At 54.5% G+C, this 115,343-nt stretch carries 83 protein-coding genes and 1 riboswitch (1 of these 84 only partly in view); of the genes, 43 read left to right on the forward strand and 40 right to left on the reverse strand.

What is annotated here, in order from left to right:
* Nucleotides 1-15 precede the first annotated feature (15 nt).
* Both JWZ98_RS12570 and JWZ98_RS12575 read left to right on the forward strand, forming a co-directional pair.
* Nucleotides 16-1,236: a hypothetical protein gene (locus JWZ98_RS12570; RefSeq protein WP_033156358.1), complete on the forward strand. Its 1,221-nt coding sequence runs from the start codon at nt 16-18 to the stop codon at nt 1,234-1,236.
* Nucleotides 1,237-1,432: 196 nt separating this feature from the next.
* The gene (locus JWZ98_RS12575; RefSeq protein ID WP_033156359.1) at nt 1,433-1,906 is read left to right on the forward strand and encodes a 2TM domain-containing protein; all 474 of its coding nucleotides are present in this window, start codon (nt 1,433-1,435) and stop codon (nt 1,904-1,906) included.
* A gap of 69 nt (nt 1,907-1,975) precedes the next feature.
* Here the strand turns inward: JWZ98_RS12575 and JWZ98_RS12580 are convergent, their stop codons facing one another.
* The 7 genes from JWZ98_RS12580 to JWZ98_RS12610 form a co-directional block, all read right to left on the reverse strand.
* On the reverse strand, nt 1,976-2,776 hold the full coding sequence (locus tag JWZ98_RS12580) for a phytanoyl-CoA dioxygenase family protein (RefSeq protein ID WP_033156360.1): 801 nt from the start codon (nt 2,774-2,776) through the stop codon (nt 1,976-1,978).
* A gap of 69 nt (nt 2,777-2,845) precedes the next feature.
* Nucleotides 2,846-3,421 carry a cytochrome c gene (locus JWZ98_RS12585; RefSeq protein WP_051669900.1) on the reverse strand — a complete coding sequence of 192 codons (576 nt, stop codon included), beginning with the start codon at nt 3,419-3,421 and terminating at the stop codon, nt 2,846-2,848.
* Nucleotides 3,422-3,498: 77 nt separating this feature from the next.
* A complete protein-coding gene (locus JWZ98_RS12590; protein ID WP_101052252.1) occupies nt 3,499-3,975 on the reverse strand; it encodes a DUF6644 family protein in 477 nt (158 codons plus the stop codon).
* Between the two features lie 4 nt (nt 3,976-3,979).
* Nucleotides 3,980-4,477 (reverse strand): DUF6644 family protein, encoded by a 498-nt coding sequence (locus tag JWZ98_RS12595; protein WP_101052251.1) that lies wholly within the window; start codon nt 4,475-4,477, stop codon nt 3,980-3,982.
* A gap of 7 nt (nt 4,478-4,484) precedes the next feature.
* Nucleotides 4,485-5,525, reverse strand: coding sequence for a hypothetical protein (locus JWZ98_RS12600; RefSeq protein WP_051669902.1), 1,041 nt, complete (start codon nt 5,523-5,525; stop codon nt 4,485-4,487).
* 24 nt (nt 5,526-5,549) lie between these two features.
* Complete coding sequence (locus JWZ98_RS12605; RefSeq protein WP_033156363.1) at nt 5,550-6,347, reverse strand: hypothetical protein; 798 nt, start codon at nt 6,345-6,347, stop codon at nt 5,550-5,552.
* 47 nt (nt 6,348-6,394) lie between these two features.
* Entirely contained in the window at nt 6,395-6,826 is a 432-nt protein-coding gene (locus JWZ98_RS12610; RefSeq protein ID WP_171695547.1) for a DUF6152 family protein, read from the reverse strand.
* Between the two features lie 1,083 nt (nt 6,827-7,909).
* Between JWZ98_RS12610 and JWZ98_RS12615 the strand changes: the two genes are divergently transcribed.
* The 3 genes from JWZ98_RS12615 to JWZ98_RS12625 are packed head-to-tail and all read left to right on the forward strand — an operon-like array spanning nt 7,910 to nt 10,536.
* Nucleotides 7,910-9,307: a DUF3696 domain-containing protein gene (locus JWZ98_RS12615; protein WP_205450306.1), complete on the forward strand. Its 1,398-nt coding sequence runs from the start codon at nt 7,910-7,912 to the stop codon at nt 9,305-9,307.
* On the forward strand, nt 9,304-9,834 hold the full coding sequence (locus JWZ98_RS12620; protein ID WP_205450307.1) for a hypothetical protein: 531 nt from the start codon (nt 9,304-9,306) through the stop codon (nt 9,832-9,834). Before JWZ98_RS12615 ends, JWZ98_RS12620 begins: the two co-directional genes overlap by 4 nt.
* Nucleotides 9,835-9,837: 3 nt before the next feature.
* On the forward strand, nt 9,838-10,536 hold the full coding sequence (locus JWZ98_RS12625; RefSeq protein WP_205450308.1) for an RNA ligase family protein: 699 nt from the start codon (nt 9,838-9,840) through the stop codon (nt 10,534-10,536).
* Between the two features lie 420 nt (nt 10,537-10,956).
* Here the strand turns inward: JWZ98_RS12625 and JWZ98_RS12630 are convergent, their stop codons facing one another.
* Nucleotides 10,957-12,516 carry a sulfatase-like hydrolase/transferase gene (locus JWZ98_RS12630; RefSeq protein ID WP_240347977.1) on the reverse strand — a complete coding sequence of 520 codons (1,560 nt, stop codon included), beginning with the start codon at nt 12,514-12,516 and terminating at the stop codon, nt 10,957-10,959.
* A gap of 98 nt (nt 12,517-12,614) precedes the next feature.
* Between JWZ98_RS12630 and JWZ98_RS12635 the strand changes: the two genes are divergently transcribed.
* The 12 genes from JWZ98_RS12635 (at nt 12,615) to JWZ98_RS12695 (ending at nt 27,743) form a co-directional block, all read left to right on the forward strand.
* Complete coding sequence (locus tag JWZ98_RS12635; RefSeq protein ID WP_205450279.1) at nt 12,615-13,682, forward strand: IS630 family transposase; 1,068 nt, start codon at nt 12,615-12,617, stop codon at nt 13,680-13,682.
* 113 nt (nt 13,683-13,795) lie between these two features.
* Nucleotides 13,796-14,302 carry a hypothetical protein gene (locus JWZ98_RS12640; protein WP_205450309.1) on the forward strand — a complete coding sequence of 169 codons (507 nt, stop codon included), beginning with the start codon at nt 13,796-13,798 and terminating at the stop codon, nt 14,300-14,302.
* A gap of 2 nt (nt 14,303-14,304) precedes the next feature.
* Complete coding sequence (locus JWZ98_RS12645; protein WP_026600485.1) at nt 14,305-14,856, forward strand: hypothetical protein; 552 nt, start codon at nt 14,305-14,307, stop codon at nt 14,854-14,856.
* 284 nt (nt 14,857-15,140) lie between these two features.
* Entirely contained in the window at nt 15,141-15,902 is a 762-nt protein-coding gene (locus tag JWZ98_RS12655) for a DNA adenine methylase (RefSeq protein WP_205450311.1), read from the forward strand.
* A 7-nt stretch (nt 15,903-15,909) separates the two neighbouring features.
* Complete coding sequence (locus JWZ98_RS12660) at nt 15,910-16,416, forward strand: hypothetical protein (protein WP_240347979.1); 507 nt, start codon at nt 15,910-15,912, stop codon at nt 16,414-16,416.
* Between the two features lie 309 nt (nt 16,417-16,725).
* The gene (locus tag JWZ98_RS12665) at nt 16,726-17,385 is read left to right on the forward strand and encodes a CerR family C-terminal domain-containing protein (protein WP_205450312.1); all 660 of its coding nucleotides are present in this window, start codon (nt 16,726-16,728) and stop codon (nt 17,383-17,385) included.
* Nucleotides 17,382-18,653: an MdtA/MuxA family multidrug efflux RND transporter periplasmic adaptor subunit gene (locus tag JWZ98_RS12670; protein WP_205450313.1), complete on the forward strand. Its 1,272-nt coding sequence runs from the start codon at nt 17,382-17,384 to the stop codon at nt 18,651-18,653. The genes JWZ98_RS12665 and JWZ98_RS12670 overlap by 4 nt, the downstream gene beginning before the upstream one ends.
* Nucleotides 18,654-18,656: 3 nt before the next feature.
* Nucleotides 18,657-21,797 carry an MdtB/MuxB family multidrug efflux RND transporter permease subunit gene (locus JWZ98_RS12675; protein ID WP_205450314.1) on the forward strand — a complete coding sequence of 1,047 codons (3,141 nt, stop codon included), beginning with the start codon at nt 18,657-18,659 and terminating at the stop codon, nt 21,795-21,797.
* Nucleotides 21,794-24,916 carry an efflux RND transporter permease subunit gene (locus tag JWZ98_RS12680; protein ID WP_205450315.1) on the forward strand — a complete coding sequence of 1,041 codons (3,123 nt, stop codon included), beginning with the start codon at nt 21,794-21,796 and terminating at the stop codon, nt 24,914-24,916. The genes JWZ98_RS12675 and JWZ98_RS12680 overlap by 4 nt, the downstream gene beginning before the upstream one ends.
* A gap of 10 nt (nt 24,917-24,926) precedes the next feature.
* Nucleotides 24,927-26,408: an efflux transporter outer membrane subunit gene (locus JWZ98_RS12685; RefSeq protein WP_205450316.1), complete on the forward strand. Its 1,482-nt coding sequence runs from the start codon at nt 24,927-24,929 to the stop codon at nt 26,406-26,408.
* A gap of 220 nt (nt 26,409-26,628) precedes the next feature.
* A complete protein-coding gene (locus JWZ98_RS12690; RefSeq protein WP_101052240.1) occupies nt 26,629-27,036 on the forward strand; it encodes a hypothetical protein in 408 nt (135 codons plus the stop codon).
* Nucleotides 27,033-27,743: a rhomboid family intramembrane serine protease gene (locus JWZ98_RS12695; RefSeq protein ID WP_101052239.1), complete on the forward strand. Its 711-nt coding sequence runs from the start codon at nt 27,033-27,035 to the stop codon at nt 27,741-27,743. Before JWZ98_RS12690 ends, JWZ98_RS12695 begins: the two co-directional genes overlap by 4 nt.
* A gap of 176 nt (nt 27,744-27,919) precedes the next feature.
* On the opposite strand, the gene JWZ98_RS12700 is transcribed toward JWZ98_RS12695, so the two are convergent.
* The 12 genes from JWZ98_RS12700 to JWZ98_RS12755 form a co-directional block, all read right to left on the reverse strand.
* Nucleotides 27,920-29,221, reverse strand: a complete 1,302-nt coding sequence (locus tag JWZ98_RS12700; RefSeq protein WP_101052238.1) for a porin — start codon at nt 29,219-29,221, stop codon at nt 27,920-27,922.
* A gap of 120 nt (nt 29,222-29,341) precedes the next feature.
* A complete protein-coding gene (atzF, locus tag JWZ98_RS12705; protein ID WP_205450317.1) occupies nt 29,342-31,147 on the reverse strand; it encodes an allophanate hydrolase in 1,806 nt (601 codons plus the stop codon).
* Nucleotides 31,144-34,752: an urea carboxylase gene (uca, locus tag JWZ98_RS12710; protein WP_205450318.1), complete on the reverse strand. Its 3,609-nt coding sequence runs from the start codon at nt 34,750-34,752 to the stop codon at nt 31,144-31,146. Before uca ends, atzF begins: the two co-directional genes overlap by 4 nt.
* 69 nt (nt 34,753-34,821) lie before the next feature.
* Nucleotides 34,822-35,460, reverse strand: coding sequence for an urea amidolyase associated protein UAAP2 (locus JWZ98_RS12715; protein ID WP_033156386.1), 639 nt, complete (start codon nt 35,458-35,460; stop codon nt 34,822-34,824).
* 25 nt (nt 35,461-35,485) lie between these two features.
* Nucleotides 35,486-36,217 carry an urea amidolyase associated protein UAAP1 gene (locus tag JWZ98_RS12720; protein ID WP_205450319.1) on the reverse strand — a complete coding sequence of 244 codons (732 nt, stop codon included), beginning with the start codon at nt 36,215-36,217 and terminating at the stop codon, nt 35,486-35,488.
* 18 nt (nt 36,218-36,235) lie between these two features.
* Nucleotides 36,236-37,075 (reverse strand): ABC transporter ATP-binding protein, encoded by an 840-nt coding sequence (locus JWZ98_RS12725; protein ID WP_205450320.1) that lies wholly within the window; start codon nt 37,073-37,075, stop codon nt 36,236-36,238.
* A gap of 5 nt (nt 37,076-37,080) precedes the next feature.
* On the reverse strand, nt 37,081-37,890 hold the full coding sequence (locus JWZ98_RS12730) for an ABC transporter permease (RefSeq protein ID WP_205450321.1): 810 nt from the start codon (nt 37,888-37,890) through the stop codon (nt 37,081-37,083).
* A gap of 15 nt (nt 37,891-37,905) precedes the next feature.
* Nucleotides 37,906-38,901, reverse strand: coding sequence for an ABC transporter substrate-binding protein (locus JWZ98_RS12735; RefSeq protein WP_205450322.1), 996 nt, complete (start codon nt 38,899-38,901; stop codon nt 37,906-37,908).
* A gap of 62 nt (nt 38,902-38,963) precedes the next feature.
* Nucleotides 38,964-39,064: riboswitch (guanidine-I (ykkC/yxkD leader) on the reverse strand.
* A gap of 306 nt (nt 39,065-39,370) precedes the next feature.
* A complete protein-coding gene (locus JWZ98_RS12740; RefSeq protein WP_205450323.1) occupies nt 39,371-43,642 on the reverse strand; it encodes an EAL domain-containing protein in 4,272 nt (1,423 codons plus the stop codon).
* Nucleotide 43,643: 1 nt separating this feature from the next.
* The gene (locus JWZ98_RS12745; RefSeq protein ID WP_205450324.1) at nt 43,644-48,731 is read right to left on the reverse strand and encodes a PAS domain S-box protein; all 5,088 of its coding nucleotides are present in this window, start codon (nt 48,729-48,731) and stop codon (nt 43,644-43,646) included.
* A 115-nt stretch (nt 48,732-48,846) separates the two neighbouring features.
* Nucleotides 48,847-50,355, reverse strand: a complete 1,509-nt coding sequence (locus JWZ98_RS12750; protein ID WP_205450325.1) for an alginate export family protein — start codon at nt 50,353-50,355, stop codon at nt 48,847-48,849.
* A 119-nt stretch (nt 50,356-50,474) separates the two neighbouring features.
* Nucleotides 50,475-50,675, reverse strand: a complete 201-nt coding sequence (locus JWZ98_RS12755; RefSeq protein WP_171695615.1) for a YezD family protein — start codon at nt 50,673-50,675, stop codon at nt 50,475-50,477.
* Between the two features lie 310 nt (nt 50,676-50,985).
* Here JWZ98_RS12755 and cysT point away from each other — a divergent pair, with 310 nt between their 5' ends.
* The 8 genes from cysT to JWZ98_RS12795 all read left to right on the forward strand — a co-directional run bounded on the left by cysT (nt 50,986) and on the right by JWZ98_RS12795 (nt 59,686).
* Nucleotides 50,986-51,813: a sulfate ABC transporter permease subunit CysT gene (gene cysT, locus JWZ98_RS12760; RefSeq protein ID WP_205450326.1), complete on the forward strand. Its 828-nt coding sequence runs from the start codon at nt 50,986-50,988 to the stop codon at nt 51,811-51,813.
* Between the two features lie 8 nt (nt 51,814-51,821).
* Nucleotides 51,822-52,685, forward strand: a complete 864-nt coding sequence (gene cysW / locus JWZ98_RS12765; RefSeq protein WP_033156393.1) for a sulfate ABC transporter permease subunit CysW — start codon at nt 51,822-51,824, stop codon at nt 52,683-52,685.
* Nucleotides 52,686-52,741: 56 nt separating this feature from the next.
* Nucleotides 52,742-53,785, forward strand: coding sequence for a sulfate ABC transporter ATP-binding protein (locus tag JWZ98_RS12770; RefSeq protein ID WP_033156394.1), 1,044 nt, complete (start codon nt 52,742-52,744; stop codon nt 53,783-53,785).
* 107 nt (nt 53,786-53,892) lie between these two features.
* On the forward strand, nt 53,893-54,795 hold the full coding sequence (locus tag JWZ98_RS12775; RefSeq protein WP_171695617.1) for a LysR substrate-binding domain-containing protein: 903 nt from the start codon (nt 53,893-53,895) through the stop codon (nt 54,793-54,795).
* A gap of 341 nt (nt 54,796-55,136) precedes the next feature.
* A complete protein-coding gene (gene cysK, locus JWZ98_RS12780) occupies nt 55,137-56,114 on the forward strand; it encodes a cysteine synthase A (protein WP_171695618.1) in 978 nt (325 codons plus the stop codon).
* A complete protein-coding gene (gene epsC / locus JWZ98_RS12785; RefSeq protein ID WP_171695619.1) occupies nt 56,111-57,040 on the forward strand; it encodes a serine O-acetyltransferase EpsC in 930 nt (309 codons plus the stop codon). Before cysK ends, epsC begins: the two co-directional genes overlap by 4 nt.
* A 98-nt stretch (nt 57,041-57,138) precedes the next feature.
* A complete protein-coding gene (locus JWZ98_RS12790) occupies nt 57,139-58,056 on the forward strand; it encodes a family 2A encapsulin nanocompartment shell protein (protein ID WP_020481377.1) in 918 nt (305 codons plus the stop codon).
* A complete protein-coding gene (locus JWZ98_RS12795) occupies nt 58,043-59,686 on the forward strand; it encodes a family 2A encapsulin nanocompartment cargo protein cysteine desulfurase (RefSeq protein ID WP_205450327.1) in 1,644 nt (547 codons plus the stop codon). Before JWZ98_RS12790 ends, JWZ98_RS12795 begins: the two co-directional genes overlap by 14 nt.
* 191 nt (nt 59,687-59,877) lie before the next feature.
* Here JWZ98_RS12795 and JWZ98_RS12800 read toward each other — a convergent pair whose 3' ends face one another.
* From JWZ98_RS12800 to JWZ98_RS12850, 11 genes are all read right to left on the reverse strand, one after another.
* A complete protein-coding gene (locus JWZ98_RS12800; protein ID WP_205450328.1) occupies nt 59,878-61,518 on the reverse strand; it encodes a PepSY domain-containing protein in 1,641 nt (546 codons plus the stop codon).
* Between the two features lie 89 nt (nt 61,519-61,607).
* Complete coding sequence (locus JWZ98_RS12805; protein WP_205450329.1) at nt 61,608-62,195, reverse strand: peroxiredoxin; 588 nt, start codon at nt 62,193-62,195, stop codon at nt 61,608-61,610.
* 52 nt (nt 62,196-62,247) lie between these two features.
* Complete coding sequence (locus tag JWZ98_RS12810) at nt 62,248-62,970, reverse strand: c-type cytochrome (protein WP_205450330.1); 723 nt, start codon at nt 62,968-62,970, stop codon at nt 62,248-62,250.
* Nucleotides 62,971-62,972: 2 nt separating this feature from the next.
* Nucleotides 62,973-63,563: a peroxiredoxin gene (locus JWZ98_RS12815; protein ID WP_205450331.1), complete on the reverse strand. Its 591-nt coding sequence runs from the start codon at nt 63,561-63,563 to the stop codon at nt 62,973-62,975.
* 10 nt (nt 63,564-63,573) lie between these two features.
* Nucleotides 63,574-63,960 carry a hypothetical protein gene (locus JWZ98_RS12820; protein WP_033156401.1) on the reverse strand — a complete coding sequence of 129 codons (387 nt, stop codon included), beginning with the start codon at nt 63,958-63,960 and terminating at the stop codon, nt 63,574-63,576.
* Nucleotides 63,961-64,312: 352 nt separating this feature from the next.
* Nucleotides 64,313-65,776 carry a DUF1501 domain-containing protein gene (locus tag JWZ98_RS12825; protein ID WP_205450332.1) on the reverse strand — a complete coding sequence of 488 codons (1,464 nt, stop codon included), beginning with the start codon at nt 65,774-65,776 and terminating at the stop codon, nt 64,313-64,315.
* A gap of 104 nt (nt 65,777-65,880) precedes the next feature.
* Nucleotides 65,881-68,217: a DUF1549 and DUF1553 domain-containing protein gene (locus tag JWZ98_RS12830; RefSeq protein ID WP_205450333.1), complete on the reverse strand. Its 2,337-nt coding sequence runs from the start codon at nt 68,215-68,217 to the stop codon at nt 65,881-65,883.
* Nucleotides 68,218-68,282: 65 nt separating this feature from the next.
* Nucleotides 68,283-68,789: a rhodanese-like domain-containing protein gene (locus JWZ98_RS12835; protein WP_205450334.1), complete on the reverse strand. Its 507-nt coding sequence runs from the start codon at nt 68,787-68,789 to the stop codon at nt 68,283-68,285.
* A gap of 657 nt (nt 68,790-69,446) precedes the next feature.
* Nucleotides 69,447-70,406, reverse strand: coding sequence for an SMP-30/gluconolactonase/LRE family protein (locus tag JWZ98_RS12840; protein ID WP_205450335.1), 960 nt, complete (start codon nt 70,404-70,406; stop codon nt 69,447-69,449).
* A gap of 74 nt (nt 70,407-70,480) precedes the next feature.
* The gene (locus JWZ98_RS12845) at nt 70,481-73,237 is read right to left on the reverse strand and encodes a TonB-dependent receptor (RefSeq protein WP_240347981.1); all 2,757 of its coding nucleotides are present in this window, start codon (nt 73,235-73,237) and stop codon (nt 70,481-70,483) included.
* A gap of 330 nt (nt 73,238-73,567) precedes the next feature.
* Nucleotides 73,568-76,591 (reverse strand): TonB-dependent receptor, encoded by a 3,024-nt coding sequence (locus JWZ98_RS12850; protein WP_205454448.1) that lies wholly within the window; start codon nt 76,589-76,591, stop codon nt 73,568-73,570.
* Nucleotides 76,592-77,309: 718 nt separating this feature from the next.
* Between JWZ98_RS12850 and JWZ98_RS12855 the strand changes: the two genes are divergently transcribed.
* Both JWZ98_RS12855 and JWZ98_RS12860 read left to right on the forward strand, forming a co-directional pair.
* On the forward strand, nt 77,310-78,749 hold the full coding sequence (locus JWZ98_RS12855) for an aryl-sulfate sulfotransferase (protein ID WP_205450336.1): 1,440 nt from the start codon (nt 77,310-77,312) through the stop codon (nt 78,747-78,749).
* A gap of 176 nt (nt 78,750-78,925) precedes the next feature.
* Nucleotides 78,926-79,393, forward strand: coding sequence for a cupin domain-containing protein (locus JWZ98_RS12860; RefSeq protein WP_205450337.1), 468 nt, complete (start codon nt 78,926-78,928; stop codon nt 79,391-79,393).
* Between the two features lie 32 nt (nt 79,394-79,425).
* Here the strand turns inward: JWZ98_RS12860 and JWZ98_RS12865 are convergent, their stop codons facing one another.
* Together JWZ98_RS12865 and JWZ98_RS12870 are read right to left on the reverse strand one after the other, a co-directional pair.
* Nucleotides 79,426-80,502, reverse strand: a complete 1,077-nt coding sequence (locus tag JWZ98_RS12865) for a sigma-54 dependent transcriptional regulator (protein ID WP_192395718.1) — start codon at nt 80,500-80,502, stop codon at nt 79,426-79,428.
* 33 nt (nt 80,503-80,535) lie between these two features.
* Complete coding sequence (locus JWZ98_RS12870; protein ID WP_205450338.1) at nt 80,536-80,898, reverse strand: hypothetical protein; 363 nt, start codon at nt 80,896-80,898, stop codon at nt 80,536-80,538.
* 423 nt (nt 80,899-81,321) lie between these two features.
* On the opposite strand from JWZ98_RS12870, the gene tatA reads away from it, so the two are divergent.
* The 3 genes from tatA to JWZ98_RS12885 all read left to right on the forward strand — a co-directional run bounded on the left by tatA (nt 81,322) and on the right by JWZ98_RS12885 (nt 86,248).
* Nucleotides 81,322-81,549 carry a twin-arginine translocase TatA/TatE family subunit gene (gene tatA / locus JWZ98_RS12875; RefSeq protein WP_205450339.1) on the forward strand — a complete coding sequence of 76 codons (228 nt, stop codon included), beginning with the start codon at nt 81,322-81,324 and terminating at the stop codon, nt 81,547-81,549.
* A gap of 298 nt (nt 81,550-81,847) precedes the next feature.
* Entirely contained in the window at nt 81,848-85,024 is a 3,177-nt protein-coding gene (locus JWZ98_RS12880) for an efflux RND transporter permease subunit (RefSeq protein ID WP_205450340.1), read from the forward strand.
* 6 nt (nt 85,025-85,030) lie between these two features.
* Nucleotides 85,031-86,248 carry an efflux RND transporter periplasmic adaptor subunit gene (locus tag JWZ98_RS12885; RefSeq protein ID WP_205450341.1) on the forward strand — a complete coding sequence of 406 codons (1,218 nt, stop codon included), beginning with the start codon at nt 85,031-85,033 and terminating at the stop codon, nt 86,246-86,248.
* Nucleotides 86,249-86,404: 156 nt separating this feature from the next.
* On the opposite strand, the gene JWZ98_RS12890 is transcribed toward JWZ98_RS12885, so the two are convergent.
* The 4 genes from JWZ98_RS12890 to JWZ98_RS12905 all read right to left on the reverse strand — a co-directional run bounded on the left by JWZ98_RS12890 (nt 86,405) and on the right by JWZ98_RS12905 (nt 90,000).
* Entirely contained in the window at nt 86,405-86,899 is a 495-nt protein-coding gene (locus tag JWZ98_RS12890; protein WP_205450342.1) for a GNAT family N-acetyltransferase, read from the reverse strand.
* Nucleotides 86,896-88,005: an NAD(P)H-dependent oxidoreductase gene (locus tag JWZ98_RS12895; protein ID WP_205450343.1), complete on the reverse strand. Its 1,110-nt coding sequence runs from the start codon at nt 88,003-88,005 to the stop codon at nt 86,896-86,898. The genes JWZ98_RS12890 and JWZ98_RS12895 overlap by 4 nt, the downstream gene beginning before the upstream one ends.
* A gap of 277 nt (nt 88,006-88,282) precedes the next feature.
* Nucleotides 88,283-89,203, reverse strand: coding sequence for an EamA family transporter (locus JWZ98_RS12900; protein WP_205450344.1), 921 nt, complete (start codon nt 89,201-89,203; stop codon nt 88,283-88,285).
* Nucleotides 89,204-89,526: 323 nt separating this feature from the next.
* A complete protein-coding gene (locus tag JWZ98_RS12905; protein ID WP_205450345.1) occupies nt 89,527-90,000 on the reverse strand; it encodes an Lrp/AsnC family transcriptional regulator in 474 nt (157 codons plus the stop codon).
* 160 nt (nt 90,001-90,160) lie between these two features.
* Between JWZ98_RS12905 and leuA the strand changes: the two genes are divergently transcribed.
* The 8 genes from leuA to JWZ98_RS12945 all read left to right on the forward strand — a co-directional run bounded on the left by leuA (nt 90,161) and on the right by JWZ98_RS12945 (nt 105,803).
* Nucleotides 90,161-91,882 carry a 2-isopropylmalate synthase gene (gene leuA, locus JWZ98_RS12910; RefSeq protein ID WP_205450346.1) on the forward strand — a complete coding sequence of 574 codons (1,722 nt, stop codon included), beginning with the start codon at nt 90,161-90,163 and terminating at the stop codon, nt 91,880-91,882.
* Between the two features lie 726 nt (nt 91,883-92,608).
* The gene (locus tag JWZ98_RS12915; RefSeq protein ID WP_205450347.1) at nt 92,609-92,869 is read left to right on the forward strand and encodes a DUF2024 family protein; all 261 of its coding nucleotides are present in this window, start codon (nt 92,609-92,611) and stop codon (nt 92,867-92,869) included.
* A 455-nt stretch (nt 92,870-93,324) separates the two neighbouring features.
* Nucleotides 93,325-95,292, forward strand: a complete 1,968-nt coding sequence (locus JWZ98_RS12920) for a TonB-dependent receptor (protein ID WP_205450348.1) — start codon at nt 93,325-93,327, stop codon at nt 95,290-95,292.
* Nucleotides 95,293-95,307: 15 nt separating this feature from the next.
* Nucleotides 95,308-97,377, forward strand: coding sequence for a TonB-dependent receptor (locus JWZ98_RS12925; protein ID WP_205450349.1), 2,070 nt, complete (start codon nt 95,308-95,310; stop codon nt 97,375-97,377).
* 42 nt (nt 97,378-97,419) lie between these two features.
* The gene (locus JWZ98_RS12930; protein ID WP_240347983.1) at nt 97,420-98,040 is read left to right on the forward strand and encodes a YfiR family protein; all 621 of its coding nucleotides are present in this window, start codon (nt 97,420-97,422) and stop codon (nt 98,038-98,040) included.
* 32 nt (nt 98,041-98,072) lie between these two features.
* On the forward strand, nt 98,073-100,817 hold the full coding sequence (locus JWZ98_RS12935; protein WP_205450350.1) for a response regulator: 2,745 nt from the start codon (nt 98,073-98,075) through the stop codon (nt 100,815-100,817).
* The gene (locus JWZ98_RS12940; protein WP_205450351.1) at nt 100,817-102,961 is read left to right on the forward strand and encodes an EAL domain-containing protein; all 2,145 of its coding nucleotides are present in this window, start codon (nt 100,817-100,819) and stop codon (nt 102,959-102,961) included. The genes JWZ98_RS12935 and JWZ98_RS12940 overlap by 1 nt, the downstream gene beginning before the upstream one ends.
* Nucleotide 102,962: 1 nt before the next feature.
* A complete protein-coding gene (locus JWZ98_RS12945; RefSeq protein WP_205450352.1) occupies nt 102,963-105,803 on the forward strand; it encodes an EAL domain-containing protein in 2,841 nt (946 codons plus the stop codon).
* Here JWZ98_RS12945 and JWZ98_RS12950 read toward each other — a convergent pair.
* Together JWZ98_RS12950 and JWZ98_RS12955 are read right to left on the reverse strand one after the other, a co-directional pair.
* Nucleotides 105,800-106,630: a PHP domain-containing protein gene (locus JWZ98_RS12950; protein WP_205450353.1), complete on the reverse strand. Its 831-nt coding sequence runs from the start codon at nt 106,628-106,630 to the stop codon at nt 105,800-105,802. The genes JWZ98_RS12945 and JWZ98_RS12950 overlap by 4 nt on opposite strands.
* On the reverse strand, nt 106,630-108,426 hold the full coding sequence (locus JWZ98_RS12955; protein WP_205450354.1) for an ABC transporter ATP-binding protein: 1,797 nt from the start codon (nt 108,424-108,426) through the stop codon (nt 106,630-106,632). The genes JWZ98_RS12950 and JWZ98_RS12955 overlap by 1 nt, the downstream gene beginning before the upstream one ends.
* A gap of 103 nt (nt 108,427-108,529) precedes the next feature.
* Between JWZ98_RS12955 and JWZ98_RS12960 the strand changes: the two genes are divergently transcribed.
* Nucleotides 108,530-110,458, forward strand: a complete 1,929-nt coding sequence (locus JWZ98_RS12960; protein WP_205450355.1) for a transglycosylase SLT domain-containing protein — start codon at nt 108,530-108,532, stop codon at nt 110,456-110,458.
* An 18-nt stretch (nt 110,459-110,476) separates the two neighbouring features.
* Here JWZ98_RS12960 and JWZ98_RS12965 read toward each other — a convergent pair whose 3' ends face one another.
* Nucleotides 110,477-111,652, reverse strand: coding sequence for an integrase (locus JWZ98_RS12965; protein ID WP_205450356.1), 1,176 nt, complete (start codon nt 111,650-111,652; stop codon nt 110,477-110,479).
* A gap of 177 nt (nt 111,653-111,829) precedes the next feature.
* Here JWZ98_RS12965 and fabA point away from each other — a divergent pair, with 177 nt between their 5' ends.
* The 4 genes in view from fabA to galE are tightly spaced (at most 46 nt apart) and all read left to right on the forward strand, a layout consistent with a single transcriptional unit that may run on beyond the window.
* Nucleotides 111,830-112,345, forward strand: coding sequence for a 3-hydroxyacyl-[acyl-carrier-protein] dehydratase FabA (fabA, locus tag JWZ98_RS12970; RefSeq protein WP_205450357.1), 516 nt, complete (start codon nt 111,830-111,832; stop codon nt 112,343-112,345).
* Between the two features lie 10 nt (nt 112,346-112,355).
* Nucleotides 112,356-113,576: a beta-ketoacyl-ACP synthase I gene (fabB, locus tag JWZ98_RS12975; protein WP_171695641.1), complete on the forward strand. Its 1,221-nt coding sequence runs from the start codon at nt 112,356-112,358 to the stop codon at nt 113,574-113,576.
* Between the two features lie 46 nt (nt 113,577-113,622).
* Nucleotides 113,623-114,480, forward strand: coding sequence for a tRNA 2-thiocytidine(32) synthetase TtcA (gene ttcA / locus JWZ98_RS12980; protein ID WP_205450358.1), 858 nt, complete (start codon nt 113,623-113,625; stop codon nt 114,478-114,480).
* 15 nt (nt 114,481-114,495) lie between these two features.
* Nucleotides 114,496-115,343, forward strand: partial view of a UDP-glucose 4-epimerase GalE gene (galE, locus tag JWZ98_RS12985; protein ID WP_205450359.1) — the 5' portion only. Its footprint extends 199 nt past the window's final position; 848 of the gene's 1,047 nt are visible here — the first part of the coding sequence; it begins with the start codon at nt 114,496-114,498; its stop codon lies off the right edge, out of view.

The following is a 115,343-nucleotide window of genomic DNA, read 5'->3' on the forward strand; positions in this document are numbered from 1 at the left end:
CCTAGTCACCGCCTTATGAGCAGATTGCTGTTCGCCATGCTGATGCTGTTATCAGCTTGCGCTCCCCAAGAATATTTCCGTACCAATATCAGTGTAAAACCTTGTCTAGCCAATGCCGGTGCGGATTGCAGCGCCGCCAATTTAGTCGTCAACCCGCAAGATGGTTACACCTTGGGTTTCGTGGAATTCGACGACGACGGCCGTTTCTACGATCAACGCCAAGCCGACGCATTGCTGAATAACTTACAAGCCAGTCAACAGCCGCAATATGTGGTGCTTTATACCCACGGCTGGCACCACAATGCCAAGGACAGCGATAACAACGTCCGCCGTTTCAAGGAAAGTTTGCGCGACATCAAACTGCGTAACCCACATTACCGGGTAGTCGGCATCTACTTGGGGTGGCGCGGCGAAACGGTGGAAACGCCCTGGCTGCGGGCTTTGACCTTTTGGGAGCGGCGGTCGGTAAGCGAACGCCTAGGACAAAAGCAATTTCTAGATTTCTTGTTAAATGTCGAAGCTGTCGTCAAACACGACGCCAATCCGGATAACCGCTTGCTCACAATAGGCCACAGTCTGGGCGCGTCCGTGATGTTAAACGCCTTGCAACCGGTCTGGTTGCAACGCCTGCAACAGGAACGCGGCGACCAAGCCCGCTTCGGCGATCTGGTGTTGTTGGTTAATCCGGCTATCGAAGCCAGACGCTTTGCCGATCTGCGCACCGCGGTTCGTCGAGTCGCGGCAACGAATCGCCTTGCGCATGCCAACCCGCTGGTAGTGGTTGCCAGTTCGGAAGCCGATACCATCACCAAGAACATGTTTACCTATAGCCGGGCCGTGCCGGCCTGGTTCGAGTCGGTATTGGACCCGATTGAGCAGGTGGACATACCGGGCGCTTCGCAATGGGATTTGGCCGCCACCGCCGTTGGGCATTATCGCGGTTTTATCACCCATCGTTTGGAAGCGATAGATCCCGCACTGAAAACTCAAACCTGTCATCTCGATTCTGCCATAGCATCGAAGCCGACTGGATCAGACCGCAATATCGCTAGCGCTGCGGTGTTGCGAGTGGCGGACGGCTTGCAATTGCGTCCGGTAAAGGAGGCGTGGATGGCCGACCCATTATGGGTGGTGCAGACCGACAGATTTGTGCTGCCGAATCACGGTTTCATGGCACAAAAGCCGTTCTGGTGTTTTATCGAAGCTGCTTTGAGTCTTGCCGCCAGTCATGGATGAAGCGCATGTATTTAGAAATCTCGCCGACACCCTGATTTTGAACCGGATTAAACGATTCTAGGCCCATGTTTTCTCTTGTCGGGGCGCTTTCGACGAAAGTGACGGGCAACTGTCGTGCCGATGACGGGGGAATGTCGTCACGGAGCAAGCCAATCAAGCGCTAGACTGAAGGCCAGTGATTAAAAAGGAGTTCCAAATGCTTATACAAAAACTGAGATTGCAACACGGCTGGTCGCAACAACAACTGGCCGATTTGAGCGGCATCAGCGTCCGCACCATTCAACGCATCGAGCGCGGACAAACGGCAAGCGTGGAATCCCTGAAGTCACTGGCGGCGGTCTTTGAGATCGATTTTTCACAGTTAAATTCGGAGTCGGACATGAACGGCACTTTAAGTCAGGGCATTAGTAAAGAAGAAATCCTCGCGCTGGAACACGTGCGCAAACTGCGGCGGTTTTATACGCATTTGCTGCAATATCTGGTCGTCATCGGCGCTTTGGCGATCTTGAATCTGGTGCAAACCCCGCGCCATCTCTGGGTGATCTGGCCGGCGTTGGGCTGGGGTGTGGGGCTGTTGATTCATGCCTCGTCGGTATTCGACATCCTGCCGTTCTTTGGTGCGGAGTGGGAGAAAAAGCAGGTCGAGAAGCGTTTGTGGCGGTCGCTGTAATATGCCAAGACTCGGAGGCGTCGAATCCGGCGCCTCCGTAACTCCTGTAGAAGTATCTCCAAATCTATTTCAACCAAGCCTTTCCGCGATTTGCCAAGCCCGTCGATACCAGTCGTTATTAGCCAATTGCGCCATCTCGGCCTGAACAGGCAATACGGCTTTGTTTAGAAACGCTGCCGTAAACGGGTGGTAGATGCCGACACAAATATCAAAGGCCAGCCGCGCCGAATTGCTTTGGTAATGGCCCCGATGCAGCATTTGCGCATCGAACAATAACGCATCGCCCGGCTGCAAATCGATCAGCACGCTGCCTGGCAAATCTTCGTGTTTTTGATGACCATTCAATTCAAAGCGCACCTCCCGTTCCAGAGGGTTGTCCCAGCGGCGATGGCTGCCGGGTATTAAGGCCATGCCGCACTCGGGTAACAGCGGCACCCGCAGATGCAGTGCCAACAATTTGCCTTGCGCGCTTTGCTGTGCGTCGTCAGTGATAGTGCTGTATTGCAGGTCCCGGTGCCAATAAGGCAATTGCTCGCGGTCCAACGGATTGAAAAACAATTGGCTATTATGAAAATACAGCTCGTCGCCGAATAAATCCGTCAGCCAACCAGTAACCGCTGGCTGGGTGATCCAAGCAAATAAAGCCAGACGTTCCGCGGCCTGTTCCTTGAAATACCGGCTATCGGTCAGGCTGTGCATGTTCAACAGGCGATTGGCGCGGATTAAATCGCCAATTTCCGCCGCCCATTGCCAGTGTATCCGTTCGACCATGGACTGTAATTCCGCCATGGCTTCCAGGCAAAATAACTGCCTGGCGATTAGATAGCCTTGAGTTTGGTAGGTATCGAGATCGGGTAAATTGTGGGTCATGCGCGGCAATAGCCCAGGTCAAAAGGCCTACAGTATGCAGCTTAGGCCGGCTACGTGCCAACGCCCCTACTATTTTGGTCTGGCATCGCCCGGATACCAAAATTGGCTATGACACTGCTCGCAGGCTTGTTCGACTTCGCCGCCGGCTTTTTCCAGTTCCTCGACGTTTTTGGCGTCTATCGCCACCAGTAAACCTTGTGCGGCGTTTTGCAGGTTTTGCGCGCGTTTTACAAATTCCAGACGATGCTCGGTGATCAAGGTTTTGATCGCAGCCGGCGTCAGTTCCGCACCGCCGCTAGAAGTGACGGCATTAGCAGCCGCGATGGGCCGGTCTTCAATGAACAACAGATTCGCCGCTTCAGTCACGGCCAGGGCGTGTTGCCTTAGCAGTCGCCAATCTTCGTCGGTTTGCGGCTGGCGTTCTTCGGTACCGGTGGCCGTGCTGACCGAGGATACCGAGTTCCAGATAAAATCGATATTCGGATCGATAATCGAGGTCATGATCTCTTGCAACGTCGCGACCGGTTTGAAGGGAATGGGCGGCGCAGCAGGTTCGGTAGTAGCAGGGTTGCAGGCCATCAATAGACTGGCAGATGCCACGCTGCCGGCAAGTATTTTTAAACGTGAATTAAATCGTTTGAACATGGGCAATCCCGTTGCGAATAAAGAAGACGTCGGCTCTATGCCGGGGCGTCCTTAAACTGAAAATGGATGAGTCGGCGTTAAGCAAAAAAGCCGATAAAACGCCCGGCGAACGCCACGCCCAGCCACAGGCTCAATGCCAGGCCGCCGGTGGCTTTTGCCAGCCAAGTATGGTGTGAGTCTGACCTAGCAACCCACCGGTAGAGCGTGAAATACACCAGCAAGGCAAGGCCCAGCAGAATGAATTTGGCCCAAAAGAAATCGTTGGGATAGTAGCTGGTGGCGGCCGGAATGAAGATCAGCAAGCCGGATACCACCAATAGCGTCAAACCGGTCCAGAACAACTTGCCGGTGCTGCGCTGGATTTGCGCCAACGGTACGCTGCTTAGGCCCAAACCCAGCAAATTCAGGCTGGTTAATATCACCGACGCCAGCAACAAAATCATGCCGGCGATATGGCCCAGTTCCAACAAGGCGCAGAACAGATGATCCAGGCTGCCGACGAAGCGGCCAAACCCGCTGGATTGCAAAGCTTTGAAGAGTTCGAGGACAGACATAAGGTTATTGGTAACTCAAGTAAGGGATCAAACGCCCGGCGATGACCACCAGGCTCCACAAAGTCAGCGACGTGAAGCCGGCAAAACGCACCGCTGCTGGTAAGGTAGACTCGTTGCCCCAGTGCCCGACCTCGCGGCCCCATTTCAACTCAAACCACAAGGCATTGATGCCGGCCAAGGCGATGAAACCCAGTTTGTAAAAAAATACCGGCAGCGTGATGATTTTTGCCGCCGTCGCCACGAACAGCAAAATCCCGGTCGCGAAGATAATTAAAAATCCGCCCAACAACCAGGGCCGAAGCGGATGCAAAACTTGCCCAACCGGCAACTGCGGTAGAAACAGGCCGAGCAGGCGCAGGTCGACAAAAAACAGTAATCCCAATGCCAAAGCCAGGCCGATCAAATGCAAGCCTTCGATCAAGGGAAACATATACACCGACTCGCGCAGCGCGGTACCGAACTCGGAGTCGTTAAGCAGTTGGGCAAATTCGACTAATGACATGATGAGCCTATTTTTTCGGTTCTTCAGCGGCGACCAGTCCGAAGCCGCCATTGTTCTCGGCGCAGACACGTTCGTATTGATCCAGGATAGGCTCTTTTAGGGCCACCTTGCCGGTGTAATTGGCTGGCTCAACCTCGAAGTGCCAGCCGTTAGGCTGATCTTTGGCGGTCCATTTCCGGGCTGGCACCGTCACGGTAAACGGCCGGGTATAGACGGTCGGGTCTGTTAGCACAGCTTCGTAGGTGTAACGGTCGCCGTCGTTGCTAAAGATGTAGCGCTCCTGGATATGGCCGTTTTCGCTAATAAACTCGCCGGAGCGGCCGAATAAGGCTTTGCCGTTTTGATTGGTGACGTCCACCACCAGCGTGTTGCCTTCCCAATGGCCGCGCGAGTCGCCGTTCCACAGTTTAATGTTGTCCGGCAAATGCGGTTTGCCGTCCAGGTGAATGATGCGGGTGCCCGAGTTGAATTGAAACAACACATAACCCGGATACTGGCTGATTTCGTAACCGTGCCAAAACAAGGATTTGGGAATGCCGCCTGGTGCGCAACGCGCCAAGGGTTCGATGTATTCCGGTTTGACCGGGTCGTGGAAATGCGCCTGAAAATCCTTGACCTTCTCCAGCGCCCAAGGCTGAAACGGCACCTGGCCGTCGGCGGGGTCGCTGACCCGGCTGGGTGCGCGTTCCTCGCGTGGACCTTTGGCTACTCGGTTGGGATTGGGGTCGTTTAGGATGCCGCCTTGCGGATCGGTAAAGTTGTTATGGTTGGCGATGGTATTGGACCAGTGGCCTTGCACGTCCGGTTGGCCGTCGGCGGTTTTCGGACCGGTCCATTTTCCGGAAACGATCTTGGGAAAGCTTCTTTCCTGTTCTATGCCGGGGCCGCCCAGTTTCAGCGGTTTGGTGGCCGGCTGAGCCGATTTCGCAGCCGGTGCGTCCGGTTTCTTTGTGTCGTCCGCAGCGTATAGGCTGGGCGCGGCGGTAAGCATCATACTGATGGCCAGCCCGGAAAATAGCGCCGAGCGACCTGGGTTAATTTGTGTCATAACGTCCTCGTCTGGTATCCGGCTTTAAGGTTTATTCGGCTTGGGCGGATAAGCGTCGTCGTAGTCCAGCGTAAAGCGGTAGTCCTCGATCAACTGAAAATCCTTCTCCCGGTGCCGGTGCAAAATCACCGATAGATTCCAGGGCTTGCTAAATACCTTGGGGTCTTCCACGGTGGCTTTATATTCGACGGTGTTGGGGTCGATAAACGCCCATTTTTCGACGACATGTAGCGCGTCGCTGTGATAATTGCCGGCCCGGTCGAACCAGGTTTTGTCGTTGAAATGCTTGACGTCGACCACCAGCGTATCGCCCTCCCAATGCGCGCGGGAGTCGCCCAGCCACCAATCGTAAGGGTCTTTCGGATGATCGGTTTCGTCGGTATGTATGGTCCGTACCGAATGACCGAACTGGTGTACCAAGGTCAGGTCTTGTTTGCGTTGGAAGATTTGAAACGGCTCCGGGTAATAAATGCCGCGCGGTACACCCAAGGTGTAGCCTTTAAGCGCCGGGTCCAGGGTGTCGCGCGCCGCGAAGTTTTTCTTCTTTTGCTCCAGTGCGGCGGGTAAATAAGGCAGGTAATGGCCTTCGACGATGCCGGCGCCGGGCGGGGCGTCCTTGCGGTTGCTGTGCGGTTCCAGGTCGTAATCGGCGGCGCTGGTAGTTTGCCAGATGCCGGAAAAATCGGGTTTGCCGTTGGCAAGCCGGGGGATTTTAGGGCCGGCCGCACCGGCGTCGCCGGTAGCCAGGAACAGCAAAATCAAGCCGCTGGCCAGCATCAGCGCAATCTGTAGCGATGACGGACCGTTATTGGGTGAACGCATTGAGGGTATATTCCGTAATATTTATATTCAAACAAATCCGATTCGGTTTATTGCGCCTGGCCGTTGGCTTGCGCCCCCGGAGCATCCTGAGCGCCGCCAGTTTTAACGCTACGGCCATCAGACAACACGGTGGTCACCGCGTAGCCAAAATCCTTGCCATTCTTCGCGCGATAACCCTGGATGGTGACTTCGCTGCCGACCGGCAGGCTGGCTTTGGTTATGCCCTTTTGTTTAAGGCTGAACGGCGCGCCGAATTCGAATCCCCAATTCTTGGCGCTGCCGTCGGTTTGCTTCACGTCCAGATACAGCCAGCTATGCGGGTTGACCAATTCCAGTTTGGTGACCACGCCTTTTAACTCGATGGGTTGTTCGGCGTCGAACTCGGCGGAAAAGGCGTGGTGGGCATGGGCTGGCGGCGCGGTCAGGGAAAGTAGGCCGCCAACAACTATCACGCTTACCAGTTTGCCTTTCGTGTTCATTCGTTATGTCCTCCGCTAAATCGCTAAAAAATCAATCGCGGAAAATGGTTTGCTCAACTTTCCACGTCATTGCCCGCATTCAGCAAAAACCAGGCCCATAGTCCATACAACACGATATCTAGGAGTTATTATTTAGCTAAGCCGTTGTTTTATAGCTAATTACTTTACGAATGACGACGATGTGACGATCAAAGGCAGGAGGACAATTTAACGGTGAAGACAACTGCTGTGCTGTTAACGCAGCAGCGGTACAACATCCTTCGAGCAATTCCGGCGGTATGCCCAAGCCGCGCATGCGCGCCGAAATACTATCCAGCGGCACCGCCGAAAGCTTTGGCTGCGCCCCGCCGGGCTATAGGGGCATCCACAAAGTGCTCGGCGGTACGCCGCAAGCGCCCGTGCGCACCGCTGCACGCCTCGTCGGCACCTACACGGGATTAGGATGTGCCGACGCACCAATTGGCGGTAACCATAGAGGGATTTTGCGTGCCGCCCGGACACTTGGTAACCGGCCTGATCCCGGCTTGATCAACCACTTGATTTGACTGGTCGGTGCTGCCAACGTCGGCCCGCATGAATTCGACGGCAAACTACCGGATTGGCGTGCGAAAGGATTATCCCGGCAATCCGGATGGTTTGACTGGCAAGGATATTTCCGAATCGGCGCGCATGTAGTCGCCTTAGCCAACGTATTCGACGCTTTGGCCATGAAACGACCTTACCAGGCGGTTGTTGGGTGACACAAATATTGAAAAAAACCGAGTGGATTGGGTTCTTAGAACCTAAATGAGGGGCATGTCTGCAACTGAGTTGGCGACATCAACTAGCCAGTTCCAAGGTAAATCGGGCACCGATTCATATACGATTCAACCAGTAAAAAAATGTCGGCTTTTGAGAGTAGCGAACTGTCATAATCGACCCTTAACTGTGGATATGAATTAATTTGCAATGACAAGCAAGGATCAATAAGCTGTCGTTCCGATTATTAAGTGCGATTAGCTTGAGTTTTTGCACATTTAAAAGCGACCATTCCTTTACCGCTTTGGAAGCATAGGACAAATATAAGAACAGGAAATTGCACAAATGCTGACCCATTTGCATATCAAAAACTTCAAGGCTTGGAAGGATACTGGTCCCATTCGTCTTGCACCACTGACTGTGATCTTCGGAGCCAACAGCGCGGGCAAGAGTAGCTTGGGTCATCTATTGCTTGCGCTTAAGCAAACTACGTTATCTGCCGACCGGAAACGGCCTCTTCACTTGGGCGATGAAAACGCCCTAATTGATCTGGGAACGTTCGCCGAATGCCTTCATAACCATGACTTAACGAACACCTTGGCATTCGAACTAGGATGGAAAATACCGGGCAAAGAGCTGGGGGCGCGTGACCCGCTCACCCAGAATAAATTCGCGGGAGATGAATTGCGGTTGGCTGTCAAACTTTCGGCCTCTGCGAAAGAGCAACCAAGAGTTGATGAGTTGATGTATCAACTCTTGCGTAACAACGAAAATCAGCTGGCAGTTAAATACTCGCGCGACGAAAAAAACAAACTCGATATTTCTTCAAGCGAATATAAGTTTGTGCGTAACACGGGAAGAAGCTGGCCGTTGGATGATCCCGACAAGTTTTACCGCATTTCCGACCAAAGCCGAGCCCGTTTCCAAAATGCGGAATTTTTGTCGGATTTTGCCTTGAGTACGGAAGCGGCGCTCAATAGCGTGTACTACCTAGGGCCCTTACGTGATCATCCAAAACGCATTTATTCATGGTCGGGAGAAACACCGGAGAGCGTAGGACAAAAGGGGGAGTTTGCGATTGCGGCCATTCTGGCCGCCAGTGCGCAGGATAGAAAAATTAACCGTGGACCTAAAAAGCATTTAGCGCGCTTTGATGAGTTTATCGCTCAATGGCTTAAAGACTTAGGGATCATTGAAAGTTTTTCCGTCAAACCCGTGGCGGAAGGTCGAAAAGAATATGAAGTACTGGTTAAAACCCATGCCACAGCCAGCGAAGTCAAAATCACGGATGTGGGTTTTGGCGTATCGCAGGTTTTACCCGCTCTGGTACAGGCTTTCTATTGCACTCCCAATTCGACGATTTGGATGGAACAACCGGAAATTCACTTACATCCACAGGTGCAAGCCGAATTAGCCGACGTTTTTATCTCCGCAACACAAGCCCGTGAAAACGGCAAAGAGCGCAATGTTCAATTGATCGTCGAGAGTCATTCAGAGCATTTTCTCAATCGCCTGCAACGGCGAGTGGCAGACGGTTCGGTTTCTCCTGACGATGTAGCGGTGTATTTCTGCCGCCGAGCCGGTGCTGCGACAGAACTGGAGCCACTACGCCTTAATATGTTTGGAGAGATTGAAAACTGGCCGGAAAACTTTTTTGGTGACGAGATGGCTGACATTGCAGGCCGCACCTTGGCGGCGATGCAACGCAAAAAAGAACTTAATCAGCAGGGCTGCATGCAATGAAGGCGGTGATTGATACCAATGTTTTGCTAGTCGCGAATGGGCAACATGATGATGTGTCGGTGAACTGTCAGGTAGAGTGCATACAACGCCTGCAGGCCATGCAAAAGTCGGGCGTAACTGTAATCGATGATGACTTCAGAATCCTTGGAGAATATCAGAACAAAACACATCCGAATCAACCCAAGGGTGTGGGCGATGTGTTTTTAAAATGGCTGTTACAAAACCAAGGTAATGTTGCAAGAGTGGAATTTGTAACGCTAACAGAAATCGCGAATGACTGTTTTGCGGAATTTCCCGACCCATCACTGGAACTGGCCTTTGATGCGCCTGATCGCAAATTTGCGGCTGCAGCCAATGCCCACCCAGAGAAACCACCAGTGTGGCAGGCAGCTGATTGCAAATGGCTGGACTGGTGGCCCAGCCTGCAGGCAAAAGGAGTTAGAGTCGAATTTTTGTGTCCGGACGACACTTGCGGGTTTTATAGCAAGAAATTCCCAGACAATCCGTTGCCTGCGTTGCCGGTCTGAGTCGTGACAGACTTTTTCCGCTATCCCCATACTCCTCACCTTGCTTGGCTGAGTCAAGGTTTGCCACGCGGTAACAAGGTGTTCTCCACCGCTGAGGTCAAGTCATTGCTTGCAGGTGTTGTGATAGTTGAAGAGAAGCTTGATGGTGCCAATCTGGGGTTGTCGCTTGATGCCGACGGCCAACTGCAAGCGCAAAATCGAGGCCAGTATCTTGCTGAGCCTAATTCTGGCCAGTTTTCGCGCTTGCCCGATTGGCTGACGCAACATGGCGAGGCATTACACGCAGTGATAAAACCGCACTTAATCTTATTTGGCGAATGGTGTGCCGCGCGCCACTCTCTAGACTATGCAGCGCTGCCGGATTGGTTGCTTTTGTTTGATGTGTACGACAAAAGCGTTGGCCGGTTTTGGAGTTCCTCTCGTCGTAATAAGTTGGCAAACGAAGCCGGTTTGGTAACGGTACCGCAAGTGTTTTATGGTAAAACCTCGATTTCCGAACTCAAACGGTTAGTCGTGACCGCCTCCAGTAATTATCGATCCGGCCCCCTGGAAGGGCTGGTGATTCGCCGTGAATCTTCGGAATGGTGTGAAGTTCGTGCCAAGTTGGTGAGGCCTGACTTCACTCAGGCAATTGATACACACTGGCGTAAGCGTTCAATTGAGTGGAACCGTATTAACTATTCACCAGAAACTGCAGAGTAAGCCACTACAATTTACCCTTACGAAACCAGTGACAATAAAGGTTTCTTGCAGTTTGGCGCCCTCAGCACTTAAGTTGAATCGTAAGCAGCGCACATATCCACTTTCCAGAACCGCCAGAGGACCTAGCCTGCTGCTCAATGCCTAACCTTGCAAACCTATGTCGAAGGCATTAATGCGTATATCCACTAAGCGCGGGTAATACCGCCGGCGTTTCTGCGGCACAACCCTTGACCCTGGCGGGCCAAAGAAAGTATCTATAAGCAGTTGCCAAAATGAAGCTGCTGCCTTTTCTGCCGTATGAATACCTCTTGGGGGGTAAAGCCTTGAGCGGAATAACGGGTCGGCACCAGCAGGTCCAGACCAAAAACTCTACCTCAGCGCAACAACGCCAAAACCTTGCACAAAACCAGGAACCAAGATTTATCGGGAAAACGCCGCGATAAACCGCTCCCGTAACTTATCCATGCCCAGCACGAGCGCATCGCTGGCCGGCAGCATGCCGTCGGTCCATTGCCAATCCTTTATTGCATCCATCACCTTGCTATCGCGACTAATCAAATGCACCAGCACGTCGTGGCTATCCGATTCGCCGGTCACAAACGGCGCCGGTTGGTGGTCGCCCAGCACCAGAATCACCAGGTTGTCGTCACCATAGTTAACCGCGTAAGAGACGATATTAGCCAGGGCATATCCGATGGATTTTCGATATTGTTCGCGGATGCGCTCGGTGTTTTGCCAAACGACTTCCGGGGTATCGCCGACGCGGGCTTGATTGAAAATGCTGCCATCGCCGACCTGGTCCCAGTTCACCAATTCAGGCAACGGCGTCCACGGTGCATGCGAGGAAATCAAGGCCAGCTCGGCCATCAGCGGTTGCCGGGCGCCGGGTTTGCGTTCCAAGGCTTGCAGGGCCGACAGCGTGTATTGGTCGGGCATGGTGATCCAGTTGAAAGTTTGGCCTTTGTAGCCCAAATCCTGTGCGGCATAGATGCGGTCGTAACCGAAGTATTCGCCTTGCGGCCAAGCCATAGTATGCGCCGGTTGTACCGCCACGGTGCGCCAGCCAGCCCGGTGGAACAGGCGATTCAACGACGGGCGTTGACTCATCACCAAGCGGTCGTAGCGGATCTGGCTATTGATCCATAATCCCGACATCAGGGTGCCATGCGCCAGCCAGCTGATGCCGCCGTACGTCGGCGAGGTCAGGTAAGCGCTGCGCGCCGACAAACCGTTTGCGGCCAGATCGGCGCTACTTTGTTGTAGCAATGGCCGGATATGCGCGGCGTAGTCTGCCCTGTCCAGCACGGTCCGGCCATACGATTCGATGAACACCACCAGCACATCCTTTCCTTTCAATTTCTCGAACAATGCGTTGTCCGGCACGGCGGCATAAGGGTCGCTATCGACGACGTTGTTGAAACTTTCCAGATCGGCCATGCCGCTACGGATGCTGGCAACGTGCTTGGCCATTAGGTCGTAAAACGGTTTGCTGGCGTATGACCAATCCGCGAAGGCGGAAGCGCTCCACACCAGAAGGCCGGCTACTAAACCTGTGCCGCTAATTTTCGCCGAGCTTTGCAGCAGTGTTTGTACCCGGCGCAGCAAAGCGTTGGTCAACCAAAAGATACTAAGCAACAAGGCGATGAGCAAACCCGCAACGACGATGGCGCCAATTTGGCCAATGGCGCCTTGCAGCAGATTCATGCCGTCCGCCGGAAAGCGGGAATCCAGGACCGGATTGAATGGCCGGTCGAAAACCTGGTATGCAGCGATGTCGGCCATTTTAAAGATGATCCCCGTCGCCAGCAGGCCGGCGGCGCATAATCGAATCAGTGAGCCTACCCGGCCCGACACCAGCAGCGCCAATCCAAGCAATAGCGCTTCCAACGGCAGGTAAGCAAAAGCCGCCAAAGTGACCGAGCTTAGGCGATTGGGGATAAGCAACGCCGTCAATACATAAATCACCGCAAAACCATTCAAACCGGTTGCGAGGTGATCAGTCCGGTGAGAATTAAAAATCCTGTTATCGCCTAGTGCTTAGTTGCGTTATTAAGCGCTAATAATGTAATCTTGTAGGGATGTCACGAGTAGCCCCAAAAATTGAGTGTTCCGCGGAAGTACGGGCAGAGTTAGAGCGGCGCGCAGCGAGCCGAACGGAAGAAGCTCGAATGGTCGAGCGAGCCCGAATGATTCTGGGCTGTCTGGATGGCGCGCAAGTCCAAGCGGTTGCCGCGCAATGCCGAACGCGAGCCAATACAGTCATCAAGTGGCGAAACCGCTTTATGGCTCAGGGGCTTTTGGGGCTGTCAGACGAACCTCGGCCGGGCGCACCGAAGACGTATGATGAGCATTTTCGACAGCGTGTCTTGGCAATCCTTGAACTGCCACCGCCAAAGGGACAAGCCGTCTGGGATGGTCCCGCTGTAGCTAGGGCCCTGGATAGTTCGGTTTACGCGGTTTGGCGCGTGCTCCGTAAGGAAGGGATTTGTCTGCAACGACAGCGATCCTGGTGCGTCAGTACCGACAAAGAATTTGCGGTAAAGGCGGCGGACATTGTTGGCTTGTATTTGAGTCCGCCCGAGAATGCCTTAGTCATCAGTGTCGACGAAAAACCCAGTATCCAAGCGCTGGAACGAATGACCGGGTACGTTGAAACCGACAGTGGCAAGATCGCGCGCGGATTCCAGAGCACCTATAAGCGTCATGGGACACTGAATTTGTTTGCAGCTCTGCAGGTCGCAACCGGTAACATCATCGCCCAGATAACCGAAACGAAGCGGCGTGAAGATTTTCTCGGGTTCATGGACACGATTGTTGCCGAGACGCCGGCTGGCCAAGAGTTGCATGTGATTCTGGACAATTACTGTACCCACAAAAAATGCGACGCCTGGCTGGCTCAGCATCCGAATGTCCATTTCCACTTTACGCCCACCTCAGCCAGTTGGCTGAATCAGGTGGAAATCTGGTTTGGCATCCTGTCGCGCAAAGCTTTACGCGGCGCCAGTTTCCAAAACATCGCAGCCCTGCGGCAAGCGATTGAAGACTTTATTGCCGCTTACAATCCAACGGCTACACCTTTTCGATGGCGGAAACGCGAGGTCCGCGGTGCGCAATTACGAAATACTATCGCTAACTTACGGAATTAAGCACTAGCAGCGGCAATTTTTTAACGTCAGCCAACATTACCCCCTCAACGGTTTTTAAACTGACTCTGGTTGGTGGTGGCGGTGGCGGTGGCGGATCGGATGCCGCATTTACCTTGGCTCAGGGCGGCGGTGCGGGTGCTGCTATCGAGTTCCTAATCGCCGGCCTACAGCCTAGTACCAATTACGCGGTGGTGATTGGTGCGGCTGGCGCAGGCGGCGGACCTGGGGCCAATGGTGGCACCGGTATTGCCACCACGATAACAATAAACGGTGTAGTTTATTCAGCTGGCGGTGGCATTGGCGGCCTAGGCACGACAACAGCAGTGATCAACGGCGGGCAGCTCCAAGGCGTGGCGAATGCAGCTGCGCTGGCGCTGCCTCATAAAAATATATTTCAGATTGCTCCTGCCCTTGGTTTTGCGGTGTCATCGGTGTCAATTGGTGTGGGTCCAAATGGTGGTTCAACGCCATTTGGTGTTGCGGGTATCGGCGGGCAAACAGGCGTCGGAGTGGGCAGCGATGCAAGCGGGTTTGGCGCTGGCGGCGGTGCCGGCATAGGGCTAGGCAGCGGCGGTGGCAATGGTTCGGCGGGATTGTTTATAGCGGAATGGGTGGAGTAGCAATGAGGCTGGCTGAAATTAATAATGGGGTGGTAGTTAACGTCGTGGAATCCGAGGCCGCTATTGGCGGATTTGTGGAATCCAATACGGCAAATATTGGCGATCAGTTTGTTGGTGGGCTGTTTTTGCCGCAGCCGTTGTCAATGTCGATTATACGAGATCAATTGTTTGCGTCTGTAGACATCGAACGGGCACGACTTTGGCGGTCCGGGTTTCCGGTGCAAATTGGCGGTGTTGCCAAGTGGTTTCATTCGGATGAATTTAGTCTGACTCAGCATTTAGGCCTGAAAGACAAAGCGCGTGATGTGTTGTCGGCCGGCGGCACTATGAACGATGACATCACGATTGGTGGACAACCAGTGCAGTGGTCCACCATGGATGGATCGTCCGTGACGATTACCGTGCAAGTGGCGTTTGATTTGGTGAGTAGCGCGGGGCTGCAACAGGCCATGGTGTTTGCAGCTAGTCAGGCGCATAAGGCCGCTATCCAAACGGCTGCCGATTTATCGAATTATGACGTATTGTCCAACTGGCCAGCTGTGTTCGGTGAGTGATTAAACGGTGCGACCGGCGATGGTGCGCTAACACCATCGCCGGCCACCATCCGCAGAGCGAGCTGCTTCTGGCCTTGGCACCGCGCCGTGTACACAGCGTGTCAAGCCTAGTTCAAAGTGGCTTTTTATGGAAATTGTACGTTGCGGTTGTTGCGGTAGAAAATTGGCTGAGGCAGAGTTTATTCGCTTGGCTATTAAATGTTCCCGGTGCGGAACGCTGAATGATTTGAAGGCCGTCGAGCCTCTCACTAGCGCGCCTCGAGCGCCATGTAAAGAGGTGCCTCATGTCAAAACCAATTATTCCATGGGTGGGCGGAAAACGCCGCCTGGCTAAGACTATTCTGCCTTTGTTTCCCGATCACGAATGCTACGTCGAGCCGTTTGCCGGCGGCGCGGCTTTGTTTTTTATGAAACAACCGTCCGATGTCGAAGTATTGAATGACATCAACGGCGAATTGGTGAACCTTTACAGGGTGGTTAAACATCATTTGGAGGAGTTTGTAAGGCAGTTTAAATGGGCTTTGGTTAGTCGACAGATTTATGCTTGGTTGCGTGAGTCTCCGCCTGAAACGTTGACAGACATTCAGCGTGCCGCGAGGTTTTACTATCTGCAAAAGCTAGCCTTTGGCGGTAAGGTGGCTAATCAAACCTTTGGCACCGCAACTACCAGTGCTCCTCGGTTGAATTTGCTGCGGATTGAAGAGGAGTTGTCGGCTGCGCACTTGCGGTTGTCGCGGGCCTATATTGAGCACGTGACCTGGGATGATTGCATTAGGCGTTATGATCGGCCTCATACCCTTTTTTACCTTGATCCACCCTATTGGGAGACAGAGGGTTATGGTGTTGGGTTTGCGTTTGATGAGTATGAAAAGATGGCCGGTCTGGCTAAGTCTATCAAGGGCAAGATGATTGTCTCGGTCAATGATATTCCGGAAATGCGCGAGGTGTTTCGCGAGCTGATGATCGAGTCTGTCGACATCGATTATACCGTCGGTGGCGGCGGCCGGAGAAAGCCCGCTCGCGAGCTGATAATTAGGAATTATTGAGTGTTTATTGCCTGTCCTGAATTCAAGCCAAATATGCGTTTATTCCCCGTCCGGAATTCAAACGCTTTTTGTCCGGAATTCAAACGCGCTTTACTCCCATCAGCCCAATCAGGCCTATTACGAGAAAGTCTGGGCTGCACCGCATAGCATTAACCCCGACAATCTGGAGAAATCCAAAAAAGCGCCAAACTTCCTCAGCTTTGCCGGCAAGCAGGTGATTTCTGACGGCAAACGTAATATCGAAATTCATGCTTTATCCGGGAATAGCCACAACGATGCCTTCGTTGCGGTGTATTTGCCCAAGGAAAAGATATTGATCGAGGCCGACGCCTACACCCCGCAAGCCGCAAACGCGCCGGCGCCCACATCTGTGAACCCTTATTCGTTGAATCTGTATGAAAATGTTCAACGGCTTAAATTGGATGTTGGACAGATTGCTGCCTTGCACGGTCCGCGTGTGGTGACCTTAGGCGATCTGCGTAAAGCCATCGGCATCACCAAAGCTTCGCGATAAGCAGATCAACAATTGAGGCACTGGCGGAAGGCCGGTGCCTCAATCTCAGCGCAAACAGGCTGACTTAGAAATCCCAATAAACTTTCGATGCTGGCGAGCGCTGAGCGGGCGCCTCAGCAACAAGTGGGTTCTGCCCCGCCATCAACACCCCGCAGCCAATCGCTGCTGAATTTCAAACAATCCTACGCAGCAATCGCGGCTAGACCCTCTAAAACGCCACATTCCAAAAGTTGGCATGTAGCGTGCTTTGTTAAATGCGTATTTGAATTAGCAATTTCACATTTATCTCTCATAGTTCCAGTACTACGCATGACTGACCTAAAAACCAAGTCGGAGAAAACTCGCGAGCGATTGTTGAATGCCGCCGGCCGCATCTTTGCCGAGAAAGGCTATCAGGACGCGACCATCGCCGAGATTTGCGAGCAGGCCCAAGCCAATATTGCCTCGGTGAATTATCACTTTGGCGATAAGCAAACTCTGTATCTGGAAGCTTGGCGGCATGCTTTCAATCATGAGTTAGGCCAGCATCCGCCCGACGGCGGCGTGCCTCGGCAGGCGCCGGTAGAGCAACGGTTGGCCGGGCGCATAAAATCGCTAATCCGCCGCCTGGCCGACGACGAATCTTATTCGTTTGCCATCATTCACAAGGAAATGGCGCAGCCGACCCGCTTGCTGGCCGACATTCTGGAAAAGGAAATCAATCCGCAGCGCCAGCAAATGTTCGGTTTGCTGCGCGAATGCCTGGGCCAGGACGCCAGCGAACAACAATTGCAATATTGCCACGCCAGCATCATGGGCCAATGTTTTCAATTGCTGCGCCTGAAACAAACGCAACAAGCCCGGCCGCAGCGCGCCCTGCCCAGCGACATGAGCGACATCGGTGCCTTCGCCGAACATGTGGTGGACTTTTCGCTGGCCGGCATCCGTGCCATCCGCTCGCAAACCTTACCTAAACGCATCCAAGCATGAACCCACAAATTTCCGATTTACCCTCGTCGAGCAAGCGCCGGCCCTGGTTGTGGACCGGCGCACTATTAGTGGTGAGCCTGGCCAGCGCCGGCGTCTATTTTCAGCACAGCGAAGCCGCCCCGGATACTAAAGCCGAGCGCGGTGGCGGCAAAGGCCGGCGCTTTTTTGAACAACCAGATGCTCCTGCGGTCGTCGCTACCCAGTCAGCCAGCAGCGGCGATTTTCCGGTTTATCTGAACGCGCTCGGCACCGTCACCGCCTTGCGCACCGTCACCGTCAAACCGCGCGTGGACGGCGAATTGGTGAAAGTGGCATTCAGCGAGGGCCAAATGGTCAAGGCCGGCGATCTGCTGGCGGAAATCGACCCGCGGCCGTTTCAGGTGCAATTGCAGCAAGCCCAAGGCCAGCTGACCCGCGACCAGGCCTTGTTGCAAAACGCCGAGTTGGACCGGAGCCGCTATCAAACCCTGCTGGAACAGGATTCGATTGCCGCCCAACAAACCGTCACCCAAGAATCGCAGGTCAAACAATATCGCGGCAATGTCGAGATGGATCAGGCCCTGGTCGATAGCGCCAAGTTGCAACTTGGTTATGCCAAGCTAACCGCACCGATTTCCGGACGGGTGGGCTTACGGCAAGTGGACCAAGGCAATATCGTCAGGGCTAACGACGCCAACGGCCTCGTCGTGATCACTCAATTACAACCAATCAGCGTGGTGTTCACGCTACCCGAGGACAAGTTGCCGGAGGTGGTAAAGCGCTATCGTGACGGCCAGGCCATTAAAATAGAAGCCTACGACCGGGGCGGCAAACTGAAATTGGCCGAAGGCAAACTCACCGCGCTGGACAATCAAATCGACCCGACTACCGGCACCATTAAACTTAAGGCGCAATTCGACAATCTCGAGCAAACCCTATTCGCCAATCAATTTGTTAACGTGCGCATGCATCTGGATACCTTGCACGGCGTTACACAGATACCCAGCAGCGCCTTGCAACACGATACCCAGGGTGCGTTTGTGTATGTGGTCGATGCCGAAAATATTGCCCACCTGCGGCGCGTCGAACCCGGCCCCAGCGAAGGCGAAAAAGTGGCTATCGAACATAATCTGGCACCGGGAGAACAACTCATCCTCACTGGCATCGACCGGGTCAAGGACGGCGCGGTGGTGGATGTGGCCGAGAAAGACGGCCAAGCAGTCGCCGCCAAACCCGAGTTGCAACCCAAACCCAATGACGAATCCGGCAGACGCCGGCGGCGCGGATAAGTCATGAGTCTCAGCGATCCGGGCAAGGCCGGCTTCAATCCTTCGCGCCTATTCATTCTGCGGCCAGTCGCCACCTCCTTGTTGATGGTGGCTTTATTGTTGGTGGGGATACTGGCTTATCGGCTATTACCGGTCTCGGCGCTGCTGCAGGTCGATTATCCGACCATCCAGGTCACCACGCTGTACCCTGGCGCCAGCCCGGAAGTGATGACCTCCATCGTTACCGCGCCGCTGGAACGCCAATTCGGACAAATGCCGGGCTTGACGCAAATGAGCTCCACCAGTTCCGGCGGCGCGTCGGTGATTACCTTGCAGTTTAACTTGCACTTGGACCTGGACGTTGCCGAGCAAACCGTACAAGCCGCGATCAACGCCGCCGCCAACTTTCTACCCGACGATTTGCCTCAAGCACCCATCTACAGCAAGGTGAATCCGGCCGATACCCCCATCATGACGCTGGCGGTCAGCGCCCAATCTCTGCCCCTATTTAAGGTAGAAGATTTGGTCGATACCCGGCTGGCGCAAAAAATTGCCCAATTGCCCGGCGTCGGCATGGTCAGCATCAGCGGCGGCCAACGGCCGGCGGTACGCATCCAGGCCAACCACAAAGCGCTGGCCGCTTACGGCATCAGCCTGGAAGACCTGCGCAGCGCGATTGCCGCCGCCAACGTCAACCAACCCAAAGGCTCGATCAACGGCCCAAGCCGCGCCGCGACGATAGACAGCAACGATCAATTGCGCTCACCGGCCGAATACCGCGAGTTGGTGGTGGCTTACAAAAATGCCGCGCCGGTCAAATTGGCGGACGTCGCCGAAGTGGTCGATGGTGCCGAGAACGTGCGTCTGGCCGCCTGGGCCAACGACAATGCGGCGGTCATCGTCAACATCCAGCGCCAGCCCGGCGCCAATGTGATCGAGGTGGTGGATAGCATTCAGGAACTGCTGCCCAAACTGCAAGCCTCGCTGCCGCCCGGCATAGAGGTCACGCCATTAACCGACCGCACCGTAACGATTCGCGCCTCGGTACACGACGTGCAATTCGAACTATTACTGGCCGTGGCGCTGGTAGTGATGGTGATCTTCCTGTTTCTGCGCAATATCCCGGCCACCATCATTCCCGGCGTTGCGGTGCCGCTGTCTTTAGTAGGCACCTTTGCGGCGATGTATCTGGCCGATTTCAGCATCAACAATTTAACCCTGATGGCACTGACCATCGCCACCGGCTTTGTGGTGGACGATGCCATCGTGGTCATCGAAAACATTTCCCGCTATATCGAGCGCGGCGAAGCGCCGTTGCAAGCCGCATTGAAAGGTTCGGCGCAGATTGGCTTTACCATTATTTCGCTGACTTTTTCGCTGGTGGCGGTATTGATTCCACTGCTGTTCATGTCGGATGTGGTGGGCCGTTTATTCCGAGAATTTGCGATTACGCTGGCGGTAGCGATCTTGATTTCGGCGGTGGTGTCATTGACCCTGACGCCGATGATGTGCGCCAAACTGCTGCGCCCCGGCGCCGGCAACCATAGCGAAGACGAAATCGGCGACGACTGGTTCGGCCGCTTGATCAAGACCTACGGCCGCAGCCTGAGTTGGGTGATGCAACGGCAAACGGCGACCTTGCTGGTGTTTTTTGTGACTGTGGCATTGACCGCGGCGATGTATATCTGGATACCGAAAGGCTTTTTCCCCAGCCAGGATACCGGCATCATTCAAGGCTTTTCCGAAGCGCCGCAAAACGTGTCGTTTCCGGCCATGGCCGAGCAACAGCAAAAGCTGGCCAAATTGATACTTGAAGATCCGGCCGTGGAAAGTCTGTCGTCATTTATCGGCGTCGATGGCGTCAACGCCACGCCCAATAGCGGCCGGTTTTTGATCAACTTAAAGCCGCACGATCAACGCCCATCGGCTAACGAAATTATCGCCCGCTTGAAAACCCGTTTGGCCGAATCGCCCGGCAGCGTGTTATACCTGCAACCGGTGCAGGATTTAACGATGGAAAACCGGGTCAGCCGCACCCAATACCAATTTACCCTGGAAGGCGCCGACATCGATGATTTGAACCGATGGACCGGCAAGCTGGTAGATGCCTTGCACGGCCGGCCCGAATTTGCCGACGTGGTCAGCGACGTGCAGGACCAAGGTCGCCAAGTGTTTGTGAAGATCGACCGCGCCACCGCCAGCCGGCTTGGTGTCAGTACCGCAGCTGTGGACAACGCCTTATACAGCGCTTACGGCCAACGTCTGGTCTCGACCATCTTCACCCAGGCCAATCAGTATCGGGTGGTATTGGAAGTCGATCCGGCCGAGCAGACCGGTCCGCAAGCCTTGAACGAATTGCGCATACCATCCACCAACGGCACCCAAGTACCGTTGTCGGCCATCGCCGAACTGTCGGAGCGGCCGACCACATTGGCGATCAGCCATCTGGACCAGTTCCCGGTCACGACGGTGTCCTTCAATCTGGCACCCGGTTATGCGCTGGGTGATGCGGTCGCCGCCGTCGATGCCGCTAAAAGCGAGATCGAATTGCCGCTAGCCATCCGCAGCGAATACCAGGGCGCCGCGCAAGCCTTTAAGGCTTCTCTAGGCAATACGCTGTGGCTAATCCTGGCTGCCATCGTCACGGTGTATATCGTGCTGGGCGTGCTGTACGAAAGCTATATCCATCCGATCACGATCTTGTCCACCCTGCCCTCGGCCGGCGTTGGCGCGTTGTTGGCGCTACAAGTCTCCGGCGGCGACCTGGGCATCATCGGCATCATCGGCATCATTTTGTTGATCGGCATCGTCAAGAAGAACGCGATCATGATGATAGACTTTGCGCTGGAAGCGGAACGGAAGCAACATCTGCCACCCGAGCAAGCCATTTTTCAGGCTTGTTTGTTGCGCTTTCGGCCGATTTTGATGACCACCTTGGCTGCGCTATTGGGTGCGCTACCGTTGATGTTGGGTAGCGGCGTCGGCTCCGAGTTGCGCCATCCGCTGGGTATCACGATGGTCGGCGGCTTACTGCTCAGCCAATTGTTGACGCTGTACACCACGCCGGTAATTTATCTGGCCATGGACAGGTTGGCGCGGCAGGTTAACGCCGGTCTGGGGCTGAATCAAGTGGAACAAGCGGCAGAGGACCCAAGCCAACCATGAACCTGTCCGAATTATTCATCCGCCGCCCGGTCGCCACTACCTTATTGACCATAGCCATTGCCTTATGCGGCGTGCTGGCGTTTTTAAATCTACCCATTTCCTCGCTGCCGCAAGTGGACTTTCCCACCGTATCGGTACAGGCGCAGATACCCGGTGCCAGCGCCGAGACGATGGCCGCGACGGTCGCCACGCCGCTGGAACGCGCGCTCGGCCGGATCGCCGGGGTTACGGAAATGACCTCCAGCAGTTCCCAAGGCTCTACGCAGATTACCTTGCAATTCGATTTAAACCGCGACATCGACGGCGCCTGCCGCGACGTACAGGCCGCGATCAACGCAGCCGCCAGCATGTTGCCCAGCAATATGCCCAATCGGCCCAGCTACCGGCGCGACAACCCGTCGGATTCGCCGATTCTGATCCTGGCTCTGACCTCGGACAGTTTTACGCGCGGCCAGATGTACGACTCCGCGTCGACGATTTTGCTGCAAAAAATTTCGCAAATCCCCGGCATCGGCCAGGTACAGATCGGCGGCGCGGCATTACCGGCGGTGCGTGTGGAACTGAACCCCAACGCGCTGAGTAAATACGGCATTGGCCTGGAAGACGTGCGCAACACCATCGCCCAAACCAACGTCACCCGGCCCAAGGGCGTACTGGAAAGCGCCAACACCCGCTGGCAGATTCAAGCCAACGACCAGGCCCGTAAAGCCGAGGAATATCTGCCGTTGATTGTTGCGTATCGCAACGGCGCGCCGGTGACGATTGCCGATCTGGGCGAAGCGGTCGATTCCGTCGAGGATTTGCGCAATACCGGTGCCAAAAACGGCAAGCCTTCAGTGCTGTTGATTATCCGCAAACAACCCTTGGCGAATGTGATTCAGACCGTCGATCAAGTGCTGGCGGTAATGCCCGCTTTGCGGGCAGCGCTGCCCAGCAATATCGAACTCTCGGTGGTGGATAGATCCTTATCCATCCGTGCCTCGATTACAGAAGTCGAACACGGCTTGTTCGTCGCCGTGTTACTGGTGATTCTGGTGGTGCTGGTATTTCTGCGTAATCCACGCTCGGCGGCGGTGCCCATCGTCGCGGTGCCTGCTTCCTTACTGGGGTCTTGTGCGGTGATGTATTTCTGCGGTTTTAGTATCAACAACCTAACCTTGATGGCCTTGACCATCGCCACCGGTTTTGTAGTGGACGATGCAATTGTGGTGGTGGAAAACACCAACCGGCATATCGAAGAAGGCGTGCTGCCATTCCGCGCGGCGCTATTGGCAGCCAAAGAAGTGGGCTTCACCGTATTGGCGATGAGCGTGTCGCTGGTAGCGGTGTTCCTGCCAATTTTGTTGATGGGCGGCGTGCCGGGTAGGCTGTTTCGGGAGTTTGCAGTGACCTTGTCGGCAGCGGTGCTGGTCTCGCTGGTGATCTCGCTAACTACCACCCCCATGCTCTGCGCGCGCTGGCTGGGTAAGGAATCCAAGGAACATGGCGCCGTCTATCACGGCATAGGCGCAGCTTTCGATTGGATACAGAACATCTACCGGATCAGCCTGAGCTGGGCCTTGCGCCACGGCCGCATTATGCTGAGCTTATTGCTGGCAACCATCGCTTTCAACATTTACTTATACGGCGCCATCGACAAAGGTTTTTTCCCGACCCAAGACGGCGGCCGCTTGTTGGGCGAAATTCAAACCGATCAGAACACCTCGTTCCAAACCCTGCAAAAGCAATTTGCGCAAATCTCCGAGATTTTGCAAAAAGATCCGGCGGTCGCCAATGTCGCCGGTTTTGCCGGCAGTTCGCAAAGCAGTAACAGCGCGCGGATTTTCATCACCTTGATTCCGCACGAACAACGCGACGGCGTCGAGGTGGTAATGGAGCGCTTGCGCAAGGCCGCAGGCCGGGTTCCCGGCGCCAGTTTGCATATGTTTCCGGCCCAGGAACTGCGCATAGGCGGACGCATGTCGTTCGGCATGCTGGATTACACCCTGCAGGCCGACGACCTTGATTTATTGCGAGCGTGGACACCCAAGGTACAAGCCGCGCTGGCTCGGTTGCCGGAATTGAGCGACGTCAGCACCAGTCAACAGGACAAGGGCGAACAAATCGGCCTGACCGTCAACCGCGATCTGGCCGCGCGTTACGGCGTCAGTCAGGCCTTGATCGACAACAGCCTGAACAGTGCCTTCGGGCAACGTCAGGTGTCGGTGATTTACAATCCGTTGAATCAATACCGGGTGGTGATGGAACTGGCGCCGCAGTACTGGCAATCGCCGGACAGCCTGAAACAACTGTATATCAGCGCGCCGGGTCGAACCGGCACCGACGGTACGCAAGCACAGCCCAAGCAAGTACCTCTGTCGGCGCTGGCCGGCTTTGCACCCAGCAACGCACCGTTGTCGGTTCATCACCAAGGCCAGTTTGCGGTGACCGAATTATCGTTTAATTTAAAGCCCGGCATATCGATGTCCACTGCCGATGCCGCTATCAACCAGGCCTTGCGCGACATCGGCTTGCCGGCCGCCATCACCGGCAGCTTTCAAGGCTCGGGTAAGGCGTTTCAGGAAGCCTTGCGCAGCCAGCCCTGGCTGGTTTTGGCCGCGTTGATCAGCATTTACATCGTGCTGGGCGTGTTATACGAAAGCCTGATACATCCGTTGACGATACTATCCACCCTGCCCTCGGCCGGCGTCGGCGCCTTGCTGGCCTTGATGGCTTGCGAAAAGGAGTTCAGCATCATTGCGCTGATCGGCGTGATTTTGCTGATCGGCATCGTCAAGAAAAATGCGATCATGATGATAGACTTTGCACTGCTGGCTGAGCGCGAGCGCGGTTTGGATTCGCGCGAAGCGATCTTTCAAGCCTGCATGCTGCGCTTCAGACCCATCCTGATGACCACGCTGGCCGCACTGTTCGGCGCTTTGCCGCTGGCTTTGGGCAGCGGTTACGGCGCGGAATTGCGCCAACCACTTGGTATTTCCATCGTGGGAGGCCTGATTTTCAGCCAGCTTTTGACTTTGTATACAACGCCGGTCGTTTATTTGTACCTCGACCGGTTCCGGCTGTGGATGCACGGCCGCTTTTCCAACCGCGCCGCTAGCCCAGCGCCACATTCCATCTAAACCGATAGTCATGCGTTTAAGAATAAACCCACCGTTGCTTGCTTCCTTACTGACCTTGCCGTTGGCTGCCTGTACGGTAGGCCCGGATTATGTGCGTCCGCAAGCCAATATCTCCGAGGAATTTAAAGAAGTGAAAGGCTGGAAGCAGGCCCAGCCGCGCGATACCGGCTTGCCCGGCAAATGGTGGGAAATTTTTAACGACCCCAAACTGAACGAACTGGAAGAACAAGTTGCCGCCGCCAACCAGTCCATCATCCAGGCCGAAGCCCAATATCGGCAAGCCCAGCATCTGGTGCAATCGGTGCAATCGTCCTTGCTGCCGGTGGCGACATTGACCGGCACCTTCAACCGCTTCCGCGCCGCCACCGGCCAGAACGTCGCGGTGGGTGGCGTGCGCAACCTGTTCGGCCAGGCGGTCGGCGTGGCCTGGGAACCTGATTTATGGGGCAGTGTGCGCCGCCAGGTGGAAGCCAATACCAGCAATGCACAGGCCAGTGCCGCGACCTTGCATGCGTTGATTCTGTCCAGCCAATCGGCGTTGGCGGACAGTTACTTTCAAATGAAAACCCTGGACGCCCAGAAAGCCTTATTAGACGAAACGGTAACGGCGTTTGCGAAAACCCTGGAAATCACCAAAAACCGCTATGCCGTGGGCGTGGTGGCCAAGGCCGATGTGGTGCAAGCGGAAACGCAATTGGAAACCGTGCGCGCTCAGTCCATCGACCTGGGCGTGCAGCGCGCCAAGCTGGAACATGCCATCGCGGTGCTGATAGGCAAAACCCCTGCCGAGTTGTCGCTGGCGCCGGCACCTTTAACCGCACAACCGCCGGGCATTCCGGTCAGCCTGCCCTCTGAATTGCTGGAACGCCGTCCGGACATTGCCGCCGCCGAACGTAAAATCGCCGCCGCCAACGCCCAAATCGGTGTCGCCAAAGCCGCTTACTACCCTACTTTGAATCTGGCCTCGACTAACGGTTTTCAGTCGCCGACTGCCGACACCTTGTTCACGATGGCCCGCCGCTATTGGTCCTTGGGGCCGGCCGGCTTGGCCTTGACCTTGTTCGACGGCGGTGCCAAAAATGCCCAGTATAAACAGGCGATAGACGCCTACGATGCCAGCGTCGCCGCCTATCGGCAAACCGTGCTGACCGGCTTTCAAGAGGTGGAAGATAACCTGGCCGCGCTGCGTATCCTGGATGAAGAAACCCAAGTGCAAGACAAAGCCGTCGCCGCTGCGAAACAGGCCTTGGCCTTGACCAACAATCAATATCAAGCCGGCACAGTTAGCTACATCAACGTGATAACGGCGCAAACCGCGGCGCTATCCAATCAACAAACCGCTGTGCAATTGCTCGGGCAGCGTTTGTCGGCCTCCGTGTTATTGGTCAAAGCGCTGGGCGGCGGCTGGAATGAAACCTTGGTTCCCACTGAAGATGAAGCTGATGGCGACCGCAAATGGACCGACTATTTGATTTTGCCGCTGGTGGATTAATTATCAACCCGGCCTTATTTAACACGGGTACTCGCTTCGGGCTGAACTGGCGAAGCGGGGCGCGTCCTGCGCCAAACACCCGTCCTTCCGTTGACACCCTTCTTGCTTGAACTACATTTATCGGCAGTTCGGTTTAGCCGTTAAGCTTTTAAGAACCGGCCAAGGCGGGCATCAGTCGAATGCACGCAAATATTTAAGTCATTGACCACAAGGAATCTTAATGAACAAAGAAGCGGCGAAGGCGCATATTCTGAAAAATTTAATGCCGGGCGATTCTCTAGTCGGATTTTTCATCGCCCAGCAACCTTTCAAGCTTTGGTTGTTTTTTATCATCGGCCCCCTGGCTGTATTCAGCATGAAGCAATATTTCATTGCCGTTACTCAAAAAGGCATCCATTTTCACCGCTTAAACTTATTGGGGAAATTTGCCAGCGACGACTTTTTTGCCTTCAATGAAATTGCCACCGTCAAAATCGGCAAGGGTATGCTGCAAAGACCGATGAAATTTACACTTAAAAACGGCCGAAATATCTACATAAAAGCGCAGCTGAAAGGCTTGGAAAAAGTAGCCAAGCTTGACGAAGCCACGCAAAAACATATCGAACGCAATATTGCCGTCGTCAAATGATATTGTTTCTTTTCGTAACGGCAAGCTATACCGCGCTGCTGTTGTTTTACAGACCGTCACCGAGCTGCCTGAAAGATGCCCCGCTCACTTTCTTGGAAAATTTTAAGCAAATTAAGGCGGCGTTGTTTTCCGGTTTGTGGTTTTTGAGTATTTTTCTAGTGACCAGCGACTTTGGTTTTAATGAGGTTGATGAACAGCTTTATCGTTTATTGGCATTAAACAATATTTCGGCAGCGGCGATTTTATGGCCGCTGCAAGCCATTACACATTTATTTATCCACATTAACTTTCCACATGTCCTGACCAATGTAGCCGGCTTGGGCATCGCTGCGGCTTACGAACGACAAGCCGGCTCTGGCCGATTTTTAATGGTGTTGCTGGTAGCCAGCCTGTCCTCTATCCCCTCAATCCTGTTCTACTCGGAGCCGATAGCGATCTGCGGTATTTCCGGCGGCGTATTCGGTCTGGCTGCCGCTTACTTCACCGACCAGGAAGGTCTGAGCACCAAAGAATGGCTGTATGCGGTACTGATCTGTAGCGTATTTTTGGTGTGGCTGTCCGTCGGACACAGCATGGAATCGAAGGCAAACGGGCAACTGCAATTTAAGATCGATTACTACGGTCATGCCCTGGGCGCGCTGGGGGCTATCGTTTATTGCCGTTTGAGACCCCGAAAAACAGCCGACAAGCCTTTGCCAAACTATTGACCGGCCCTATTTATCTCGGGCATTCCGTTCGGACTGAGCTCGCCTAAGCCCAGGGCGAACGGTATTTAAGGGCCGGGTTAATAACAGGATGGCTTTGAATTTATTCCGGTATTCGTCCGTAAACAACCGTCGCGGCATCGTTTGCTTAGCTGTTGTTTGAAAAACGGCAACAGCCCCTAAAAAGTAACCACCACGTCGGCACCAAAAATAAACTGGCTGTCCTTGTTCCGTTCGTCGTAAGCATCGACGCCTTCCGACCAGTCGTAGCGCGCTTCCGGCCGCAGCATCAACCATTTCGCCGGCTTCCAGTTTACCCCTAGCGTCGCCGCATAATAATTGGCCGGCCCGGTCGCCAGCACCGCGCAACTGGGGCACATTTGGCCCACCCGAACGCCGTCGTCATCCCTAAACCATTCGCCGCGCAGGCCCACGCCCACGGTATCGGACAGGTCGTATTTCAATTGCGAATGAATGCCGTACCATTCGGCGTCGGCGAAATTATTCAACGGGTGCTGTTGTTCGATGCCGTGGTCGTGCTGCAGCACGTAATGCCAGCGCTCGGCGAAGTTATGCTGGAATACCAGGCTGTAAAACGTGCGGTTGTCGCGTTTATTAATACCGGTCTGGCGCTGAAATTCGCGCAGATTGTTGTCGCTGTTGACGTCGCCGGTAATCAGCGTCGCGGTGAACGAGGTCGCCGCATCGTCGCTGGTCCAGGTCGCACCGCCCAGAAAATTCCAGTTTTCCATGTTTTTATCGAACCCGTCCCAAGCGCCGTTGCCGTCCAGTACACCGTTTAGCTTGGTGTGGCCGCCGGTCACCGCCCCCAGTGTCACACTGAGATTTTGATGGACCGGATAGGTGGTGGTCATGCCGAAATGGGTAAACGGCTCGCCGTATTGAAAGGTATAAGGATGGGTGTAGAAAAAATTATCCGGCGACAAACCGGTCTCGTACCCCATGATCGTGTAAAACCGGCCGATGCGCGTGGTCAGGCCCTTGCCTATCGGCGTAAAAATATCCAGGTACGCATTCGGGATCGCCAGTTTGTAAAAACGCTCGTCGGAACCGATCAAACGGTTATCCCAATGGCCGCCGCCGTAAGGGTTGATGGTATTGAAGCGGGCGTCGCTGCCGTACATCAAGGTCAGCTTGCCGCCGACATCCCAATGGTCGCCGCTGGTATTGACGTCGCGGATTAATTCGCCGCCCAGTTGGTGCAGATTGAATTCGTTGGCCCGGTCGGCAAACACCACGGGGCCGTTGTAGCCGTCGCCGGGGTCGTTGGCGTTGTAAACGATACCGGCATCGGCCCAACTGTGGACGCGCAAGCCGGCGGCTTTCATCCAGGGTAAGTCGTTAATCAGCGACAAGCCGTTCAATAAACCGGCGCGTTCCTCGGCCGGCAACGGCGACATCGCCAACAGTAACGGTGCGGCATACAGCCATTCGCGGGTTCGGAAAGATGAGTGTGGCATGGTGTTCTCCTGTCGGAAAATGAATCGTCGAAGTTTTTCGGGCGCAAGCGTTCCCGCCAGCCGGAAAATCCGGCTTAAATGGTTGGGGTTATGAAAATTTAAACGGCTAAAACCGGCGGTTTAGTCGGGGCGCGCAAGATAGGCGCGCCAGCCGCCGTAATCGGTAATGTCCAGTGCCTCGCTTACGGCGGCCGCTTCGCAGACAAAGCCCTGCACGCTAGTGCCGTCCTGCAATTGCACGCTGCCGATACCCAAGGGCGGCGGGATTTCGGCGACGAATTCGCCGTAACGGCTGACCGGTAAGGCCCACACCTCGACGGCAATCGCCGCGCCGGGTTCGGCGCGCACCATGCCCGGCCGCTTGCCGTCCGGCAATGCGTACAGCCGGTAGGTCGGCGCGGTCAACGTGCGTTGCAGCAACACGCCGCCGCGACCGGTCAACAGAGGGTTTAGCGGCAAACCGGACAGATGCGCGCCGCACACCGCGACCCGGACGAAGCCGGACGAATCGTCGCTGTTCGCTGCCGGACATTCGGCGCTTAAGATTTGGGAGACGCCCAACCGATGCGGCGCCGATTGCTCGCGCCATTTCGCTAACGTCAGCAATGCCCGGTCGGCAAAGGCCGGCGCGCACAAGGTGATGCCGAACGGCAGGCCATTACCGCGAAAACCCGCCGGCAGCGCGATGGCGCTGAGGTCTAGCAGATTCATGAAATTGGTGTAATAGCCCAAGCGGCTGTTCAATTCGAGCGGTTCGGCTTCGACGGCGGCAATCGGGTAGATGGTGCCGGTGGTCGGCGTGACCAGCACGTCGATCTGTCGCCAGAGCGCATCGCTTTGCCGCTTCAAAGCCTGCAAGCGGTAAAACGCGCGCCAGGCGTCGGCGGCCGACAAGTTCGCGCCGTTGGCCAAAATATCCCGGGTAACCGGGAATAAGGCTTCGGGCTGGTTTTGCAACAGTTCGCCGACCACCAGATAACGCTCGGCTAGCCAGGGGCCGGCATACAGCAAGCCGGCGGCATCCAGCAAGGGCTGAATGTCGACTTCGACGGCGCTGCCGCCTTGCCCGACCAGCTCCGCAACCGCCTCGGCAAATAATGCGCTGGCGGCGTCGCCGAAAAATTGCAGTTGCTCCGGTTTCGGCACACCGAAACGGAAACGGCTAGCAAAGCCCGGCGGCACCGGCAAGGGCTGATCCGGGCGGTTATAGGCGTCTTCCGGGTCGTAAACGTTGGCGACCCGCATTACTTGCTCGGCGTCGGCGGCCGTCAACGCGAAGATCGACAGACAATCCAGGCTACGGCAGGCCGGCACCACGCCCGACGTGCTTAACAAGCCCCGCGTCGGCTTGACGCCGACCAGATTATTGAACGCCGCCGGCACCCGACCGGAGCCGGCGGTGTCGGTGCCCAACGCAAAGCTGGCCAGACCGGTCGCCACCGCAACCGCCGAACCCGAGCTGGAGCCGCCGGCGATGTAAGCCGGATCGAAGCTGTTGCGGCACACGCCATAGGGCGAGCGGGTGCCGACCAAGCCGGTCGCGAATTGGTCCAGATTAGTCTTGCCGACCGGAATCGCCCCGGCAGCGATCAATTGCCGCACCACGAACGCCGATTGCTCGGGCTGGAAGGCATAGGCCGGGCAAGCCGCAGTCGTCGGCAAATCGACCAGATCGATATTGTCCTTAATCGCAAACGGAATGCCGTACAACGGCAAGTCTTGAGGCGACTGGTCCGCCAGCACCTCGGCATAAGCCAACAGCCGTTCGAACGGCAAGCGGCTGATCCAGACGCCGCGCTGCGGCGCCGATTCCAGTCGCTGCCAGAGCATTTCGACCAGCGCCGTCGGCGTCAGCGCGCCGTCCTTGTAAGCTTGGCTGAGGCTGGCGATGCTGAGTACCTCCGGCAATTCGCTCCAGGTCTTCATGCGTCCTCCCCGGCCAGCAGCACCAGCAAATCCTGGCCGGCGCTGATTTGAGCACCTTCGTTGCAAAACACTTTCCAGACCGTGCCGTCTGCCGGTGCCGTTACCGGAAATTCCATTTTCATCGATTCGACCACCACCAAGGCGTCGCCTTGCTTGACGCTATCGCCGGCCTGGACCAGTACTTGCCAGACGTTGCCGGCGATATGGCTGGCAACGGCCCTGGCGCCGGCCGGCAAATCCAGCTCGGTATCGATGGCCGCCGCCGCGACCGCCTGGTCGTCCGCGTACACTTGCCCGGCTTGCGCCCAGCGTTCGCGTTCGGCGTCGAAGGCCGCCTGCTGGCGCTGTTTGCAGGCGGCGATCTCATCGGCGTTTTGGCGCAGAAAGTCGTTGTATTGGCGCAGGCTGAAGGTTTCCTCGCGGATATCCAGTTTGACCTTGCCGCTGATCACGTCCTGCCGGTAACGCAGCAATTCCTCCGCGGATACCGGGAAGAAGCGAATCTGATCGAAAAAGCGCAGCAACCAAGGCTTGCCGTCGCGAAAATCGGCGGTTTGCCGGTAGCGGTTCCACATCGGCACGGTACGGCCGACGAACTGGTAGCCGCCCGGGCCTTCCATGCCGTACACGCACAGATAAGCGCCGCCGATGCCGACCGCGTTCTCCGGGGTCCAGGTGCGGGCCGGGTTGTATTTGGTCGTTACCAAGCGGTGGCGCGGATCGATAGGCGTGGCCACCGGCGCGCCGAGGTAGACGTCGCCCAAACCCATCACCAGGTAGCTGGCGTTGAACAGGATGTCCTTGACCTGCTCTATGCTGTCCAGACCGTTGATGCGGCGGATAAATTCGATATTGCTCGGGCACCACGGCGCATCCTTGCGCACCGACTGCATGTATTTTTCGATGGCCAGTTGGGTGGACGGGTCGTCCCAGGACAGCGGCAGATAGACGATGCGGGTCGGCACTTCCATGTCCTCGATGGCCGGCAACTCGGCTTCGGCTTGCTCTAGAATCCGCATCAGTTCGTCCAGTTTCAAACGTCGGTCGTAATGTACCTGCAAGGAGCGGATACCCGGCGTCAGGTCGACGATGCCGGCGATGCTGCGTTGTTGCAGCCAGGTCATCAAGGCATGTACTCGAAAGCGCAGATTGATGTCCAGTACCAGCGGACCGTATTCGACCAGCAGATTGCGGTCGCCGGCTTGGCGATAGGTCACTGCAACCTGATCGGTGTTGGCCGGCACCTGAACAAGGATGCAGCTTTCCGCAAAATCGGGTGGTGCCGGCAGTTCCGGTAACGCGGCATGAGCCGGGTCGGCCAAGGCTTGCTCGATCTGGGCATCCAGTTTCGCCGCTTGTGCGCGGTTCAAGCGGATGAAACGCACGCTATTGCCGGGCTTCAATTGGCCCAGCTTCCACAATTCGGCCGCGACCACGGTAGCCGGGCAGACAAAACCGCCCAGACTCGGGCCGTCCGGGCCGAGAATGACCGGCATGTCGCCGGTGAAATCCACCGCGCCGATGGCGTAGGCGTTGTCGTGAATGTTGGATGGGTGCAGACCGGCTTCGCCGCCGTCGCTGCGCGCCCAGCGCGGTTTCGGGCCGATCAGACGGATGCCGGTGCGGTTGGAGTTGTAATGCACCTCCCAGTCGGTCGCGAAAAATTCGTCTATGTCCTCGTCGGTAAAAAAGTCCGGCGCGCCGTGCGGGCCGTACAGCACGCCGATCTGCCAGTGCTCCGAATAAACCGGTAGCGCGGCCGAATTCGGCACAACTTCCTCGGTCATGGCAGCTTCCGTTACGACCGGCAACACGTCGCCGACCCGCAGCACCCGGCCGCCATGGCCGCCGAATTGGCCCAGCGTGAATGTGGCGCGGCTGCCCAGATATTCCGGCACGTCGAAGCCGCCTTGGATCGCCAGGTAAGCGCGGCAACCCTGGCCGGCGATAGTGCCCAGTTTCAACACGTCACCGGCGGATACTGTTATGGCTTGCCAGAATGCGACGGCCTGGCCGTTCAATTCGGCCGTCATCGTCGCGCCGGTCAACACGATGCGGGTAGCGAAATTGAAGCGCAGGCTGGGGCCGTTAATCGCCATTTCCAGCCCGGCCGCGTGTTCCGGGTTGCCCAAAATCCGGTTCGCCAAGCGAAAGGCCAGCATATCCATCGGCCCGGACGGCGGCACGCCGACGTCCCAATAACCCAGGCGGCCAGGATAATCCTGGATCATGCTTTGCGTGCCGGCTTCCAGCACGTCCAGGGTGCGCGGAAGGTAAGTCAGTCCGGCCAGATAAGCGGTAATCTGGCGACCGCTGCGGAACACCTCGTCGGCGACGATCTGCCGCAAATAGACCAGATTGGTTTCGATGCCGTATAGGCGAGTTTCGGCCAAGGCCGCATCCATTTGCGCCAGCGCCTGTTCGCGGTCGCCGGCGTGAACGATGACTTTGGCCAGCAAAGGGTCGTAATAAGGCGTGACTTCCAGGCCGTTCTCCAGCCAGTGGTCGACCCGGACGCCGACCGGAAAACGGCACTCGCTCAACAGGCCGGCCGAGGGCTGGAAGTTCTTGTTCGGGTCTTCGGCGTACACCCTGACCTGCATAGCCCAACCCTGCGGCGCGTGCCGATACTGATCCAGGAACGTGCTGTCGCCGGCCGCCAGCCACAGCATCCACTCGACCAGATCGGTGCCGGTGACTTGTTCGGTCACGCCGTGTTCGACTTGCAGCCGAGTGTTGACCTCCAGGAAATAAAATTCGCCGCTGTCCTGGTCGTAAACGAATTCGACGGTGCCGACGGAACGGTAATTTACCGCCTCGGCCAGCGCCAGGGCATGGCGATAAAGCGCTTCTCGCGTCGCCTCGCTGAGGCCCGGCGCCGGGGTTTCCTCGATTACTTTCTGGTTGCGGCGCTGTACCGAACAATCGCGCTCGCCCAAATGGATCACCCGCCCGGCGCCGTCGCCGAAAATCTGCACCTCGATATGGCGGGCGCGTTCGATGAACTTCTCCAGATACAGGCCGCTGTCTTTAAAATTGGCCGCGCTCAAGCGCTGCACGACGGTAAAGGCCTCTTGCAGTTCCGTGTCGTTGCGGCACAAGCGCATGCCGATACCGCCGCCGCCGGCGGTGCTTTTCAGCATCAACGGGTAGCCGATTGCGGCTGCCGACGCTACGGCCTGATCGATGTCCGCCAGCAAGCCTGTGCCCGGTAGTAACGGCACGCCGCAGGTTTTGGCGATTTCGCGGGCAGTGTGCTTCAAACCAAAGCGCCGCAATTGTTCCGGCGTCGGGCCGATGAAAACAATGCCGGCCGCAGCGCATTGCTCGGCGAACTCGGCGTTTTCGCTCAGAAAACCGTAGCCGGGATGGATGGCCTGGGCACCCGTTGCCACCGCTGCTTCAAGAATTCGCTCACTGCGCAAATAGCTGTCGGCCGCCGCCGCTCCGCCGACACATACCGCTTCGTCGGCTTCCTGGACGTGGCGGGCATGGGCGTCGGCTTCGGAATACACCGCGACACTGGCTATACCCAATTCCTTTAAAGTCCGGATGATGCGGCAGGCGATTTCGCCGCGATTGGCGATCAATACCTTGTTAAACATGAATCCTCGTTTGGCGGGCCGTCCCGCCTTGACATACCGGCGCCGGGCCGTCCCGGCGCGGATTAAGGGTCAATCCCAGATCAGCAGGCGCACCGGCGTCGGGTTGTAGGCGTTACACGGGTTGTTCAACTGCGGACAATTGGAAATCAGCGCGATCACGTCCATCTCCGCCCGCATTTCCACATACTTGCCTGGCGCGGAAATGCCGTCGGCAAAGGTCAGCTGACCGTCGGCCGTGACCGGCACGTTCATAAAAAAATTGATGTTGCTGGCGATGTCGCGCTTGGCCAGACCGCAGTCGGCGTGACCGATGGCCAATAGAAAACTGTCGCGGCAGCTGTGCATGTGCTTTTTGTCCAGGGCATAGCGCACCGTATTGCTTTCGGCGGCACAGGCACCGCCCAAGGTGTCGTGGCGGCCGCAGGTGTCGGCGACGATGGTCAGCAGCACGTTACCCTCGCCGGACATCAATTTGGAGCCGGCGCTCAGGTACAGATTGCCCTGGTGGCGTATCGTGTCGCTGGCGCTATAGCGTTCTTCATGGTCGGCGGCACTGTAAAACAGCGTATCGACCGCCTGGTTGCCTTCCAAATCCAGGATGCGGAAGGTCTGGCCGTGCTTGATGGTATGCAGCCAGGGCTCGCCGGCCGGCAAGGTGTAATCGTAAATGGCGTTGCTCGGATCGAGCGTGCTCTCGACGATGGGCATGGTTTCGTCCTCGTTAGATCGGTGATTACAGAAAATAGCGTTCGGTATTGCTGAAGCCGCGGCCGTTTTCCGGGCGGAAATTGCGGCATTTGTCGTGTTGGTCCGGCGAGGCGCCCCGATAGGCTTCTAACAGCACCGGTTTGGGCTGGTAATGCGGATTGGGGTCCAAGGGATGCGGGCAACTGCTCAGCAGCACCAGCGTGTTCATTTCGAAGCGCAATTCGACTTGGCTGCCTGGAGCGGAATGGCCCACCTGAAATTGCAGGTTGCCGTCCGCGTCGGCTGCTATCTTGCTGAAGAAATTGACGTTGCCGACCAAGTCGCGCTTGCCCAGCCCCCATTTCTCCAGTTCGATCAACAAGCTGTCGCGGCCGTTGCGGTACATCGCATTGCGATGGCTTTGGTAGCTGGCCGTGCCGTATTTGGCCGACACTTGCGCGGCATCGGACACGCCGCATACGGTGTCGTGCCAGCCCAATGTGTCAGCGGTAAGCGAGCACAACACCCGGCCCATGTCGGAATAGCAGACAAAGCCTTCAGTCAGATGAAACGTGTGTTGCGCTTTTAAAGTGTCCGCCATGTTGTAGCGTTCGCTGCGTTCGTCGTCATTGACGAACAAAGCCGACAAGTTGGCGCCACCTTCGCAGTCGATCAGGCGCAGCCGGTTGCCGCGCCGCATCCGAAACGAGGTATGGGCGCCGCCCGGCAAAGTCTCGCTCCAAAGCAGGTCTGCGGGATTAATTGCAGCTAAAGTCATATTGGTCTCCTAATAGATTTACGGCGCCGGAACCTGACCCAGGCGCTCGAGCAGTTCATAGTCGGTCTGCATGCCGGACGTGTCGCGGATGCCGGCCAAAATTTGTTTTTTTAAGGCAATGAAGTCCGGGGTCTGCTTCATGTCCTGGTCGCGGTGGTCCGGCAACGGCACGGTGTGGACCGCGGCGATGCGTCCCGGCCGCGGCGCCATCAACACCACCCGGTGCGCCAGATAAATCGCTTCTTCCACATCGTGGGTAACGAACAGCACCGTGGTTTTTTCCAGGATGGAAACGTGCAGAATCAGATCGTGCATGACCTCGCGGGTCTGGGCGTCCAGCGCGCCGAACGGCTCGTCCATCAGCAGGATGCGCGGCCGCGCCATCAAGGCCCTGGCAATCGCCACCCGCTGCTGCATGCCGCCGGACAATTGATTCGGATAGGCGTCGGCGACGTGGCTCAGCCCCATCAAGCGGATCAGGGCGTCGGCACGGCCTTCGGCCGACTCGACGTCGCTCAGCGTCGATACGTCGCGGTGCACTTTCAATTGCCGGCAGAACTTGATGTTGTCGGTCACGCTCAACCACGGATACAAGCTGTAATGCTGGAACACCATGGCCCGGTCGATGCCGGGGCCGGCGATTGCAGCGCCATCGACGCTGACGCTGCCTCCGCTGGCCGGCTCCAGGCCGCCGACGATGCGCAACAAGGTCGATTTACCGCAGCCGGACGCGCCGACCAGCGTGACGAATTCGCCGGGCGCAAGGTCGAGATCGGCATCCTGCAAGGCGACGATGTCCGCGCCGTTGGCGACAAAGCGTTTTTGCAATTGGCGGATCTGAATGATGGGATTCGTCATCGGCGCTATCTCCGGTACAGCCAAGGGAAGCTGCGGCGATGCGCCCAGCGGAAGCATTGGTCGGTAGCCAGCCCGAACAGTCCGATCAAAATGATGCCGGCGAAGATTTTGTCGGTTTGCAAAAAGCGTTGCGCCTTCAGCACCGCAAAGCCCAGTCCGGAGTTGGCCGCCACCAGCTCGGCCACCACCAGATACGTCCAGGCCCAGCCCATCGTCACCCGAAGGGTGTCCAGAATGGCCGGTTTGGCCGACGGCATGATCACCCGCATCACGATTTCGTCGCGGTCGGCGCCCATGGTCTGCGCCGCTTCGATTTGCTCCATCGGCACCCGCCGCACGTCCTCGGCGATCATCAGCAGCATTTGAAAGAAGGTGCCGATGAAGATAATCGCGATCTTGGCACCCTCGTCGATGCCGACCCACAGCATCACCAACGGGATGAAGGCGGCCGCCGGCATGTAGCGGATGAAGTCGGTCAAGGGTTCGAACAGGGCTTTGACCGGCGCATAAGTGCCGACCAGCACGCCCAACGGCAACGCCAACACTGCCGACAATAAAAACCCGGCCACCACCCGGTAAACGCTGATGGCGACGTCTCCGAGCAAATCGCCGTCGCGCAGCCATGCCCAGGCGCTGTCCAACACCAAAGGCGGCGTCGGTAGAAACACGGGGTCTATCGCGCCGCCGACAGAGGCCCACCACCAAGCCAGCAGCGCCGACAGCAAACCGCTGATTGCAATCAGCCAATGCGTACGCCGTTCCAAACTGCCGCGTATCGCCCACAATGGTCGGCGCGGATTTAAGTTGCCAGTCATCGTCGCCACCCCGAACTAATGAGCGGCGAGCGCTTCGGCCACCAATGAAGCATCGACGCCGACCGCCAAATCCGGCACGTTTTCTATCAAACGGTTGTCTTTCAAAAAGGCGGCGATGGTTGGACCCACTGCTGCCAACGACGCCGGTTCGCTGGCCGGTCCCAAGGCTTTCAGGTTGTCTTCCAATGTGAAGAAGCGGGTGCCGGGCAGAAACACTTTGTAGGCGTCCGGTTTCATACCGACTACTTTGGCCATGACGGCAACGGCTTGGTCGGGCTGCTCGCGAATAAACTGTTGAGTGTCCTGCCAGGCTTTGATCATGCCGACCAACTCGGCGCGGTGGGTCTCGATGGCTTTCACCCTAGCCACCAGTAAATCCGGGATCAAGCCGGGCATGTCTTTGGAGGTGAATAAGGCCGTACCTTTGCCGCTGGCCTGGATATTGTTGACCCAGGGATTCCACACCACGGTCGCATCGACCCGGCCACTCAAGAATGCCGCCGCCGCGTCGCCGGCCGACAGGTTTACCGTTTTGATGTCGTCGAAACTCAGGCCGTTCTTGCTCAGCGCGGTGGCGAGCACGAAGTGGGAAATCGAATATTGTTCGAGGGCGACGGTTTTGCCTTTCAGGTCGGCGAAGCTTTTGATGGCGGGATTGACCATCAAGGCGTCGTTGCCGTCGGAATTGTCGTTGACCAGAATGGCTTTGACCGGTATGTTTTTGCTCAGCGGTGCCATGGTGTCGGACCAGGTCTGACAGTTGGCGTCCAACTGGCCGGCGGACAAGGCCGAGATCGAGTCGGTGTAATTGGCAAACCAAACCAGTTTGACCTTGGCGCCGTACTTTTTGAAGTAGCCCTTGTGTTCGGCGACGTACCAGGCCACCCAGCCAGGCCAATCGCTGACCCCAACCTTTACCTCAGCGGCAGCCGGTTTAGACAAGCAAAACAATGCCGCAGCAAGGACAAGCGCAATTAATCGGGACAGGCAGTGGGAGGAAGTAGATGTCATGAGTAGCTCCAGTCGGGTTGAAAAGCTACACGTAGAGGCGGACCGGTTTATAAAACCGTCTGACCTCCCGGGCTTTTATCCCGCCGTGTAGCTCCCCGAAAGAAGCCGGCAACTCTCGGTCGCTGACGCCCAAAATTGAGCCGGAACCCTAGTCACCATTTTGTTAAGGCGCTTTTATGATCGCGCCTCACGTGTTGTAGTTCTATACAGCAAGCTGTATGCCATACATAAATTTATATATAAATCAATAATATATAAAATAGCACCGCCTGCAAAATCCAGCGTTTTGCGTTTTAGTGGTGCAAGCAAAAATAAAATCAGATCCAACTTGGTGCACAAAATTCTAATTAAGCTTGCTTATTGGCGTTTTGGCCGGTTTGCGAAAGGCCTTGTTTTAAACAACATCTTGCCCAGCAAAGATGTCGTATTTCCCTTTGCCGGATGACACAAAATCGCCGATTGCAAGCCTCTACAATGACCGGATGTTTTCAGAGGCGTAATAACGCGCGATGCCTTCCCGAACGTCGTTGCGTAATTCATCGTCGTCCCAAGGCTTTTTGTGGAATTTGTATATTTCGCCTTTGTTAACGGCCTCAGTGATAGTGTTTAAATCGGCATAGCCGGAAATAATCATTCGCACCGTTCGCGGGTGCATGATTTTAACGCGCGACAAAAACTCCGTACCGGTCATATCGGGCATGCGTTGATCGCAAATAATCACCATGACAGGATGATTGGCCAATAACTCTAGTGCTTCTCCACCACTGCCGGCCGTCAAAATTTCATAATCATCCCGCCACAAGCAGCGCTTCAGCGCCGACATGATATAGGGTTCGTCATCCACGATAAGCACCTGCGGTTTTTGTTCATCCGAGGGGAATCGCAGTAGTGTTCCAGCCTGCAATAACTGCCGAATCCCAGCGCTGGGCAAGGGCCGGCTGAAATAATAGCCCTGTAGCTGATCACAGCGCAGCCTTCTCAGGTAAGTGGTTTGCCCCTGGGTTTCCACCCCTTCCGCGATGACGGCGAGGCCCATGCTGTGCGCCATCGCGATGGTGGCTTGCACAATCACCGCATCGTTGGCATCGGTGATGACATTGTCGATAAAGCTTTTGTCTATCTTGAGCTTGTCCACCGAAAATTGTTTGAGGTAGGAAAGCGACGAATAGCCGGTGCCGAAATCGTCAATCGACAGCTGAATGCTCAGGTCCTTCAGCTGTTTCAGCAGCGTCAGGGTCTCGCTTACATTCGTCATCAACAAACTTTCGGTGAGTTCCAATTCAATATAACGGGCCGGCAAATCGGTATCAGCAAATAACTGCTTTAGCAAATCGACCAAGCCACCCGCCTGCATTTGTATGGCAGAGACGTTCACAGCAACGGTAAAGCCTTCAGGGATTAGCCCGGCATCCCGCCATTCCTTGGCTTGCGATACGGCGCGTTTGAGAATCCAATCCCCCAAAGGCACGATCAAGCCGGACTCTTCCGCCAAAGGGATAAATTTATTCGGCGGCATAAAACCTTGCACGGGATGATTCCAGCGTACCAAGGCTTCCAAACCAATGATTTTTCCGCTGGCAAGATCGACTTGAGGCTGGTAATAAAGCTCAAATTGTTCACGCTCGATAGCGTGGCGCATGTCGTTGGTTAGTGCGATTCTGGCCAGTAACCGCTCATTCATGTCTTGCTTGAAGAAACGAAAACTGGACACCTTGTCGGCTTTGGCGTGATTTAAAGCAATCCCGGCGCGCTGCACCAACTCGCTGGCTGTTTTCGCATCTGAGGGATAAAAACTGATACCGATCTTGGCTTCCAGATGAATTTCATGCTGGGCCAGCACCACCGATTCCGTCACAGCCGCCCGCAGGGCTTCAGCAAATTGTTCGGCTGCCGATGGGCTATCGATATCCGAACAGGCAATATTAAAATTGTCCTTGGCCATCCGGGTGACAAGGCCCTCGCTGCCGGCGGCCTTGACCAAGCGGTTGGCAATGATTTTCAGCGTTTGATCGCCGATTTCGTAACCGTAGGTGTCATCAATCGTATGGAAATTTTCAATATCCAAACGCAATACGGCAATATCGTGCTGCTGATGCTCGGCTTGCGCGATGGCGGCGGCCAGCAAGTCTTCGAAGAAAAATTGATTCGGCAAACCGGTAACCGGATCGTACCGCGATAATTGCACGATGCGCTCCTGCATTTGCCGAGTTTCCGTCATATCGTTAATGATGGCCACAAATAACGGGGGCTGGTCATCGATTAATTCCAGATGAACTTCAACCGGATACTCGCTACCGTCTTTACGCCGGTGTATCGTTGAGAAATCGCAGCGGCTCTTGCTACCCGCCCGCAAAGGCGCGCACAGCTGTTCAAAGGCCTCCTCATTTAGCTCAGGGTTAATATCCAACGGCGTCATCCGTTCAAGCTCTTGTGTTGAATAACCCAGATTGTCCCGCCCACCCTGGTTCACATCAATAAACCGCAGGGTCTGGCTATCGAAAATATGGATTTCATTGGTGGATCGCGCCAACACCTGGCTGAAACGGGCGGCTTTTTTCTCGACGCGCTGGCGTTGCACGATGCGCCACAGGGCGTTCGAGATGAGCTGAACGGTTTCGACATCCAGCTCGGTATAGTCGGTCGCTTTGTTCGCCACACCGGTTAGCATCACCACTTTGCCATTCTCGATCACCGGCACGGAAATCAGCCGACGCAATTCAGGCTGCGCATCGGAAAAACCAGCAGCAGGAAGCCGGGGAAAGGCTTCTGTATTGGCGGTTACGACAAACTCTTTAGGGAGATGGACCGGTATATTATTGAAAACCGCCGGTTGGCGGTTTTTGACGGACTCACCCAAGATACCGGCTTGGCTGAGAAGAATACGGCTGTCCGCGACGGTTTTCCCACGTGGTTCCTGCCGCGCTCGAGACTCGGCCACCGGTTCCATACAGTCTTCGTCAGGATTGATAAAGTATACAAAAGCCATTTGGCTGGCAGTTAGCTCTTCCGCCAGAAGCATGCCGCGCCGGATGAATTCCGCCTCGTTCAAGTCTTCCGACGCCTTTGGCAGTTCCAACAAAGCTTGCGCACGCCGGGCCTGTAAAATCAGCTTTTGTTCGTTCTCTATACGCTGAGTGACATCAACGCCCACACCATCCCAAACCACGCTGCCATCGGCTTGCCGTTTTGGGCTGGACCGAAATGCAATCCAGCACTGGCGGCCGCTTGGCGGATTGAATAACACGCTGCCTTTATAGACTTTTAATTCCCTGAGACATTCGGCTTCCTCTTCCCGGTATTGCTGAAGCGACTCAGGCGCCATTTGCGCAAAGAACGGATTGATGTCTTCGATCAGTTGCGCGGGCTTCAGCCCGTGCAGTTTCTCCACCCCGGCGCTAATGTATTGCAGAGCGGTCCGCCCGTCCTGCCAGATTCGGTAACGATACACATAGCCGTCCGGCAGATTATCGCCCATCACCCGTAATTGATGCTCCCGCTCCCGCAAAGCCAGCTCGGCTTCGACGCGGGCGGTGATGTTATTCAGCAAACCGTCGAAGGATTCCACTTCGCCCTGCTCGTTGCGGCTTAGCCGGGTAAATTCATCAATCCATATCCAATGGCCGTCGCCGTGCAATAAGCGGTATTCCTGATGATATTCGTCCGGACCATGGGCAATGTGTTGAGCGACTTCGGCTTCGACCCGAAACCGGTCTTCGGGCGGAAGCAAATCCAGATACTTCACTTTGCCCAAGCGCAAATCCTCCGGACGATAACCCCAATCCGCGATATTGGCACTGACGTAACTCACCGGCCAATCCTCGGCGTTGCGCCAGGTTATCGCGACCACCGGAGACCGGCAGACGATGGAATCCAAGTGTTGTAACTCGGCGGTGTGCAGCTCAATCAACTGCTCGAAATGATGATTCAAGCGGCTAAGTTCCAAATGCGTGCGTATCCGCGCCCGCACTTCGTCGATGTCAAAGGGCTTGGTGATGTAGTCGGCGGCACCAATCGAGAAGCCGCGCACTTTGTCCACCGTTTTGTCCACCACGCTGACGAATAACACCGGAATCCGGGTGCCTACGGCTGTGGCCTTGATACGCCGGCACACTTCATACCCGTCCATTTCCGGCATCAGGATGTCCAGCAGCACCACGTCGGGCGGATGGGAGCCCAACACTATTTCCACCGCCTTGCGGCCGTTGTTGGCTACCAGGATGCGGTATTCCTCCTTCAGCGCCTCGGCCAATTCATGGATATTCTCCGGCATATCGTCAACCAGCAGCAGTGCCGGCCGCTCCGCTCTGATCAACATCTGTTCGTTCAAGGAAATTAGTGGCTTGCGGCGATATTGGCGCAATTCCAGTTGCGTCAGTATCCGCTGTTTCAGTAGATCGGGATTGATCGGTTTGGTGATGTAATCGGCGGCACCCAATTTAAGGCCGGCGGCCTCGTCGGCCGATTCCGACAGGGCCGTGACGAAGATGACCGGAATATCGGCCGTCATAGGATCGGTCTTCAGCCGCCGCAACACTTCGTAACCGTCCATGCCCGGCATTTTGATGTCAAGCAATACTAGGTCCGGACCTGGGGCGCGCACCGCCAGTTCCAGGGCTTTTTCGCCGTTGGTCGCGGCGAGAATGGCGTAGTCTTCGCGCAGAATGCTCAATAAAGCATGCAGATTTTCGTTGACGTCATCGACGATCAAAATACTCGGTTTGCTGTTATTCGTCTGGGACATGTTAATCTCGCTGCTCTAATGATGGCCCAGCCAGCAGGCGTTGTTGCACCGCCACCAACATAGCGATGGCTTGATCTATGTTAAACGCATCGACCTCGGCGGCAATCGCCTCGAAATCGGCTTCGAACTCGCTTCCGGCCGTACCCTTGCGTAAATCGCCGATTAACGCTTCGGCTGCGCCTAAATCGCTTTCCAATACAGCCATTAAGCGGGTAATTTTAGCGCTTATGGCCTCGACCGATAGCGGTTGTGCCGGCAATGCGGCCGGCGTCGGCGGCGGGGTAAGACTATCGATGTCGGTCATCACTTGTTGCAATAAGTCGCGCAGCTGCTCAATGTGTTCCGCGGCAGGCCGTTGCTGTTGTTTAAGCCCGGCATCGATGCCGGCAATGCACTCGTAAAACGCATTGGCGCCGATATTGCCGGCTACGCCTTTCAAGGAATGACAATAATTTTCAGCGGCCGTGAGATTATCGGTTTGCAATATACGCTGTAATTCGTCTACTGCGTTGGCGTAATGTTCGCGAAACCGTCTGAGTTGTTTACGGTAAGCCGCTTCCTTTCCGCCGATGCGGCGAATACCCTCGCTGACTTGCAAACTTTGCAGGCCCAATAACTCGGGAGAACAAACCACCCGTGCCGGCGCTTCATTGACCGCATAGGTCTCTGCCAGCGTATCGGTAGAAGCGGCAGGCAGCCATTTTGCCAAACAGGAAAACAAGCTTTGCGGTTCCACCGGTTTGGTAATGTGGTCGTTCATGCCGGCCGCCCGGCTTTCCTCGGCATCGCGGGCCATTGCCAACGCGGTCATGGCGATAATCGGCAAACTGGCGAAGCGTTCTCCCCCCGCTTGCCCGGCCAAAGCGCGAATCCGCCGCGTGGCCTCCAGACCGTCCATCACCGGCATCTGGATGTCCATCAATATGCAATCGTACTGATACCGCTGCACCATCGCCAACGCTTCTTCCCCGTTCACCGCCTCATCCGCCGCGATATTCATACTGCGCAACAATTCGACAGCAAATTCGCGATTGATGGCGTTATCTTCTACCAATAAAACGTGGCGGCCAAGCAAATTCGGCGGCGTCTGAGCGGCGGCATACGGCGACTCCTGCCTGTCTAGGACGTCGCTGCGCCCCAATGCCGACAGCATGCTATCCAACAGTGACGACGGCGAAACCGGCTTGATCAGAAAACCGTCCACCCCGGCTTGGTGTGCTAGCAACATCACGTCTTCGCGGCCGTATGCGGTGACCATGATCACCTTAGGTTGCAGCACAATGGCCGCATCGACATGAATCCGCCGGGTCGCTTCGTCGCCATTCATGCCGGGCATCCGCCAGTCCATCAACACCAGATCGAAGGGATGCTCGGAAGCGGTTTCCAGTAAACGAATCGCAGTAGCGCCATCCCCGGCAACGCTGACGTCCAACTGAAAAAATCGCAACATTTCCGCGAGTATTTCTCGGGAAATGTCGTTGTCGTCGACCACCAGCACCCGGATGCCTTTCAGTAAAGATCCGGTCTGATCCAGCAATTCCCGGCGACGCGCTTCGGCCTGTTGGGCAATGTGCAGTTGCACCGTGCAACAAATCGTCGTGCCCTGTCCGGGTTGCGAATCTTCCAGCCAGATCCTGCCGCCCATCAGTTCCACCAGATGCTTACTGATCGCCAACCCCAAGCCGGTGCCGCCAAACTTCCGGGTAGTGGACTGATCGGCCTGGGTAAATTTCTGAAATAAACGTCCTTGCAACTCACGATCCATGCCGATGCCGGTATCGCGAACCGAAATCTGCAAAATCACCGCGTCAGCCTTTTTGCTGAGCATCCGGAACGCCAATTCCACTTCCCCGCGTTCGGTAAATTTGATGGCATTGCCGCACAGGTTGAGCAGCACCTGTTTTAAGCGTAGCGGATCGCCTCTTAAGGTGGCGGGGATATTCACATCGTAGCGAATTAAAAACTCCACGCCTTTTTGCTCAGCCTGTAGGCCGATAGCGTCGGTGAGTTGCTCCAGCACTCTATCCAGCGCAAACTCGGTAGACTCAAATTCCAGCTTACCGGCTTCGATTTTAGAGAAGTCCAGAATATCGTTGATGATACCCAACAGCGAATGCGCGGCGCTCTGCGCCTTGGTCAAATGGTTGTGCAAGGTTGAGGGTAAATCCTGCTTCAGCGCCAGATACAACATACCCAAAATCGCATTCATCGGCGTGCGGATTTCGTGGCTCATATTGGCCAGAAACTGGCTCTTCGCCAGCGTAGCGGCTTCCGCAGCCTGCCGGGCTTGTTCCAGTTCTACGGTGCGCGCCGCCACCAGCTCTTCCAGATGGTGGCGATAAGAATCCAGTTCGCTCTCTACTCGTTTTTTCTCGGTAATGTCCTCCTTAATGGCCAGATAGTGAGTGACGGCACCGTCCGCTTGCCTTACCGGCGTGATCTGCGCCCATTCGACGTATTCGCTGCCGTCTTTACGGCGGTTAATCAATTCACCGGACCAGCTTTTACCTTGGGTCAGGGTATGCCACATCTCGTCGTAAGTGGCCTGACCGGTGTGCCCGGATTGCAGGATCCGCGGATTTTGGCGGATGGCTTCCTCGCGGCTATAGCCGGTGACCGCCGTAAAGTGCTGATTGACGTACTCGATTTCCGCTTGCAGATTGGTGATGACGATGCTGTTGGGGCTTTGCTCCACCGCAAGCCACAGTTTGCGCAGTTCCGCTTCCGCCTGTTTCAGTTCGGTAATGTCGGTAATCACCGCCACCCGACAGTCACGCTCGGAAAAATGGATGTCGTGCGAGCGAACGATGATGTCGATTACCCGGCCGTCTTTAAGAAGATGCTGCCACTCGCCGATATAGGCAAAACCGCGCAGACTGGCCGCCAAGCTTGCAATGGCTTGTCGCTGCTGTGCAGGGAACAGATCGGTGAGTTTGAGTGCGACGATTTCCGCTTGGCTGTAGCCATATAACTGGATAAACGCATCATTCACCGCGACCATGGCCAGCGTTCCGCGCTCGTAGACCAACATCGGCGCCGGGTTGTGATCAAAAAGGTGGCGGAATTGTTGCTCGATCTGCTTGCGTTCCGTAATGTCCGACCAAATCAGGGACAAATAATTACGGCCTCTGATTTCAATCACTTTGATGCTGACATGGACATTCAACAATGTACCGTTCTTGTGACGGCGCAAGGTATCAAATTGCGCACCGCCGGCTTGCATGAAATCATCCGCTATCTGGCGAACCTGGGCAGCGTCGAATTCGCCCTGAATATCCGGCAGGCGCAAGCCAGCGAATTCCTCGCGGCTATACCCCAAGTGTTGGCAGGCAGCATCATTGAATTCGATGAACTCGAAAGTTTCCGCGTCAATTAGCGTAATCGCATCGGTGGCCTGCGAGACGATGGCGCTGAAAATCCGCTCGCGATTTCTGGCTTTTTCCTCGATGATCCGGCGTTTTATAAAGCTACTCACCCGTTCCGCCACGGCATCGAGCAAGAGTCGTTCTTCGCCTAAAAACTGATCGTCCGGATGCTCGGGCTGCGGTTGCAGATTAGCGACCGAGATACTGCCGGACGCTATACCATCGATTTGAATGGGTACGGTCAGTAAGCTGCTGGAATTTTTGAAATGGCCGCTGAAATAGCTTTGGCCGTCCCATTCCATGCGGGCAGCGGTTGCTTCGGGACAAAGCCAACCGGCAGGTAACAAGTCAACAACGCGCTGTAGCACCTCCGGCAAAGGCTTTTCTAAATCCTCGGTGGCGCGAAAAACCGCGTGCAGACATTTTTGTTCCTTGATGCGCTCATTTAAGGCGATCTGCGTTGCATGCAGCTGGCTAATATCTCGGGCCATGCCCAGCACGCCGATCAATTTGCCGTCGCAGGAATTAACCGGGGTTTTAATGGTTTCGTAGAGTGCTTTATGCTTGCCGTCGGCATAGCTTATCCAGTCCTGATTGCGGATAGGCTCGCCGGCGGCCATGGCTTTAGCATCCTGTTCGCGGTATTTATCGGCTTGTTCGCGGCTGACAAAATCGTAATCGGTCTTGCCGACGATAAGCTGTTCAGGCTTGCCGTACAGGGGTTCGAAGCTCGGGTTACACAGCAGGTAAACGCCGTCGGGATCTTTCAGCCATATTTTGTCGGGCATGGCCTTTAACAAGGTGCGTAGCAAATCTTCTTTTTCGGCCAAGGTTTCCAAGGCCCTTTGCCGCTCGGAAAAATAGCAGGCTAACGCCATGCCCACTACCGATAGCACCACCATGAAAAACCAATAGTTGATTTCGTGATTATCGCCCAAGCTGGGATCGGTCAGGCCGGAACGTCGCCAAACCAAGCCGAACATGGCCTGTGTGGCGGTAACGACCAAAATCAGCGTGGTAGCGCGGCTGCCAAGACGAACAGCCGCCCAACTGACAAATAGAAATATCCAGTAACTTTTCGCGTAAGCGCCGAGGCTGTCGTGAAACCAGTCGAGAAACACCAACTGCCCCACCAAAAAGTTCAGCGCAATAATCATCATGGCTTCGCTGAACGCTTTAGCCCCCTGCAGCTTGCAGGCACTGTTAGTCCAGACCAAAATCAGCGGCGTAACCAATATCACGCCCAGCGTATCGCCCATCCACCAATGTAGCAGCGAGGAAAGCACAGCTTCCTCGCCGATAAATCCGCCAGCAAACAAAGTCAACGTGCCGATTGCCGCAGTCAACGAACAAGCGACAACGCCGCCTACACTTATCAGCACCAGATAATCGCGCAGCGTTTTCAGAGAACGGTCGAAGCCGCGGATGCGCTGCAGCAACCAAGCGCCGGACCAGGCGCCGAAGGTACTACCGATTGATATGCTGGTCGCGCTCAATAACGCTTTGCCTTGCCACAGATTAAGCGCCAAGGCCCCGATGAATATTGCCCAGAGATAGTGGCGGCCGCCCAGCAAAATGGCCGCCAATGCCAGCCCGCTGGCAATAAAAAACACACTGGCACTGCCATTGGGCGCGAAATACAACAAAGCCAATCTGGCCGTTACGATATAAAGCCCGGCAGCAGCTATCCATCTCAGCCATGCAGGCGCCATTGCTTCACGCATAAACCCTCCTCGTGCTGAGAGTATAGCGACTGCCTGGGGGATTTCTAATTTAAATAGCCCGGCTGCTTATTGGCCGGGTTCTTAAACGTTGTCGCACCCGCGCCGGCAGGAGTGTTTATTTGTAAGTAGGCTTACCATCGCCAAAGGCGTTTAAAGATACTTCGAAGTAGAAGAAATTGCTCGGTTCGCTGGTATAAGAGCCCTGCCCGCCTTGCGACACGCCTACGGCTCTGGCTTCGGTGAAGTCGCCAGGGGTAAATCGTGCATAGCTCATGCTCCAATCCACATAGGCATTCAGTTTATGGCGCAGGCGAATATCAAACTCGTGTCCCAGGAAAGTCCCGCTGCGGCCCGTGGTATCGCGCAAGCCGGCCCGGTTCCAGCCTCCGGCCGCACTTTCCTCCCAGTAAGCGTTGTAGCCGGTATCGATACGCACGTCTTTGTAGGGCGAAAACTCCAGTCTGGCCTTCGGCGCGATGATATTGTCCCAGGAGAAATAATCGTTTCGCGACCAGGGTTGGTTAAAGCCGTAGAAGGCATCAAAGCGTTGGTTGATATTGTCGCCGGCGTTTTTATCGCCCGTGCCGTAGCCGTAATAGAGACTGGCGCGGGGTTTCCAATCGTGATCGAAGCTGTAACCTAATTCCAAAGAGTAGGCCAAGGCGTCGTGCTGGCGTAAGGTCTCCCGCGTCCCGGACAAGGAACCGAAGCGTCCGAATTGCTTGTTGATGTCGGCATCGAAATCAAAGCCGCCGCCGAAAAAGCCATAAGCCCTAAGACCCGGCGCATAAATATCCATACTGGCCTTGCGATTGGCTGCCACCCGGTTGGCGGGATCACCGTCGGTTTTGCGACCCAGGAAATAAGGCTGGATGGTGACAAACTCGGACCATTGTTTCAGGCTGAGTACGGCACCGTAGATCCAGGTGTCTTCATCCGGTTGGTCGAATTCGTATTTGTAGCGCTCCACCGGTTGCAAGGCAAAAGTATCCAAATCCCAGTCATTCTGTTTCTTGCCGAAGTGTACTCGATAACCTTCGAAGTTGTTGGTGGTATTACGGAACTCGTTGTTACCAATCAAACGCCTATCCAGCAATTCCAAGTGCATACGGCCGGCACGAATGCTGAGGGGCCGGTTATGGCCTAAGGCATCGGCGAAATACAACTCACCATAGCCCTGGATCATCTCAAACTCGTTCACATCGGCATCGGTTTTGGGGTACAAACCGTTATAACTGCGCGCATCCTCCATTTCGACTGCAAAGCGTAACGGATCGAGGATTTCTTTGATGCCGACGTAGGCGCGGGTCCTGAGCAGCCACAGGTTATCGGCATCGGGCCGCCACTCTGAGGTGCCCGAGCGTTGCGGCCTAAAGTCGTTTTCGCGGTATTCGTAGCGGGTCCGAAAATCCAGCCCGACATCCAGCCATTTCACATCGCGAAATTGCTCGAACTGGGTTTTACTCAAATTGCGCACGTACAAAGGCGGATCGGTTGGCGCAGGTTCGACGCGATAGCCTTTGGTCGGGACATAATAATCTTCGGCGTTGACCAGGGCCGGCCAAGCCAGCAACAAGCCAAGTGCACCTGCTGCCCGTACTGTATAAATTAAAGGTCGTTTCATGTGGGTAACTGTGGGTTTAGAGTAGTTAATGGCCGGTACACAAAAAGATTCTGCTCATCTCGCCGTCCTTGGGCTGAGTGGCAACAAGCGAACAACTATTTAGCGGCGTTAGCCTTAGTCTAGTTGGAACCCGCTAATGCAGAATCTTTTTGCTGGCCCAGCCGAAAACGTTCGCGCTTGTCGATCTGGACGATGCGGCCGTCGTGAATCACGACTTCAACCGAGCCAAACCGAATATCCTGCACAATCGTCGCGATTTGCAATGCAATCTCCTTGTTATCGCCTTGCTTCAATGCATGGCCGTTAAGTTCAATCGCCATATAGCCTCCTGAGGTATGGTGGGTTATCGTGGTTTGATGAATCCTTGTCTTGGCAGCATTAGCGCCAATGACCGTGGGACAAATGGTAAGAAAACCACAAAGCGATTGAAAACGATATAAACAGAAATATATATCTGTTAATTGGATATATAACATGGCGAATATTTACCCTCCCATCCTGGCCGCAATAGCCAAAATTCGCCCGATTGTTATCTAAATAAAAGATTATCAATTCAATTTATATCATTTCCGTTGGCATTTAAGTTTCTCTATCCTGTCAGCACCTACTGACTGTTTCCAGAGAAACACCATGACTCAAAGCAACATCATGCCGGGCTTTCGACCGGCACTGGCCTACACCTTGTTCTACCTTGGACTGGTGGTACTGATCCCCTTGAGCACCCTGGTATTTAAGAGCTTGCAACTGGGTTGGGGCGAGTATGTGGACATCATTAGCAATAATCGAGTGGTATCGTCGTTCCGGGTCAGTTTCGGTACCTCTCTGATAGCCGCCTTGGTGGCCGGCCTGTTTGGTTTTGTGATTGCCTGGGTGTTGGTGCGTTATCCCTTTCCCGGCAAACGCTTCTTGGACGCTTTAATCGATCTACCCTTTGCCTTACCGACGGCGGTGGCCGGCGTCATATTAGCGACCATTTTTCAGCCCAGCGGCCTGCTGGGTAAATGGTTGATGAGCTCATTGGGCGTGCAAGTAGCTTATAAGCCGCTGGGCATAGTGGTGGCATTGATTTTTATCGGCATTCCTTTTGTGGTGCGGACCATCGAGCCGGTATTGCAGGAATTTGATACCACGATGGAAGAAGCGGCCTCCAGTCTGGGCGCTACTCGCTTACAAGTGTTTGCGCAGGTGATCTTTCCCAACATTTTTCCGGCACTGTTAACCGGCGTATCGCTGGCGTTTGCCCGCGGGGTGGGAGAGTACGGTTCGGTGATTTTTATCGCCGGCAATCTGCCTTATGTCTCGGAAATCGTCCCGTTATTGATCATCACCAAACTGGAGCAGTACCAATATGCCGGGGCGACGGCGATTGCACTGACGATGCTGCTAGTGTCGTTTTTGTTGCTACTGATCGTTAATTTATTGCAGCTCTGGGCGCGCCGCCGCTCCGGGCAAATTTAGGAGACATCATGCACGCCAATGTTCATGTGATTAGCGACGCCACCGGCCAAGCACACTTCAAAGCGCTACACGACCCGTTTTGGGTGCGCTGGGGCCTGGTCGGCATCGCGGTAGGTTTTATTGTGTTGTTTCTCTGCGTCCCGCTGGGTTTGGTGTTGTATCAGGCCTTCTCCAAAGGTTGGCAAGCCTATTGGACAGCGCTGGCGCAACCGGATGCCATCGCCGCGATGCAACTGACCTTGCTGGTGGCATTGATAACGGTTCCGCTGAATACCGTATTCGGCGTCGCCGCCGCCTGGGCCATCACCCGTTTTGAGTTTTGGGGCAAAAGCTTATTGACCACCTTGATCGATTTGCCATTCTCGGTATCGCCGGTTATTTCGGGCCTGATTTTTGTGCTGATGTTCGGCGCTCAAGGCTGGTTCGGACATTGGTTTTCCGAGCATGACATTAAAGTGATATTCGCGGTACCCGGCATCGTGCTCGCAACCATCTTTATCACCTTTCCTTTTGTGGCGCGCGAACTGATTCCGCTGATGCAGGAAATGGGCAACGAGGAGGAAGAAGCGGCGCTATCGCTAGGTGCCAGCGGCTGGCAGACATTTTTTAAAGTGACTTTACCCAATATCAAATGGGCTTTGCTGTACGGCGTGTTGCTGTGCAACGCCCGGGCGATGGGCGAATTCGGCGCGGTGTCCGTGGTATCCGGACATATTCGCGGCGTGACCAATACCCTGCCCTTGCATGTGGAAGTCAGTTACAACGATTACGACGTGATCGGCGCTTTTTCCAGCGCCTCGATATTAGCCTGTCTGGCCATCGTTACGCTGGTTTTGAAAAGCGTTTTGGAATGGAAGCAGGCCAGAGCCTAAAGACGAAAATACGCCGACATTCTGAGGCGTTTAACATCCGGTATTGAGATAAAAACATGAGTATTCTGCTAAACAACATCAGCAAAAACTTCGGCAAATTTGCCGCCTTGTACGACGTCAACCTGGAAATTCCGGAAGGCGAGCTGGTAGCTCTGCTGGGCCCCTCCGGTTGCGGCAAGACCACCCTGCTCAGAATCATCGCCGGCCTGGAAACCCCGGATTTCGGCCGGGTACTGCTCAGCGGCGAAGACAAGACCGAGCAACATGTCAGCCGGCGCGGGATTGGTTTTGTGTTTCAACATTACGCCTTGTTCCGGCATATGACGGTGTTCGACAACATCGCCTTCGGTTTGCGGGTCAAGCCGCGCAAGGAACGGCCTACCGAAGCCTTTATCAGCAAAAAAGTGCACTCTTTGTTGGAGTTGGTACAACTGGATTGGCTGGCCGACCGCTTCCCGGATCAATTATCAGGCGGCCAAAGGCAGCGGATAGCTTTAGCTAGAGCCCTGGCCGTAGAACCCAGCGTATTGTTGCTGGACGAACCGTTCGGCGCGTTGGACGCCAGCGTGCGCAAAGATCTGCGGCAATGGCTGCGCAATCTGCATCAGGAGTTGCATGTCACCAGTATTTTTGTGACCCACGATCAGGAAGAAGCCATGGAAGTCGCCAGCCAAGTCGTCGTATTGAATCAAGGCCGCATCGAGCAACAAGGCGCCCCGGCCGATATTTACGATCATCCGGCCAATGCCTTTGTTTCCAAATTCATCGGGCAAACCAACGTCTTCGATCTATCGGAAACCGAAAGCAACTGGCTGCAACGCGCAGGGATTCTGGCGGAAAAACCGCAAGGCATCTTCGCACACGTCCGCCCGCATCATATCGACATCGTCAAAGCCGAAGAAGCCTCCGGTTCGCCGGTAACTTTGAAAGACTGGCAACATCTGGGCGCGACGATACGCATCGAACTGTTCAATCCGCAACATAACGGTTCCGGTGCGACGCTGTTTGCGGAGATGCCCAACGAACGCTTCAAACAACTGAATTTAAACAAGGGCGACCGCGTGGCGGTGCATATCAAACAAGCGCATTGGTTTAATTGACAGCACCCCTCATAGTTCGGGCTATGCCAAACATAGCCCGGTACCGGCATTTGTACCCGGTTCGCGATTGTTGCCCATCGCTCAAATCACCCCATGGAAAGACCGATATGAATCTAAATCAGCTTGAATTATTGCGCGTCCTGAAGGACACCCAGTTCAACCAATCCAAAGCCGCGGAAATCATGCATGTCGTGCAGTCGGCCGCCAGCCGACAGTTACAATTATTGGAGGAGGAATTGGGCTCGCCGCTCTACGAACGCCACGGCAAAAAACTGCTGGGCCTGACACCGCTGGGAGAGCAGGTGATGGAACAGGTGGATAGGATCAATCAAGCCAAAAAAAACATCCTGTCGATAGCCGACGATTTTCGGGAGAATCGCAACGGTGCCTTGCATATAGCAACCACCCATACTCAAGCAAAATACTTGCTGCCGGAGCCGGTGCAAAAATTCCGGGAGAAATATCCGGGCATCACCATTTACATGGTGCAATCGTCGCCGCAAGAATTAATAGAGCAGCTCCATCAGCATCGGGCGGATATTGCCATCTGCACCGAAAAGCTGGACGAGGACGAAAAACTGGTCGTCAAATCCTGCTACGAATGGCAACACATCGCCGTAGTGCCGCGCCATCACCCCTTGGCGCAAGGCGATGTGACACTGGGCCGGCTGGCCGCATTTCCGATTTTGACCTACTCGCAAGGCTATACCGGCCGTTCGACCATCGAAAAAGCCTTTAAGAACGCGGGTAAGGAACTGGACATCACGCTGTCCGCCGCCGATTCGGACATTATCAAAACTTATGTCAGACTGGGCTTGGGCGTGGGGATTATCGCCGGTACGTCTTACGAAGCGCGCAACGACAATGATTTGGTCGCCAGGGATTTATCGCACCTGATCCCACGCTCGATGACGAAAATCGCCTATTTGAAGCAATTATATCTACCCACTTATTTGCAATATTTCATTAACGAGCTGCTTGCCAAAGCCGCCAAGGAGCATGAATATTAAAATCCGGCACGAATTTCGGTTTTGATTTCGCTATTTATCATAAGAACCGCCGTAAAAAATTCGACTTTGCGATCCTTCACGCAAAAACAAAGACTTACAAACCGCCCAACCACCGCCGCAAGCTCCTTGCACCGAGGTAAATCATATTTTTAGATTTATATATCTCAAATAGGCATTACAGATAACCGAACCAATCGAACCTGTATTGACAGCCTTCGTTTAAACCAAGTACTTTAAAAAAAATCGCTGACCGGACCACCGGAAGCCAGTACGCCTGAATTGATAAGCAGGCTGCTGGCTTTTTTTTGGCCCGCAGAAAACCGACAGGGAGTAATACCGTCATGACGCATTGGTATCCAGATAACTCGCAATCAATAGGCAAAACCCCATTAGTCCGGCTAAACCGCATTACCGACGGCGCGCCGGTGACTTTGCTGGCTAAAATCGAAGGCCGCAATCCGGCTTATTCCGTGAAATGCCGCATCGGCGCGGCGATGATTAACGACGCCCAGCAACGCGGCTTGCTGACCGCCGGCAAAGAACTGATAGAACCCACCAGCGGCAATACCGGCATCGCCCTAGCCTTCGTAGCCGCCGCGCGCGGCATTCCACTGACCCTGACCATGCCGGAAACCATGAGTCTGGAACGGCGCAAATTATTGGTGGCTTATGGCGCCAAACTGGTCCTCACCGAAGGCGCCAAGGGCATGAAAGGCGCGATAGCCAAAGCCGAAGAAATTGCGGCCTCCGATCCGGACCGCTATGTACTGCTGCAACAGTTTAAAAACCCCGCCAACCCCAGCATCCACGAACTAACGACTGGCCCGGAAATCTGGACCGACAGCGACGGTGCCATCGACATTTTAGTCTCCGGCGTCGGTACCGGCGGCACGATTACCGGGGTTTCGCGCTATATCAAATTCAAACAACGCAAACCTATCATTTCTATTGCGGTAGAACCGGAAACTAGCCCAGTGTTAACACAGTTCCGGGCTGGCGAACCGCTACAGCCGGCGCCCCATAAGATCCAGGGCATCGGTGCCGGTTTCGTGCCGGATGTACTGGATTTATCCTTGGTTGACGAAATTGCCTTGGTCAGTAACGACGATGCCATAGCCTATGCCCGCCGCCTGGCGCGCGAGGAAGGCATCTTGGCCGGCATTTCCTGCGGTGCGGCAGTGGCCGCCGCGGTGCGGGTGGCCAAGCGTCCGGAACACGAAGGCAAAACCATTGTGGTCATCTTGCCGGATTCCGGCGAGCGCTACTTGAGCTCGGCCTTGTTCGAAGGCCTGTTCGATCCGCAAGGTGTAGCGCTATGACCTTAAGCGAACACGGCCAACGCTGGGAAATCGATGCTCTGGTTGCAGAACTGCGCGAACTGCGCCTGCAATCTCTGGAAAACCGGCATCGCCGTGAACATCCGCCCAAATTGCCTTCCCGTAAGATTTTGAGCCAAATCGTCGACAACTTGGGCGCGGCGCTGTTCCCAAACCGGCTGGGAATGCCCGACCTGACTGACGAAGGCATCGATTATTTCGTCGGCCACACGCTGGATAGTCTGCTACGGCAATTGCAACGGCAAATCGGCCTGGAATTGCAATTTGTCGCCGAACAGCAAGGCCTATCCGTGGATACTCGCAGCCAAGCGACAGACATCACCCGGCAGTTTGCGGCCCAGTTGCCTGCTGTGCGGCAATTGATCGACACAGATATTCAAGCTGCCTACGAGGGCGACCCCGCCGCGCGTTGCGCCGATGAAGTGTTGGTTTGCTATCCAGGCATCACCGCGGTGATTCATCACCGACTAGCGCATGTGCTGTACCAATTGGGTCTGCCGTTGGTGGCGCGCGTGATCAGCGAAGTTGCGCATTCCGCCACTGGGATCGACATCCATCCGGGCGCGCAAATCGGCGAAAGCTTTTTTATCGATCACGGCACCGGTGTGGTAATCGGCGAAACGGCAGTCATCGGCCGCCGAGTGCGCTTATATCAAGCGGTGACGCTGGGCGCCAAACGCTTTGACAAGGACGACAACGGCATTCTGGTCAAGGGTAACGCCCGCCACCCCATCGTTGAAGACGATGTGGTGATTTATGCCGGTGCCACGATCCTGGGACGTATCACCATTGGCCGCGGCTCGACGATAGGCGGCAACGTCTGGCTCACCCACAGCGTGCCGCCGGACAGCCTGGTCAGCCAGGGCCAGAATCGCACGGAAGTATTTGCCGGCGGCGGCGGGATTTAATCTCAACGGCAAATCGGCGCTTTTTCAAACCAACATTGATTAATCAGTCACTAAAAACACTTTAACCAACCACCACCCACTAAGAAAGGAAAATCACCATGTCAGACATTCATCAAGCCCATACCGCGTTAGGCGACGTCGCTGCGCGCACCTTATCCAACGCCACCAAAACCGTGCCCATGATGGGTACGATCACGCCTCGCTGGCTGGTGCATTTAATGCACTGGGTACCAGTCGAAGCGGGTATTTACCGGGTCAACAAAGTGAAAAGCGAAACCAGCATCGCCGTGGATTGCTCCAGCCTGGACGAAAAAGTGTTGCCGCAAACCTATGTGGATTACGAAGAATGGGGTCGCGAATATCGCTTGAACGCCGTCAACACCGTGCTAGACGTTCACACCCGCGTGGCCGATTTGTACAGCAGCCCTTACAACCAAATCCACGAACAGCTGCGCTTGACCATCGAAACCGTCAAAGAGCGTCAAGAAAGCGAGCTGATCAACAATGCCGAATACGGCTTGTTGAACAACGTCGCGCCCGCGCAAAAAGTGCAAACCCGCAAAGGCTCGCCAACTCCTGACGACCTGGACGAATTGATTGCCCGAGTCTGGAAAGAACCCGCCTTCTTCCTGGCCCACCCACGCGCCATCGCCGCCTTCGGCCGCGAAGCGACTCGCCGCGGCACACCGCCACCAACCATTTCCATGTTCGGTTCGCAATTTTTAACTTGGCGCGGCCTGCCTTTGATTCCGACCGACAAGCTAAAAATCACCAACGGCAAAACCAATATCCTGCTGTTGCGCACCGGCGAAAGCCGTCAAGGCGTAGTCGGTTTGTATCAACCCAATCTGACCGACGAACTGAGCATGGGCCTGTCCGTGCGTTTCATGGGCATCAACCACAAAGCTATCGCCTCCTATCTGGTCTCCCTGTATTGCTCGCTGGCGGTGTTGACCGAGGACGCCATCGGCGTATTGGAGAATGTCGAAATAGGCAACTACTATGACTACCAATAACGTTGACCTGGCTGGCCTGGCGCAACAAGCGCTGAGCGGCGGCACCGTGCCCGCGGGCTTGCCGGATGCCGCCGAATTGACGCGCTTGGCCAATCAGATTTTCCTGGAAGTGCCTAATGCTGGCGAAGCCATCGATACCGTACCGGTCTCGGCGGCAACTGCCGTACCGTTTAATAACGTCAGTTCCGGTTTCGACTCCCGGCCTGGCATCGACGACACGGCTATCTCAGCCTTGGTGCAACGCAGTTTTGCTTTGCCCGGCACGGCGGATTTGCAAACCACTCTTGCCACACCGTTCGGTAAAAGCCAACCCACCACGCCTAGCGCATCATCGTTTTATTTTTTAAACGACGTATCGGCATTGGCTCGCGCGGCGCAAAGTCCGGGTTTAGGTTCTGCGCATCCGCCGTTTGACGTACATGCAGTGCGGCGAGATTTTCCGATTTTGCAAGAGCGGGTAAACGGTTACCCGCTGGCCTGGCTGGATAACGCCGCCACTACGCAAAAGCCGCAGGTGGTGATTGATCGGATTTCCGAGTTTTATCAGAACGAAAACTCCAACATCCACCGTGCCGCGCATGAATTGGCGGCACGAGCTACCGATGCCTATGAAGGCGCACGACAAATCGTCGCGCGTTTTATCAATGCCTCGTCCGCCGATGAAGTGGTCTTCGTGCGTGGCGCTACTGAAGCCATCAATCTGGTAGCCAAAAGTTGGGGCAAGCAAAACATTGGCGCGGGCGACGAAATTGTCATCAGCTGGCTGGAACATCACGCCAATATCGTGCCCTGGCAGCAATTATGCGCGGAAACCGGTGCGGTACTCCGAGTGATCCCGGTCGACGATAACGGCCAAGTGATTTTGTCCGAGTATCAAAAACTGCTGAATGCCAAAACCAAGCTGGTGTCGTTTACCCAGGTCTCCAATGCTTTAGGTACTGTCACGCCGGCGCAGGAAATGATCGAACTAGCCCACCGGGCCGGGGCGAAAGTATTGCTGGACGGCGCGCAATCGGTGTCGCATCTGAAGGTTGATGTACAGTCCTTGGATTGCGATTGGTTGGCGTTTTCCGGCCACAAGATCTTCGGTCCGACCGGTATCGGCGTGCTGTACGGCAAGGCGGAAGTTCTGGAGGCTACCCAGCCTTGGCAAGGCGGCGGGAATATGATCGAAGACGTCACCTTCGAGAAAACCGTCTACCAACCGGCACCCGCCAAATTCGAAGCCGGCACCGGCAATATTGCCGATGCGGTGGGTTTGGGTGCGGCGCTGGAATACCTGAACAAGATCGGTATCGAAAATATAGCTCGCTACGAGCATGAGTTGCTGGTTTATGCGATGCATGCCTTGCAAGCTATACCGGGTCTGCGTTTGATCGGCACCGCGCCGGAAAAAACCAGCGTGGCGTCGTTCGTGATAGACGGTCATAGCACTCAAGATATTGGTAAAGCCTTGAATGAGGCCGGCATTGCCGTGCGCTCCGGACATCATTGCGCACAGCCCATCTTGCGCCGCTTTGGCTTGGAAAGTACCGTCAGACCCTCGTTGGCGTTTTATAACACTTACGAGGAAATCGATAGGTTAACGGCAACCCTAAAACGGTTGCAGTGCACTTCTCGGCGGTTCTAGCCTAACATTTTGAGGTCAAGGCGGCATACAGTCTTGGCCTCAAATACTCGCGCTGGACATGCCAACCTATTTTTAGCAGCACTTTCAATGTGAGGAAGTGCGAAAAAGCCGCTATAAAACCATCTTGGTTCTCGGCTTATATCTTAGCTTATCGGTAACGCCAATTATCCTGGCGTTACCGAGCATTTATCTTAACTACGGGTTTCCGTAGCCAGTTCCAGCACCGACTGCGGTCCGGCCGCCTTGCGTTTTTTCGGCTTAAAGGTTTTGACCAACCGTTTCCATCCAACCACCAGCGAACTGGCGCCCAATACCAAACCGAAACCCACCCAGGTCAACATCCAGGCATCCCAAATTGGCCGGTGATACAACCAACCGAAATCCCAATGATGCAAACCGGAATATAACCAGCGAAACACCCGCCGACTGCGATCCAGTTTGGCCAGCAAGCTACCGTCTTGCGGGTCCAGATAAAACCGGGTGCCGGCTGCGTCCGCCAACTGCACCGCCACCACCGGCAACGGCTTTTCCACCAAGCTTTGATGGTGCCGCCGGTAATAATAGCTGTCGTAGTCTTCCAAGAGTTCCTGACTGGCGATGGGCGTATCTTGCGACACACGCATAATCGCGTCGGTTACCGAGATTTTATTGAATTGCTGAACCGCCCCATCCACCGCTTGCGGTAATCGCTGACCATCGCGGCCATAAGCCAATAACACCGCTTCACCGCCCAAGCGGCGCCAACCCAACTCGACGATGTCCTTACCCTCGGCCGTATTCAGCGGGCCGGGTTGCCAATTGCGCATCGCCTCGGGTAACACCTTGCCCAAATAACGGTTCAGCTCTTGCCGGGATGGATTGGCTTCGGAAAATAATTTGCCGGGATTGGTATCGATAAATCCGCTCAGCGCCCAGAACAGCGCGACGGTCCCGCCGATCAAACCGCTCCAGAAATGCCATTTAAACCAAAACTCCCGGTACGGTTGCGTGCGGCCTTGCGAGTAAGTGGGCTTGCCGTTAAAACCCGGCCGCCAGCGCAGCCAACCGATAATTAAACCGGTGATGCACGCAATAGTCGCGCCCAAGCCCGACCATAATTGCACATCGTGGCGATATTGGCCCAGACCGATGGCCTCTAAAGGTTTGAATAAATGCAGCCAATTGCCGGCGTAGTAAAACGCCCTATCGACGCGGGTCGAGGCATGCAGCACTTCGCCGGTACGTGCCGAAATCAACAACTCGTCGCCGTCGTCGCTAGCTACCCGATGAAACGGCCGCAAAGCCTCCTGATTGCGCAGAATAATCGGCGCTTCCACCGTTTCCACTACTTGCAAATTATGGTTAATACCCTCGCGTTTGAACCAGTCGTCGGCGATGCGTAACGCCTGCTCCACTGAAGTTTCGCGCAAGCTGCCGTCCAGTGCGGACAGCGCAAAGCGCGCACCTTTGGTATCTTCCACCAGCCAAAACGGCTCGTCGTTACGTCTTACCAAGCGGGCCTCGGCTATACCGACAGACGCTTCGGCCCCATTGCCCGCTTCGGTTTTAGCTTGCGTGCCATGTTCACCCATGTTGGCCGGCTTGGATTGATGCTGCGCGGCAAACAGCTTGCGCTGCTCGGCACTGCGGTCCCAGGCTTCGCCCAGACTCAACCAGCCGGCTTCGGGTGCCAGGCTTTCCGCGTGCGCCAATTGCTGGCTGCGGCTTTGCGTAGTCGGCGTCGAATAGATAATCGCGATGCCGGTAAAAAACCAGAAAAACATGAACAAAGCCAAAACCACCCCCAGCCAGCGGTGGGTTTCATATAACAACCAATTCAAAGACTTTTTCATTGCCGCCCTCCTAAACGCCCTTTGTTGATGACACTATCCGTTGAAAATAACTTTGCACTTCGCCCCCTACTGCACACTTCCTTAAACCCTTATTGGCCCGCCTGCGCGGAGTTACCTAAACCTTGCACAATCTCCAAGGCCTTTTCGACATTTTCGGCGGGTTGCAAGTCGCCGACGCTGGCGACAATCTTGCCGTCCGCCGCTACCACAAACGTGGTCCTAGTGATGGCACCGTGATTGACTTGTACGCCGCGGCTGTCCAAGCGCCCGGTTTTCGACTCGTCCACGCTCAAGCCGTAAGCATTGGCGATCTTGCCGTCCGCATCCGAGGCCACCGGAAATTTGCTGGCGCAGTACTCAGGATCGGCCGAGAACTCGTTCAACCGCTCGATGCTATCCAAAGACACGCCCACAATCGTCGCACCGGCGGCGAATTTGTCGTGATTGATCGCAAAGGTTCTTGCCTCAATATTGCAGCCGCGCCCGTAAGCGGTCGGATAGAAATACACCACCACTGGACCCTTGCCGCGCGCTTCCTTCAAGGAATAGGCAAACGGCTTGCCGGCAAACGAGGCTTGGGTCTGGAAATCGGGTGCCACATCGCCTTCTTGCAAGCCGGCCAGCGCCGAGAACGCGACTAACAGCAATAGTGCGCTACCCAGAAAAAAACGTTTCATATCAACTCCGTAAAAAGGATGGGAATAAGCTTCCGGCGGGACACGCATCTGCTTACAAGCCCGATAGGTATTCGACCAAGGCATTCAATTCGTCGTCGTTCAAGGACTTGGCGACTTTGTTCATCACGGCTTCCGGGCTATTTTTGCGTTCGCCCAGCTTCCAATTGGTCAATTGACTGCGCAGATAAACCCGACGCTGGCCACCTATCACCGGGTAAATGACGTTATCCACCACCTTGCCTTTACCGTTTTCGCCGTGGCAACTGGCGCACGCAGGTAAATCCCGGGCTGCATCGCCGTTTAAAAACAAATTTTTAGCGAGCGGATTGTCGGCAATCCGGTCGCCGCGCATGACTTGTTGGCTGGCAAAATAAGCGGCGATGTCGGCCATGTCTTCTTGAGTCAGATCGGCGGCCATCACATTCATGATTTCATGGCTGCGGGTGCCGGATTTAAAATCTCTGAGTTGTTTAACCAAATAACCGGCGTATTGACCGGCGTGGCTGGGAATTCTGACATCGCCGCTGTTGCCGTCTTCGCCATGACACTCCTGGCAACGTTCGTCAGCCGACTTTTGTTTACCGGCGACCGGATTGCCGGTGCCGATGCGCTGCTGGGCAAGCTCAGCGCCCTGCTCCGCGAATACAGTTTTCGCCGAGGCCAACAAGGCAAAGGTACTGACGGCCAGCCACGGACTGCGGCGGCGCCAATTACGCCTTGCTCTGCGGCGTTTGGTTTCGGGCGACACAGCACTTAGCCAACGGCAAAACCCCATGCCTAGTTCGCCTTCGGTCGCTCAGCGGCGAGCTTTTCCACGATTTCCAGTGCTTTGGCGACATTTTCTTCCGGCTTCAAGCCGCCCAAGGTCGCGGCGATTTTGCCGTTCGGCGTGATCACAAACGTAGTGCGTTCGGCAAAGCCGTGGTTGATTTCCACGCCTCGGCTATCGGTTTTACCCGGCGCGGCGGCTTTCACGGCAATATCGTAATTGCCGGAGATTTTGCCGTCGGCATCGGATGCCACCGGAAACTTGCTGGCGCAATAATTGGGGTCGGCGGAAAAGTCGTTCAGGCGTTCGATGCTGTCCAGCGAGACACCGACGATGCTGGCGCCGGCGGCGGCAAATTTTTCGTGATTGACCGCAAAACTATGCGCCTGCAAATTACAACCGCCGGTATAAGCGGACGGATAGAAGTAAACGACGACCGGGCCTTTTTTCAAAGCATCTTCCAGCGTGTAATTAAAAGCCTTGCCGGCCAGGGAGGCTTGCGCTTGAAAATCCGGGGCCGGATGGCCTTCTGGGAGCGCGGCCATCACCGGCAAAGCAAATACGGCAGGCAGCAGGCTTTTCAAAAATAAGTTTTTCATAATGCTTCAATTAGAGGGGTTTGTATTTGTCGTGGCAGGCGCCGCGGCATTGTTTGGAAAAGTCGTTGGCGGCCACAGCAGCCGTATCGAAATCGCCAGCCGTCAGTGCATTCTGAATATTCGCCGCCTTGTCCTGATATTCCTTGGCGTTATGCGTGGCGTCGTCAGCGTTGCCACGCTTGGCAAAAAATCCTTCGACCAGTTTGAATTCGTCCTGTAATTGCTTGGCTTGGGTTACCGCGGTGTTGGCGTCCTTGGCGGCAATATTGTTTTGCACTTCCTGAATTTTGGTTTCCACATCATTCATTAACTCTTCGAAATCAAATTCGCTTTCGGCAATCACCGCGCTGCTGCTGAGAACCAACCCAATTCCGAAAAGATAAATCGTCTTTCGCATATCGTTAACCCTGTCGCGGCATTACCCGCCTTATTAAATAATGTTCTCGGAACATCTCTAAAATTCCCTCTTCGCCAAACAGGACTCAAACGACCCACTGTCACCCAAGGCCCCCACAAAGGCCCGGCTGCGCGTATTACCGGGAGATAACCGGCCTGCCGTCCATTGGCCCCAGCCTCCTTGCCGGGATAAACGCTCACCTGACAGCGTCGTCCTAACGCCCTGTTTGATAAAGAAGGAATTTCAGAGATGTCCACATTGGTTCAAATTCGCCTTGTCCCGGCCAATAGCCGGCTCAGCGAATCGCTTACCCGAAAGCGCCAAGCCTTCGGGTAAGCTGTTAAGCCCAACCTTAAGCAATCAATTCCTTGATCACTTTGCCGTACACCACGGTTGGACGTTCCGAACGGCCTTGATACTTGTAAATCAGCTTCAAGTGATCCAGACCCAACTGGTTCAACACGGTAGCATGCAAGTCGTAGGTATCCACTTCGGTACCTTTGATAGCTTGTACGCCCAGCTCGTCGGTGCCGCCATGGGTGTAACCGGCTTTGACGCCGCCGCCCGCCATCCATTGGGTATAGCCCCAAGGATTGTGGTCGCGACCGTCGCCGGATTCGCTCCATGGGGTGCGGCCGAACTCGGAGGTCCACACCACCAGGGTGTCATCCAGCAAACCTTTGGCTTTCAAATCTTTCAACAAACCGGCGATTGGTTTGTCGATAATTTTTGAATGCTTGCTGTGGTTGTCTTCGATGTTTTGGTGCGCGTCCCAATCGCGGCTGTCGCCTTTGATGTCGGTCGGGCCGGATACGACTTGCACGAAACGCACGCCGCGTTCGGTCAAGCGTCTGGCACGCAACAACAACTCGCCGTAGGGGCGGGTGATTTCGTCGTTCAAGCCATACAGCGCTTTGGTTGCATCGGATTCCTTACTAAAGTCAACCGCTTCCGGTGCGGTTTCCTGCATGCGGTAAGCCAGCTCGTAAGATTCGGTGCGGGCTTGCAGTTCGCTATCGGTGGGATAGTTGGATGCATGTTGTTGATTAATCTGCTTCAACAAGTCCAGCGCATGGCGTTTTTCCGCGTTAGCCAGATATTCCGGGTTGTTCAAATGCAGAATCGGCGAATTGCCGGGACGGAACGGCGTACCTTGATAAACCGCGGGTAAAAAGCCGGATTCCCAGTTGGTCACACCGCCGCGTGGTTCCCGTTTGTCGTTATACAACACCACGTAAGCAGGCAGATTGGGGTTCGCCGAACCGAGAGCATATTGCACCCAAGCGCCCAGTGTTGGCCGGCCGGGGTTCAAGCCGCCGGTGTTCAACTTCATGATGGAAATATCGTGGGTTGCACCAACGGTCACGCTGGATTTAATAAACGCCAAGTCGTCGGCATGTTCCGCCAGATTGGGCAGCCAATCGGAAAACCAAGCACCGCTTTGACCGTGCTGTTTCCAGTCACGTTTGGTGGCTATCAATTTGGTGATACCGCCTTGAGTACTGGTTTTGATGCCTTGCAAAAACGACGCTGGAATACCGGTACCGGCTTGTTTGACCAGCTGCGGCTTGTAATCGTACAAGTCCAGCGTACTGGGGGCACCGGACATGTGCAGCCAGATGACGGTTTTGGCTTTAGGCGCAAAATGCGGCGCTTTCGGCGCTAAAGGATTGGCGCCGGCCAAGGCTTGCAGGGCAGGATCGTCCGCCAGGGCAGTGGCAATGACGCCACCACCGGGCAGGAAACCGCTGACAGCCAAGCCGCCCAAGCCATAGCCGGTTTTTATTAAAAAATCGCGACGTGATTTGTTGTTCATTATCTAAACCTCTTGAATAGTATTTTGTGTCGGCAACTGCTTCGGGTCGGGTAAGGCGCCCGCCGATTTGGCAGACGCCCACTTAAACCGAGTCGTATGTATCGTTAAAACCGGTAGATGAACTCGTTGGAGTTGGCTACCACGTGGACCAAATCCACGAATGCAGCGGCTCTAACAGGGTCACCCAGCGGCTTGTCCTTAACGCCGGCCGGTACGTTCACTTCAAACTTGCCATCCGCCGCCTTAGCGCGAATGATGGCTTCCTGTTCATTCAAGAAGGCCTGCAACGACTCTTTCTCATCATCCTTCGGTTGCCGCGCAAACAAGATTTGATACAGTCTGCTGATGCGATCTTCTTCATCTTCACCGGCTTCATTGATCACCCGGCCAGCCAAGGATTTAGACCAGTCGAATATCAGCTCGCTGTTGTACAGAGTCAGGGCTTGCAACGGCGTAGTGGTGACCTCGCGTTTGCTGTGCGCTTCCTGCGGCGACGCCATGTTGAAAGAGTCCAGGATCGGATACGGGATACTGCGCCGGGTAAAGATGTACAAACTGCGGCGGTTCTGATCGTGAACATCCTTGGAGGTTTTCCAAGCTGGATCGCCTTGGAAGTTGCCGCTGGCGGTGTTGATCGCTTTGGGCAACGGCGGGTACACGCTAGGTCCACCTACTTTCTCTTCCAACTTGCCAGCCGCAGCTAACAAGGAATCCCTGACCTGCTCCGCTTCCAAACGTTGGCGCGGAAACACTGCCAGCAACTGGTTTTCGCCGTCGGCTTTGGCAACATCTTCGCGGTAATCCGACGATTGGCGATAAACGCTGGACAACAGAATCTCACGGTGCAGTTTTTTCACGCTCCAGCCGTCGTTGACGAATTTGGAGGCCAGGTAATCCAGCAACTCGGGATGCGTCGGTTTTTGACCGGCTTTACCGAAATCGCTGACGGTGGTGACGATGCCTTTACCGAAATATTGGTCCCAAATCCGGTTGGTAAATACCCGAGCGGTCAGAGGATTGGTCGGGCTGGTAATCCATTTCGCCAGCGCTGACCGGCGGCCGGAGGAAAACGGCAACGGTTTGATGTCTGGTTTTTCGTCGGTAATCGCTTCCGGAAACGCGGGTTGCACTTCTTCCAATGGCTTTTCGTGATCGCCCACCGCAAATACATAGCTAGGCGGCGCATCCGGATGACCCAGTTCGGTCATCGCCGAAATGGTGTTGGAGGATGTGGTGGGTTTCAGATCGTTGAATTTTTTAAGTTCTTTATCCAGTTTTTCCAACTCAGCCCATTGCTCGGCGATTTTTGGATCGCGAGTTTTGGCATCGGTACTTTCACCTTTTTCCCGGAAATACGATTCCAAGCTACCTTCGTCGGTCACATTGGCCAAACGGTGGTTTACCCAACGGTCGCGAGCGTTCCATTGCTCCTTGGGTTTGAAGATCGCTTCCCGCGAGTCAGTCAAATAACGTTCCTTGTGATATTTAAGCGCCTCTTCCCTATGCGTATCGATAATGGCTTTTTTCTTGGCGCGAATCTCTTTAGTCGCCTCTTCCCATTTGGCGTACTGTTGTTCGTAGGCTTTTTCCACCTCGCCTTTCTTCGCGGGGATGTTGTCTACCGGCGCGATGTTGGCAAAGAACGACTGCAGTGAGAAATAATCTTTCTGGCTGATCTTGTCGAATTTGTGGTTATGGCAACGCGCGCACTCCACGGTTTGACCCAGCACCACCTTACCCACGGTATCGGTAATGTCCGTGGTGATTTGGTATTTGCGTTGTACCAAGTCGCGGGAGTTGCTGTTGTCCGGGAATTGCGCCATGAAGCCGGTGGCCACCAAGGCTTGTTCGTCGCCCGGCCACAATTCGTCGCCGGCCAATTGCTCCTGAATAAATTTACTGTACGGTTTGTCCTGATTAAATGAATTGATCACGTAATCGCGGTAACGCCACATGTTCAAGCGGTCGTTATCGTTTTGAAAACCGGTACTATCGGCATAACGCGCCAAATCCAGCCATTTACGGCCTTGGCGCTCGCCGTATTTCGGCGAAGCCAACAAACGGTCCGCCAATTTTTCGTAAGCATCAGGCGATTTATCGTTAACAAACGCATCGACTTCTTCCGGGGTGGGAATGACACCCCACACATCCAGCGTAGCCCGGCGGATGAACGACGCGCGGTCGGTATCCTGTGAAGGCTTGATGCCTTTGGCTTCCAAAGGTGCCAGCACAAAAGCGTCGATAGGGGTTCTGACCCAATCTTTCTGCTGCACGTCAGGCACGGCAGGCGCTTTGACCGGTTGATATGACCAGAGTTTGGATTTCGGTTGTCCAGCGGGCGCGGCGGCTTCAGTCGCCGGCTTTTCCTCTGCTGCCTGGGCTGCATCGGAAAGCGCCAGCGCCAGTCCCCAGACCACCGCGCAATATAGTTTTATTTTCATTGAATTCCTCCAAAATGACAGCTTGATGGAACGAAGCCGGGGCTTAACCCAACCTCATTCGGAAATTAACCTTTATGCTTATGGCCTTTGCTGTGCTCTTGCTCTTTGGCATGCTCTTCGGGCTTAGGCGCAGGCGGGACGATTTTGGTAATCTTGCCGCCCTCTTCTTCGTAGTTTTGCGAACCTATCGCGCCAACCACTTTGAAACCCTTTTCACTCAGCAAATCACCGGATTTACCGGCCCGGCCGGCGTGATTGGACACGGTGACGATGGAGCGCTCCTTAGGGATAAACGGCAAAGCCTTATCCAGTTCATCGATTTGTACATTCAAATAGACGGGAAAGGTACCGATCTTGCTGATTTCATCGGGACGGCGCACATCGATAAACAATACTTGCTCAGGCTTGGCGAGTAAGGCATCGATTTCCGCGCGATTCAATTTTGGGGTTTTATAGGTATAAGGCCGTGCGGCCGGCGCCTCGGTTTTTTTGCCTGCATCCGCGTCGGCGGCAAACGCTACCGGAGCGGCCAAGATCAGAGCTAATAAAGCAGCAGTGGTCGTGTTTTTCATCAATATTTCTTCCTGTTATTAATTTTGCTAACTGCACGGTTTAGCGCGCGTAAATAAGGTTCCTCATTAGGTAAAAAGCAACTAGCATGCCACTCAAAAAACACCTGCCACCAAAAACGATAATTAGCTTGTTAATCATTGATTTAAAACGGTATATTTATTCAACACCCCATTCAATAACACTTGATAAATCCATAAATATCCAAGTAAAGCCCAAGCAACTGGTGGAAATTCAGCAGGGGCGCAACATGCGCTGTTGCTGGGCTAGCACCACACCAACCGTTGATTAACCCGGCCCGATTTATCCCTGATGCCCCGTTCGGGCTGAGTTCGTCGAAGCCTGAGGTGCTTGGCCATTCGACAGTTCCCTCAAAGGCATAAAGGCGAGCGGTACTGAGGGCGGTGTTGATAAAGTGGTTTTGGTATGTAGAAATGAGGCATACAGATAGGCCGAGCAGGCACTTTGTAACTTCCCGATCTGCGAAACTTGGATCCCGGCAAAAAACACCGGACAAAAAAAACGGGCAAAGGATAAATCCTTGCCCGTTAGAGGTTATCACCACGAGAGCTTGATGAATGATTGCGGTAGCCTTTAAATTCGCCAGCGCGACGATGGTTTAAGAGTCCGGTTAATTCAGATGCACCAACAACACCATGTTATTTCGGCCGACTGCTAATACCGGCAGTCAGCAACGGAATTTTATAGGCCGCGCCGCGACCGACTACATATAACGTTTTCTTATCGATACCGGCGAATGCCAGGTTTTGCGGCTTTTTGGGTAGCGGAATCACGCCCAGAATCTCACCTTTAGCGCTGATGATTTCTACGCCGGCGTTGGAGGCAACATACAATCTGCCTTCATCGTCCAATGCAATGCCATCGGCGCCGCTGGACCAAGTACCGTCTTCACCTTTTTTCCAGCCATCCAGTTTGGCAAAGTTGCGGCGATTCTGAATCGAGCCATCCGCGGCAATGTCGTAAGCCAGAATATGCTCGCCTTGCGTATTGGCGACGTACAAGACCTTTTCGTCCTTGCTCAATTGAATACCGTTGGGACGCTCGATGTCGGTTGCCAGTTGCTTCAAATCACCGCCCGGTGATATATAAAACACACCAGGATGCGATGGCGGCGGATTGGGATTTTCCTTGCTAGGCCGGGTGCCGCTATCGGTAAAGTAAATACCGCCATTGCTAGCGCGGACTAAATCGTTGGGACGCTGAAATGCCGTGCCTTGATAATTTTCGGCCAAGGTATTTTTCTTGTTGGCGGGATAAACCACACCGACTTTGGTTTTTAGGGTTTGTACCGCGACGATGTCGCCATCGGGCGTTAACGCCAGGCCGTTGGCGCCGTTGGAGTTTTCCAGAAACGTCGAGACTTTATCGTCCGTGCCGATCCGTATGATTTTGTTGGCTTGGGTTTCGGTGAACAATAAACTGCCGTCACTATAACCAATAGGCCCCTCGGTCCCGTTAAAGCCGTCTTTGATTAACTCGGCTACCACACCACCGGCAGCGACGCCGGGAATTGCCGGGGTAACCGGGTCGTCGGCGCTGGCCGCCGCCGCATAAATCAACGCGCTAAATCCCAGTAAATAGAAGTGTTTAGATAACATCAGTATTTCCTTTGCAAATGTTTCGATCAATCAGGTTGCCGAGCGGCGCTCTAACCGCCCGGCGACTATTCAAATTAGAACTTGGCTCTAAAGTGCACCCCGTAGTAACGCGCATCGCCGAATGACGCGCTAACCGCGCCGGTACCGGAAAAGTTACTGGCATTGGTAAAGTAGATGGTGTCGAAAATGTTTCTGCCGACCAAATCCAGGTTGTACTTACCATTTTTGGTACCCACACCAATCCCACCATCGGTGACGTGATAGGCGTCCTGCTTGCCATAGCGCGATAAACTGGCGTTATAGTTAGCTGCGGATTTAAAGCTGTCGATCAAATAAGCATGCCACTGCAAACCGTAGTCGTTACCGTAACCAAAGGTTAAAGGCGCCCGGTAATCTACCCCGTAGTTGGCAGTAAACGCCGGCGCGTTCGGGATGGTTTTGCCGGTTTGATCGCAATATCCGCTGTTATTCGCTTCCGGTGGGCAAGGCGCGTTGGCAAAGTCGGTGTAAATGGCTTTGTTATACGAGCCGTTCAGGAACACATTCAAACCTTGGGTAATATCCCAATTGGTTTCCAATTCGATACCGCGTAATTGAATACCGCCGATATTGCCCAGTTGCGTCAAGAATTGACCGGCCCGCAATGGGTCAGCCGCCACCAGCTGCGATTGATAACTTTGAATATCGGTTTGGTACAAGTTGACGTTGAATACCAGCTTGCGATCCAGCAAAGTGCTCTTGAAACCAAATTCGTAGTCCATCACGTCTTCCGGTTTGACGTTTTCCGTAGCCCCAGTGTTAAAGTTGAACTGCGCCGCCCCGGATTTTTGACCGCCGGCCACTGAACCGTAGACCATCAAATCTTTATTCACTTTGTAACTGGGGTTAATCAACCAGTTTTGCGAATTCTGATCGAAACCTTGCCGCGGTGCGTCCCATTCCGGCCCCAATCGATTGCTGCGGATAGCCTTGGCCGCTGCAATCTGCGCGGCATTAGAGCCTAAGGAAGCACCCAAAGCATCTAAATCCACCCCGCCCAAATTACGGCTATAACCGGTGTTTTCCCGACGTTCAAAGGTATTGCGCAAGCCTAAGGTCAAGGTCGCATCATCGGTGACATGCCAGTTAATCTGACCGTAGCCGGCATAGCTATCGGTGGCAGGCACCACGTTTTGCGTCAACATGGTATCGCGCATGGACGCCGCCAATAATTGCCGGGACGCCGGAGTGGCGTTCAACAGGCTGTACTGGCTATTGCTGGCATGAAAGGCGCCGGCATCGACCCCGAAAAGGCGCTGATTAAAGGTATTGGCGATAGCACGCATCGCAAATACGCCGAATTGGTAATCGATGGGTCCAGGGTCTTTAGACGCCAGTCTCAACTCCTGAGACCATTGCTCGTTTTTAACCGTCCAACCGGAGATGCGCTCAACGTCAGCAGTGCTGGACTCGCCATCATGATTGGGTTCAAACAGCGCATCCCGGTAAGCGGAAATCGAGGTCAACCGATGTCCTGCCACATCCCAGTTAATTTCCGCCGATACCCCGGAACCGTCGCCGCGCGATTGGCGCCTTTCGTTGTTCGCCATCGCTCTGGGATCACCAATCACGGTCACCGGTTGGCCATTGGTTCGCAGGGTATTGAACCAATCCCTGGCTAACCGGCTGCTGAAGGTAGTGGTTCGCAGGGTGCCATCGTCAAAGCGCGTAGGATCGGCGATGAGGGGTTGCACGCTCATGGTTTGAGTCGAGGCAGTTTTATCGACAATCACCCGCGCGCTCAAATCTTCGCTCGGCGTAAACAAAAATTGCAAACGGCCGCCTAGGGCGTTGGTTTCGCCTAAATCACCCTCGCTACGATGCACATCAAAGTTCTTCACAAAACCGTCGCGCTTATCGATAAAACCCGAAGCCCGGTAGGCTAATAAGCCGGGCAAGATGGTGCCTGTGGCGCCGAATTTGCCTTGCAGGGTATCCCTATCCCCGGCAAAGCCATCCACGTAATAACTGTTCTTGAATGAAGGCGCTTTAGTGGTAATGTTCAGCAAACCCAGGTTGCTGTTTTTACCTTGCAGCGTACCTTGCGGACCGCGCAACACTTCCACCTGATCCAAATCGGCAAAGTTGGCCCACGCTGCCCCCGCCCATGCCCGCCAGACGTTATCCACCATCACGCCAACACTGGGCTCCATGGATTCGTTACCGCTGTTTTTGCCCAAACCCCGCAAAGCGATACTGGTTTGCCGGGCATTCGCCGAGGTCACACCCAGGTTAGGCGCACGCCGGGAAAAATCTTGTACCGACACCACGTTATCCCGCTCCAGCGTTTCCCGATTGATTACCGCCACCGGAATCGGTACTTCCTGCAACTTCTCTTCCTTACGCCGAGACGTTACGACCACTTCCGACAGGTTTTGCGGCTCGTCAGCCTTCTCTTCCGGCTCCGGCTCCGCAGCGGCTACGACATTGTCCGGCTCCTGGCCGGTTTGCGCAGCCGGATCGTTAACAGCAGGTGCCGGCGCGGCCGCCACGCCTCTTTTAAGTAAATCCTGCTCACGCCGTTTTGAGGCTTCCAATTCCCGGCTCAAGCGTTCAACCTGCGCTTGTAAATCGTTCACTTTGGTATCGGCAACCGCTTTATTGCCGGCCTTTTTCGCGCTTTTTTTCACCGGCGCCGTTTGGGCGGTCGCATCGCTAGCAATCAGCATTGAACCACCCGCTATAGCCATTGCCACACATACCGACAAACCGCGCCGATTGCTAATGTGCAGCGGCACTTTCACCGATTCAATGCTGTCTGCCGACAGACTCCCAATTAAATTTTCCTTCACGATCTCACCTATGCGAATGTTACAAAAACCAATTCGAGCCAACGCCAAGACGGCGTCCACCATTCGAACTTTCTGTAACGCTCTACGCAACGACCATGCCACAGGATGATAAACATCCGCCTAGCCATCCATTAATGAGATTTAAACAATTGAATTTAATAACTAACTTTAAGACCCAATTAATCTATCTTGCTAACATCATGAGAACGCCGCCAGCTGAAAAACTGTTGAAAGGTCATCAGCCTTTGCTGACTAACTGCCCGCCAATCAACAGTTTCATTTCCAGGTTACGAGCTGGAGTCAAGCGCGTTTTTTTGTCAACCTACCATCTTAAATTTTCCCGCTTAGCTGAATACCGAACCAACGCGGATAAGGATCCGGCCCGTAGGAGTTCCAGCCAATTTCGTGGTTTCTATCGTTGAAGATGTTTTTACCGATCAGGCTCAAGTCCCAGTGCTTGTCGCGGGTACCGATACCGATCGCCGCGTCCGTTCTGGCTCTATCCCCTACCCAACCGTAGGCCGATAAGGTATCGCTATTATTGAACTCGGTTTGGTAGTTGGTATTAAAGCTGGTGTGCGCGATGTATTTGCTCTCGAAAATCGGCTTGGAATATTCGGCACCGACGTTAAAGTTCCATTTGGATGCTCCCGGTAGATACTGGCCGGTCATATCGACGTAATCCCCGGTCAGATAACCCAGCTCATCGGGTTTAGGTGCATTTTTGTAATCCAGATATTCGGCAACGTTATAGGCGCCGTTGAAACGGATCGACAAATCGGGAATGGTGTTGATCACGCTGTCCAACTCCACGCCGTGCACCCGCACCCGACCGACGTTGCCTTGCGTCGTGGCGTAGGCTGTCAGGCCGGAACCACCGGGCGCCAGGTTGACTTCGGTTTGGAATTGGTCCACCACCTGAACCGCTTGCTGGTAGTTCTTAATATCCATGACAAACGCATCGACATTAAGCACCACCGACTTATCCAGCCAAAAGGATTTAAAACCGAGCTCTAGGGCATGAGTTTCTTCCGGTTTGACGGTGAACGGCAGACCGTTGACCGGCGCAATCGATCCCGATTTCTCGCCGTATTGCCAGGACAAATACGTCGTCAGGTCTTCATTGATTTTGTAGCTGGGCGTCAATTGCGCGGTATACAACACATCCCGGTAGTTATCCTCGACGGTTTGATTCAAACGGCCGATTTGCGAAGCACGCAAAGTTTTGGCATTGGCGACCATGGTTTTTTGCGCGGCGGTCAACGCCGAATAGCTGGAGCCGCCAAAGTATCGAGCCGCTAAGGAGTCGGCCAGCGCGGTTTGCTCGGCGCTGTTCACCACAGCGTCGCCGACCACAACAGCGGTTTGCGCAGCGTTGAGTTTTCCGTAATTGCTTGTCGATCCGTAGAAGGTGTTGGTCACTGTTTTATTGGACCCATCGGGATTTTTGTCGATCACCCCGTCGCCATCCTGATCGACGGTAAACGACTGCGCGGTATCGGAGTTAAAGCCTCCAGTCGCCACGTCCCTTACCGTTACAGGGTTAAACGCCCCTCCAACACCGTTTCGGCCAATAATCTTAAAGTTACGCGACTTACGGTCTTCATGCGTGGCGCGTACCCCGGCGGTGAGGGTGAATTTATCGGTAAAGTGCAAATCCGACTCGCCGTATAGGGCACCGGATTGGGTGCGGATCTCGGTAGATTCGAAGGTGCGGGCATCCTGCAACAGGTCTTTCAATATAGCTTCGCCGGCGCCGCGATTGGTGCCGGCGTTTCGATATAAAGCATTGTACTGGCCGTTGGTGGCGAACCAGGCCCCGGCGTCGGCGCCCCAGCCGGCTTTCGAGTCCACATTATCCTTGGTCCATAAACCGATCACGCCGGCCTTGTAGTCCAAAAAGCCGCCCGGTTTGTTGACGATTTTAAATTCCTGCGTCCATTGATTGTATTTAACCCCGCCGCCGCCATCGACGCTGATGTCAAACGGCGTACCTTCGTCGTTGTGCGCATCAAAGCGATATTCGCGCACCCCGGTTCTGGAGCTCAACACATGATTGCCGACTTCCCAGTCGATTAATGCCGCCGCGCCCTGGTTATTGACGGTTTGGCCTTTGTTTTGATCGAACCAGACGGTACCGCGTTGTTCGCCGCCGATATAATCGTTATAGGTAAACCCTCTGTTGGCAAAATACTGACCGGCCGCCGCTCTTGAGCCGACGGCGCTGATCGCCCCCGGACTGGTGGTATCGTTCATTGCGAATTGGTTACTGTGACTAAAATAGCCATTGAGTTTGGAGTAGGCGGATGTGCCGTTTCTATCCGTGAGACTGCCGTCAGCGAATCTAAAAGGTTGATCATGATAGAAGGTCAAACCGTTTTGTACCTGTGGCTGCTTCGGCTCAAAGTCGGCGATAAAGCGTGCCGTTAAGTTTGAGGTTGGGGTAAACAGCAACTGCGCGCGGCCGCTCAAGCGATCGCGGTTATATAGTGTGTAGTTTCTGTCGTATTCGTTTTCGTAAAAACCGCGCGCCTTATCGACAATAAACGAACCGCGCCAGGCCAGAAAATTATCGATCACCGTCCCACCTAAAGCACCTTGCAATATCAACGATTCGCGCTGTCCATAAGCGGCAGATAACTCCGCTGTCGGCGCAAAAGTAGGCATTTTAGAGGTGACGTTGACCTTACCGGAACTTGCGGATAAACCGCCTTCCGTACCGCGTGGCCCGCGCGTAACCTCCACCGCTTCCACGTCGTAAAAACTGAAGTTAGCCAACTGCGTCAAGGCATACGGTACCCCGTCCACCGTTACACCGACGCTGGGGTCCTGCGTTTCCGTGAAACTTCTTTTCCCCAAACCGCGCACCGATAGCGAGGCGCCGCGCGTGTTGTTTTGATTGAATTGCACGTTGGACGCGCGGCGGGTGATGTCGCCCAAGTCCCTGGACAGTTCCCGGTTTAATTCGGTACCGGATACCACCGATACCGATTGCGCGACTTCGTGTAATTTCGCCAATTTGGGTTTGGCCTTCACAACCACTTCGCCCAAATCCGCTTTTTGATCGTCATCGTTCTGGGCTAACTCGGTTGCCGGCGCTTCGTTCGGTGCGGCAGCGGTTTCCGCACTTGGTGCGCCTGCATTAGCGGTTCCGGCTGGCGCGGTGCCCGTTGCGCCTTTTTTGATAAACTCCAATTCACGTTGTTTGGCTGCGGCTAGCTGCTGACGCAACGCCTGATTTTCCGCTTCCAAATCGCTGACCGCTTTGCTGTTGACGGTTTTGGTTTTGCTGTTTTTTTTCGGTGCGGCTTCCACATCGAATGCAGACGCCATGGACACACCGGCGATAGCCATTGCCACGCAGGTCGATAACCTACGTCGCGAACTGATTATTTGAGGAACCCCATCCTGTCGAGTAGCGCTTATTGAAAAAGCACTTGTTAATTTATCGCTCACTATGCCACCTAAACGAATGTTAAAAAAATCGATAAAAACTAACGTTAATACTGTGCCGTCTAAAACCATATCCGGCTTTAACATCGATTTTGCAATAGGCATGCCAGCAATATTAAATGCGCATTGAAGGGAAATAATCCCCGAAAATATATTTATAAAATACTGTTTTATATGAACAATTAAATTAATTACTCGTGATCGACCGGAAAAATTAACAGCCAATTCACGCGCTGTTTTTATCAAACACTGCTGAAACTCAAACAACTACTGCTGACAACATGAACGGCCTTTGCTGTTAGGCTGAACGGGCATTGCTGCTGATCTGAGTGACGTCTGCTGAATTGGAAATACTTTTTGCTGATGGCCTGCACTTGGCTCAACAAGTTTGGCCAAATCCATCGACCCCCTCTGCTGTTTACCCTAAGGCTTACTGGAAAAATACCGCGCGCGAGCACTGGCGTGCTAATGACAAAGCCTTTAAATACCGGCCCTTTTAGAGTTTGTGACTATTTGCGACCAGATTTTTGGTGACCAACACGGATAAAACAACATATTGGCTTGATCATTGCTTAACACCAAAAGCAATAGCAAACACCCATTTATAAAGGAATAAAAAATGACACAAATCAGACCCTCCGCAAGCGGGCAGGGACGCAAAAAATACCGGGCATCGCGTAAAAACCAGACTTGGCAACAAGCCACATTGATCGCCTTAGGCACGGCCCTCAGCGTCTCGGCATTATCGGGACCGAGCGTTTTTCCCACTGGCACCACGCGCTACGATCCCAGCAAAGCCTACAACTCATTTGTTTTGTTCAGCGGCGGCGACAACATCGCGCATTTGATCGATTTAAACGGAAACTCCGTGCACGAATGGCCGGATGCCGCCAGCCACAGCACCTTAATCAATCCAGCCGTCAACGGCGGCAAACTGGGACATGTGTTTGTGACGCAGGAAACCACCGAAGGCAAAGGCACAGACCTGGTACCCGGCCAAGTTAGCAAGAAAATCACCAAAACCATTGCCGAGCTGGATTGGGATGGCAAAACCGTCTGGCGTTTTGGCGACAAAGCCCCCGGCGGCGCGGCGCAACAACATCATGACTGGGCCAGATTGCCCAACGGCAATACGGTGGTGTTGGCTAACCTGGTGCACCCAGTTAAGGGTTTTAAACAAGCGCAGGTTTTGGACGATGTGATTTATGAAGTCAATCCGGCAGGCGAAGTGGTCTGGAAATGGATTGCCTCGGAACATCTTAATGAATTTGGCTTTACGCCGTCCGAACTTAAATTGGTCCGCAACGCCGAGATCGCTGACTATTTGCATGTGAACAATCTGAAAGTAGTCGGCCCGAACCGCTGGTACGCAGCCGGCGATCAGCGCTTCCATCCGGATAATTTGTTGATCGACGCGCGCAACGCCAATTTCATCATCATTATTGATAGAAAGACCGGCAAAGTAGTCTGGAACCTGGGGCCGCACTACCCAGCCGCGTCCATTGAAGAACAACAAGCCCGCAAGGTGCCGCGCCCGGTCGATCAAATCAGTGCCCAGCACGATGCACATATCATCCCGGAAGGCTTACCCGGCGCCGGGAACTTATTAGTGTTCGACAATCAAGGCATCGCCGGTTATCCGCCAGCTCCCGTGCCGCGTACCGGTGGTTCGCGCGTATTGGAGATAGATCCGATCAAGAAAGAAATTGTCTGGCAATACACGGGCGAGAGTTCCGGCGGCCCCAGTTGGTCGTTTCGTAGCACCCATATCAGCGCTGCCCGCCGCTTGCCTAACGGGAATACTTTTATAGACGAGGGTCAGAGCGGACGCTTATTTCAAGTCACGGCCGACGGCGACATAGTCTGGGAATATGTTAATCCGTATTTTCGTACCGGTAAGGATGCTTTGACCGGCCGGGCCACCGCCAATAACTCGGTATATCGCGGCCAACCGGTACCATACGATTGGGTACCGGCCGGCACACCGCATAGTGAGAATCCGGTCAGTGCGCCTGATTTGAGTAAATTTCGGCTACCGCTAGCCAGTAACAAACCCTAAAACAACTTGGTAAAAACCCAGGCACGCGGTATGCAATTTTAAAACCATGGGTTTCGGGGTATCCGGTCGTGATGTTTGGTAGACGGGTTACTACCATTAAGTTTGACGGAACGGACACTCCACAACCGGATACCCCGAAACCCATGGCACGAACACCCTATAATTTGGAGACTAAGATGTTAGGTAAACCTATTCGACCAACGTTATCGCTACCGATCTTGACGGTCGCGCTATGCTGCGCGTATAGCTCGGCGGCAGCTTTGGAACTCGACCCCAAAGCCATCAACATCAAACTGCCCGAGCAGATTAATTGGGTGGCAAACCCCAGCGGCTCGGAGAGCGCGGTATTGGTAGGCAATCCCAGCAAGCCCGGCCTGTATGTGGTGCTGAACAAGTGGAAGGCCCATCACAATAGCAAGCCGCATTCGCACCCGAACGACCGTTTCATAACCGTGATTTCAGGGACTTGGTGGGTAGGCACCGGCACGGATTATGATCCGGCGCATTTACAAGCAGTGCCGGCGGGCAGCTTCGTCACCCACTACGGCAACGAAATCCATTATGACGGTGCCAAAGACGAAGATACGATTCTGCAGATTGTCGGCATTGGCCCGGCTACGTCTACCCCGGCCCCTGCAAAATAGCAGACAGCTCGCCATCGGCGAGCTGTCTAAGATTACTCTTCGCTTTCTTCGTAGGCGACGGCCAATTTTCTCTGACCATTGGCCAGCATGCCATACAGCCCCAGCTTGTGCCGCAGCACATTGCGGCTTATATCCAGCAAGCGCGCGGTTTGCACCTGGTTTTCTTCGCAAAACTCGAACGCCGTACGAATCACGGTTTCTTCGATAATATCGAACAACTTAGGCGGCGCTTGTTCGCACAAACGTAGTAGCGAACTTTCCAGCGAAGAGGTGGAAACCACAGGCCCGCTCTGCGAGACCCGTACCCCGGATAACTTAAAGTCCTCCGGACGCAAGCGATTGCCGGGGCAGACCAACAATGCTCTATGCACGGCATTTTCCAACTCACGAATGTTGCCGGGCCAATCGTAATTTAATAAGGCCAACTCGGTGGATGGCGACAATTTAATTTCTCCGTAGCCCAGGCGGTCGCCGTAGACCTTCAGAAAGTGCCTGGCCAAAGGCAAAATGTCGCCCGGACGTTCCCGCAACGGCGCCAGGTGAATCGCCGCCACGTTAAAACGGTAATACAGGTCGGCGCGAAAATGCGACGCCGCCACGGCTTCCTCCAAATTCACATTGGTCGCGGCGATGACTCGGACATCCACCGGCGACGGAGTACGCGAGCCCACCTTGACTACCTCCCGCTCCTGCAATACCCGCAATAATTTCGCTTGCAAGCCCAGCGGTAAATCGCCGACTTCATCCAGAAACAAACTGCCTTTATTGGCGGTTTCGAACCAGCCTTCTTTTGTGTTCAAGGCGCCGGTGAAAGCGCCTTTTTCGTGGCCGAACAATTCGCTTTCGATCAGGTTTTCACTGAGTGCCGCGCAATTTAAAGCACCGAACGGTCCTTTGGCGCGCTTACTAAGTGCATGTACATGCCTAGCGACCAATTCCTTGCCGGTGCCGGTCTCGCCGATGATCAATACCGTCGCATCGCTGGGCGCGATCCGCTCGATGTGCTCCAACAGTTTTCGTGAAACCGGATCCTCGAACACCATCGCCGTCGCTCGCACCGTATGCGACAGCTGTCGTAATTGCAATTCGTCAAATGCCAATAATGTCATACGGTTTCCCCTTTACTGCGAGCAACGATGCCGTCACTCAAAAATTGTTCCATGAAAACTCTTTTCCTGAGATGTCGAAAATAGTGATTCGTCAGCGGCATCACAAGTTAACTGCCGACACGCCAACGCCAAACAAAAATCAGCCTTACCGTGCCCAAAGTCAGCCCACAATCCGGTGCCTTCGCTGAGCACAGGCCAAAAAAAAGCCAGCAGTCCTTTGGGGACAAACTGGCTTCCGGCGGTCCGGTCAGCAGAAGTGGATGTTATGGAGACAAAATGCTCGGAAAATAACGGCGAGATACCAGGCTCTAAGCATGGTTCATGCCACTTCGTGTTTTCAGCACATAATAAAGGATTACAGGTTTTTGCGAAACCCAAATGTTGCCTCAGCAACATTATCTGTTGGTTTTGTGTTGATATTTCAGCACATTTTCATACATCTGAATTTAACTGGCGGGACATTGCGTTTTTTCGCGCTAATCAAATAACTCGGGCATTTTCAACAAGCCCGGTCAACCGAAATCGCTTCTTAAACATGCCATCTACGTTTCGGACTGTTCGTATAACAGCACCATTTACTGACACCATGCTGGTAAATCAGCATTTTTTGGGATAGTTGCCGTTGAACCGTATGCTTCCATAGACGGTAACGTGAACGAGTACTGTTGATATGCCTGGAACACAACGGTACTTTAGCTTATTCGAGTACTCACTCGGCAGATTGGCCCTTATCTTGCTGAAGACCGCCATGAGAAGGCTAAGTCAATATCATTAAGCGACTTAATCTAACATCCGCAACTTTCAACTTTGGAGCAAAACATGGGCTTAAGCATTCCCCACCTATTAGTAGTTTTAGCGATCGTGGTCCTGGTATTCGGCACCAAGCGCCTGAAAAATGTCGGCGCCGATCTGGGCGATGCGATCAAGGGATTTCGTACAGCGGTAAAGGAAAGTGAAGAAGCCGAAGAGGCCAAGGCGATCACCCAACTCTATCAGGAAGAATTATCCGGCGAGTTGATAGGCAAAGCTGACCGCACCAAGGCTTGATACGCCGGGTTGCTGTTCTCAGGCTAATGTCGCTTAGACCCGCGCCCTGCTGCCAAAGCAGCAGCTTTTGATCGCCGCCTGTTTGCATACCAACAGCTTGGAACATTTGCCGGCAAAAATTATGCTGTTGATTCGCACCTAAGCTCAAGCGCATGCAGGACACTATGCTTGTAAAAACCGATGGAGATTGCTTGGTATAGCACTTGCTTAAGACAAACACTAAATTGCCATTGCCGGATAAACGCTAGTTTTAAAACCGGCCAGACCTCGCTAACCAATCGGATCTCCCGAGAAATCCATGTGGATCGTTAATATTGCTTTACGTCGCCCCTATACCTTTATCGTGGCGGCGCTGTTGATTCTATTGTCTACACCGTATGTGTTACGGAAAATGCCCACCGATATTTTCCCAACCATCGATATTCCGGTGGTAGCGATGCTTTGGCAATACAACGGCATGACCGCCAAGGAAATAGCCGACCGCTTAACCACCACTGTCGAGCGCTCCATGGCCTTGATCGACGGCATTGAACACAGTGAGTCTTTGTCTTATAGCGGTGCGGCCGTCGTTAAAGTATTTTTCCATCCAGGCACCGACATCCGTACTGCCATCGCCCAGGTGATGTCCAGCAGCAATTCGGTTTACCGCTCGCTGCCGACCAATGTCGCACCGCCGCAAGTCATTCAATATTCGGCCGCCGACCTGCCGTTGGTGCAGTTGGGCATTTCCAGTAGCGTCGTCCCAGAAACCGATGTCAACGATCTGGTGAATAATATCGCCAGAACCGCGTTGCAATCCAAACCCGGCGTCGCGATGACTAATCCGTTCGGCGCGAAAAGCCGGCAAATTACGCTGGATGTCGACGCCCCGGCCCTGTTGGCGCGCGGCCTGTCGCCCGCCGATTTAAACGATACGCTGGCCGCGCAAAATCTGATCCTGCCCACCGGCACGGTAAAAATCGGCAGTAACGAATACGATGTCAGCCTGAATGGCGCGGTGGCGGCAATACCGCGTCTCGCCGACCTGCCGGTCCGCACTGTAAACGGTGTGACGACGCTGGTGCGCGACGTCGCCACGGTGCGCGACGGCGCGGCACCGGTTACGACCATTGCCCGGCAAAACGGCGAACGCGGCATCCTGACCTCAATTTTTAAGGTGGGTCGTACCTCGACGCTGGAAGTGGTTGAACACGTCCGGCAAACCATTCCGAAAATGCTCGACCTGATGCCGGATGGCATCAATATGCGCTTGATGTTCGACCAGTCACTGTTCGTGAAGGCCGCCATCGGCAATGTGTTGCACGAGGCACTGATTGCCGCCGGCCTCACTGCGGCGATGATCCTGCTGTTTCTGGGTAACTGGCGCACCACCTGTATTATTGCAGTGTCGATACCGCTGTCGATTATGTGTTCCTTGATTGCCCTATATCTAGTCGGCGAAACCATCAATCTGATGACGATGGGCGGCCTAGCCTTGGCGGTGGGGATTTTGGTGGACGATGCCACGGTGGAAATCGAAAATATCGAGCGGCAAATGCTGCTGGGCAAGAATCCGCATCAAGCCATCCTGGATGGCGCGGCGGAAATCGCGATGCCGGCGTTCGTGTCTACCTTATGCATCTGCATCGTGTTTGTGCCGATGTTTTTCCTGTCCGGCGTGGCCCGTAGCCTGTTTGTGCCGATGGCGGAAGCGGTGGTGTTCGCGATGTTGGCCTCTTATGTGTTATCGCGGACCTTGGTGCCGACGCTGGTGATGTATGTCATGTCCGGCCATCATGGGCATACCGATGCGCCACCAACCAACGCACTGGCGCGCGGCTTTCAACGCCTGCATCACGCCTTCGAGCGCGGCTTCGAACAGTTTCGCGGCCACTATCTGATCCTGGCCAGCCATTTGCTGAAACACCGCTTGCGTTACAGCTCGGCGATTTTAGGCTTTTGCTTGGCATCCCTGGGTCTGGTGCCGCTGCTCGGAGAAGATTTGTTTCCGGCGGTGGATGCCGGGCAGATTCGCTTGCACGTCCGTGCCCCGTCCGGCACACGCATCGAGGAAATGCCGCAACAGATCGACGCGGTGGAAAAAGTCATTCGCGGCATCATTCCCGCCGAAGAAATCGCCGATCTACTGGACATCATCGGCGGCCCCTACAGCACGCGTAACACCTTGTTCGGCAATTCCGGCACCGTGGAAACCGCCGACACCGAAATCATGATTTCGCTGCGACCCGGCGACCATGCCCCCAGCGCCGACTATATCAAACGCCTGCGCGCGGAACTGCCCGGACGCTTTCCCAACCTGGAATTCTTCTTCCAACCCGCCGATCAGGTCAGCCAGACTTTGAATTTCGGCGTGCCCGCCCCTATCGACATCCAGTTCATCGGCGGTAAACCCGACGAAGTGATGCCGCAGGTCATCGCCTTGCAAAATCGCTTGCGGCAAGTTCCCGGCATCGTCGATGCGCATATTTACCAGCGCATGAATCGGCCGGCGCTGGATTTGGAAATGAATCGCCAACAATTGCAGCAACTGGGCTTATCGGCCCGCGATCTGGCGCAAAATCTGTTACTGACCCTGAGCGGCAGCATGCAGACCGCGCCGTCGTTCTGGCTGAATCCGGCCAACGGCAACTCGGTCAATATCGGCGTGATGGGTAATCCGCTGGATTTGGACAATCTGGATGCATTGCTGCGCACGCCGGTAGGCGGCGGTAACGGCCAGCCGCAATTGCTGGGCAATTTAGTCAAACTGAAACGCACCGTGTTACCGGTCGCGGTAACGCACTACAACGCCAATATTGTGTTCGATATTTACGCCAGCGTCGAAGGCCGCGATTTGGGTTCGGTGAGCCGGGAAATCGAAACGCTGGTTGCCGACAGCCGCAGCCAACTGCCGCGCGGCGTCGAATTGAGCGTGCGCGGCCAAATCGAAACCCTGAAAAGCTCGTTCACCGGCTTGGGCGCCGGCTTGGCCGTGGCTATCGTCATGCTGTATCTGCTGCTGGTAGTCAATTTTCAATCCTGGCTGGACCCGCTGATTATCGTTAGCGCCCTGCCCGCCGCCTTAGCCGGCATCGCCTGGACACTGTTTCTGACCGGCACCACGCTAAGCATCCCGGCCCTGACCGGCAGCATCATGGCCATGGGCGTAGTCACAGCCAACAGTATTTTATTGGTGTCGTTTGCCCGCACCCGGCTGGCCGATGGCGTGCCACCGGTGACGGCCGCTTTGGAAGCTGCGGCCACCCGGCTCCGACCAGTGCTGATGACCGCCTTCGCGATGATCGTCGGCATGTTACCGATGGCAATTGGCTGGGGCGAAGGCGCCGAACAAAATGCGCCGCTGGGCCGCGCGGTGATAGGTGGCCTGGCCTTTGCCACCGTGTCCACTTTACTGTTCGTGCCGCTGGTATTTGCCGGCACTCATCGCTGGCTGGCGCACCGACTTTCGCATCGTACAAGCTTTGTAACTCCCTAAAATCTTATGAATAGCATCCCTTCCTCTACCTTTGCGCGACCGTCCACCGACCATTCGCACCGCACCCTGCTGGTAGTAAAACGGCTGGGTGTGGGGCTATTGTTACTGCTCCTGCTAGCCGGCGCCTGGCGCCTGACGCAAAACCTACAGCAAGCGGAGAGCTTGCAGGCACAAACCGCGGCTAGCCAACAGCGCAGCGTCATCGCGGCACATTCCAGACCCGGCGAGGCAACCCGCAAATTGATATTGCCTGCCAGTTTGCGCGGCAACACCGAAACCCAACTCTATGCGCGCAGCAACGGCTACTTAAGTGCCTGGCATAAAACCATAGGCGATCAGGTTAAGAAAGGCGATCTATTGGCGATGATCGACGTACCCGAGCTTGAACAGGAACTGGCCCAATCCAGGGCGGCGCTGGCCCAAGTGAAAGCCCGGCTGGAACTGACTCGCACCACCTTGCAACGCTGGACGCAATTGAACGGCACCGATAGCGGCACGCAACAGGAGTTCGACGAAAAACGCAGCGCTTTCTTACAAGCCGAAGCCGATTTCACCGCTGCGCAAGCCAACGTTAAACGCCTGGAAAATATCGAAGGCTATCGGCGCATCGTCGCACCCTTTTCCGGGGTGATTACCCGTCGGGCGGTCGATGTCGGCAGCTTGATCGTGGCCGGCAGTCAGGAGTTATTTGCCTTGACCCAAACCGACCCGTTGCGGTTGACGGTTTGGGTACCGCAAGTCTACGCGGACGACATCAAGGCCGGCCAGGAAGTCTCGGTCAGAGTACTGGATTCGCAAGGCAAACCGGTTAGCGCCCATGTGGATCATGTCGCCGGGGCATTAGACCCGGTCAACCGCTCTCGACAGGTGGATATTACCCTGCCCAACAAGGACGGTAAGTTACTGCCCGGCTCCTACGTAGAAATCTCCATCAACGTCGCCGGCAAATCCAGCCCCTTGGTGGTGCCGGCTAATGTATTGGTGATCGATCAAGCTGGTCCGCATGTGGTAGTGGTCGATGCGGAACATCGCGTGGCGTTTCGCCCGGTAAAATTGGGCCGCGACTTCGGCCGCGAACTGGAAATATTGGAAGGCATCTCCGCCAGCGATACCTTGGTCGCCAGCCCCTCGGATCTATTGGTGGAAGGCGAAAACGTGAGCGTGGTGGAAGCTCAAGCAAAGCCGGCGGAGAAACCCAAGGATAAAACCGCCGGCAAATCTTGAAACATTTCAGTAAAAATGTAGCATGGCGGGCCATCCGCTTACGATACCCAAACGGCGTGTGGCACTGGTCTCATGCCGGCTTGCCGGTCCGCCGGGTGATTTATTTTTGTCTACCCCCTCTCAGTAAAAAGTTTTTTGGGTAAACAGCCATCATCGCTACGAACCGGAGTTTAGAGCTGAGGTTGGCAGTTGCATCGGTACAAATGCCACGCCTTTCTCCTCAATCTTTGGCCCCAGCGGCTGAAAGCCCAGCCGAACGTAAAACGGCACAGAGGGCAGCGAAGCATTCACCGTGAAGGTCTCCGACGGGCTTGCGGCCGACGATAAGGTGATGGCGCGCAACGCCAACGCCTTGCCGATGCCTTGGTATTGGCAGGCAGGCGCAACAAACAGATGAAACAGATGCCGGGCATCGCGGACGGCAACGACGCCGGCAAGCTTACCGTTTAGCCAACCCACGAGATAAAGAAAATTGGCATCGTTGATATAACTGCTAATCGCTTGAGGGCTGATGCTCGAATAAAACAACTCGGCCCCTTCGCCAGCCGGGGAAATCGTACAACAGTTGGCAACGCTGCAAATCAGTTGGCTGACGCATTCGGCATCGGTCGCTACGGCGGGACGGATGATCAACGGCGAGTTTGTCGTCATGGCTCGGTAGCGGCAATGTCCGGCAAATTCTGGTAAACCAGCTCAACGGTCTGGTTTTCGGTTAAGGCTTTGACGACAGCCGGCAAAGGTTCCGCCAAGATGCCGGGCAAATCCTGCTCCAAGGGATTCATGATCGGAAAGGCCAATTTCTCCAGCGGCGGGCAAAAGCCAGCCTCCACGCCGGGCTTGTTGCCGCGCGCATCAACCCGGTACCAACCGTGTTGCGGCAGGTAAACTGCGTTCAAACCGTGCAGGCAGAAAGGCGGCTGGTCGCCGTCTATCGTCAATCGCTGGTAACACAGTCCAGCCGGAATACCGTTGGCCCGCAGCAGCGCGGCCAACAAATGGCTTTTGGCATAGCAGTAGCCGGTACCGTGGATTAACACTTTGGAGGCTTTACAGGTCACCGGGTTCAGCCGGTAGTCCCAGCTATGCTTGATTTGGTCGCGGACAAATTCGAAACAGCGCTTGGTGACGACTTCCTCATCGGCGCAGCCGTCCGCCAGCTTTGCGGCTTGGGCGACGATGGCCGGATGTTGGCTATCGATATAAAGACTGCTGCTGAGGTAAGGCCTCATGTCCGGCAAGCGCTTCACCGCGCGTTGGATTTTGATTAACACGCCGGTCAGTAATGAAACGATTTCCGGCGCGGCCAACAGTTCCGCTTCGCTGATATTGGTACTCGGCAACGCCAAGGTGATCGAGGCAGCTTCTATCAGCGTCGCTGACATGGTGACCAAGGTTTCCCGGAGCGCGGCATCGGCGTGGTGGGCGCGCGGCGCGGCGTTCAATACCGCCACCGGTTTTTCAGCAAAGCCCTCAAATGCCACCAACCAATCCAGCGCATTTTTGACGGTGCCGGTAACACCGTGAGCATATTCCGGGCTGGCGATCAGCAAGGCATCCGCCGAGGCCACTTCGTTGCGTAATTGCAGGGCAACGGCCGGCGGCGCGTGTTCCAAATCCGGATTGTATAAAAGCAAGTCGCCAAGCCCGGAAAACAAATAGACTTCGATAGAGGAAGGCGCCAAATGCCTCACAGTGCGCAGCACGGCGGAATTGATGGACACAGCCCGCAAGCTGCCGGATAAAGCCAGTATTTTCATGGCAAAGCTAAGTGTGGAATGTCAGGGAAAAGTAATGGCAACCAATAATAGACCGCTTGGCACGGCTTGATAATGACGTTGATTTTCGCATGCCATAAAGGGGACTGGGCAATTTCTAAAAATCATCGACCTGCTTGGATTACTTGCAAGCTTAGCCAAATCCAAACCGTCATAAAGCAAAACCCAAGCGTGCCCGGAATACTATTGGTTTATCGGAAAACAGCCTCGATGCATTTCGGCGTTTGCTTCCGCTCCAGGACTTAAAAAGTGAGGTCCGTCATTTGCTCGCTCCTCGCCCCGCTGCACGCTTTGTACGTGAGCCGCGCGCGCTGTTCATGAATACGATAGCCCCGATGATGATCGCCGCCGCACTCAGGACGCGCGGCGTTAGCGGTTCTTGCGCGAACCAGTTGCCTAAAAACACTGCCACCAGCGGATTGACGTAGGCGTAGGTCGCTACCAACGGAATCGGCGCGTTTTGCAGCAACCAGGCGTAGGAGGCGAAACCGATCATCGAGCCAAACACGATCAGATACGCCAAGGCCAGCCAGGAGTTAACCGATACCTGAGCCAGGTTGAAAACACCCCATTGTTCGCTTAGCGCACTGACCAGCAACAAGGCAAAGCCGCCGGTCAGCATTTCCGCGCCGGTTGTCATCAATGCCGTCTTCGGCAAATCCGCAGTTTTGCTGTAGATTGAACCTAAGGCCCAAAGCAAACTGGCGAGCAATAGCGCCGCCACACCGGGCAGATTTACCGGGATACCGTCTGAAAACGCCGTAGGACCGACCAGCAAGTAAATCCCCATGAAGCCGATGACCAAGCCAACCAGTACACGCAGCGTTGGTCTGTTGCCGTTAGGCCGGAGTGCGTCGGCCATTACCAGAAACATCGGCACCGCGCCGATGATCAGCGCGGCGACGCCGGATGGGACGGTTTGTTCTGCCCAACAAACCAAGCCGTTGCCGCCGAGCAATAACAAAATACCGACAACAGCAGCCGAACGCCACTGCCGAAAAGTCGGTGCGGCATCGCCGGCCAGACGCCGCCAGGCCAGCAAAATGAAGCCGGAAACCAAAAAACGCAATCCGGCCGACAAAAATGGCGGCAATGTTTCGACTACAAAGCGGATCATCAAATAAGTTGATCCCCACACCAGATAAACGGCCAACAACGCGGCCCAGACCTTAGCTCTCATTCTTAAAACGCCTGGCTATTACCATTCGCCCTGGAGTTGTCGAAGGACGCGCCAAATAGGGCTTCGACAGGCTCAGCCCGAACGGTGTACCCATATTAAATACGGCCGGATTCATAATTTCGGCTGCTACTTGCGCCCCTGCCACCCACGGGCGTAACGGCCGGGGCGAATACTTTTTGTTGCCGCTGATTGAGGTTGGTACCATGCGAAAGCCTAACGGTAGGAAAATTGCTTGAAAGTTATCGAAGTGTAGACGGCTGGTCCGCTGTCAGTCGCCGTGTTTAGGCGCAGTTTATACGAAGCGGCCTACCCGTTCTGAATAGTCAAAGCCCTTCCTCAACCGAAAACGCCGTCTTATCCACCACCCGCCTCAACACAAAGCTGGTATGTACCCCGCTGACGCCGGCAATGCCGGTGATGCGTTTCAGCAGTAACTCTTGGTAGGCGTCCAAATCCTTGACCACAACCTTGAGCTGGTAGTCGGCGGTTTGGCCGGTGATCAGCAGGCATTCCAGGACTTCCGGAATGCCGGCGACCGCCGCTTCGAAGGTGCTGAAACGTTCCGGCGTGTGTTGGTCCATCGAGATGTGAATCAAGGCCATCAACGTCAATCCCAAGGCTTTGGCATCCAATAAAGCCCGGTAACCAACGATCAGGCCGCCCTCCTCCAGCGCTCTAACCCGCCGCAAACACGGTGACGGCGACAGGCCGATGCGGTCGGCCAGTTCCTGGTTGCTGATGCGGCCGTCGGTTTGCAGGATGTTCAAGATTTGCTTGTCGTATCTATCCAGTTCCATAAAATGCCCGCTATTCATTTAACAAAACAATAAAATAAAACATTATAGATATTTACAGCAATATTCTATCAACATTCAGCCTTTTACATCGCATAAACGCAATCGAGTGGCGGAAGGTTTAGCCTATCCTATCGGCTACCGTTTTGAGGAGTTAAAAGCCATGTTGACCGACCCTTCCCACAAATACCGCCCGTTTCCGCCGATAGCGCTTGCCGACCGCCAATGGCCCAATCGCACGATCAGCCAAGCGCCGATCTGGATGAGCACCGACTTGCGCGACGGCAACCAAGCCTTGTTCGAGCCGATGAACGCCGAACGCAAGCTGCGCCTGTTTCGCACCTTGTGCGGCATCGGTTTCAAGGAAATCGAAGTGGCGTTTCCGTCGGCCTCGCAAACCGATTTCGACTTCGTGCGCCGCTTGATAGACCAGGCGTTGATCCCCGACGACGTAACCATCGAAGTGCTCAGCCACGCCCGCGAACCGTTGTTGCGCAAAACCGTAGAAGCCTTGCACGGCGCGCGCTCGGCCATCGTCCATATCGTCAACGCCACCTCCCAACCGTTTCGCGAACTGGTGTTGGGCATGAGCCGGGCCGAGGTGTTGGCGATGGCCGTCGATGCGGTGCGCTTGGTCAAACAATTGACCGCCGACCAGCCGCACACCCATTGGCGCTTGCAATACAGCCTGGAAACCTTCACCGCCACCGAGCCGAATTTCGCCGTCGAGTTTTGCGATGCGGTCATCGCCGCCTGGGACGCAACGCCTGAGAACAAGATCATTCTGAATTTACCGTCGTCGGTGGAAACGGCGACGCCGAACGTCTACGCCGACCAGATCGAATGGATGCACCGCCATATCGCCCGCCGCGACAGCGTCATCCTCAGCGTGCATCCGCACAACGACCGCGGCACCGCGGTAGCCGCCGCCGAACTGGCGTTGATGGCCGGCGCCGAGCGCGTCGAGGGTTGTTTGTTCGGCAACGGCGAACGCACCGGCAACGTGGATTTGGTGACACTGGCCTTGAATCTGTACACCCAGGGCGTGGCGCCGGGCCTGGATTTTTCCGACATCCAGAAGGTGGTGGGCGATTTCGAGGCTTGCACCGGCTTGAGCGTGCCGCCGCGCCAACCCTATGCCGGCGAGTTGGTGTTCACCGCATTTTCCGGCTCGCACCAGGACGCCATCAAGAAAGGCTTTGCCGCCCGGCAACCCGATAGCGTCTGGAACGTGCCGTATCTGCCGTTCGATCCGGCCGACGTCGGCCGCGGTTACGACGCGGTGATCCGCATCAACAGCCAATCCGGCAAGGGCGGCATCGCCCATTTGCTGGAAAGCCATTACGGCGTGGTGCTGCCGCGCCGTTTGCAGATCGAGTTTTCGCGAGTGGTCCAACAGCACGCCGACCGCCACGGCGGCGAAATCGGCGCGGAAGCGTTGTGGCAATTGTTTGCCCGGACTTATCTGGATTTGGCAAAGCCGCTGAGTTACCGGGGCCATCAATTGTTCGAGCACGCGCAAGGCCAAGGCATACAGATGCAAATCGAAAGGGACGGCGAACCGCACAGATTAACCGGCGTGGGTAACGGCCCGATAGCCGCCGCCGTCCAGGCTTTAGGTTCGATTGGCGGATCAATGTCGGTGCGCAGTTACGAGGAACGCTCGATCGGCAGCGGCAGCGATGCCCAGGCCTGCGCCTTCGTCGAACTGGCGGCTGCGAACGGAACAACGACCTATGGCCTCGGCATGGACGCCAACATCGTCACCGCATCGATCAAGGCATTGATCAGCGGTTGCAATCGCTTGGCCGACGATATGGGCTTATGCAATTTAACAAAATTGAACACATCCCCAGCGCCGATACCCGCGAACGCCACATCCTAAACTGTCGTTCCAGGTCGTCAAAGCCAATTTCCTCGCGTTAGCTGCTAATCGGCGCAACCGATTACTAAACGGCCGGTATCGAAGCGCGGCGCACTATGACGCTCCGCCCCGTAAAATATCGGAGATTTATGACGAGCCGGAATGAATTAATTTGGGCGGACAGGGATTGGGGACTGTTTTAAAAACCCAACATCGTTAGCTGTCGAACAGCTGCTTAACGTCAATTAGTCGGTTTCAAGTCGCGCTGCCTTTGCCATTAGCAGGCTGCGCGCAATACGCTGGTTCCAGTTCCAGTAAAACCGCTAGTCATTCGACGACCATTCGCGCCGCATGTATAGGTACATCCAGTTCCGTAATTATTGGCGATATTGAGGCATATCATCAGCGAGCATGGACAGTTACCGCATTCGCGATGGTATGACTGCATGCCTGAAATCGGGATATTGAAAAACCTTTTTGTATCGATTCGATATTGTTATAGAATTTTAGCGAATCCGTTGAAGCGTTTTCACCCCAAGGGGAACGTTTTTGCGGATCTCTGCCGATGACGGATGTAAATCCGTCATCTCGGCATCTTTCTCATGACGTTGTCAAAGAATTCCGAACACCAAACATTCAGGGAATGCCTGACCAACGCCGAACCGAAAAACCGCATTGGACGTTTTTATCTGGCCATTTCGTTAATGGCATCGAGCAATTTTTACTTTATTCATCCGGGAGTTTTTGATGGAAATCCACGTTTACGATACCTATGTAAAAGCACACGACAACCACGTCATGCACTTTGATGTATTTACCGCCAGCAAGGACAGTGAGCAAGCCATTCAGTATGCCAAACAGTGGCTATCTTCAATTGGTGAAAGCGATGCGCTAGTCTCCAGCAAAGAATGTCGGTTTTGCCATACTCAACAAGCACCGGCTAATGTGATTGACACGATCAATCGCCAAGGTTACTTCATATACAAAATGGAAGGTTGTCCGGCTTGATAGCAATATTGCTATCAAGCCAAGGAATTCCAGGCCTTGCCTTGCAAGGCCTTAACGTAAGTAGGAGGAAACACCTGTTTTCCGAAAAGCGTCAGTAACGACCTCACCGGCATCCTCGTCAACAGTGACATGGCTACCAACATCGAAATTACACGCGCCGAAAGGGTGATCTGACCTCAGCTAATAGGTTTTCGTTGCCGTGCGGCCCCGGGAGAACGATGGCGTTCACCCAAACAAAACCAATCAGACTATCTCAAAACGATACGTCGGCCTTTTCCAGCATCTCCAACCAATCCCTGCCTAAAAACACCAGAATTAAAATCTAACTAGCTTGAACGACAATAATCTATTGTAAAATAATCGTTTTTGTATATCGCGTTAATCGACAGTTTGTGCGCACTAAGCCGAGTCTTATCATTATCCATGTCCCCGCTCCCCACTAGACAAGACTTTCAATGCGCGCGCTGATCGCCCTAGGTATGCTGTTGATGCCTTTGGCTACCGCGCAAGCGGCCGGCAAGGCATCGGAAGATTTAACTGAACTGTCCATTGAGCAATTGCTGAATGTGGAAATCATCAGCGCTTCCAGGCTGGGTCAAAAAGCCAGTCAAGCCCCCAGCTCGGTTTCGATTTTAACGGCAAACGACATACGCACTTTCGGCTGGCGCACGCTGGCGGACGCGCTGAACAGCATGCGCGGTTTGTTCACCAGCAATGATCGCAACTATAGCTTTGTCGGCGTGCGCGGCTTTATTCAGTCCGGCGACTACAATTCCCGAGTGCTGTTCATGATCGACGGCCAGCGCATGAACGAAAACATCTTCGACTCCGGCAATATCGGCCAGGAATTCATGCTGGACATGGACTTGGTGGAACGTATCGAATTTATTCCCGGTTCCGGCTCCACCATTTACGGCGCCAATGCGTTTTTGGGCTTGATCAACGTGGTCACAAAAAAAGGCAAAGCCTTGAACGGGGCGCAAATAGCCGGTGAAGTGGGTAGTTTTGACACCTACAAAGGCCGCGTCAGCTACGGCAAGCAATTCGATAATGGCGCCGATGTGCTGGTGTCGGCATCGCATTTCGATACCCAGGGTGTGGAAGATTTATATTTCCCGGCTTTCGACGACCCAAGTACCAACAACGGTATCGCGCATAACATGGATACCGAACGCGCGGACCGCTTGTTCGGCCGGATGCAATTCGAAGAATTCACCCTCAGCGGCGGTTTTGTTGATCGTTACAAGCGGGTGCCGACCGCGGCTTTCGGTGCCGTTTTCAACGATCCCACCTCGCATACTTACGACAGACAATTTTTCACCAATCTGAAATATCAAAAAGCCCTGAGTGCGAAAACCTCGTTCATGGCTAAAGGATTTTATCAAGGCTACGATTACATGGCCGAGGACCCATTTAATGACGCCGGTAATTACGTTTATCACGACCAAACCAGCGGCCGCTGGTGGGGCGGCGAAGCACAACTCACGACTAGCGTATTCGACGGACATAGACTACTTTTCGGCTTGGAATATCAATACGACCAAACCCAGCGCCAATTCGGCTATGTTACCGACCCTTATCAGATTTATCAGGATAGCGACCTCAGCGGCCACCGCGTCGAACTTTACGCGCAAGACGACATCCAGTTACTGGACAATCTGGTTTTCAGCGCCGGCCTGCGCCTGGATCAGACCCACATGCTCAAACGCCTGCAACTCAATCCGCGTCTGGGCTTGATATGGAACCCTTTGGAGAATACCACCTTCAAGCTGCTGTACAGCTCGACATTTCGCGCCCCGCATGCCTGGAACCTGGATTACAACAACTACTATTACGGCGTCAGCCCCGAGCTTAGAGAAGAGCAAATCAGAAGCTACGAAGCGATTGCCGAATGGCATTCCAATGCCGGACTGAAACTGCTGGTTTCCTTGTTTTACAACGACATCACCGAGTTATTAAAAGCCAACCCCGATACGGCGCTGCTGGACAATGTTGGAAAATACCACGCCTACGGTGCGGAATGGGAAGCGGAAAAACGCTGGGACAGCGGCAGAATGTTCAAGGCATCTTACACCTACAGCTTGTTTACCAACGAAGCCAGACAAGGAGTGTGGGCTTACGGTTCGCCGCAAAATATTTTCAAATTACACTATGCTGAGCCTTTGTTCGACGATTTTGTCCGGCTCGGCATCGAAAATATTTACATCGGCGACCGCAAGACATTTCAGAGCGGCAAAGCCGATGCCTACAATCTGGTCAATCTGAATCTGAGCACGGATCGATTGATGCGTGGCCTGGATGTATCTTTTGGGGTTTATAACCTGTTCGACAGCCACTATGAAATGCTGATCAACAGCGACCGCTTCGACCTGTTACAGATGAACGGCAGGGAATTTCGTTTGAAACTACAGTTGACGTTTTAAAAAAGGGCCGATCATATGAAAAAGGCGTTTCATCGACGGAAATCTTGGGCTATCGGCCTGGGAGCGCTTTTGTATTTGGGACAATCCACCTCGCACGCCGCCAATCAAGAGCCTGAACGCGATAATTTACCGGATTTGACCGGCCTCAGCGTCGAGCAATTGATGAATCTCGATGTGACCTCGGTTATGAAGGTGCCCACAGACATTAAACACGTTCCCGCCGCCCTGTTTGTATTGAGCAACGAAGAAATCCGCCGAACCGGGGCTACAACCATCCCGGAAGCCTTGCGGGTGGTGCCGGGTATGCACGTGGCTAAAGTGGACGGCAACAAATGGGCTGTATCGATGCGCGGCTTCAGCAGCCAGTTTGTCAATAAATTGTTGGTGTTAGTGGACGGCCGCAGCGTCTATAACCCGCTGTTTTCCGGAGTATGGTGGGATCAACAAGATGTGATGATGGAAGACATCGAACGCATCGAGGTCATCCGCGGCCCCGGCGCCAGCTTGTGGGGCGCCAATGCGGTCAACGGCGTCATCAACATCATCACTAAATCAGCCAAAGACACGCAAGGCGGTTTGCTATCCAGTCATGTCGGCAGCCAACGCTACGGCGGCGGTCTGCGCTATGGCGCCGATTTGGGCGGCGACGCCTATCTAAAAGTCTACGGCCGCCACACTAACTACGGCGACTCAAAAACCCTGGGCAGCAGCGCTAAGGCCGGCGATGAAGGCGAGATGAGCAAAATCGGTTTTCGTTACGACAAAGCCATCGACTTTACCAACAAACTCAGTTTGCAAGGCGATGCATTCCTCGGCGAGAGCAATGGCGCACTGCAATACTTCCCATCATTAACATCCCAACAGACGCCGGTGCTGGCGCCGCCCTTTTCTCGGGAATTACCGACGGACCAATTGTTCTCCGGCCATTACATCCAAGCACGCTGGGAACAACATCAAAGCTCGGACTCGAATACCGTACTGCGCATGTATTGGGACAGGCACAGCCGGAAATCGCCTTACTTGAATTCGGAATATCAAACCGACAATATCGATGTCGATTTTCAGCATAACTACAAGCTGAACGACAGCCACATGTTGGTGTGGGGCAGCGGCGTGCGTTTCAATCTGAATAATTTTGAGGACAGCGCGCAAATCTCCATGAGCGCCAACAATCGCACCGACCGTATCTACAGCCTGTTCGGACAGGACGATATTACCTTGGTGCCTGATCGTTGGCATTTGACCTTGGGCAGCAAGCTGGAACACAACCCGGTCACGCAATTTGAAGTGCAACCCAACGCACGCTTGCTGTGGACGCCCGACGACCAACATTCGTTTTGGGGCTCGGTATCCCGCTCGGTGCGCACGCCCAATTGGGTCGAGCAAAATATTTCCTACGGCTTGCAAACCCAGCCATACACGATACGCGGCAATACCGTGCCTGTGCTGCGCAACCTAACCGGCAACCCCGACTTGACCGCCGAGAAAATGCTCGGCTTCGAACTGGGCTGGCGCGGCCAACTCAGTCGCCAACTCAGTACTGATGTAGCCTTGTATCATTACAGCTACGACGATTACGCCAGCTTGACCCCCAACACCCAACGCTTCGCCGGCTATATGTTGCAGACCCTGGATTACAACAACTACGGGCATGTACAAGTCTACGGCGGGGAAATCAGTGTCGATTGGCAAGCGACTGAAAATTGGAAACTGCGGGCCACTTATAGCCACGAAGAAGAACGCTTCCGCCTGTCTCCGCTGGCACCTGCCAACACCACGCTGATCTCCGGAGACAGCTACCCGGCCCATAAAGCCATGCTCTGGTCTATGTACCAATTCTCCCCGCAACTCAAGCTGGATCTGAACTGGCGTTATTCGGATGCAACCGGCCTTAACGGCGCGCAATCCAGAGCCTATCAAGACCTGGATGCACGTTTGGGATGGGACTTGGGCGCGGGCGTGGAACTAGCGCTGGTGGGCCGGAATTTGCTGAACAGCAGTCATTTCGAATACGGCTCGGATATGTTTTCCACCGCCACAGCTGTGCAACGCGAGGTATACGGCACCTTGCGCTGGGACTTCTAAGCGGCCCGACACTATGCATACAGCGAAGAACCGGTGTCTAACATGAGTCGAATCTTGCGCCATCGCTATGCAAGATTGTGCCGAAATCGCGGCAGCGAGGCGTCGTGCCCGTGTGCCCCGGAAAAACCAAGATTCGCAGCCATCACGCTAGTCAGCAAAATGCTGTTGCTGCCTTTGCTGTTTAGCGGCCATCTATGCCACGCCGAAGCGGCCAGCGAAGCAGCGGTAAAAGTGGCATTTTTATACAATTTCTTTAAGTTTATCGAATGGCCCGAGCCTGCAACCGCACCGAATCGTTATACCTTGTGCCTGAGCAGTCATACCGATTTCGGCGACCATTTATTGATGTTGGAAGGCAAAACGGTGAACGGCAAGCCCTTGGATATCGCCCGCAATATATCACCCAAAGATATAAAATCCTGCCATCTGATCTTTATCGATACCGCCGATAATCCGGGCGATTACGCCCGCGAATTAAAAGGCTCGCCGGTAGTCAGCGTCAGCGACAAAGCCGGGTTTATCAACCAGGGCGGCACCATAGGTTTGATCCAGGACGGCAACCGGCTCAGCTTCGAAATTAACTTGGAAACCGCCAACGCCGGCAACACGCGCATCAGCGCCCAGCTGCTGAAACTGGCTAAAAACATTTTGGCCGGTAAATAAACCCGCATGCAGATGACATCTCGACGCCACCCATGATTCGCGACAAACTGGCCAATCTGCCGATGACCTACAAGCTGCAACGCTTGCAAGCCATCACTTTGGCATTGGCTCTGCTGTTTACCTTGTTAATTACCAGCATGACGCATATCTGGCAGGAGCGGCGCGAACTGTCAATGGAAGTGCGTTCGCTCGGCAAAATGATCGGTTTTAACGCCAACGCTGCGCTGCTGTTTGGCGACACCAAAACCGGCACCGAGATTCTGGCCACCTTACGCGGCAAATCCGAAGTCATCTCCGCGCAACTCTACAAAAATGACGGCGAAATTTTCGCCCATTACCCGGCCAAGGCTGCACCGGACAGTTTCCCGGCCACCTTGAGCGATGCGGAACAACAACAACGCAACCAGGGTTTGCGGATATTAAGCCAAGTCATATTAAACCCCTTACCCGACGATAACGGCGACGTGATCGGCACCTTGCGCTTGCAGCTCGACTTAAAGCCCATGTGGCGTATGGTCATTATCAGTCTGGGCCAAATTTTTTTGGTGATGGTGGTGTCGTTTATTCTGGCGGTTTTTTTCGGCAGACGCTTGGCGGAATCGATCGCCGCACCGCTGATCCGTTTGTCTTCACTGGCCAAACAGGTATCCAGGGATAACAACTATATGGTGCGCGCCCAAGGTGAAGGCAAGGATGAAATCGGCCAACTGGTAAGAAGCTTCAACCAGATGATAGAGCGGGTACAACAACGCGATGCCGAACTGGAGAATCAGCGCGGCAACCTGGAAAAACAAGTCGATCTGCGCACCGCCGACCTGCGACAGGCCGTCGTCGATGCCCAAGCCGCCAATATCGCCAAGTCGCAATTTCTGGCAACCATGAGCCACGAAATCCGCACCCCCATGAACGGCGTGCTGGGCATGACCGAATTGCTGTTGGGCACAGACCTGGACACCACGCAACGCCAATACGCCGAAACCGTGTTCAGTTCCGCCGATTCACTGTTGACCGTGATTAACGATATTCTGGACTTTTCCAAAATCGAAGCAGGTAAGCTGGAATTGGAAGAAATCGATTTTAATTTGATCAATCTTACCGACCAGCTCGCTGCCTTGTTCTTCGAACGCGCCAGCAGCAAAAACATTGAACTGGTGTGCACCGTCGATAAGCGGGTGCCGCGCGACGTCAGAGGCGATCCTTATCGCTTACGGCAAATACTCACCAACTTGTTATCCAACGCCATCAAATTTACCGAAGCCGGCTCGGTGAAAATGCAAGTGAATGTGGCCGAATCGGATCGCTGCCCATCCGCTGATGGCATGTGCCTGGAGTTTTGTATCAGCGATACCGGCATCGGCATCGGCCCGGACACGCAAGCCAGGCTATTCAAATCTTTTAGTCAAGCCGACGGCTCCACCACCCGTAAATACGGCGGCACCGGTCTGGGATTGGCCATCAGCAAGGAACTAAGCGAATTGATGGGCGGCAATATCCAAGTGCAAAGCCGTGCGAACAGCGGCTCGGTATTTACCCTGCATATCCCGCTCCGCCAAGCTAGCCAAGCCCTGCCTGCAAGCTTGCCGGGCAACGATCTGCAAGGCAAGCAGGTCTTATTGGTGGAAGATAACGCCACCAATGCAAAAATCCTGGAAAATCATTTGACTGTTTTTGGCATGTTTACCCGCGTCGCCAAAAATGGCGCTCACGCCTTGGAAATTCTCGATCAGTCGGCACACTTGGGCCTGTTCTTCGATATTGCCGTGCTGGACATGAAAATGCTGGGCATGAACGGCGTCGAATTAACCCAACGGATTCGTATAGACCGGCGATTTGCCAATATCCGTATCGTCATTATTACGTCCAGCAACGATGAGGACGTATTAGCCAAAATTCGCGGCAGCGCCTGCGATCTGTACCTTCACAAGCCCCTGCACAGACGCACCCTGCACGATGCGCTGCTCGGGCTGATGTCGCAAAAACCGCAATCGTTCAGTGCGCCAGCAACTGCTGCCGGCGCCATTCGAATCCTGTTGGCCGAAGACAATCCGGTCAACCAGAAAGTTTGCAGCGCTATGTTGCGCCAGTTGGGCTACACCCTGTCGCTGGCGAATAACGGCCGGGAAGTGCTCGATATTATCGACCGTGAGCCGGTCGATCTCATCCTGATGGATTGCATGATGCCGGTCATGGACGGTTACACTGCAACCCAATATATCCGCAATCGGGAAAGCAGCCGCAATTTGCCTCGAATCCCCATTATCGCCCTCACCGCCAACGCCATGGAAGGTGATCGCGAACGCTGTTTGCAGGCCGGTATGGATGATTATCTCAGTAAACCGTTTTTACAAAAAACCTTGCAAGACAAAATTCAGGCGTTGGCAGCCCCGCTGCCCACAACCGCCCTCAATACCGCCGCACCCGAGATCAAATCGATTGCCGCCACCCTAGACCCGGCCGCGCTGAATACCTTGCGGGAAATTGGCGGCAGCGCGCTGGTCGACGACGTCTTGGCTTTGTTTAGGACAAATGCCGAGCAACATATCGCCACACTCCGCTCCGGCCTGTTGGAACGCAATACGGAAACAGTTCGGCATGCCGCGCATAGTCTAAAATCGGCCGCGGCCAACATCGGCGCACTAAACCTGTCGGAACTGGCCCGTGCGCTTGAACATGCAGCGCGGCACAACACTTTGCAATTCGATAGCCGGGTTGCCGAAAGCCTGCAAACAGAATATAAAGAAATTCTCCAGCGGCTTTCGCAACTCAAACCCTCATAATGGAACGATTACCTGCCCGCAGCCTGATTTTAGCGATTGACGACGACGATATGGTGCGTCTGATGTTGCAAGAAATTCTGCAAAGAGAAGCGTTTGATGTCATTTGCGCGGCTAGCGGCAAGCAAGGCTTGGCATTAGCAGCCAGCGAACGGCCCAACCTGGTATTGCTGGATGTCATGTTGCCGGACCTTAACGGCTTCGACTGCCTGCAAGCCATCAAAAACATGCCCGGCAACAGCCTGCTGCCCGTCGTGATGCTGACCGGCATGGACGACCTGGAATCGGTCAATCGCGCCTTTCAATTGGGCGCGACCGACTTTATCTCCAAACCGCTCAATTGGCCGACCTTACCGCACCGCTTACGTTACTTGCTGCGCTCGGTCGCCACGTTAGAAGAACTGGCCCGAAGCGAAGCGGCACTGCGCCAAGCGCAAAAAATAGCGCAACTGGGCAGTTGGTACTGGTCTATTGCCGACGACAACATGCAATGGTCGGAAGAAGTCTTTAATATCCTCGGCACGAATCGCTCATCGTTCGAACATAAATGCCGCGACTTATACAAATCCATGCAGCCATCGGAAGTCGGCAAACTGCAACAAGCCATTGATCTTTGCGTCAAAAACCGACGCAGTTTTCGCCTGGAATTATCGATTACTCGTCGCGATGGCGCCAACCAAGTGATTCATATTCAAGGCAAACCCGTGATCGCCGATGGGCAGGTAAGCCATATTCACGGTACGCTGCAAGATATTACCGAACGCCGGCACATAGAAGAACGGGTAAGGCTTTTATCTTACTACGACCCGCTAACCGGCCTGCCCAACCGGACGCTGTTCAAGGAAGTTCTGGCGCAAGCAATGGCCTATTGCACACGCTACGGTACGGTCATTTCCACTTTATTTATCAGTATTGATCGTTTCAAACGCATCAACGAAACCCTGGGCCCCAAAATCGGCGACCAGGTGTTGAAATTGTTCGCCGAGCGCTTGCTCGCCGAAGTGCGGGATTGCGACTACATTTCCATCAACGCCGATTACGATTTGGCGGACATGACGGTCTCCCGGCTGGGCGGTAACGAATTTACCGTGTTGCTGAATCGTATCGAGGACACGCGCGATAGCGTCAAAGTGGCTAAGCGGATTTTTCAGGTGATGCAGCACGCTTTTACGGTGGAGAACACCGAACTGTTTCTGGGTATCAATATCGGTATCGCCGTCTATCCGGGCGACGGTCAGGATGAAGACAGCTTCATCAAAAACGGCGAGTTTGCGATGAACCATGCCAGCGAACACGGCCATAATAATTATCAGTTTTTCAGTAAATCGCTGAATGTTGCCGCGTTTCATAAACTGGCGATGGAAAACAGCCTGCGCCGCGCCATAGAACGCCATGAATTGCAGCTTTACTATCAAGCCAAAATTAATATCCGCCGCCAGCAAGTCGTCGGCTGCGAAGCCTTGATTCGCTGGCAGCACCCGGAACTGGGTTTGATCGGCCCGTCGCAATTTATTCCCATTGCCGAAGATTCCGGCCTGATTGCCCAAATCAGCGATTGGGTGCTGGAAAATGCCAGCCGGCAAACCTTGGAATGGCAACAGTCAGGACTGAGCCAAGGGCTGATCATGGCAGTGAACGTATCGGCGACTCAATTCCGACAATACGGCTTTGGTAATCACGTCCGCGACGTATTGACCAGCATCGGCTTGGAACCTCGCTACCTCAAGCTGGAACTGACCGAAACCATCTTGCTCGACCATATCGACGACGCTTTAGTGACCTTGCGGGAATTACAAGCCCTGGGCGTCAAAATCAGTATTGACGATTTCGGCACCGGTTATTCATCCTTGTCTTATTTGAAAAAACTGCCTATCTCGGAATTGAAAGTCGATCATTGCTTTGTCCGCGATCTTCCGCACAATGAAGACGACATGGCGATTACCGCGGCAATATTGGCTTTGGCCGACGCGCTGTCCCTGGAAGTGGTCGCGGAGGGCGTGGAGAATGAAGATCAAGCCAACTTCCTGCTGGATAGCGGTTGCGAGGTAGTGCAAGGCTTTTTGTACAACAAGCCCATGCCCGCCAATGAATTTGCCGCATTTGTCCGTGCATTCAATGCGCAACGCTTGTTAGCCGACAAAGTCTGACATGTCCGTCAAGCCACGCATCCTGTTAGTCGACGACGATCCGATGGTCCGTCTGCTGGTCAGGCAAATCTTGCAAGCCGACGGCTACGAACTGATCGAAACCGACAACGGCCGGACCGGATTGGAACAATTTATCGCCGCCGAGCCGGATTTGGTTCTGCTGGACGTGATGATGCCGGAGATGGATGGTTTCAGTTGTTTACAAGGCATGCGTGCCGCCAGCGACAAATCGGTGCCGATTGTCATGATGACGGCTATCGAGGATACGCAAGCGGTGGAAGACGCCTTTCGGCTGGGGGCTACCGACTTTATCGGCAAACCCATCCAATGGCCGCTGTTGCCGCATCGCATCAGCTATGTGCTGCGCTCGCACCGCACTACACAACGTCTTATAGAGCAACAAACGCTACTCAAGCAAAGCGAGCAACGCTTTCGGGATTTGGTGGAAAGTATCGGTAACGAATACTTCCTGTATTCTCACAATACCGAACGTATTTTTACTTATCTAGGTCCTTCGGTGGAGCATATCCTCGGCTACAAACCCGACGAACTGCATTGCGACTGCTTCGATATAACGACCAACAACCCGATCAATCGGCTTGCCAGAACCTACACCGAACAATGCCTGGCGGGCATCAAACCACCGAACTACGAAGTGGAAGTACGCAGCAAGGATGGCAGTCTGCGTGTGCTCAGCCTCAATGAGTCGCCCATGTTCGACGACCACGGCCGAGTGGTTGCGGTGAACGGCCTGGCGCACGACATCACCGAAATGCGCAGCACGCAGCAAGCCCTTGCCGATAGCGAGGAACGCTTGCGGCTATCCATGCAGGCAGCCAAACAAGGTTTTTATGACATCAATCCGCAAACCGGGGCCATGATCATCAACGCCGAATATGCCAGCATGCTCGGCTACAACCCAGCCGATTTCGACGCCAATATCGACAGCTGGATCATGCGCTTGCATCCCGATGACCGGCAGCGCGTTTCCGACGCCTACCGGCAGTACATCGCCGGGGAACTGGCAGAATATCGCCTGGAATATCGGCAGCGTTGCGCGGACGATAGCTGGAAATGGATATTATCGATAGGCAGTATCGTCGAGCGCGACGCCAATAATCAGCCGGTGCGCATGCTGGGCACCCACACCGACATCACCGATAGTAAAACCGCAGCCGAACGCCTGAATTTGCTGGCCAAAGTGTTCGAAAACAGCGGCGAGGCCATTTTCCTGTGCGATCCGGATACCCGCATCGTGTCCAGCAACCAGGCCTACACGACTATTACCGGTTACAGAGCCGAAGAAGTGCTACAGCAAACGCCCTCCATTCTCGATGCGCGTCATCTTGACCTCAACCACTATCAACGTATCTGGCAGGCCTTGCGCGAAAACGGCTACTGGCAAGGCGAAATTTGGGATACCCGCAAGAACGGCGAATCTTATCCCGCGTGGCTAGGTATTTCCGCGATGTATAACACCCATGGCGCCATCAGCCATTACATCGGCATTTTTTCGGACATTACCGAGCGCAAGGCCGCCGAAGCGCAAATCGAATATCTGGCACGTCACGATCCGCTCACCAACCTGCCCAATCGCACCTTGTTGCGCGACCGCTTTGACCAGGCCATGGCCCATGCCGTGCGTAACAACACGCTGGTCGGTTTGCTGTTTCTGGACCTGGATCATTTTAAAAACATTAACGATACGATGGGACACGACGTCGGCGACCGCTTACTGCAAGGCATCGCGGAGCGTCTGGTGCAATGCGTGCGCGAGGTAGATACGGTTTGCCGGCAAGGCGGCGATGAATTCATCATTATCCTCACCGACATTCCCGACATCGACGCAATCACGCAAATTGTGCTGAAAATTCTCGATCAACTGACGCAACCCTTTGTCATTGAAGGTGTCACGCTTTGCACCTCCTTCAGCATAGGCGTCAGTTTGTATCCCAATGACGGCCTGAATTTTCACGGTTTACTCAACAAAGCCGACACGGCAATGTATTCGGCGAAAAACGAAGGCCGCAATACCTTCCGCTTCTTTTCCAACGATATGAACCTGGCGTCTATCGAGCGGATGAATATCGAGAACGGCCTGCGCATGGCTTTGAAGCGCAAAGAGCTGCGCTTGCATTATCAGCCGCAATATTCCATACACAACAACACGGTGATCGGCGCGGAAGCCTTGCTGCGCTGGCAACCGGAAAACAGCCCGATGATCCCGCCGGCCAAGTTCATTCCTATCGCCGAGGACAACGGCATGATCGTACCGATAGGCGACTGGGTGTTAGGTGAAGCCTGCAAGCAAAACAAGCTTTGGCACGACGCCGGTATGAAACTGCTGGTTACCGTCAACATCTCGGCCCTACAGTTCAAGCGCGGCAACTTACTGGAGTCGGTGCAAAGCGCATTGGCGGAATCCGGGCTGGAACCGCATTATTTAGAGCTGGAGTTAACCGAATCGGTCCTGATGTTCGATACCAATGCCGTCATCAATACGATTGCCCAGTTGCGCGCCTTGGGGGTGAGCTTTGCCATCGACGATTTCGGCACCGGTTATTCCTCACTGAGTTATTTGAAGCGCTTTGCGGTGAACAAACTAAAAATCGATCAATCATTTATCCGGGATTTAACCTCAGGCAAAGCCGAAGACACCGCTATCGTCAAAGCCATCTTGCAATTGGGTGATACGCTGGGCCTGCTGACCTTGGCCGAAGGCGTGGAAACCAAGGAGCAAGCCGAGCAACTGCATCAACTCGGCTGCCGCAAAGCGCAGGGTTTTTATTGGAATCAACCCTTGCCCGCCGACGAATTCGCCCGGTTGTTTACGCCTGGTTAAAATAACTGCCAAACCGGCGCCGCGCCGTCCGGCAAGGCCGCCAGACGCCCCAGCTCCAGCCATTGATTGCCCGGCGCATGAAAATCCGAGCCCATCGACGCATGCAATTGATGTTTGCTGGCGTGCAGATAACTTAAGCGAATATCGTCGACGCTGGCCCGGCCCGTCACCACTTCTATGCCCTGGCCGCCTGCCGCCTTGAATGCCACCAAAGCTTTGTTGATCCATTTGGTGCTGAGTTTGTAACGCAAGGGATGGGCCAAAACCGCCACACCACCCGCCGCCCGAATCCAGCCGACGCAATCCGCCAGACCGGCCCAAACCGTCGGCACATAAGCCGGCTTACCCTTGCTCAAATAGCGGTCAAAGGCGTCCTGCTGGGTTTCGACCACACCTTGATTAACCAGAAAATCGGCAAAATGCAGGCGGGTGATTTCGCCGTTACCGGCGATTTGTCTTAACGTGGGATAGGCATCGGCTATGCCCTTCTTCGCCAGTTTTTCGGCAATTTTTTGCGCGCGTTGGTCGCGAATTAATTGTTGCTTGGCAATACCGTCGAGTAAACCAGGATGCTGTGGATCGATATTTAAACCGACGATGTGCAGACAATGGCTTTCAAAACTGGCCGACAGTTCGATGCCGGGAATCAAGCGGATGCCCACTTGTGAGGCGGCTTCGGTCGCTTCTTGTAAGCCGGCAGTTGTATCGTGGTCGGTCAAAGCCAGCGCGGTAACGCCCTGCTGTTGAGCACGCAACACCAGCTCGGTGGGCGACAACGCGCCGTCGGACGCGGTGGAATGACTGTGCAAATCGTATAATTCCGACACTATTGATAATCACCGTAAAGTTTGGCGTACAAGCCGTTTTGTTGAATCAAGGAATCGTGTTTGCCTTGTTCGCAAATCTGGCCTTGTTCAAAGACATACACATGATCAGCCTGTTTCACCGCACTGAGCCTATGCGCAATGATGATGGTAGTACGGCCTTCCAGAAAGGTGCTCAAGGCTTGGTGCAGTTTATACTCGGTTTCGCTGTCCAGCGCCGATGTGGCTTCGTCGAGAATCACCACTGCCGGCTGGCTGACTATCATCCGGGCGATGGCCAGCCGTTGCCGTTGGCCGCCGGATAAGCGCATTCCCTGCCTGCCCACCACGGTGTCTAAACCCTGCGGCTGTTCCTCAACGGTCGACTTCATTTGCGCAATCTCCAAAGCTCGCCACAATTCAGCATCGGCAATCTCCCGGCCCAAGGTCAGATTGGCGCGTATCGTATCGTTTAGCAAAGCGGGATGCTGTAAAACGGTCGCGACATGTTCGCGCACCACATCCAAGCCTATCCGGTTCAGCGGCACACCGTCGAAATAAATCATGCCACTGCCCGGCGGATACAAACCGATCAAGGTTTGCGCCAGCGTCGACTTGCCACCGCCGCTCGCGCCGACCAGGGCAATTTTCTCGCCGGCCGGTATAGTCAAATTAATACCGTTCAGTACCGGTTCGTCCTTGTAACTAAAATGCAGATTCTTGACGCTGACCGACACGGTTTTACGCCCGATAAAGGGATTTTGCAAATGCGGATAATAGGGTTCGCGCTGCAACAGGGTCAGCTGATTGACGCGGGCCAACGCGGCTTTGGCGGCATAAAAAGACTGCTGAATGCTTAATATCTCCTGCACCGGTGCCATCATGAACCACAAATAACCGAATACCGCCAGCATTTCGCCTATGGTCAGATTGGAATACAGCACCATCAGCATCGCTGTCGCGCGGAAAATATCGAAGCCAAATAGAAACGTCAAAAAGCTCAAACGCACCGTCGCATCGCTTTTCCAGGCATAGATGGTCGAGTGGTTTTTAACCGCCAGTGCGCTGCCGATCAACTGCCGGCAATAGTGCTCCTCGCGGTTGCTGGCGCGGATTTGATGAATCGCCTCCAGCGTTTCGCTCAAAGCTTGCTGGAATATCGCGTAGGCTTTGTTTTCGTTAGCCTTCAGTTCCTTCACCCTGGAACCAACGGCCCTCGCCAGGTAAATTACCAGCGGGTTCAAAAAGATAATGAATAAACCCAATTGCCAGTGCATCCACAGCAGAATTAAAGCGGTACCGAACACGGTCAGAACTGCCACCAATAATTTACTGATCGTGGTGCCGATAAAATTATCCAGCGTATCGAGGTCGGTCACCATGTGCGAACTGACCGTACCGCTGCCCAGGCTTTCATACTCGGACATCGAGATGTGTTGCAAATGTTTCACCAAACTTTCGCGAATGCGAAAAATCACATCCTTGGCGATATTGGAAAACTGCCGAGTCTGCATAATGTTTAGCACCAAGGCAAACAAGCGCAACAGCAAGCTCAGCAGCAAAATAATGGCAATGTAAATGGCAGGTTGCTGCCACTCGCCGGGCAGCCACGGGTTGAGGCTGTTCAGCACCACGCCCGGATGGTTCAGCAAAACCTCGTCTACCAATAAAGGCATCAATAAGGGTACCGGTACGCTGGCAACTGTTGCCAAGATGGCGACCAAATGCCCGTTGATCAGTTGTTTTTTATGCTGCTTAGCGATGCTGTAAATATACTGCCAGGAATATTCGGCTTGCGCCGCGCGCTGTGAGGTTTTCAAGGTAATGAAACAAATTCGATGAAGTTTAACGATTATAATGGTCCGACCCACTTTGCAAAAACTTCTTGCATAGGGTTTAGTCTCGGCTGTCGTGGAAATTGATATGCATGTTATCCCGTGTTTTTTACTGCTTGCCGCTCTGACCGGCGTTTTACCGAACAGTGCCCAGGCGGATGAAATCTCTTTGGCCAGCCAACGTCAGCTATTTTTGCGTGCCGAGCAAGCACTTGACCAGAATCGCGATGCCGAATATTTCGCGCTGGCTTCAAACCTAAAAGGCTACCCGCTATATCCTTATCTGCAATACCAATGGTTAAAAAATCATTTGGACGCCGACGCCGACATCAAGCAGTTTTTAAACGAGCACGCCGCCAGCCGTTACGCGGCCGGGCTGCGGCAAAAGTGGTTGCTGGCTTTGGGTAAAAAGCAGCAGTGGCTAGTGCTGTTGAATAATTATCAAGGCAGTGACGATCCCGAGCTGCAATGCTACGCTGGCCTGGCTCAATTGCAAACCGGCCAAGCCTTGGAAGCCTTCAATCAAGCCCGCGCTTTATGGTTAAGCGGTAAATCGCAACCGGATAATTGCGATGTCCTGTTCGAAGCTTATAAATCATCGCCGTATTTCAATAAGGAACTGATCAACCAACGATTTCACGCCGCCCTCAAGCGCGACAATCAAAGCCTGGCCAGCTACTTGACCCGATTTTTCAGCGACGCGGAACTCAAGCAGGCCAATACTTGGTTAAAACTGCACCGACAGCCGGAAACCGTTATTGCTGATACAGGCTGGCGCGAGAACCCTGAGCAAGCCGGAGAACTGTTTGCCCATGCGATTGACCGCTGGCTGGAAACCAATGTCGAAACGGCCATGACGACTTGGGACAGTCATAAATCGCAAATCGCCATTACGCCGGCAACCGCCGCTTTTATCGAAAAACGCATCGCTATCGCCTTGGCCTTAAAACACGACAGCCGCGCTTACGCCCGCTTGTCGCAACTGGAAAACAGCGACGAATCGGCCCGGGAATGGCGAGTTAGAGCCGCATTGAATATGCAGAACTGGCAAGACGTCGCTGTGGCGATTACCGGCCTTAACGACGACGAAAAATCTCAGGAAAAATGGCAGTACTGGCAAGCCCGCGGCTTGGCGGAAACCGGCCAGAGCGCAGCAGCCAATGCCTTGTTTCTACAGTTGGCAAAAAATCGCAGTTTTTACGGTTTTCTGGCTGCCGGCAGATTAAGGCAAGCCATTGAACTGGTGGACAGACCTTTGACGGTATCAAGCAGCGACCTCGAGACTTTACAAAATCGACCCGATTTCCAGGTATTTTCCGAGCTACTCGCTATCGACAGAAAACCGGAAGCCAAACGCCAATGGTGGTACGCAATCGCCAAACTTGACAGTCGCCAGCTACCCGTCGCTGCAAAACTGGCCCAACAAGCCAATTGTCCGGCTTTGGCGATTGCCACTATAGCCAAGGCTAATCAATGGGACGACGTCAATTTGCGCTTTCCGCTGATATATATCCAGCCCATCCAAAGTAACGCTGCCGCACAACAATTGGATCCGGGTTTAATTTTGGGATTGATCCGCCAGGAAAGTGCGTTCGATGAATTTGCCGACTCGCCGGCTGGCGCTAAAGGTTTGATGCAGATTATGCCTAACACCGGCCGGCAAATTGCCGCCGAATTGCGCGATAGTTGGGATAGCGATTACAGCCTGTTTAAGCCGGAACTCAACGTCAAATACGGCGCGTTTTATTTCAAAAAACTCTTGCGCCAATTCAATGGCCACGTCGCACTAGCCACGGCCGCCTATAACGCCGGCGCCAATAAAGTGAAGCGCTGGCTACCGGAAAACCGAGCTTTGCCGGCCGACATCTGGATTGAAAACATCCCTTACAAGGAGACTCGGGGGTATGTTGCATCGGTGTTAATGTATAGCTTGATCTACCAACAACGGCTGCAACGCGACAGCTTAAAGATCGACGATCTAATGCGCGAGGTCATGCCCGGCCGTATTGCCTCATAGAAAAAGGTAACCGAAGTATCAGAGTCGTTGCCTCACATTAGAGGTAACCTGGACTTGTGAAAAAATGAGTTTCAATTGTTGCTCAATGGCGGCCTTAAGAGCAAATGGATTGAGTTTGGCATGATGTTCCTGGAGAGTCTGTTTGGTGGTTTCCGGAATGTCAGGATGATTGATCACCCGTTGGTAAGGGGTTTGCGGGGCATGGTATTTTTTCACGACTTTGGCGCCGTCTCGGTGTTTTTTCCGCAGTTTCAGACTGGGACAGAAATGATTCTGCAAAGGGCACCAAAGCGTGCTGTAGACCGCGTTCATCAACGGCACCAGCGCGGCATTATCCAGCCGGTCGTAGCCGAATAATTGCCTGGCGTGAGTCCAGTTTTTCTGCTCGACGTGGGCATTGTCGTTTTTCTTGTAAGGCCTGGAGCGGGTAAACGCCGGCTTTTGCGGGTGGTCGGTGAAATAGCGAACCAGGTGATGATTGAGAAATTCAGAACCATTGTCGCAATCGAAGCCTTTCAAAGGGAATGGCAACAGGTTCTCGATGGCCTGAATCTGTTCCAGGATACCTTGCGAGCCTTTATTCCAGGTGGCCCGGCATTCGGTCCAGCCGGTGACAATGTCCGTCATCGTCAGGCTCCAGACGAAATCGCCGGCCAGCGAATTGCCACAGTGAGCGACAGTATCGGCTTCGACAAAACCGGGCTGGGTCTCGTCCCAGTGATGAGTGCGGATGGGAATCTGGGTTTTCAACAGAGACCCGGGTTTGGTGCCGGACAAGCCTTTGGGGTGCTGGACGCGCAAGGGTTTGAGCAAGCGATCCAAGGTCGCCGCCGACACCTTGAGCAAGTCGGCGCGCACGCCATCCGCCAAGGGGCCGTATTGATCTTCGTAATGAGGCAGCCAGATCGGTATCGCGGCTTTCAGGCGCTTGCCGCACAGTTGATCGCTAGCAAACCAGATGCGCTTCAATGGCTCCAGCAACACCTCGGCTTGATATTTCCGCTTGGGGCCGGGCCGTTTGCTAGGCGAAGCGGTTGGCTTGGCTTTTCGATTCAGCAAACGGATCGCGTACTTACGGGCGTAGCCGCAGACTTCGCAAAACTCGTTTAGGATCGTTTGTTTCGTGGCCCTATCGCTTTGTCGATAGCGCTTTTGGATAGCCTGTAAATAGGCTCGTCGTTCGTGTTTTCCCATGGTGGTAACCCGCTTGATTTCGGTTACACACAATGTGAGGCAACGACCCGTTTTTAATGACCCCTTGGGTTACTTTTAATTTGAGGCAATTCGCCGGCTAAAAATTGAGCTGATTTTTTAAGCCGATTATTAGATAATGCCGCAGTTTTTGAACCCACCAACCAGGTAAAAATCAAGATGGAGAAGCAGCACAGTTTCACGCGCGAAGAATTATTAATGTCCGGCCGAGGTGAATTATACGGTCCGACCAACGCGCAGCTACCGCTTCCCAATATGCTGATGATGGACCGCATCGTCCATATTTCCGATGAAGGCGGCAAATACGGCAAAGGCGAAATCGTCGCCGAGCTGGATATTACCCCCGAATTATGGTTTTTTGATTGCCACTTTCAAGGTGATCCGGTCATGCCGGGCTGTCTGGGTTTGGACGCGATGTGGCAATTGGTCGGTTTTTATTTATGCTGGCTGGGCGGCCCCGGCAAAGGCCGCGCGCTGGGTTGCGGCGAAGTTAAATTCACCGGCCAAGTGCTGCCGACAGCCAAAAAAGTGACTTATAAAATCGACTTGAAGCGCGTGATTCTGCGCAAATTGGTCATGGGCATCGCCGATGCGACGATGGAAGTCGATGGCAAACAAATCTACGAGGCGACCGATTTACGAGTCGGTTTATTCACTTCCACCCAAGATTTCTAAGGAAACCATCATGAAGCGCGTCGTTGTAACAGGTTTAGGGATAGTTTCCAGCATCGGCAACAACCGGGACGAAGTGGTTGATTCTTTACGCGCTGGCCGTTCCGGTATCGTTCACGCACCGGTCTATGCCGAGATGGGCTTTCGCAGCCATGTACACGGCCCGGTTAATATTGATCTGGATGAGGCGATAGACCGTAAAGTTAAACGCTTTATGGGCGACGGTGCCGCATACAACTATCTGGCTATGGAGCAAGCTATTGCCGACTCCGGCCTGGAAGAGTCGCAAGTGTCCAATATCCGCACCGGTTTGGTGATGGGCTCCGGCGGGCCGTCAACCTCCAACCTGGTCGATTCCGCCGATATTCTGCGCTCGAAAGGCGTGAAAAAAGTCGGTCCGTACATGGTGACGCGCGCCATGTCCAGCACCAACACGGCCTGCCTGGCGACGCCTTTCAAAATCAAAGGTGTCAATTACTCCATCAGCTCCGCTTGCGCGACCAGCGCCCACTGCATCGGCCACGCCATGGAATTGATTCAATTAGGCAAACAAGACGTAGTGTTCGCCGGCGGCGGTGAAGAACTGCACTGGACTATGTCCGTGATGTTCGACGCGATGGGCGCCTTGTCCTCAAAATATAACGATACGCCAGAAACGGCCTCTCGTCCTTACGACGAAACCCGCGACGGCTTCGTCATCTCGGGCGGCGGTGGCGTTCTGGTAATCGAAGAACTGGAACACGCCAAAGCGCGCGGCGCTAAAATTTATGCCGAGTTGGTCGGCTATGGCGCCACGTCCGATGGCTACGACATGGTACAGCCCTCCGGCGAAGGCGCAGTGCGCTGCATGCAACAAGCCTTGGCTACCGTTAATGAAAAAATTGACTATATCAACGCGCACGGCACCAGCACCCCGGTAGGCGACACCCGCGAACTGGAAGCGATGCGCGAAGTGTTTGGTGTTGACGGCGTACCGGCAGTCAGCTCAACCAAATCTTTAACCGGACATGCCTTGGGTGCGGCCGGCGTCAACGAAGCGATCTATTCATTACTGATGATGCAGGAAAACTTCTTGAGCGCATCCGCCAATATCAACCAACTCGATCCAGGTGCGGCCGGCATTCCTATCGTTAGAGAATATCGGGATAACGTCACGCTGAACACCATTATGTCCAACAGCTTCGGCTTTGGCGGCACCAACGCCACGCTGATTTTCCAACGCTATAACGGCTAACTTTGGCGCGGCTGCAACTTTGGTTCAGCCGCTCTTCCCTGCACCCATGTCCGATTCAGAACACAAATCCCGCACCCAGTTTAACAAGCTGCAAAAACGCCTGAGACGTTGCGTTGGCGAAGCCATCGCCGATTTCAACATGATAGAGCCCGATGATAAGGTCATGGTGTGTCTGTCCGGCGGCAAAGATTCTTACACCATGTTGGACATTCTGCTGAACTTGCAGAAAACCGCACCGATCAATTTTGAGATTATTGCCGTCAATCTGGATCAAAAGCAGCCAGGCTTTCCAGAACACGTACTGCCGGAATACTTGCAATCGATAGGCGTGCCTTACCACATTATCGAGCACGACACATACAGCATCGTCAAACGCATCATTCCGGAAGGCCAAACCACCTGCAGCTTGTGCTCTAGGCTACGCCGCGGCACGCTGTACGGGTTTGCCAAGGAACATAAGATCACCAAGATCGCCCTCGGCCATCACCGCGACGACATTGTCGAGACTTTTTTCCTGAACATGTTCTACGCCGGCAAATTAAAAGCCATGCCGCCGAAGCTGCTGAGTGACGATAAGCAAAACATCGTCATACGTCCGTTGGCTTATTGCCGGGAAAAAGACATCAACCGCTTCGCGGCTTTCAAACAGTTTCCGATCATTCCTTGCAATCTGTGCGGTTCGCAAGAAAACCTGCAACGCAAGGCCATGAAACAAATGCTCAACGGTTGGGATAAACAATTCCCCGGCCGCATCGAGACGATTTTCGCCAGCCTGCAAAATATCGCGCCGTCGCAAATGGCCGACACCAGCTTGTTCGATTTTGCCGGTCTGCGCCGCGACCCCGAATCCACTATTCCGCGCGTCGTATCCGATGAAGCCGGGCTGGACATCTTAGAGCGCTAACCAGGAAATACAACGATGAAACACACCATCTTAGTGACGGGCGGCGCCGGCTATATCGGCAGCCATACCTGTGTAGAATTGCTGAATAACGGTTTCGAGGTCATCGTTGTCGACAACCTGAGTAACAGCAAAATCGAATCGCTGAAACGTATCGAAACCATTACCGAACAAAAACCCGGTTTCTATCAAGCCGACATTACCGACCAAGCCGCGCTACGCGAGATTTTTAAAGCACATAAAATCGATGCGGTGGTTCATTTCGCTGGCCTGAAAGCCGTCGGCGAATCCTGCCAGCAACCCCTGAGCTATTACCGCAACAACATCTACGGCACCCAAGTGTTGCTGGAAACGATGGACGAGTTTGCAGTGAAAAGATTGGTATTCAGCTCGTCGGCGACGGTTTACGGCGATCCGCATAGCGTACCGATTCTGGAAAACTTCCCGCTGCAAGCCACCAACCCTTATGGCCGCACCAAACTGTTTATCGAGGAAATCCTGCGCGATGTCAGCAATGCCGACAGCCTGAACAGCAACAGCCAGCCCTGGCAATTTGCGATACTGCGTTATTTCAACCCGATTGGCGCGCACAGTAGCGGCTTGATCGGCGAAGACCCAAATGGCATCCCCAATAATTTGATGCCGTTTTTATCGCAAGTTGCCATCGGCAAATTGCCGGTCCTGTCGGTGTTCGGCGACGACTACCCCACCAAGGACGGTACCGGCGTCCGTGATTACATTCATGTGGTCGATCTGGCGCAAGGCCATATCAAAGCCTTGCAATACCTGCTCGGTAAATCGGCCGACACCGCTATTTGCGATGCGATTAATTTAGGAACCGGCAACGGCTACAGCGTATTGGAAAT

The organism is Methylomonas sp. EFPC1 (assembly GCF_016925515.1).
Lineage (GTDB): Bacteria > Pseudomonadota > Gammaproteobacteria > Methylococcales > Methylomonadaceae > Methylomonas > Methylomonas defluvii.

Bases quoted from the DNA above. Each gene is read 5' to 3' on its own strand.
- JWZ98_RS12570 (WP_033156358.1), top strand. From the start codon at position 16: ATGAGCAGATTGCTGTTCGCCATGCTGATGCTGTTATCAGCTTGCGCT.
- JWZ98_RS12575 (WP_033156359.1), top strand. From the start codon at position 1,433: ATGCTTATACAAAAACTGAGATTGCAACACGGCTGGTCGCAACAACAA.
- JWZ98_RS12580 (WP_033156360.1), bottom strand. From the start codon at position 2,776: ATGACCCACAATTTACCCGATCTCGATACCTACCAAACTCAAGGCTAT.
- JWZ98_RS12585 (WP_051669900.1), bottom strand. From the start codon at position 3,421: ATGTTCAAACGATTTAATTCACGTTTAAAAATACTTGCCGGCAGCGTG.
- JWZ98_RS12590 (WP_101052252.1), bottom strand. From the start codon at position 3,975: ATGTCTGTCCTCGAACTCTTCAAAGCTTTGCAATCCAGCGGGTTTGGC.
- JWZ98_RS12595 (WP_101052251.1), bottom strand. From the start codon at position 4,477: ATGTCATTAGTCGAATTTGCCCAACTGCTTAACGACTCCGAGTTCGGT.
- JWZ98_RS12600 (WP_051669902.1), bottom strand. From the start codon at position 5,525: ATGACACAAATTAACCCAGGTCGCTCGGCGCTATTTTCCGGGCTGGCC.
- JWZ98_RS12605 (WP_033156363.1), bottom strand. From the start codon at position 6,347: ATGCGTTCACCCAATAACGGTCCGTCATCGCTACAGATTGCGCTGATG.
- JWZ98_RS12610 (WP_171695547.1), bottom strand. From the start codon at position 6,826: ATGAACACGAAAGGCAAACTGGTAAGCGTGATAGTTGTTGGCGGCCTA.
- JWZ98_RS12615 (WP_205450306.1), top strand. From the start codon at position 7,910: ATGCTGACCCATTTGCATATCAAAAACTTCAAGGCTTGGAAGGATACT.
- JWZ98_RS12620 (WP_205450307.1), top strand. From the start codon at position 9,304: ATGAAGGCGGTGATTGATACCAATGTTTTGCTAGTCGCGAATGGGCAA.
- JWZ98_RS12635 (WP_205450279.1), top strand. From the start codon at position 12,615: ATGTCACGAGTAGCCCCAAAAATTGAGTGTTCCGCGGAAGTACGGGCA.
- JWZ98_RS12645 (WP_026600485.1), top strand. From the start codon at position 14,305: ATGAGGCTGGCTGAAATTAATAATGGGGTGGTAGTTAACGTCGTGGAA.
- JWZ98_RS12655 (WP_205450311.1), top strand. From the start codon at position 15,141: ATGTCAAAACCAATTATTCCATGGGTGGGCGGAAAACGCCGCCTGGCT.
- JWZ98_RS12665 (WP_205450312.1), top strand. From the start codon at position 16,726: ATGACTGACCTAAAAACCAAGTCGGAGAAAACTCGCGAGCGATTGTTG.
- JWZ98_RS12670 (WP_205450313.1), top strand. From the start codon at position 17,382: ATGAACCCACAAATTTCCGATTTACCCTCGTCGAGCAAGCGCCGGCCC.
- JWZ98_RS12675 (WP_205450314.1), top strand. From the start codon at position 18,657: ATGAGTCTCAGCGATCCGGGCAAGGCCGGCTTCAATCCTTCGCGCCTA.
- JWZ98_RS12680 (WP_205450315.1), top strand. From the start codon at position 21,794: ATGAACCTGTCCGAATTATTCATCCGCCGCCCGGTCGCCACTACCTTA.
- JWZ98_RS12685 (WP_205450316.1), top strand. From the start codon at position 24,927: ATGCGTTTAAGAATAAACCCACCGTTGCTTGCTTCCTTACTGACCTTG.
- JWZ98_RS12690 (WP_101052240.1), top strand. From the start codon at position 26,629: ATGAACAAAGAAGCGGCGAAGGCGCATATTCTGAAAAATTTAATGCCG.
- JWZ98_RS12695 (WP_101052239.1), top strand. From the start codon at position 27,033: ATGATATTGTTTCTTTTCGTAACGGCAAGCTATACCGCGCTGCTGTTG.
- JWZ98_RS12700 (WP_101052238.1), bottom strand. From the start codon at position 29,221: ATGCCACACTCATCTTTCCGAACCCGCGAATGGCTGTATGCCGCACCG.
- atzF (WP_205450317.1), bottom strand. From the start codon at position 31,147: ATGAAGACCTGGAGCGAATTGCCGGAGGTACTCAGCATCGCCAGCCTC.
- uca (WP_205450318.1), bottom strand. From the start codon at position 34,752: ATGTTTAACAAGGTATTGATCGCCAATCGCGGCGAAATCGCCTGCCGC.
- JWZ98_RS12715 (WP_033156386.1), bottom strand. From the start codon at position 35,460: ATGCCCATCGTCGAGAGCACGCTCGATCCGAGCAACGCCATTTACGAT.
- JWZ98_RS12720 (WP_205450319.1), bottom strand. From the start codon at position 36,217: ATGACTTTAGCTGCAATTAATCCCGCAGACCTGCTTTGGAGCGAGACT.
- JWZ98_RS12725 (WP_205450320.1), bottom strand. From the start codon at position 37,075: ATGACGAATCCCATCATTCAGATCCGCCAATTGCAAAAACGCTTTGTC.
- JWZ98_RS12730 (WP_205450321.1), bottom strand. From the start codon at position 37,890: ATGACTGGCAACTTAAATCCGCGCCGACCATTGTGGGCGATACGCGGC.
- JWZ98_RS12735 (WP_205450322.1), bottom strand. From the start codon at position 38,901: ATGACATCTACTTCCTCCCACTGCCTGTCCCGATTAATTGCGCTTGTC.
- JWZ98_RS12740 (WP_205450323.1), bottom strand. From the start codon at position 43,642: ATGTCCCAGACGAATAACAGCAAACCGAGTATTTTGATCGTCGATGAC.
- JWZ98_RS12745 (WP_205450324.1), bottom strand. From the start codon at position 48,731: ATGCGTGAAGCAATGGCGCCTGCATGGCTGAGATGGATAGCTGCTGCC.
- JWZ98_RS12750 (WP_205450325.1), bottom strand. From the start codon at position 50,355: ATGAAACGACCTTTAATTTATACAGTACGGGCAGCAGGTGCACTTGGC.
- JWZ98_RS12755 (WP_171695615.1), bottom strand. From the start codon at position 50,675: ATGGCGATTGAACTTAACGGCCATGCATTGAAGCAAGGCGATAACAAG.
- cysT (WP_205450326.1), top strand. From the start codon at position 50,986: ATGACTCAAAGCAACATCATGCCGGGCTTTCGACCGGCACTGGCCTAC.
- cysW (WP_033156393.1), top strand. From the start codon at position 51,822: ATGCACGCCAATGTTCATGTGATTAGCGACGCCACCGGCCAAGCACAC.
- JWZ98_RS12770 (WP_033156394.1), top strand. From the start codon at position 52,742: ATGAGTATTCTGCTAAACAACATCAGCAAAAACTTCGGCAAATTTGCC.
- JWZ98_RS12775 (WP_171695617.1), top strand. From the start codon at position 53,893: ATGAATCTAAATCAGCTTGAATTATTGCGCGTCCTGAAGGACACCCAG.
- cysK (WP_171695618.1), top strand. From the start codon at position 55,137: ATGACGCATTGGTATCCAGATAACTCGCAATCAATAGGCAAAACCCCA.
- epsC (WP_171695619.1), top strand. From the start codon at position 56,111: ATGACCTTAAGCGAACACGGCCAACGCTGGGAAATCGATGCTCTGGTT.
- JWZ98_RS12790 (WP_020481377.1), top strand. From the start codon at position 57,139: ATGTCAGACATTCATCAAGCCCATACCGCGTTAGGCGACGTCGCTGCG.
- JWZ98_RS12795 (WP_205450327.1), top strand. From the start codon at position 58,043: ATGACTACCAATAACGTTGACCTGGCTGGCCTGGCGCAACAAGCGCTG.
- JWZ98_RS12800 (WP_205450328.1), bottom strand. From the start codon at position 61,518: ATGAAAAAGTCTTTGAATTGGTTGTTATATGAAACCCACCGCTGGCTG.
- JWZ98_RS12805 (WP_205450329.1), bottom strand. From the start codon at position 62,195: ATGAAACGTTTTTTTCTGGGTAGCGCACTATTGCTGTTAGTCGCGTTC.
- JWZ98_RS12810 (WP_205450330.1), bottom strand. From the start codon at position 62,970: ATGGGGTTTTGCCGTTGGCTAAGTGCTGTGTCGCCCGAAACCAAACGC.
- JWZ98_RS12815 (WP_205450331.1), bottom strand. From the start codon at position 63,563: ATGAAAAACTTATTTTTGAAAAGCCTGCTGCCTGCCGTATTTGCTTTG.
- JWZ98_RS12820 (WP_033156401.1), bottom strand. From the start codon at position 63,960: ATGCGAAAGACGATTTATCTTTTCGGAATTGGGTTGGTTCTCAGCAGC.
- JWZ98_RS12825 (WP_205450332.1), bottom strand. From the start codon at position 65,776: ATGAACAACAAATCACGTCGCGATTTTTTAATAAAAACCGGCTATGGC.
- JWZ98_RS12830 (WP_205450333.1), bottom strand. From the start codon at position 68,217: ATGAAAATAAAACTATATTGCGCGGTGGTCTGGGGACTGGCGCTGGCG.
- JWZ98_RS12835 (WP_205450334.1), bottom strand. From the start codon at position 68,789: ATGAAAAACACGACCACTGCTGCTTTATTAGCTCTGATCTTGGCCGCT.
- JWZ98_RS12840 (WP_205450335.1), bottom strand. From the start codon at position 70,406: ATGTTATCTAAACACTTCTATTTACTGGGATTTAGCGCGTTGATTTAT.
- JWZ98_RS12850 (WP_205454448.1), bottom strand. From the start codon at position 76,591: ATGGCTATCGCCGGTGTGTCCATGGCGTCTGCATTCGATGTGGAAGCC.
- JWZ98_RS12855 (WP_205450336.1), top strand. From the start codon at position 77,310: ATGACACAAATCAGACCCTCCGCAAGCGGGCAGGGACGCAAAAAATAC.
- JWZ98_RS12860 (WP_205450337.1), top strand. From the start codon at position 78,926: ATGTTAGGTAAACCTATTCGACCAACGTTATCGCTACCGATCTTGACG.
- JWZ98_RS12865 (WP_192395718.1), bottom strand. From the start codon at position 80,502: ATGACATTATTGGCATTTGACGAATTGCAATTACGACAGCTGTCGCAT.
- JWZ98_RS12870 (WP_205450338.1), bottom strand. From the start codon at position 80,898: ATGTTGCTGAGGCAACATTTGGGTTTCGCAAAAACCTGTAATCCTTTA.
- tatA (WP_205450339.1), top strand. From the start codon at position 81,322: ATGGGCTTAAGCATTCCCCACCTATTAGTAGTTTTAGCGATCGTGGTC.
- JWZ98_RS12880 (WP_205450340.1), top strand. From the start codon at position 81,848: ATGTGGATCGTTAATATTGCTTTACGTCGCCCCTATACCTTTATCGTG.
- JWZ98_RS12885 (WP_205450341.1), top strand. From the start codon at position 85,031: ATGAATAGCATCCCTTCCTCTACCTTTGCGCGACCGTCCACCGACCAT.
- JWZ98_RS12890 (WP_205450342.1), bottom strand. From the start codon at position 86,899: ATGACGACAAACTCGCCGTTGATCATCCGTCCCGCCGTAGCGACCGAT.
- JWZ98_RS12895 (WP_205450343.1), bottom strand. From the start codon at position 88,005: ATGAAAATACTGGCTTTATCCGGCAGCTTGCGGGCTGTGTCCATCAAT.
- JWZ98_RS12900 (WP_205450344.1), bottom strand. From the start codon at position 89,203: ATGAGAGCTAAGGTCTGGGCCGCGTTGTTGGCCGTTTATCTGGTGTGG.
- JWZ98_RS12905 (WP_205450345.1), bottom strand. From the start codon at position 90,000: ATGGAACTGGATAGATACGACAAGCAAATCTTGAACATCCTGCAAACC.
- leuA (WP_205450346.1), top strand. From the start codon at position 90,161: ATGTTGACCGACCCTTCCCACAAATACCGCCCGTTTCCGCCGATAGCG.
- JWZ98_RS12915 (WP_205450347.1), top strand. From the start codon at position 92,609: ATGGAAATCCACGTTTACGATACCTATGTAAAAGCACACGACAACCAC.
- JWZ98_RS12920 (WP_205450348.1), top strand. From the start codon at position 93,325: ATGCGCGCGCTGATCGCCCTAGGTATGCTGTTGATGCCTTTGGCTACC.
- JWZ98_RS12925 (WP_205450349.1), top strand. From the start codon at position 95,308: ATGAAAAAGGCGTTTCATCGACGGAAATCTTGGGCTATCGGCCTGGGA.
- JWZ98_RS12930 (WP_240347983.1), top strand. From the start codon at position 97,420: ATGAGTCGAATCTTGCGCCATCGCTATGCAAGATTGTGCCGAAATCGC.
- JWZ98_RS12935 (WP_205450350.1), top strand. From the start codon at position 98,073: ATGATTCGCGACAAACTGGCCAATCTGCCGATGACCTACAAGCTGCAA.
- JWZ98_RS12940 (WP_205450351.1), top strand. From the start codon at position 100,817: ATGGAACGATTACCTGCCCGCAGCCTGATTTTAGCGATTGACGACGAC.
- JWZ98_RS12945 (WP_205450352.1), top strand. From the start codon at position 102,963: ATGTCCGTCAAGCCACGCATCCTGTTAGTCGACGACGATCCGATGGTC.
- JWZ98_RS12960 (WP_205450355.1), top strand. From the start codon at position 108,530: ATGCATGTTATCCCGTGTTTTTTACTGCTTGCCGCTCTGACCGGCGTT.
- JWZ98_RS12965 (WP_205450356.1), bottom strand. From the start codon at position 111,652: ATGGGAAAACACGAACGACGAGCCTATTTACAGGCTATCCAAAAGCGC.
- fabA (WP_205450357.1), top strand. From the start codon at position 111,830: ATGGAGAAGCAGCACAGTTTCACGCGCGAAGAATTATTAATGTCCGGC.
- fabB (WP_171695641.1), top strand. From the start codon at position 112,356: ATGAAGCGCGTCGTTGTAACAGGTTTAGGGATAGTTTCCAGCATCGGC.
- ttcA (WP_205450358.1), top strand. From the start codon at position 113,623: ATGTCCGATTCAGAACACAAATCCCGCACCCAGTTTAACAAGCTGCAA.